The organism is Streptomyces sp. NPDC085932 (assembly GCF_044540525.1).
Classification (GTDB): Bacteria; Actinomycetota; Actinomycetes; order Streptomycetales; family Streptomycetaceae; genus Streptomyces; species Streptomyces levis.
The window spans coordinates 544,851-656,722 of sequence record NZ_JBITSJ010000003.1 but is presented as its reverse complement, the minus strand read 5'-3'; the positions used below and the strand labels follow the sequence as shown (position 1 = coordinate 656,722).

Annotated in this window: 112 protein-coding genes (2 of these 112 cut by a window edge); 88 read left to right on the top strand and 24 right to left on the bottom strand. The window is 71.5% G+C overall.

Annotated features, from left to right (window positions below):
• Together fusA and tuf are read left to right on the top strand one after the other, a co-directional pair.
• A protein-coding gene (gene fusA / locus ACIGAQ_RS19060; protein WP_311680343.1) for an elongation factor G crosses the window boundary here: on the top strand, window positions 1-1,861 show its 3' portion. 266 nt of this gene lie to the left of the window's left edge; the window shows 1,861 of its 2,127 coding nt (coding positions 267-2,127); the start codon falls outside the window, past its left edge; it ends in the stop codon at window positions 1,859-1,861.
• Between the two features lie 156 nt (window positions 1,862-2,017).
• Entirely contained in the window at window positions 2,018-3,211 is a 1,194-nt protein-coding gene (tuf, locus tag ACIGAQ_RS19055) for an elongation factor Tu (RefSeq protein WP_311680342.1), read from the top strand.
• Window positions 3,212-3,385: 174 nt separating this feature from the next.
• Here tuf and ACIGAQ_RS19050 read toward each other — a convergent pair whose 3' ends face one another.
• On the bottom strand, window positions 3,386-4,675 hold the full coding sequence (locus ACIGAQ_RS19050; RefSeq protein ID WP_399784158.1) for a family 16 glycosylhydrolase: 1,290 nt from the start codon (window positions 4,673-4,675) through the stop codon (window positions 3,386-3,388).
• A gap of 213 nt (window positions 4,676-4,888) precedes the next feature.
• Window positions 4,889-5,326: an ATP-binding protein gene (locus ACIGAQ_RS19045; protein WP_399784156.1), complete on the bottom strand. Its 438-nt coding sequence runs from the start codon at window positions 5,324-5,326 to the stop codon at window positions 4,889-4,891.
• Window positions 5,327-5,467: 141 nt separating this feature from the next.
• On the opposite strand from ACIGAQ_RS19045, the gene ACIGAQ_RS19040 reads away from it, so the two are divergent.
• The 38 genes from ACIGAQ_RS19040 (at window position 5,468) to truA (ending at window position 30,931) form a co-directional block, all read left to right on the top strand.
• The gene (locus ACIGAQ_RS19040; RefSeq protein WP_399784153.1) at window positions 5,468-6,346 is read left to right on the top strand and encodes a helix-turn-helix domain-containing protein; all 879 of its coding nucleotides are present in this window, start codon (window positions 5,468-5,470) and stop codon (window positions 6,344-6,346) included.
• Window positions 6,343-6,537, top strand: coding sequence for a DUF397 domain-containing protein (locus ACIGAQ_RS19035; protein WP_399784150.1), 195 nt, complete (start codon window positions 6,343-6,345; stop codon window positions 6,535-6,537). The genes ACIGAQ_RS19040 and ACIGAQ_RS19035 overlap by 4 nt, the downstream gene beginning before the upstream one ends.
• 66 nt (window positions 6,538-6,603) lie before the next feature.
• A complete protein-coding gene (locus tag ACIGAQ_RS19030; protein ID WP_399784148.1) occupies window positions 6,604-6,738 on the top strand; it encodes a hypothetical protein in 135 nt (44 codons plus the stop codon).
• Between the two features lie 70 nt (window positions 6,739-6,808).
• A complete protein-coding gene (locus tag ACIGAQ_RS19025; protein ID WP_399784145.1) occupies window positions 6,809-7,456 on the top strand; it encodes a hypothetical protein in 648 nt (215 codons plus the stop codon).
• Window positions 7,456-7,911 carry a hypothetical protein gene (locus ACIGAQ_RS19020; protein ID WP_399784643.1) on the top strand — a complete coding sequence of 152 codons (456 nt, stop codon included), beginning with the start codon at window positions 7,456-7,458 and terminating at the stop codon, window positions 7,909-7,911. Before ACIGAQ_RS19025 ends, ACIGAQ_RS19020 begins: the two co-directional genes overlap by 1 nt.
• Before the next feature lie 55 nt (window positions 7,912-7,966).
• On the top strand, window positions 7,967-12,520 hold the full coding sequence (locus tag ACIGAQ_RS19015) for a DUF6531 domain-containing protein (protein WP_399784142.1): 4,554 nt from the start codon (window positions 7,967-7,969) through the stop codon (window positions 12,518-12,520).
• Entirely contained in the window at window positions 12,520-12,996 is a 477-nt protein-coding gene (locus ACIGAQ_RS19010; protein ID WP_399784139.1) for a hypothetical protein, read from the top strand. The genes ACIGAQ_RS19015 and ACIGAQ_RS19010 overlap by 1 nt, the downstream gene beginning before the upstream one ends.
• A 518-nt stretch (window positions 12,997-13,514) precedes the next feature.
• Entirely contained in the window at window positions 13,515-13,823 is a 309-nt protein-coding gene (gene rpsJ, locus ACIGAQ_RS19005) for a 30S ribosomal protein S10 (protein ID WP_003948644.1), read from the top strand.
• 17 nt (window positions 13,824-13,840) lie between these two features.
• Window positions 13,841-14,485: a 50S ribosomal protein L3 gene (rplC, locus tag ACIGAQ_RS19000; RefSeq protein WP_010036739.1), complete on the top strand. Its 645-nt coding sequence runs from the start codon at window positions 13,841-13,843 to the stop codon at window positions 14,483-14,485.
• A 4-nt stretch (window positions 14,486-14,489) separates the two neighbouring features.
• A complete protein-coding gene (gene rplD / locus ACIGAQ_RS18995) occupies window positions 14,490-15,146 on the top strand; it encodes a 50S ribosomal protein L4 (RefSeq protein ID WP_311680330.1) in 657 nt (218 codons plus the stop codon).
• Window positions 15,146-15,565, top strand: a complete 420-nt coding sequence (gene rplW, locus ACIGAQ_RS18990) for a 50S ribosomal protein L23 (RefSeq protein WP_010036733.1) — start codon at window positions 15,146-15,148, stop codon at window positions 15,563-15,565. Before rplD ends, rplW begins: the two co-directional genes overlap by 1 nt.
• Window positions 15,566-15,603: 38 nt before the next feature.
• Window positions 15,604-16,440: a 50S ribosomal protein L2 gene (gene rplB / locus ACIGAQ_RS18985; RefSeq protein WP_094054453.1), complete on the top strand. Its 837-nt coding sequence runs from the start codon at window positions 15,604-15,606 to the stop codon at window positions 16,438-16,440.
• A gap of 12 nt (window positions 16,441-16,452) precedes the next feature.
• Complete coding sequence (gene rpsS, locus ACIGAQ_RS18980; protein ID WP_053759516.1) at window positions 16,453-16,734, top strand: 30S ribosomal protein S19; 282 nt, start codon at window positions 16,453-16,455, stop codon at window positions 16,732-16,734.
• Between the two features lie 44 nt (window positions 16,735-16,778).
• On the top strand, window positions 16,779-17,126 hold the full coding sequence (gene rplV, locus ACIGAQ_RS18975; RefSeq protein WP_006130776.1) for a 50S ribosomal protein L22: 348 nt from the start codon (window positions 16,779-16,781) through the stop codon (window positions 17,124-17,126).
• Window positions 17,126-17,953 (top strand): 30S ribosomal protein S3, encoded by an 828-nt coding sequence (rpsC, locus tag ACIGAQ_RS18970; RefSeq protein ID WP_311680329.1) that lies wholly within the window; start codon window positions 17,126-17,128, stop codon window positions 17,951-17,953. Before rplV ends, rpsC begins: the two co-directional genes overlap by 1 nt.
• Window positions 17,954-17,958: 5 nt before the next feature.
• Window positions 17,959-18,378, top strand: coding sequence for a 50S ribosomal protein L16 (gene rplP, locus ACIGAQ_RS18965; protein WP_004984526.1), 420 nt, complete (start codon window positions 17,959-17,961; stop codon window positions 18,376-18,378).
• Window positions 18,378-18,602 (top strand): 50S ribosomal protein L29, encoded by a 225-nt coding sequence (rpmC, locus tag ACIGAQ_RS18960; RefSeq protein WP_010036720.1) that lies wholly within the window; start codon window positions 18,378-18,380, stop codon window positions 18,600-18,602. The genes rplP and rpmC overlap by 1 nt, the downstream gene beginning before the upstream one ends.
• The gene (gene rpsQ, locus ACIGAQ_RS18955; protein ID WP_010036717.1) at window positions 18,599-18,886 is read left to right on the top strand and encodes a 30S ribosomal protein S17; all 288 of its coding nucleotides are present in this window, start codon (window positions 18,599-18,601) and stop codon (window positions 18,884-18,886) included. Before rpmC ends, rpsQ begins: the two co-directional genes overlap by 4 nt.
• A 97-nt stretch (window positions 18,887-18,983) precedes the next feature.
• Window positions 18,984-19,352 carry a 50S ribosomal protein L14 gene (gene rplN, locus ACIGAQ_RS18950; protein ID WP_003998823.1) on the top strand — a complete coding sequence of 123 codons (369 nt, stop codon included), beginning with the start codon at window positions 18,984-18,986 and terminating at the stop codon, window positions 19,350-19,352.
• Between the two features lie 2 nt (window positions 19,353-19,354).
• Window positions 19,355-19,678, top strand: a complete 324-nt coding sequence (gene rplX / locus ACIGAQ_RS18945) for a 50S ribosomal protein L24 (protein WP_010036713.1) — start codon at window positions 19,355-19,357, stop codon at window positions 19,676-19,678.
• Window positions 19,678-20,235, top strand: coding sequence for a 50S ribosomal protein L5 (gene rplE / locus ACIGAQ_RS18940; protein ID WP_033308965.1), 558 nt, complete (start codon window positions 19,678-19,680; stop codon window positions 20,233-20,235). Before rplX ends, rplE begins: the two co-directional genes overlap by 1 nt.
• A 5-nt stretch (window positions 20,236-20,240) precedes the next feature.
• On the top strand, window positions 20,241-20,426 hold the full coding sequence (locus ACIGAQ_RS18935; protein ID WP_003948630.1) for a type Z 30S ribosomal protein S14: 186 nt from the start codon (window positions 20,241-20,243) through the stop codon (window positions 20,424-20,426).
• Between the two features lie 211 nt (window positions 20,427-20,637).
• On the top strand, window positions 20,638-21,036 hold the full coding sequence (rpsH, locus tag ACIGAQ_RS18930) for a 30S ribosomal protein S8 (RefSeq protein WP_014674378.1): 399 nt from the start codon (window positions 20,638-20,640) through the stop codon (window positions 21,034-21,036).
• Window positions 21,037-21,060: 24 nt separating this feature from the next.
• On the top strand, window positions 21,061-21,600 hold the full coding sequence (rplF, locus tag ACIGAQ_RS18925) for a 50S ribosomal protein L6 (RefSeq protein WP_094054454.1): 540 nt from the start codon (window positions 21,061-21,063) through the stop codon (window positions 21,598-21,600).
• A gap of 3 nt (window positions 21,601-21,603) precedes the next feature.
• Entirely contained in the window at window positions 21,604-21,987 is a 384-nt protein-coding gene (rplR, locus tag ACIGAQ_RS18920) for a 50S ribosomal protein L18 (RefSeq protein WP_010036704.1), read from the top strand.
• A gap of 36 nt (window positions 21,988-22,023) precedes the next feature.
• Window positions 22,024-22,629: a 30S ribosomal protein S5 gene (gene rpsE / locus ACIGAQ_RS18915; protein ID WP_094054455.1), complete on the top strand. Its 606-nt coding sequence runs from the start codon at window positions 22,024-22,026 to the stop codon at window positions 22,627-22,629.
• Between the two features lie 2 nt (window positions 22,630-22,631).
• Window positions 22,632-22,814 carry a 50S ribosomal protein L30 gene (rpmD, locus tag ACIGAQ_RS18910; RefSeq protein WP_003974250.1) on the top strand — a complete coding sequence of 61 codons (183 nt, stop codon included), beginning with the start codon at window positions 22,632-22,634 and terminating at the stop codon, window positions 22,812-22,814.
• Between the two features lie 2 nt (window positions 22,815-22,816).
• A complete protein-coding gene (gene rplO / locus ACIGAQ_RS18905; protein WP_311680326.1) occupies window positions 22,817-23,272 on the top strand; it encodes a 50S ribosomal protein L15 in 456 nt (151 codons plus the stop codon).
• 235 nt (window positions 23,273-23,507) lie between these two features.
• Window positions 23,508-24,821, top strand: coding sequence for a preprotein translocase subunit SecY (secY, locus tag ACIGAQ_RS18900; RefSeq protein WP_309095769.1), 1,314 nt, complete (start codon window positions 23,508-23,510; stop codon window positions 24,819-24,821).
• Entirely contained in the window at window positions 24,821-25,483 is a 663-nt protein-coding gene (locus tag ACIGAQ_RS18895) for an adenylate kinase (RefSeq protein WP_311680324.1), read from the top strand. The genes secY and ACIGAQ_RS18895 overlap by 1 nt, the downstream gene beginning before the upstream one ends.
• 129 nt (window positions 25,484-25,612) lie before the next feature.
• Window positions 25,613-26,449, top strand: a complete 837-nt coding sequence (map, locus tag ACIGAQ_RS18890; RefSeq protein WP_362277015.1) for a type I methionyl aminopeptidase — start codon at window positions 25,613-25,615, stop codon at window positions 26,447-26,449.
• A 212-nt stretch (window positions 26,450-26,661) separates the two neighbouring features.
• Window positions 26,662-26,883 (top strand): translation initiation factor IF-1, encoded by a 222-nt coding sequence (gene infA, locus ACIGAQ_RS18885; protein ID WP_003948620.1) that lies wholly within the window; start codon window positions 26,662-26,664, stop codon window positions 26,881-26,883.
• A gap of 66 nt (window positions 26,884-26,949) precedes the next feature.
• Window positions 26,950-27,063 (top strand): 50S ribosomal protein L36, encoded by a 114-nt coding sequence (gene rpmJ / locus ACIGAQ_RS18880; RefSeq protein WP_003998809.1) that lies wholly within the window; start codon window positions 26,950-26,952, stop codon window positions 27,061-27,063.
• Window positions 27,064-27,254: 191 nt separating this feature from the next.
• Window positions 27,255-27,635 (top strand): 30S ribosomal protein S13, encoded by a 381-nt coding sequence (rpsM, locus tag ACIGAQ_RS18875; RefSeq protein WP_010036675.1) that lies wholly within the window; start codon window positions 27,255-27,257, stop codon window positions 27,633-27,635.
• Between the two features lie 64 nt (window positions 27,636-27,699).
• Window positions 27,700-28,104: a 30S ribosomal protein S11 gene (gene rpsK, locus ACIGAQ_RS18870; protein WP_003956432.1), complete on the top strand. Its 405-nt coding sequence runs from the start codon at window positions 27,700-27,702 to the stop codon at window positions 28,102-28,104.
• Window positions 28,105-28,261: 157 nt separating this feature from the next.
• Window positions 28,262-29,284, top strand: coding sequence for a DNA-directed RNA polymerase subunit alpha (locus ACIGAQ_RS18865; protein WP_003966937.1), 1,023 nt, complete (start codon window positions 28,262-28,264; stop codon window positions 29,282-29,284).
• Between the two features lie 166 nt (window positions 29,285-29,450).
• Entirely contained in the window at window positions 29,451-29,936 is a 486-nt protein-coding gene (rplQ, locus tag ACIGAQ_RS18860) for a 50S ribosomal protein L17 (RefSeq protein ID WP_311680321.1), read from the top strand.
• A 137-nt stretch (window positions 29,937-30,073) separates the two neighbouring features.
• Window positions 30,074-30,931 (top strand): tRNA pseudouridine(38-40) synthase TruA, encoded by an 858-nt coding sequence (truA, locus tag ACIGAQ_RS18855; protein ID WP_311680320.1) that lies wholly within the window; start codon window positions 30,074-30,076, stop codon window positions 30,929-30,931.
• Between the two features lie 7 nt (window positions 30,932-30,938).
• Here the strand turns inward: truA and ACIGAQ_RS18850 are convergent, their stop codons facing one another.
• Window positions 30,939-31,808, bottom strand: coding sequence for a hypothetical protein (locus ACIGAQ_RS18850; protein WP_311680319.1), 870 nt, complete (start codon window positions 31,806-31,808; stop codon window positions 30,939-30,941).
• Window positions 31,809-31,882: 74 nt separating this feature from the next.
• Here ACIGAQ_RS18850 and ACIGAQ_RS18845 point away from each other — a divergent pair, with 74 nt between their 5' ends.
• From ACIGAQ_RS18845 to glmM, 4 genes are all read left to right on the top strand, one after another.
• Window positions 31,883-32,194 carry a hypothetical protein gene (locus ACIGAQ_RS18845; RefSeq protein ID WP_311680318.1) on the top strand — a complete coding sequence of 104 codons (312 nt, stop codon included), beginning with the start codon at window positions 31,883-31,885 and terminating at the stop codon, window positions 32,192-32,194.
• A gap of 214 nt (window positions 32,195-32,408) precedes the next feature.
• Window positions 32,409-32,852, top strand: coding sequence for a 50S ribosomal protein L13 (gene rplM, locus ACIGAQ_RS18840; RefSeq protein ID WP_019754543.1), 444 nt, complete (start codon window positions 32,409-32,411; stop codon window positions 32,850-32,852).
• A 42-nt stretch (window positions 32,853-32,894) separates the two neighbouring features.
• Window positions 32,895-33,407, top strand: a complete 513-nt coding sequence (gene rpsI / locus ACIGAQ_RS18835) for a 30S ribosomal protein S9 (protein ID WP_019526966.1) — start codon at window positions 32,895-32,897, stop codon at window positions 33,405-33,407.
• Window positions 33,408-33,572: 165 nt separating this feature from the next.
• On the top strand, window positions 33,573-34,931 hold the full coding sequence (glmM, locus tag ACIGAQ_RS18830; RefSeq protein ID WP_399784121.1) for a phosphoglucosamine mutase: 1,359 nt from the start codon (window positions 33,573-33,575) through the stop codon (window positions 34,929-34,931).
• Window positions 34,932-35,015: 84 nt separating this feature from the next.
• Here glmM and ACIGAQ_RS18825 read toward each other — a convergent pair whose 3' ends face one another.
• Both ACIGAQ_RS18825 and coaA read right to left on the bottom strand, forming a co-directional pair.
• The gene (locus tag ACIGAQ_RS18825; protein WP_399784118.1) at window positions 35,016-35,945 is read right to left on the bottom strand and encodes a DUF389 domain-containing protein; all 930 of its coding nucleotides are present in this window, start codon (window positions 35,943-35,945) and stop codon (window positions 35,016-35,018) included.
• Window positions 35,946-35,961: 16 nt separating this feature from the next.
• Entirely contained in the window at window positions 35,962-36,930 is a 969-nt protein-coding gene (coaA, locus tag ACIGAQ_RS18820; protein ID WP_179272473.1) for a type I pantothenate kinase, read from the bottom strand.
• Between the two features lie 194 nt (window positions 36,931-37,124).
• Between coaA and ACIGAQ_RS18815 the strand changes: the two genes are divergently transcribed.
• The 3 genes from ACIGAQ_RS18815 (at window position 37,125) to glmS (ending at window position 40,883) form a co-directional block, all read left to right on the top strand.
• Window positions 37,125-38,132 (top strand): ATP-binding cassette domain-containing protein, encoded by a 1,008-nt coding sequence (locus ACIGAQ_RS18815; RefSeq protein WP_399784115.1) that lies wholly within the window; start codon window positions 37,125-37,127, stop codon window positions 38,130-38,132.
• Window positions 38,129-38,938, top strand: a complete 810-nt coding sequence (locus ACIGAQ_RS18810; protein WP_311680311.1) for an ABC transporter permease — start codon at window positions 38,129-38,131, stop codon at window positions 38,936-38,938. The genes ACIGAQ_RS18815 and ACIGAQ_RS18810 overlap by 4 nt, the downstream gene beginning before the upstream one ends.
• Window positions 38,939-39,035: 97 nt before the next feature.
• Window positions 39,036-40,883, top strand: coding sequence for a glutamine--fructose-6-phosphate transaminase (isomerizing) (gene glmS / locus ACIGAQ_RS18805; RefSeq protein WP_399784112.1), 1,848 nt, complete (start codon window positions 39,036-39,038; stop codon window positions 40,881-40,883).
• A 57-nt stretch (window positions 40,884-40,940) separates the two neighbouring features.
• Here glmS and ACIGAQ_RS18800 read toward each other — a convergent pair whose 3' ends face one another.
• Window positions 40,941-41,312: a hypothetical protein gene (locus tag ACIGAQ_RS18800; RefSeq protein ID WP_399784109.1), complete on the bottom strand. Its 372-nt coding sequence runs from the start codon at window positions 41,310-41,312 to the stop codon at window positions 40,941-40,943.
• A 69-nt stretch (window positions 41,313-41,381) separates the two neighbouring features.
• Window positions 41,382-42,047, bottom strand: coding sequence for an ankyrin repeat domain-containing protein (locus tag ACIGAQ_RS18795; RefSeq protein WP_399784106.1), 666 nt, complete (start codon window positions 42,045-42,047; stop codon window positions 41,382-41,384).
• Window positions 42,048-42,080: 33 nt separating this feature from the next.
• Between ACIGAQ_RS18795 and ACIGAQ_RS18790 the strand changes: the two genes are divergently transcribed.
• On the top strand, window positions 42,081-42,452 hold the full coding sequence (locus tag ACIGAQ_RS18790) for a holo-ACP synthase (protein WP_311680307.1): 372 nt from the start codon (window positions 42,081-42,083) through the stop codon (window positions 42,450-42,452).
• Between the two features lie 15 nt (window positions 42,453-42,467).
• On the opposite strand, the gene ACIGAQ_RS18785 is transcribed toward ACIGAQ_RS18790, so the two are convergent.
• Entirely contained in the window at window positions 42,468-42,740 is a 273-nt protein-coding gene (locus tag ACIGAQ_RS18785) for a hypothetical protein (protein ID WP_399784103.1), read from the bottom strand.
• A gap of 90 nt (window positions 42,741-42,830) precedes the next feature.
• On the opposite strand from ACIGAQ_RS18785, the gene ACIGAQ_RS18780 reads away from it, so the two are divergent.
• A complete protein-coding gene (locus tag ACIGAQ_RS18780; RefSeq protein ID WP_399784101.1) occupies window positions 42,831-43,820 on the top strand; it encodes a BtrH N-terminal domain-containing protein in 990 nt (329 codons plus the stop codon).
• A 42-nt stretch (window positions 43,821-43,862) separates the two neighbouring features.
• Here ACIGAQ_RS18780 and ACIGAQ_RS18775 read toward each other — a convergent pair whose 3' ends face one another.
• Entirely contained in the window at window positions 43,863-45,017 is a 1,155-nt protein-coding gene (locus ACIGAQ_RS18775) for a hypothetical protein (RefSeq protein WP_362277045.1), read from the bottom strand.
• Between the two features lie 174 nt (window positions 45,018-45,191).
• Here ACIGAQ_RS18775 and ACIGAQ_RS18770 point away from each other — a divergent pair, with 174 nt between their 5' ends.
• The 6 genes from ACIGAQ_RS18770 to ACIGAQ_RS18745 all read left to right on the top strand — a co-directional run bounded on the left by ACIGAQ_RS18770 (window position 45,192) and on the right by ACIGAQ_RS18745 (window position 51,641).
• Window positions 45,192-46,721 carry an NAD(P)H-hydrate dehydratase gene (locus tag ACIGAQ_RS18770; RefSeq protein ID WP_399784098.1) on the top strand — a complete coding sequence of 510 codons (1,530 nt, stop codon included), beginning with the start codon at window positions 45,192-45,194 and terminating at the stop codon, window positions 46,719-46,721.
• Between the two features lie 621 nt (window positions 46,722-47,342).
• Complete coding sequence (locus tag ACIGAQ_RS18765; RefSeq protein ID WP_399784095.1) at window positions 47,343-48,215, top strand: L,D-transpeptidase family protein; 873 nt, start codon at window positions 47,343-47,345, stop codon at window positions 48,213-48,215.
• Between the two features lie 61 nt (window positions 48,216-48,276).
• On the top strand, window positions 48,277-49,446 hold the full coding sequence (gene alr, locus ACIGAQ_RS18760) for an alanine racemase (RefSeq protein ID WP_399784092.1): 1,170 nt from the start codon (window positions 48,277-48,279) through the stop codon (window positions 49,444-49,446).
• 136 nt (window positions 49,447-49,582) lie between these two features.
• On the top strand, window positions 49,583-50,839 hold the full coding sequence (locus ACIGAQ_RS18755) for an alpha/beta fold hydrolase (protein ID WP_399784089.1): 1,257 nt from the start codon (window positions 49,583-49,585) through the stop codon (window positions 50,837-50,839).
• A complete protein-coding gene (tsaE, locus tag ACIGAQ_RS18750; RefSeq protein WP_311680298.1) occupies window positions 50,805-51,329 on the top strand; it encodes a tRNA (adenosine(37)-N6)-threonylcarbamoyltransferase complex ATPase subunit type 1 TsaE in 525 nt (174 codons plus the stop codon). Before ACIGAQ_RS18755 ends, tsaE begins: the two co-directional genes overlap by 35 nt.
• A gap of 144 nt (window positions 51,330-51,473) precedes the next feature.
• The gene (locus ACIGAQ_RS18745) at window positions 51,474-51,641 is read left to right on the top strand and encodes a hypothetical protein (protein WP_399784086.1); all 168 of its coding nucleotides are present in this window, start codon (window positions 51,474-51,476) and stop codon (window positions 51,639-51,641) included.
• A 27-nt stretch (window positions 51,642-51,668) separates the two neighbouring features.
• Here ACIGAQ_RS18745 and ACIGAQ_RS18740 read toward each other — a convergent pair whose 3' ends face one another.
• Window positions 51,669-52,223, bottom strand: coding sequence for a hypothetical protein (locus tag ACIGAQ_RS18740; protein ID WP_399784083.1), 555 nt, complete (start codon window positions 52,221-52,223; stop codon window positions 51,669-51,671).
• 124 nt (window positions 52,224-52,347) lie between these two features.
• On the opposite strand from ACIGAQ_RS18740, the gene tsaB reads away from it, so the two are divergent.
• The 4 genes from tsaB to ACIGAQ_RS18720 are packed head-to-tail and all read left to right on the top strand — an operon-like array spanning window position 52,348 to window position 54,854.
• Complete coding sequence (tsaB, locus tag ACIGAQ_RS18735; protein WP_399784080.1) at window positions 52,348-53,001, top strand: tRNA (adenosine(37)-N6)-threonylcarbamoyltransferase complex dimerization subunit type 1 TsaB; 654 nt, start codon at window positions 52,348-52,350, stop codon at window positions 52,999-53,001.
• A 41-nt stretch (window positions 53,002-53,042) separates the two neighbouring features.
• Window positions 53,043-53,516: a ribosomal protein S18-alanine N-acetyltransferase gene (gene rimI / locus ACIGAQ_RS18730; protein ID WP_399784639.1), complete on the top strand. Its 474-nt coding sequence runs from the start codon at window positions 53,043-53,045 to the stop codon at window positions 53,514-53,516.
• Window positions 53,509-54,600 (top strand): tRNA (adenosine(37)-N6)-threonylcarbamoyltransferase complex transferase subunit TsaD, encoded by a 1,092-nt coding sequence (gene tsaD, locus ACIGAQ_RS18725; protein WP_311680294.1) that lies wholly within the window; start codon window positions 53,509-53,511, stop codon window positions 54,598-54,600. Before rimI ends, tsaD begins: the two co-directional genes overlap by 8 nt.
• Window positions 54,597-54,854 carry a hypothetical protein gene (locus ACIGAQ_RS18720; protein ID WP_311680293.1) on the top strand — a complete coding sequence of 86 codons (258 nt, stop codon included), beginning with the start codon at window positions 54,597-54,599 and terminating at the stop codon, window positions 54,852-54,854. Before tsaD ends, ACIGAQ_RS18720 begins: the two co-directional genes overlap by 4 nt.
• A 126-nt stretch (window positions 54,855-54,980) precedes the next feature.
• Here ACIGAQ_RS18720 and ACIGAQ_RS18715 read toward each other — a convergent pair whose 3' ends face one another.
• A complete protein-coding gene (locus ACIGAQ_RS18715) occupies window positions 54,981-57,296 on the bottom strand; it encodes a glycoside hydrolase family 3 N-terminal domain-containing protein (protein WP_399784075.1) in 2,316 nt (771 codons plus the stop codon).
• A 184-nt stretch (window positions 57,297-57,480) separates the two neighbouring features.
• Here ACIGAQ_RS18715 and ACIGAQ_RS18710 point away from each other — a divergent pair, with 184 nt between their 5' ends.
• From ACIGAQ_RS18710 to ACIGAQ_RS18695, 4 genes are all read left to right on the top strand, one after another.
• Window positions 57,481-58,539, top strand: a complete 1,059-nt coding sequence (locus tag ACIGAQ_RS18710; protein WP_311680290.1) for a LacI family DNA-binding transcriptional regulator — start codon at window positions 57,481-57,483, stop codon at window positions 58,537-58,539.
• A gap of 170 nt (window positions 58,540-58,709) precedes the next feature.
• Window positions 58,710-59,765: an LCP family protein gene (locus ACIGAQ_RS18705; RefSeq protein WP_399784071.1), complete on the top strand. Its 1,056-nt coding sequence runs from the start codon at window positions 58,710-58,712 to the stop codon at window positions 59,763-59,765.
• 127 nt (window positions 59,766-59,892) lie between these two features.
• The gene (locus tag ACIGAQ_RS18700; protein ID WP_311680288.1) at window positions 59,893-60,249 is read left to right on the top strand and encodes a YciI family protein; all 357 of its coding nucleotides are present in this window, start codon (window positions 59,893-59,895) and stop codon (window positions 60,247-60,249) included.
• A 47-nt stretch (window positions 60,250-60,296) separates the two neighbouring features.
• Window positions 60,297-61,571, top strand: coding sequence for an RNA polymerase sigma factor (locus ACIGAQ_RS18695; RefSeq protein WP_399784067.1), 1,275 nt, complete (start codon window positions 60,297-60,299; stop codon window positions 61,569-61,571).
• A gap of 3 nt (window positions 61,572-61,574) precedes the next feature.
• Here the strand turns inward: ACIGAQ_RS18695 and ACIGAQ_RS18690 are convergent, their stop codons facing one another.
• Window positions 61,575-62,735 carry a methyltransferase domain-containing protein gene (locus ACIGAQ_RS18690; protein ID WP_399784064.1) on the bottom strand — a complete coding sequence of 387 codons (1,161 nt, stop codon included), beginning with the start codon at window positions 62,733-62,735 and terminating at the stop codon, window positions 61,575-61,577.
• A gap of 119 nt (window positions 62,736-62,854) precedes the next feature.
• Between ACIGAQ_RS18690 and ACIGAQ_RS18685 the strand changes: the two genes are divergently transcribed.
• From ACIGAQ_RS18685 to ACIGAQ_RS18665, 5 genes are all read left to right on the top strand, one after another.
• The gene (locus ACIGAQ_RS18685) at window positions 62,855-63,781 is read left to right on the top strand and encodes a polysaccharide deacetylase family protein (protein WP_311680285.1); all 927 of its coding nucleotides are present in this window, start codon (window positions 62,855-62,857) and stop codon (window positions 63,779-63,781) included.
• Window positions 63,778-64,488 (top strand): polysaccharide deacetylase family protein, encoded by a 711-nt coding sequence (locus tag ACIGAQ_RS18680; RefSeq protein WP_399784060.1) that lies wholly within the window; start codon window positions 63,778-63,780, stop codon window positions 64,486-64,488. Before ACIGAQ_RS18685 ends, ACIGAQ_RS18680 begins: the two co-directional genes overlap by 4 nt.
• A 225-nt stretch (window positions 64,489-64,713) precedes the next feature.
• Window positions 64,714-65,022, top strand: a complete 309-nt coding sequence (gene groES, locus ACIGAQ_RS18675; protein WP_053135717.1) for a co-chaperone GroES — start codon at window positions 64,714-64,716, stop codon at window positions 65,020-65,022.
• A gap of 116 nt (window positions 65,023-65,138) precedes the next feature.
• Window positions 65,139-66,764, top strand: coding sequence for a chaperonin GroEL (groL, locus tag ACIGAQ_RS18670; protein WP_094054489.1), 1,626 nt, complete (start codon window positions 65,139-65,141; stop codon window positions 66,762-66,764).
• A gap of 243 nt (window positions 66,765-67,007) precedes the next feature.
• Window positions 67,008-68,063: a hypothetical protein gene (locus ACIGAQ_RS18665; protein WP_399784056.1), complete on the top strand. Its 1,056-nt coding sequence runs from the start codon at window positions 67,008-67,010 to the stop codon at window positions 68,061-68,063.
• Window positions 68,064-68,187: 124 nt separating this feature from the next.
• On the opposite strand, the gene ACIGAQ_RS18660 is transcribed toward ACIGAQ_RS18665, so the two are convergent.
• Entirely contained in the window at window positions 68,188-68,895 is a 708-nt protein-coding gene (locus ACIGAQ_RS18660) for an ester cyclase (RefSeq protein ID WP_399784053.1), read from the bottom strand.
• 131 nt (window positions 68,896-69,026) lie between these two features.
• On the opposite strand from ACIGAQ_RS18660, the gene ACIGAQ_RS18655 reads away from it, so the two are divergent.
• Window positions 69,027-72,551: a hypothetical protein gene (locus tag ACIGAQ_RS18655; RefSeq protein WP_399784050.1), complete on the top strand. Its 3,525-nt coding sequence runs from the start codon at window positions 69,027-69,029 to the stop codon at window positions 72,549-72,551.
• Here the strand turns inward: ACIGAQ_RS18655 and ACIGAQ_RS18650 are convergent.
• Window positions 72,520-73,293 carry an SDR family oxidoreductase gene (locus tag ACIGAQ_RS18650; protein ID WP_311680280.1) on the bottom strand — a complete coding sequence of 258 codons (774 nt, stop codon included), beginning with the start codon at window positions 73,291-73,293 and terminating at the stop codon, window positions 72,520-72,522. The genes ACIGAQ_RS18655 and ACIGAQ_RS18650 overlap by 32 nt on opposite strands.
• A gap of 94 nt (window positions 73,294-73,387) precedes the next feature.
• Window positions 73,388-74,056: an MOSC domain-containing protein gene (locus ACIGAQ_RS18645; RefSeq protein WP_399784047.1), complete on the bottom strand. Its 669-nt coding sequence runs from the start codon at window positions 74,054-74,056 to the stop codon at window positions 73,388-73,390.
• A 90-nt stretch (window positions 74,057-74,146) separates the two neighbouring features.
• On the opposite strand from ACIGAQ_RS18645, the gene ACIGAQ_RS18640 reads away from it, so the two are divergent.
• Window positions 74,147-75,043 (top strand): LysR family transcriptional regulator, encoded by an 897-nt coding sequence (locus ACIGAQ_RS18640; protein ID WP_311680278.1) that lies wholly within the window; start codon window positions 74,147-74,149, stop codon window positions 75,041-75,043.
• 70 nt (window positions 75,044-75,113) lie between these two features.
• Here the strand turns inward: ACIGAQ_RS18640 and ACIGAQ_RS18635 are convergent, their stop codons facing one another.
• Entirely contained in the window at window positions 75,114-75,443 is a 330-nt protein-coding gene (locus ACIGAQ_RS18635) for a WhiB family transcriptional regulator (protein ID WP_311680276.1), read from the bottom strand.
• A gap of 380 nt (window positions 75,444-75,823) precedes the next feature.
• Between ACIGAQ_RS18635 and ACIGAQ_RS18630 the strand changes: the two genes are divergently transcribed.
• The 4 genes from ACIGAQ_RS18630 (at window position 75,824) to ACIGAQ_RS18615 (ending at window position 80,416) form a co-directional block, all read left to right on the top strand.
• Complete coding sequence (locus ACIGAQ_RS18630; protein WP_003948568.1) at window positions 75,824-76,435, top strand: response regulator transcription factor; 612 nt, start codon at window positions 75,824-75,826, stop codon at window positions 76,433-76,435.
• Between the two features lie 511 nt (window positions 76,436-76,946).
• Window positions 76,947-77,534 (top strand): sigma-70 family RNA polymerase sigma factor, encoded by a 588-nt coding sequence (locus ACIGAQ_RS18625; protein ID WP_030233658.1) that lies wholly within the window; start codon window positions 76,947-76,949, stop codon window positions 77,532-77,534.
• 149 nt (window positions 77,535-77,683) lie between these two features.
• A complete protein-coding gene (gene guaB, locus ACIGAQ_RS18620) occupies window positions 77,684-79,186 on the top strand; it encodes an IMP dehydrogenase (protein WP_383335064.1) in 1,503 nt (500 codons plus the stop codon).
• 105 nt (window positions 79,187-79,291) lie between these two features.
• Window positions 79,292-80,416, top strand: a complete 1,125-nt coding sequence (locus ACIGAQ_RS18615; protein WP_094054497.1) for a GuaB3 family IMP dehydrogenase-related protein — start codon at window positions 79,292-79,294, stop codon at window positions 80,414-80,416.
• A gap of 643 nt (window positions 80,417-81,059) precedes the next feature.
• On the opposite strand, the gene ACIGAQ_RS18610 is transcribed toward ACIGAQ_RS18615, so the two are convergent.
• Window positions 81,060-82,268 carry a nucleotide sugar dehydrogenase gene (locus ACIGAQ_RS18610; protein WP_399784041.1) on the bottom strand — a complete coding sequence of 403 codons (1,209 nt, stop codon included), beginning with the start codon at window positions 82,266-82,268 and terminating at the stop codon, window positions 81,060-81,062.
• Window positions 82,269-82,539: 271 nt separating this feature from the next.
• On the opposite strand from ACIGAQ_RS18610, the gene ACIGAQ_RS18605 reads away from it, so the two are divergent.
• Window positions 82,540-84,246 (top strand): glycerol-3-phosphate dehydrogenase/oxidase, encoded by a 1,707-nt coding sequence (locus ACIGAQ_RS18605; RefSeq protein WP_311680273.1) that lies wholly within the window; start codon window positions 82,540-82,542, stop codon window positions 84,244-84,246.
• A gap of 86 nt (window positions 84,247-84,332) precedes the next feature.
• Here ACIGAQ_RS18605 and ACIGAQ_RS18600 read toward each other — a convergent pair whose 3' ends face one another.
• Window positions 84,333-85,376: a serine hydrolase domain-containing protein gene (locus tag ACIGAQ_RS18600; RefSeq protein WP_399784636.1), complete on the bottom strand. Its 1,044-nt coding sequence runs from the start codon at window positions 85,374-85,376 to the stop codon at window positions 84,333-84,335.
• 288 nt (window positions 85,377-85,664) lie between these two features.
• Here ACIGAQ_RS18600 and ACIGAQ_RS18595 point away from each other — a divergent pair, with 288 nt between their 5' ends.
• From ACIGAQ_RS18595 to ACIGAQ_RS18560, 8 genes are all read left to right on the top strand, one after another.
• Window positions 85,665-87,677 (top strand): serine/threonine-protein kinase, encoded by a 2,013-nt coding sequence (locus ACIGAQ_RS18595; protein ID WP_399784038.1) that lies wholly within the window; start codon window positions 85,665-85,667, stop codon window positions 87,675-87,677.
• Between the two features lie 154 nt (window positions 87,678-87,831).
• Window positions 87,832-90,372: a protein kinase gene (locus tag ACIGAQ_RS18590; protein ID WP_399784035.1), complete on the top strand. Its 2,541-nt coding sequence runs from the start codon at window positions 87,832-87,834 to the stop codon at window positions 90,370-90,372.
• Between the two features lie 220 nt (window positions 90,373-90,592).
• Window positions 90,593-92,638, top strand: a complete 2,046-nt coding sequence (locus ACIGAQ_RS18585) for a protein kinase (protein ID WP_399784032.1) — start codon at window positions 90,593-90,595, stop codon at window positions 92,636-92,638.
• A 92-nt stretch (window positions 92,639-92,730) separates the two neighbouring features.
• Window positions 92,731-93,942: a protein kinase gene (locus tag ACIGAQ_RS18580; RefSeq protein ID WP_399784029.1), complete on the top strand. Its 1,212-nt coding sequence runs from the start codon at window positions 92,731-92,733 to the stop codon at window positions 93,940-93,942.
• Between the two features lie 93 nt (window positions 93,943-94,035).
• Window positions 94,036-95,679 carry a serine/threonine-protein kinase gene (locus tag ACIGAQ_RS18575; RefSeq protein ID WP_399784026.1) on the top strand — a complete coding sequence of 548 codons (1,644 nt, stop codon included), beginning with the start codon at window positions 94,036-94,038 and terminating at the stop codon, window positions 95,677-95,679.
• Between the two features lie 58 nt (window positions 95,680-95,737).
• Window positions 95,738-97,648, top strand: a complete 1,911-nt coding sequence (locus tag ACIGAQ_RS18570) for a protein kinase (RefSeq protein WP_399784023.1) — start codon at window positions 95,738-95,740, stop codon at window positions 97,646-97,648.
• Between the two features lie 135 nt (window positions 97,649-97,783).
• Window positions 97,784-99,418, top strand: a complete 1,635-nt coding sequence (locus ACIGAQ_RS18565; RefSeq protein ID WP_399784020.1) for a succinic semialdehyde dehydrogenase — start codon at window positions 97,784-97,786, stop codon at window positions 99,416-99,418.
• A gap of 53 nt (window positions 99,419-99,471) precedes the next feature.
• Window positions 99,472-101,256, top strand: coding sequence for a GMC family oxidoreductase (locus tag ACIGAQ_RS18560; protein ID WP_362277123.1), 1,785 nt, complete (start codon window positions 99,472-99,474; stop codon window positions 101,254-101,256).
• Window positions 101,257-101,351: 95 nt separating this feature from the next.
• Here the strand turns inward: ACIGAQ_RS18560 and ACIGAQ_RS18555 are convergent, their stop codons facing one another.
• The gene (locus ACIGAQ_RS18555; RefSeq protein ID WP_362277125.1) at window positions 101,352-102,332 is read right to left on the bottom strand and encodes an LAETG motif-containing sortase-dependent surface protein; all 981 of its coding nucleotides are present in this window, start codon (window positions 102,330-102,332) and stop codon (window positions 101,352-101,354) included.
• Between the two features lie 213 nt (window positions 102,333-102,545).
• On the opposite strand from ACIGAQ_RS18555, the gene ACIGAQ_RS18550 reads away from it, so the two are divergent.
• On the top strand, window positions 102,546-103,682 hold the full coding sequence (locus ACIGAQ_RS18550) for a hypothetical protein (protein ID WP_399784017.1): 1,137 nt from the start codon (window positions 102,546-102,548) through the stop codon (window positions 103,680-103,682).
• Window positions 103,683-104,218: 536 nt separating this feature from the next.
• Here ACIGAQ_RS18550 and ACIGAQ_RS18545 read toward each other — a convergent pair.
• The gene (locus tag ACIGAQ_RS18545) at window positions 104,219-104,500 is read right to left on the bottom strand and encodes a chorismate mutase (RefSeq protein ID WP_362277131.1); all 282 of its coding nucleotides are present in this window, start codon (window positions 104,498-104,500) and stop codon (window positions 104,219-104,221) included.
• Between the two features lie 376 nt (window positions 104,501-104,876).
• Between ACIGAQ_RS18545 and guaA the strand changes: the two genes are divergently transcribed.
• Window positions 104,877-106,457 carry a glutamine-hydrolyzing GMP synthase gene (gene guaA, locus ACIGAQ_RS18540; RefSeq protein WP_311680249.1) on the top strand — a complete coding sequence of 527 codons (1,581 nt, stop codon included), beginning with the start codon at window positions 104,877-104,879 and terminating at the stop codon, window positions 106,455-106,457.
• 10 nt (window positions 106,458-106,467) lie between these two features.
• Here the strand turns inward: guaA and ACIGAQ_RS18535 are convergent, their stop codons facing one another.
• Window positions 106,468-106,941, bottom strand: coding sequence for a pyridoxamine 5'-phosphate oxidase family protein (locus ACIGAQ_RS18535; RefSeq protein ID WP_311680246.1), 474 nt, complete (start codon window positions 106,939-106,941; stop codon window positions 106,468-106,470).
• A gap of 187 nt (window positions 106,942-107,128) precedes the next feature.
• Here ACIGAQ_RS18535 and ACIGAQ_RS18530 point away from each other — a divergent pair, with 187 nt between their 5' ends.
• Window positions 107,129-107,923, top strand: a complete 795-nt coding sequence (locus ACIGAQ_RS18530) for a class II aldolase/adducin family protein (protein WP_309094889.1) — start codon at window positions 107,129-107,131, stop codon at window positions 107,921-107,923.
• A gap of 12 nt (window positions 107,924-107,935) precedes the next feature.
• Here the strand turns inward: ACIGAQ_RS18530 and ACIGAQ_RS18525 are convergent, their stop codons facing one another.
• Window positions 107,936-108,841 (bottom strand): DUF4429 domain-containing protein, encoded by a 906-nt coding sequence (locus ACIGAQ_RS18525; RefSeq protein ID WP_399784012.1) that lies wholly within the window; start codon window positions 108,839-108,841, stop codon window positions 107,936-107,938.
• 358 nt (window positions 108,842-109,199) lie between these two features.
• Between ACIGAQ_RS18525 and ACIGAQ_RS18520 the strand changes: the two genes are divergently transcribed.
• Together ACIGAQ_RS18520 and ACIGAQ_RS18515 are read left to right on the top strand one after the other, a co-directional pair.
• On the top strand, window positions 109,200-110,450 hold the full coding sequence (locus ACIGAQ_RS18520; protein WP_311680503.1) for a hypothetical protein: 1,251 nt from the start codon (window positions 109,200-109,202) through the stop codon (window positions 110,448-110,450).
• 177 nt (window positions 110,451-110,627) lie between these two features.
• Window positions 110,628-111,158, top strand: a complete 531-nt coding sequence (locus ACIGAQ_RS18515) for a DoxX family membrane protein (RefSeq protein ID WP_399784009.1) — start codon at window positions 110,628-110,630, stop codon at window positions 111,156-111,158.
• A gap of 91 nt (window positions 111,159-111,249) precedes the next feature.
• On the opposite strand, the gene ACIGAQ_RS18510 is transcribed toward ACIGAQ_RS18515, so the two are convergent.
• Complete coding sequence (locus ACIGAQ_RS18510) at window positions 111,250-111,498, bottom strand: hypothetical protein (RefSeq protein ID WP_399784006.1); 249 nt, start codon at window positions 111,496-111,498, stop codon at window positions 111,250-111,252.
• Window positions 111,485-111,872: the 3' portion of a PspC domain-containing protein gene (locus ACIGAQ_RS18505; protein WP_399784003.1), read on the bottom strand. Its footprint extends 1,040 nt past the window's final position; the window shows 388 of its 1,428 coding nt (coding positions 1,041-1,428); the start codon falls outside the window, past its right edge — the gene reads right to left on this strand; its stop codon occupies window positions 111,485-111,487. Before ACIGAQ_RS18505 ends, ACIGAQ_RS18510 begins: the two co-directional genes overlap by 14 nt.

Sequence of the window (111,872 nt, the reverse complement as noted above, 5' to 3'; positions counted from 1 at the left end):
TCACGTCGACTTCACCGTCGAGGTGGAGCGCTCCCTGCGCGTGCTCGACGGTGCCGTGACGGTGTTCGACGGCGTCGCCGGTGTCGAGCCGCAGTCCGAGACGGTGTGGCGCCAGGCCGACCGTTACGGCGTGCCGCGCATCTGCTTCGTCAACAAGCTGGACCGTACCGGCGCCGAGTTCCACCGCTGCGTGGACATGATCTCGGACCGCCTGGGCGCGCAGCCGCTGGTCATGCAGCTGCCGATCGGTGCGGAGGCGGACTTCAAGGGCGTCATCGACCTCGTGACGATGAAGGCCCTGGTCTGGTCGGCCGAGGCGACCAAGGGCGAGATGTACGACACCGTCGACATCCCGGACACCCACCTCGAGGCTGCCGAGGAGTACCGCGGCAAGCTGCTCGAGGCCGTCGCCGAGAACGACGAAGAGCTGATGGAGCTGTACCTGGAGGGCACCGAGCCCACCGTGGAGCAGCTCTACGCCGCGATCCGTCGCATCACCATCGCGTCCGGCAAGGGCGGCGGCACCACCGTCACCCCCGTGTTCTGCGGCACCGCGTTCAAGAACAAGGGCGTCCAGCCCCTGCTCGACGCGGTCGTGCGCTACCTGCCCACCCCGCTCGACGTCGAGGCCATCGAGGGTCACGACGTCAAGGACCCGGAGCAGGTCATCGCGCGCAAGCCGTCGGACGAGGAGCCCCTCGCCGCGCTCGCGTTCAAGATCATGAGCGACCCGCACCTCGGCAAGCTCACCTTCGTCCGGGTCTACTCGGGCCGCCTGGAGTCCGGCACGCAGGTGCTGAACTCCGTCAAGGGCAAGAAGGAGCGCATCGGCAAGATCTACCGCATGCACGCCAACAAGCGTGAGGAGATCGAGTCGGTGGGCGCCGGCGACATCGTCGCCGTCATGGGCCTGAAGCAGACCACCACCGGTGAGACGCTGTCCGACGACAAGAACCCGGTGATCCTGGAGTCCATGGACTTCCCGGCGCCGGTCATCCAGGTCGCCATCGAGCCCAAGTCGAAGGGCGACCAGGAGAAGCTCGGCGTCGCGATCCAGCGCCTGGCCGAGGAGGACCCGTCCTTCCAGGTCCACTCGGACGAGGAGACCGGCCAGACCATCATCGGTGGTATGGGCGAGCTGCACCTCGAGGTGCTGGTCGACCGTATGCGCCGTGAGTTCAAGGTCGAGGCCAACGTCGGCAAGCCGCAGGTCGCCTACCGTGAGACGATCCGCAAGGCCGTCGAGAAGGTCGAGTTCACCCACAAGAAGCAGACGGGTGGTACCGGCCAGTTCGCCCGCGTCATCATCGCGATCGAGCCGATCGAGGGCGGCGACGCCTCGTACGAGTTCATCAACAAGGTGACCGGTGGCCGTGTGCCGAAGGAGTACATCCCTTCGGTGGACGCCGGTGCGCAGGAGGCCATGCAGTTCGGCATCCTCGCCGGTTACGAGATGACCGGTGTCCGCGTGACGCTGCTCGACGGTGCCTACCACGAGGTCGACTCCTCCGAGCTCGCGTTCAAGATCGCCGGTTCGCAGGCCTTCAAGGAGGCCGCGCGCAAGGCCAGCCCCGTGCTGCTCGAGCCGATGATGGCCGTCGAGGTCACCACGCCCGAGGACTACATGGGTGAGGTCATCGGCGACATCAACTCCCGCCGTGGCCAGATCCAGGCCATGGAGGAGCGGGCCGGTGCCCGCGTCGTGAAGGGCCTCGTGCCCCTCTCGGAGATGTTCGGCTACGTCGGCGACCTGCGCAGCAAGACGTCCGGCCGTGCGAGCTACTCCATGCAGTTCGACTCCTACGCCGAGGTTCCCCGGAACGTCGCCGAGGAGATCATCGCGAAGGCCAAGGGCGAGTAACGCACCGCGTCTACACGCCGTAGGCTTGACTCCGGAGCCTTGAGGGGCATTCCGCCGCAATCGTGGTGAGAATGCCCCGAGGCCCGGGCTTTCCAGCAAAGATCACCTGGCGCCGATGAAGTAAGGCGTACCAGAACCACTCCCAGGAGGACCCCAGTGGCGAAGGCGAAGTTCGAGCGGACTAAGCCGCACGTCAACATCGGCACCATCGGTCACATCGACCACGGTAAGACGACCCTCACGGCCGCCATTACCAAGGTGCTGCACGACGCGTACCCGGACCTGAACGAGGCCTCGGCCTTCGACCAGATCGACAAGGCTCCTGAGGAGCGCCAGCGCGGTATCACCATCTCCATCGCGCACGTCGAGTACCAGACCGAGACGCGTCACTACGCCCACGTCGACTGCCCCGGTCACGCGGACTACATCAAGAACATGATCACGGGTGCCGCGCAGATGGACGGCGCCATCCTCGTGGTCGCCGCCACCGACGGCCCGATGCCGCAGACCAAGGAGCACGTGCTCCTGGCCCGCCAGGTCGGCGTCCCGTACATCGTCGTCGCCCTGAACAAGGCCGACATGGTGGACGACGAGGAGATCCTGGAGCTCGTCGAGCTCGAGGTCCGTGAGCTCCTCTCCGAGTACGAGTTCCCGGGCGACGACGTTCCCGTCGTCAAGGTCTCCGCTCTGAAGGCCCTCGAGGGCGACAAGGAGTGGGGCAACTCGGTTCTCGAGCTCATGGCCGCCGTCGACACGGCGATCCCCGAGCCCGAGCGTGACGTCGACAAGCCGTTCCTCATGCCGATCGAGGACGTCTTCACGATCACCGGTCGCGGTACGGTCGTCACCGGCCGTATCGAGCGTGGTGTCCTGAAGGTCAACGAGACCGTCGACATCATCGGCATCAAGACCGAGAAGACCACCACCACGGTCACCGGCATCGAGATGTTCCGCAAGCTGCTCGACGAGGGCCAGGCCGGTGAGAACGTCGGTCTGCTGCTCCGTGGCATCAAGCGCGAGGACGTCGAGCGCGGCCAGGTCATCATCAAGCCGGGCTCGGTCACGCCGCACACGGAGTTCGAGGCTCAGGCCTACATCCTGTCCAAGGACGAGGGTGGCCGCCACACGCCGTTCTTCAACAACTACCGCCCGCAGTTCTACTTCCGTACGACGGACGTGACCGGCGTGGTGACCCTCCCCGAGGGCACCGAGATGGTCATGCCGGGTGACAACACCGAGATGAAGGTGGAGCTCATCCAGCCCGTCGCCATGGAGGAGGGCCTGAAGTTCGCCATCCGTGAGGGTGGCCGGACCGTGGGCGCCGGCCAGGTCACCAAGATCACCAAGTGAGTCTCCGGACTGGCTTGAGGGTCTGCTGACCTGAGTGGCTCGGAGGGGCCCGTACGACTTCGGTCGTACGGGCCCCTTTGCCGTGCCGTGGGGGACGGCGACGCCCCCGGCTCGTGAAGGAGCCGGGGGCGTCTGTGTGGGGGGTGGGCCGTGGGTGCCGCCGGGGCCGGACGGTCAGCCGACCGTCCACTTCTGGTTGGCGGCGCCGGTGCACGTCCAGATCTGCAGCGGGGTGCCGTCGGCCGAGGAGTTGCCCTTGGCGTCCAGGCACTTGTCCGCGCCGACGTTGACCAGGTCGCGGGCCGCGGTGTGGACCCACTGCTGGGCCTTGGTGCCGTTGCAGGTGTAGAGCTGGACCGCGGCTCCGTCGGCGGTGGAGCCGCCCCGCACGTCGAGGCACTTGCCCAGCGCGCGGACGGTGCCGTCAGCGCCGAGGGTCCACTTCTGGGCGTCGACTCCGGTGCAGTTGTGGAGCTGGATGGGCGTCCCGTCGGCGGAAGAGGCGCCGGCGACGTCGGCGCACATGCCGCCGATGCCCTTGATGGCGCCGGTGGTGCCGCCGGAGCCGCCGCCGTCGGAGGTGGAGACACGGACGTAGTCCACGGTCACCGTCTGCGGGAACTGCGTGTTCCCGTCCGGGCTGCCGGGCCAGTTGCCGCCCACGGCGAGGTTGAGGATCAGGAAGAAGGGGTGGTCGTAGACCCACTTCCTGCCGCCCAGGTCGGCCGTGGTCCGCGTCTGGTACGTCTGCCCGTCGACGGACCACGTGATCTTCCCCGGCGTCCAGTCGACGGCGAAGACGTGGAAGTCGTCGGCGAAGGCCCGGCCGCCCGGGAGCGTGTACGCCGCGCCGATGCCGCCGCTGCCGGAGTAGCCCGGGCCGTGCAGGGTGCCGTGGACGGTGCCGGGCTCGTAACCGACGTTCTCCATGATGTCGATCTCGCCGCTGTTCGGCCATCCGACGCTGCCCAGGTCGTTGCCGAGCATCCAGAACGCGGGCCACATGCCCTGGCCGCGCGGCACCTTGATCCGGGCCTCGAAGTGGCCGTACGCCTGCGTGAAGGTCCTGGCCGTGTTGAGCCGGGCGGACGTGTACTGACAGGCGCCGTACCAGCACTGCAGCCCGGGGTCGGTGTTCTTGCGGGCGGTGATGACCAGGTTGCCGTTGCCGTCGAGGGCAACGTTGTCCCTGTTGTTCGTGTAGTACTGCAGCTCGTTGTTGCCGTTGCCGGAGCCGCCGGTCTCCACGGTCCACTTGCCCGGGTCCGGGGCGCTGCCGGCGGCGCCGTTGAACTCGTCGGACCAGGTCAGGGCGGCCGCTGAGGTGGTCGTGGAGGTGTTCGCGGCATCGGCCTGTGCGGTGGACGGGCCGAGGGCCGTCAGGGTGAACGCGGCGGTGACGGAGGCGCAGACCAGCGGGACGAGCCCGCCGAGCCTGCGACGGCGTGTGCGCTGAGCAGCCATGGCTGAACACACCTTGTCTGTGGGGGATGGGGGGAGTGGGCCGACGGTGTCGGCCGTGGAGGGATGTTACGAACGGTTCACCGCACAACCAACTGCCCGATTGGTCCGTCAACCCCCGCTGAACTGCGTTGAGTTGGAGCCGGCCGGCTGACCTCCGGTTCGCTTAAAGCCTGCTTAAGGCGGCGTTAAGGAGGGGCGGAGCCGAGGCCGGCCTCAGAGGTCGATCTCGGCCCAGACGGTCTTGCGGGGCGAAAGGCCCGGGGTGACGCCCCAGCGGTCGGCGAGCGCGTCGACGAGGAGCAGACCGCGGCCGGACTCGGCGTCGGGGGAGGGGCACCGGGGGGCCGGGTGCCGGTCGTCGCGGGTGTCGGTCACCTCGATGCGCAGGGTGCCGCCGACCACGTAGAGGAGCAGGCGGAAGTCGCGGCCCGGGACGCGGCCGTGGGTGACGGCGTTGGCGGACAGTTCCGCCACGACCTGAGCCGCCCGGTCCGACGGCAGCCCCCAGGAACGCAGTTGCTCGACGACGAGGAGCCGGGCGAGGCGGGCACCGCGGGCGGTGGGGGAGAGCCGGACGCTGAAGTTGCGGACCCGGAGGGCGAGTTCGGATCCGGTCTCGGTGGGGGAGTTCTGCTTCACGTCACCCAGCATGGCCGGGTGCGCCTACCGTGAACAGTGACTCAGCGGGTGCGTACGGTGACTGTCCGGAGCTTGTCCGGTCGTGTCCGGGCTGTCGGTTCCGGGCGTACGGGTAGGGCGCTGAGGCAGGGGCGTACGACGGAAGGGTGCGGGATGACGGCCGAGGCGGCGGAGAAGGGACGGCTCAAGTGCGAGGCGGACGAGCCGGGGTGGGAGGTGGACCCCGACGACGAGTGGGGTGTCGCCGTCATCGCGACGGTGGGGCGGCAGCTGAAGCTGCGGCGGGAAGCGGTGGGGATGCGGGCCGCGGAGTTCGGGGCGGCGGTGGGGTACGGGGAGGACCTGGTCTACAAGATCGAGGGCGGGAAGCGGATCCCCCGGCAGGAGTACCTCGCGGCGGCGGACCGGGTGCTGGGGGCGGGTGGGCTCATCGCGGCGACGTGGGAGGACGTGAAGAGGGTCCGTTATCCCAAGAAGGTGCGGGAGCTGGCGCAGTTGGAGGGGCGGGCGGTGGAGATCGGGGTGTACGAGTGCAACAGCGTGCATGGGCTGTTGCAGACACCTGCGCATGCCAGGGCCTTGTTCGAGGCAGCGCAGCCGCCGTACTCACCGGACGATGTGGAACGGATGGTGGCCGCCCGGATGGCCCGGCAGTCGGTCTTCGCCCGTGAACCGGCTCCGTCGGTGCACTACGTCCTGGAAGAGGCGGTACTGCGTCGGCGGGTGGGAGGCACAATGGTGTGGCAGCAGCAACTCGAACGGCTGTTGGAGGTCGGACGTCTGCGCAACGTCGCCTTGCAGGTCATGCCGACCGACACGGATGCCCACCCGGGGGTCGACGGCAAGATCGAGTTGCTGAAGTTCCCGGACGGTACGGCGGTTGGTCGGTCCGACGGTGCTTTCAGCGGGCGGCCGACCACCGATCCGAAGCAGCTCCGCATCCTTGAGCTGCGCTATGGCACCATCCGTGCGCAGGCCCTCCCCCCTCGGGAGTCGCTGGCCTTCATCGAGCGAGTGCTGGGAGACACATGACCCGCAACACCGAACTGGCCTGGTTCAAGAGCAGCTACAGCAGCGGCACGGACGGCAACTCCTGCGTGGAGGTCGCGATAGCCCCGGACACCGCGACCGTCCTTGTACGGGACTCCAAGCACACGCAGGGCCCTCGACTGGCGGTGTCGCCCGGGGCCTGGGCAGGCTTCGTGTCAAGTCTTCCCGCGTGACGTCGGATCCCGCCACCGACGATCTCGACCTGGACGCGATCGAGGACGCGTTCATCGCCATGGCGCGTGACGCCCTGCCGCGACCGGGGCCGGCTTCCGGTCGGGGACCCGGTCGTGGACGTGGACATCGACTTCGACACGCTCACCGTGCGCCCGGCCCCGTCGAAGGACTCGCCTTTCTGGACGGTCAGGGAGGGCTGAGGGACGTCCCGCCCTCGTGCGATGGGACGATGAACGCACGAGTGGTCGAGAGAACGGGGAGGCCGGCGTCATGGCCCGGTACATGGAGACCCTGACCGTCGAGCGGGGCGGTTTCCGGATCAAGGTGCCGGAGTCGTGGTGGGAGTTCGACGTCCGGCCGGAGTCGCGGGACGACTCGATCCGGCGGATGGTGACCGAGCGGGTGCGGCAGCGGCCGGAGCTGGAGCAGTACCGGGACACCTACGTCGACTTCCTCCGGCGGGCCGCGGCGGACGCGTGGAAGTCGGGCGCGCTGTACTGCGGCTGCATGGCGGAGAACTTCGGCGGCGACACCCCGATCACGGGGTCCGTGACCGTCTCCCTGGTCGGCGGTCGCAACGAGCGCGGTGAGCCGCTGTCCAACGACCCGGCGGCCATCGCGAGCCAGCTCGCGGTGAAGGAGGCCAGGCGGGAAGGCGACTCCTGGCGCAAGGTGACGACGGTCGACATCCCGGGCGTCGGCCCGGCGGCGCGCACCCACGGCATCGAGGACATCGCCGTCCCGGGTGATGAACTCAACCGCACCGTCCGGGCCGTGCTGATGCAGACGTACGTTCCGGTGCCGGGGCAGGAGGGCAAGGTCGCCCTGGTCGCGGGCAGCAGCCAGGTGCTGGACCTGGCGGACTCGTTCTTCGACATCTTCGACGCGATCACGTCCACGTTCCGGTTCACGGCTTGATGGCTCCCGCGTGGGACTGGTCGAGCGGGCAGGGTCTGCTGGGCCTCGACGACCCGGCGGAATGGGACGCCGCGTTCGAGCGGGGCGAGACCGGTGTCGGGACGGCCGTGATCGGTCTGGTCTTCCACTGCACGCTGGCGGAGGTGTCGCCGCGGATCATCAGGGCGATGCACTTGCCGGACGCCGACCGGCGAGGGTTCGCCTTCACGGCGGCGGGCCACGCGGCACGGCTGAACGGGGAGCTGACCCCGGAACTGTACGAGGCCCTGCGCGCCGAAGGCCCGGGCGGCTTCGCGGTGCATGCCATCAGGGACACGCTCACGTTCGTGCCGTTCCGGAAACTGCCGCCGTGGTTCAAGCGACGGTGGGTGCGCCAGGCGGTGCGGGACAAGCTGGAAGCCTGGTGGCTTCACCTCGCGGACGCCATCGAGGGTGCCCGCCGGATCGTGCGATAAGTTCACCACCGCATACGGCTGTTGATGTAGGTGCGGGCGTGACGGGGGTTGCGGTATGGCGGGCCACAGGCCGACGGACTGGCATGTCCTGGATCTGGACAAGGACCCGACCCCTGGTGATCCGCAGCGTGTGCGCACACTCGCGAAGCAGTTGCACGACTTCGCCGACGACGTCTCCGACGCGCTCCGTCTGGTCAAGGGCATGGCGGGGGAGGGGACGCTGCTGGAGTGGGCGGGCAAGTCGGCCGACGTCTTCAAGGAGGACTTCGCCGACGTCCCGAAGAACCTCAAGAAGCTGAAGAAGTCCTACGAGATGTGCGGGGACGCGCTGGCGGACTTCTGGCCGAAGCTGGAACGCGCGCAGTCCCTGGCGGACAAGGCCCTGCGCAAGGGCCGTGAAGCCCGCGACAGCCTCTCCTCCGCCCAGTCCCGCCTCGCCTCGGCGGACTCGTGGGTGACGCGGGCCGGCAAGGAGGCGGACAAGTACAAGGACGACCCGACCGGCAGCAAGTCCGACGCGGACAAGCCGGACGAGGCGAAGGTCCGTGCGGCGACACGGGATGTGCAGCACGCGAAGTCGGCGCAGTCGAAGGCCCAGTCGGACGTCTCCGACGCGCAGGACGCCCTGGCCGCGGCGAAGAAGATGGCCGAGGACGCGCGCAAGATGCGCGAGGAGGCCGCGCGGGAGGCGAAGTCGAAGATCGACGAGGCCTCGGACGCCGGCATCCAGAACCGGTCGTGGTGGGAGGAGGTCGGCGACTGGTTCGTCGACAACTGGGACACCGTCGTCGCGGTGTGCAAGGTCGTCGTGGCCGTCGTCGGCATCGTCGCGATGATCATCGGCGGGCCGATCCTGGGCGCGATCGTGCTGATCGCGGCGGCGGTGGTGCTCGCCGACACGCTCTACAAATATTCCAAGGGCAGAGCGTCCCTATGGGATGTGGGGCTGGCGGCGCTGGACTGCATCCCGGGGATGAAGGGCCTGACCACGCTTGGCGGGCTGGCCAAGGGGCTCAAGGGCGGCATGGCCGCGATGGCGGGCATCAGGGGTGGGCTGAGAGGCATGGGGCTCGCCGTTCGCGGCCTCGGCAAGAGCGCCCGACGCATGATCGCGGACGGGGCCAAGGGCGCGCACAACCGGGTCAAGAGCGTCGTACGGTCCAAGGGCAGTGACCCGGTCGACATGGCCACGGGCAGGATGTTCCTTCCGCAGACCGACGTGGAGCTTCCGGGGTTGCTGCCCTTGGCCTTCGAGCGCCGGGTGGAGTCGGGATACGCCACTGGCTGGTGGTTCGGCCCCAGCTGGACCTCCACCTTGGACCAACGGCTGGAGATCGACGAGGAAGGCGTCGTCCTCGTCACCGAGGACGGCCTGCTGCTCGCATACCCGCACCCTCACGACCCGGCATCACCGGAGCTGCCGGACGTCGGTCCCCGTTGGCCCCTGACCCGGCTGGACGACGGCGGGTACACGGTGACCGACCTCGTCACCGGCCGGATCCGGACCTTCGGCAGACCATGCGACGGCCTGGCACTGCTGGAGCGGATATCCGACCGCAACGGCCACACCATTGATTTCCGTCATGACAGCGCCGGGACTCCGACCGACATCAGGCACTCGGGCGGCTACCACCTGAAGCTCACCGCCGAGGACGGCCTGATCACCTCGCTGGCCTTGGCCGAAGCGGCCGACGACGGTTCCGACATCACCGTCAAGCGATATGGCTATACCGACGGTAACCTCACCGAGGTCGTCAACTCCTCGGGCGCGGCGCTCCGTTTCACCTACGACGAGCGTCTGCGTGTCACCTCGTGGACCGACAGCAACGGCAGCCGCTACGAGTACACCTACGATGCGCTGGACCGCTGCACGGCCGAGGGCGGAGAGGCCGGCCACATCGCCATCACTCTGACCTACGACGGCACGCACGCCGACCGGCCGGACCTCGCGGTCACGACCCTCACCACTGCCGAGCACGCGGTGAGCCGATTCCTGGTCAACGACCGTTCCCAGGTGGTGGCCGAGATCGATGCCAACGGCGACACCACGCGCACCGAGTACGACGACAACCACCATGTGCTGGCCCACACCGACGCACTGGGCCACACCACACGGTTCACCTACGACTCGGCGGGCCGGCCCCTGACCATCACCCACCCGGACGGCGAAGTCACCCGGTACACGTACAACGATCTCGGGCTTCCCACGGCCGTCCTCCTGCCCGAAGCCGCTCGTTGGCAGCGGGAGTACGACGACCGTGGCAACTGCACTGCTGTCACCGATCCCACCGGGGTGACGGTTCGCTACACCTACGACGACGCCGGCCGTCTCACGGCGGTCACCGACGCGCTCGGAGAAACCACGCACGTCCGCTGCACAGCTGCCGGCTTGGTGACCGAAGTGACCGATCCGCTGGGCAACCGTTTCACCGAACACCATGACGCGTTCGGCCGGACCCATCTGATCACGGACCCACTGGGAGCGCAGACCCGTCGCTGGTGGACCGTGGAGGGGCATCTCGCTCGCACACTCGGTCCGGACGGTGCGGAACAGTCGTGGGTGTACGACGGGGAAGGCAACTGCATTCGCCACACGGACGCTGATGGCCGTGACTTCACTTACGAGTACACACACTTCGACCTGCTGACTGCGCGGACAGGCCCCGACGGAGCTCGCTACGAGTTCGAGCACGACTCCTCGCTGCGACTGACCAAGGTCACGGCTCCCAGCGGCCTGACCTGGACATATGAGTACGATCCCGCTGGTCGGCTCGTCGCGGAGGAGGACTTCGACGGCCGTCGCGTCATCTACCGGCACGATGCGGCGGGCCGCCTGGTGGCCCGCATCAACCCGTTGGGACAGTCAGTCGAATACGAGTACGACGAGGTGGGTCGACTCACGACGAAGCGCGTGGACGGTGCCGTCACGACGTATGAGTACGACCGTCTCGGCAGGAGGCTGCGCCTGTCGAGCCCTGACTGTGCCATGGCCTGGGAGCGCGACGCGTCGGGGCGGCTCGTCTCCGCAGCGGTGAACGGACGCACCCTGCGGTTCGGCTACGACGTGGCGGGTCGGCGTACGGAGAGGACGACGCCCACCGGTGCCCGCGCCGCTTACCGATACGACGCGGTGGGCCGCATGACGTCGCTGGTCAGCTCGGGGCATGCCGTGGACTTCGACTACGACGCCGCAGGCCGCGAGGTGCGCCGCCTGATCGGTGACTCGCTCACCATTGCGCAGGGGCGAGACGTCGCGGGGCGGCCGACGGACCTGACGGTGACCACACCGGAGGGACTGGTGCAACGCCGTTCCTACTCCTTCCGCCCGGACAGCGCCCTCGTCGGTATCGACGACCCCACGCACGGCCCGGTGGCGTTCGGCCTGGACGACGCCGGCCGTGTGACAGAAGTCAGTGCCCGGGAGTGGACCGAGTCCTATGCCTACGACGCGTCAGGCAACCAGACCCGCGGCTCCTGGCCTGCACACCACCCGGGCCAGGAGGCCCGAGGAGAGCGGGACTACACCGGAAACCGCCTCACGCGGGCGGGTTCTGTCCGGTACGAGTACGACGGAGCGGGACGGATCGTGGTGCGGCGCAAGGTCCGCCTGTCGCGAAAGCCCGACGTATGGCGTTACCAGTGGGACGCCGAGGATCGCCTCATCTCGGTGATCACCCCTGACGGGACGACCTGGCGTTACCGCTACGACCCCTTCGGCCGCCGGACAGCGAAGCAGCGTCTCGCTGCGGACGGCGTGACGGTTCTGGAGGAAACGCTCTTCACCTGGGACGGGCAGACGGTCACCGAGCAGATCACCACCGCTTCCCACCTGCCGCACCCGGTCATCCTCACGTGGGATCACGACGGTCTGTTCCCCCTGACGCAGACCGAGCGCCTCACCGACGCATCCCTCCAGGAAGAGATCGACTCCCGCTTCTTCGCCATCGTCACCGACCTCGTAGGGACACCCACGGAGCTCGTCGACGAGTCCGGCTCCATCGCGTGGCGGTCACGCAGCACCCTCTGGGGCCTCACCACGTGGCCGACGGAAAGCGCCGCGTACACACCGTTGCGATTCCCCGGTCAGTACCACGACCCCGAGACGGGGTTTCACTACAACTACCTTCGCTACTACGACCCGGAGACGGCCCGGTACGCCTCCCCCGACCCGCTGGGCATCGAACCCGCACCCAACCCCACCGCTTACGTCCACAACCCCCACACCTGGGCGGACCCGCTCGGCCTCGCTCCGTACAACCGGAACTTCGACACACGGCAAGAGGCGTTCAACGCCGCCAAGGACCGGGCGGGTGTCCCGCGCAGCCAGCCGCCCACCCGTCAGTGGACGGTCGGTGACGATCCGGCCATGCGGCACAGGACGAGCAACTACGTGTACGACGAGAGCCCCGGCTCCCATGGGCGGTACTACCAGTACGAGACACCCGAGGGCACACGCGTTGTCGTCAATCACACCAATGACCCCAACGCGCCGCATCCGCACTTCCATGCCGGACAGCCCAAGGGCGGGGGCAGAAACGTCGACATGATGGGGCAGCGCTACCAGCAAGTCGGGGACAAGCACCACTTCTATTACCCGGAAGGTACCTAGTGCCGAGCGAAGAACTGCGCAAGAAGCTTCAGAGGCGCAAGGAAGAGGCAGAAGCGGCACGGCTCCCGGAGCGACTGGGCGGCGTGCGCACCCAGGGCTACCGCCAGGACGGCGAGATGCCTGACTGGCCCGCGAGGGCACTGGCTGAATTCCAGCGGACCGACTCGGTACCGGCCTCGCGGATCGGGGACGAGGCGAGTGACGACGAGGTGGATCGCTGGATCGAAGATTTCGCCGCAGAAGCCGGAATCGGCGCGAGGTTCTATGTGCGCACCGGGATGGAACTCTTTCCGTGGCTCGACTGTGCCGTCACCGGCCCGGGGTGGGCCGGATCACTGCGTCGGGAGTTGGGCGGCGATCTCGTCCTCCTGTCCCACGATGCGCAGGCACTGGTCGTGATCTTCGAAGAGGAGTACGACTACCAAGCCTTTCGTCACCCCCAGCGCGCGCCGCGGCCACCCGGCGACAGATCCTGACAACCTCGGGCCTCCAGCTCTCAGCCCCGGAGCGGATCCTCCTGGGCCGCGGAAGCCCAGATCTTCCGATCCGCCCCGCGCACGCCCGCGCGCCCCTGGTTTGACCTTCGTCACCCCCGGGGTATTCTCTCCGGCTCGATTGGCGTCGGCCTTGCCCCGTATGGCAGACTGTCCGAGTTGCTCGGTCGAGTGTTGATGCTGCGCGCCTCCCGCCGGGAGGACCGGAAGCGAGTCCCACAGTACTCGTCGCCCTAACTGCCATCGCGGCAGCGCTGGGGCGGACGTACGGGAATCTTTCGGGAAGCAAGGTGCGGCACCGGCCAGGCACCCGGTGGGCCTTCCGCCCCCGGCTCGCGGTACCGGAAGGGCCGTGTGCAATCCCGCAGGGATGTTCGAACAAGGGGCATCTGTGTCAGCGGGAGCGCGACACGCCCGACCGCGTGGGTCGGAGGAACGAAGGCAGCAGAAGGAATCCACCGGGTTCCAGAGCGTAAGAGAGACAGGACTACTGAGTAGCCATGGCGGGACAGAAGATCCGCATCCGGCTCAAGGCCTACGACCACGAGGTCATCGACTCCTCGGCGAAGAAGATCGTCGAGACGGTGACCCGCACTGGTGCGTCGGTCGCGGGCCCGGTGCCGCTGCCCACTGAGAAGAACGTGTACTGCGTCATCAAGTCGCCGCACAAGTACAAGGACTCGCGCGAGCACTTCGAGATGCGCACGCACAAGCGCCTGATCGACATCCTCGACCCCACCCCCAAGACCGTTGACTCTCTGATGCGACTCGACCTCCCGGCCGGTGTCGACATCGAGATCAAGCTCTGAGGCCGGTGATCTGAGAGATGGCTAAGCAGATCAAGGGCATCCTGGGCGAGAAGCTCGGCATGACGCAGGTGTGGGACGCGAACAACCGCGTCGTCCCGGTCACCGTCGTCAAGGCCGGCCCGAACGTCGTCACCCAGGTCCGCACGAACGATGTCGACGGCTACGAGTCCGTCCAGATCGCCTTCGGCGAGATCGACCCGCGCAAGGTGAACAAGCCCCTCAAGGGCCACTTCGCCAAGGCCGACGTCACCCCCCGTCGCCACCTCGTCGAGATCCGCACCGCGGACGCCTCCGAGTACACGCTGGGCCAGGAGATCACCGCTGAGGTGTTCGAGGCCGGCGTGAAGGTCGACGTGACCGGCAAGAGCAAGGGCAAGGGCTTCGCCGGTGTCATGAAGCGCCACAACTTCCGTGGCCTCGGCGCCGGACACGGCACCCAGCGCAAGCACCGCTCCCCCGGTTCCATCGGTGGCTGCGCCACCCCGGGCCGTGTGTTCAAGGGCCTCCGCATGGCGGGTCGCATGGGCAACGAGCGGGTCACCACCCAGAACCTGACCGTCCACGCCGTTGACGCGGAGAAGGGTCTGCTGCTCATCAAGGGCGCGGTTCCCGGTCCGAACGGCGGCCTCGTCCTGGTCCGCACCGCGGCCAAGGGGGCCTGAGGTAATGAGCACTGTTGACATCCTTTCGCCGGCGGGCGACAAGGCCGGTTCCGTCGAGCTCCCCGCGGAGATCTTCGGCGTTGAGAAGGTCAGCATCCCGCTGATCCACCAGGTCGTCGTCGCACAGCTGGCCGCTGCCCGTCAGGGCACGCACAAGACCAAGACCCGTGGCGAGGTCCGCGGCGGTGGCAAGAAGCCGTACCGCCAGAAGGGCACCGGTCGCGCCCGTCAGGGTTCGACCCGCGCGCCGCAGTTCGCCGGTGGTGGCGTCGTGCACGGTCCCGTGCCGCGCGACTACTCGCAGCGGACCCCGAAGAAGATGAAGGCTGCCGCCCTGCGTCACGCCCTCACCGACCGGGCCCGCCACAACCGCATCCACGTCGTCTCCGGCGTCGTCGAGGGCGACAGCCCGTCGACGAAGGCCGCCCGGACGCTGTTCGGCAAGATCTCGGAGCGCAAGAACCTGCTCCTGGTCGTCGACCGCGCCGACGAGGCCGCGTGGCTGTCCGCCCGCAACCTGCCCCAGGTCCACATCCTGGAGCCGGGCCAGCTGAACACGTACGACGTTCTCGTCTCGGACGACGTGGTCTTCACCAAGGCCGCCTTCGAGTCCTTCGTGTCCGGCCCGAAGGCCAATGACACCGAAGGGAGCGAGGTCTGATGGCTATCCGTCACCCCGCAATCGCCTCCAAGGCGGCGAAGAAGGCCAAGGCCGCTCGCGTCGCCAAGGCGCGTCGCCACGCCGCCGAGGGCAAGAACACCGTCGAGACCCCGCTGAGCAAGTCCTTCACGGACCCCCGTGACGTGCTGCTCAAGCCGGTCGTCTCCGAGAAGAGCTACGCGCTCCTCGACGAGGGCAAGTACACGTTCATCGTCGACCCGAGCGCCAACAAGACCCAGATCAAGCAGGCCGTCCAGGCGGTCTTCTCGGTCAAGGTCACCGGGGTCAACACGATCAACCGCCAGGGCAAGCGCAAGCGGACCCGCACCGGCTTCGGCCAGCGTGCGTCCACCAAGCGCGCGATCGTGACCCTCGCCGAGGGCGACCGTATCGACATCTTCGGCGGTCCGACCGCGTAAGCGGGTCGGATCGTCCGATATCGGACGAGGACTGAGAAATGGGAATCCGCAAGTACAAGCCGACTACGCCGGGCCGCCGTGGCTCCAGCGTCGCCGACTTCGTCGAGGTCACGCGGTCCACGCCGGAGAAGTCGTTGGTCCGCCCCCTGCACAGCAAGGGTGGCCGTAACAACTCCGGTCGTGTGACCGTCCGCCACCAGGGTGGTGGCCACAAGCGCGCCTACCGCGTGATCGACTTCCGTCGTCACGACAAGGACGGCGTGCCGGCGAAGGTCGCGCACATCGAGTACGACCCCAACCGCACGGCGCGCATCGCGCTGCTGCACTACGCCGACGGCGAGAAGCGCTACATCCTCGCGCCGCGCGGCCTGCAGCAGGGCGACCGCATCGAGAACGGTCCCGGGGCCGACATCAAGCCGGGCAACAACCTCGCCCTGCGCAACATCCCGGTCGGTACGACGCTGCACGCCATCGAGCTGCGTCCCGGCGGCGGCGCCAAGTTCGCCCGCTCCGCCGGCGCCTCGGTGCAACTGCTCGCGAAGGAGGGCCAGATGGCCCACCTGCGCATGCCGTCCGGTGAGATCCGCCTGGTCGACGTCCGCTGCCGCGCCACCGTCGGCGAGGTCGGCAACGCCGAGCAGAGCAACATCAACTGGGGCAAGGCGGGCCGCAAGCGGTGGCTGGGCGTTCGCCCGACCGTCCGTGGTGTGGTCATGAACCCGGTTGACCACCCGCACGGTGGTGGTGAGGGCCGGACCTCCGGTGGTCGCCACCCTGTGTCCCCGTGGGGCAAGAAGGAAGGCCGTACTCGTTCGCCCAAGAAGGCGTCGAACAAGTACATCGTCCGCCGCCGCAAGACGAACAAGAAGCGCTAAGGACGGGTTGAGATGCCTCGTAGCTTGAAGAAGGGGCCCTTCGTCGACGACCACCTGATGAAGAAGGTGGACGCCCAGAACGAAGCCGGCACCAAGAACGTCATCAAGACCTGGTCCCGTCGCTCGATGATCGTGCCGGCCATGCTCGGCCACACGCTCGCGGTGCACAACGGCAAGACCCACATCCCGGTGTTTGTCACCGAGTCGATGGTCGGCCACAAGCTCGGCGAGTTCTCGCCGACCCGCACCTTCCGGGGCCACGTCAAGGACGACCGGAAGTCGAAGCGCCGCTAGTCGGCGGGGTGCAATCGACCATGACAGACACTGAAGGGACAACCATGGAAGCCAGGGCCCAGGCGCGGTACATCCGCGTCACGCCCATGAAGGCCCGCCGCGTGGTGGACCTCATCCGTGGCATGGACGCCACGGAGGCTCAGGCGGTCCTGCGTTTCGCCCCGCAGGCCGCGAGCGTGCCGGTCGGCAAGGTGCTGGACAGCGCCATCGCCAACGCCGCGCACAACTACGACCACACCGATGTCGACAGCCTCTTCATCTCCGAGGCCTACGTCGACGAGGGTCCGACCCTGAAGCGGTTCCGGCCGCGCGCCCAGGGCCGTGCCTACCGGATCCGCAAGCGGACCAGCCACATCACCGTGGTCGTCAGCAGCAAGGAAGGAACCCGGTAATGGGCCAGAAGGTAAACCCGCACGGGTTCCGGCTCGGTGTCACGACCGACTTCAAGTCGCGTTGGTACGCCGACAAGCTGTACAAGGACTACGTCAAGGAAGACGTCGCCATCCGTCGGATGATGACGTCCGGCATGGAGCGCGCCGGCATCTCCAAGGTCGAGATCGAGCGCACCCGTGACCGCGTGCGTGTGGACATCCACACCGCTCGTCCGGGCATCGTCATCGGCCGCCGCGGCGCCGAGGCCGACCGCATCCGCGGTGACCTCGAGAAGCTCACCGGCAAGCAGGTCCAGCTGAACATCCTCGAGGTCAAGAACCCCGAGACGGACGCTCAGCTCGTGGCCCAGGCCGTCGCCGAGCAGCTCTCCTCCCGCGTCTCCTTCCGCCGTGCCATGCGCAAGAGCATGCAGTCGGCGATGAAGGCCGGCGCCAAGGGCATCAAGATCCAGTGCGGTGGCCGCCTCGGTGGCGCCGAGATGTCCCGCTCGGAGTTCTACCGCGAGGGCCGCGTGCCCCTGCACACGCTCCGCGCGAACGTGGACTACGGCTTCTTCGAGGCCAAGACGACCTTCGGCCGCATCGGCGTGAAGGTCTGGATCTACAAGGGCGACGTCAAGAACATCGCCGAGGTCCGCGCCGAGAACGCCGCTGCCCGCGCCGGCAACCGCCCGGCCCGTGGTGGCAACGACCGCCCGGCCCGTGGTGGCCGCGGTGGCGAGCGTGGCGGGCGTGGTCGCAAGCCGCAGCAGGCTGCCGGCGCCGAGGCCCCCAAGGCCGAGGCTCCCGCCGCCGCTCCGGCTGAGAGCACCGGAACGGAGGCCTGACCGTCATGCTGATCCCCCGTAGGGTCAAGCACCGCAAGCAGCACCACCCCAAGCGCAACGGCATGTCCAAGGGTGGCACGCAGGTTGCGTTCGGCGAGTACGGCATCCAGGCGCTGACCCCGGCGTACGTCACGAACCGCCAGATCGAAGCGGCTCGTATCGCCATGACCCGTCACATCAAGCGTGGCGGCAAGGTCTGGATCAACATCTACCCGGACCGCCCCCTCACCAAGAAGCCGGCCGAGACCCGCATGGGTTCCGGTAAGGGTTCGCCGGAGTGGTGGGTGGCCAACGTCAAGCCCGGACGCGTGATGTTCGAGCTGTCGTACCCCAACGAGAAGATCGCGCGCGAGGCCCTGACCCGTGCGGCTCACAAGCTGCCGATGAAGTGCAAGATCGTCAAGCGCGAGGCAGGTGAAGCGTGATGTCGGCCGGTACCAAGGCGTCGGAGCTGCGCGAGCTGGGCAACGAGGAGCTTCTGAACAAGCTCCGCGAGGCCAAGGAAGAGCTGTTCAACCTCCGCTTCCAGGCGGCGACGGGCCAGCTCGAGAACCACGGTCGGCTCAAGGCCGTCCGCAAGGACATCGCGCGGATCTACACCCTGATGCGTGAGCGCGAGCTGGGCATCGAGACGGTGGAGAGCGCATGAGCGAGAGCAACGTGACTGAAGAGACCAAGACGGACCGCGGTTTCCGCAAGACCCGTGAGGGCCTGGTCGTCAGCGACAAGATGGACAAGACCGTCGTCGTCGCCGTCGAGGACCGCGTCAAGCACGCGCTGTACGGCAAGGTCATCCGTCGTACGAACAAGCTCAAGGCCCACGACGAGCAGAACGCCGCGGGTGTCGGCGACCGCGTCCTCCTGATGGAGACCCGGCCGCTGTCCGCGACCAAGCGCTGGCGCGTCGTCGAGATCCTCGAGAAGGCCAAGTAATTCCTGCGGGGCAAACCCCGCAGGACAGTTCCGCCAGGCTCCGGGGGCCGCTCGGTGAGCGGCCCCCGGGGAACCGGCAGACAAACAGGAGATAGACGTGATCCAGCAGGAGTCGCGACTGCGTGTCGCCGACAACACGGGTGCGAAGGAGATCCTCTGCATCCGTGTGCTCGGCGGCTCCGGTCGCCGCTACGCGGGTATCGGTGACGTCATCGTCGCCACCGTCAAGGACGCGATCCCCGGTGGCAACGTGAAGAAGGGTGACGTCGTCAAGGCGGTCATCGTTCGCACCGTCAAGGAGCGCCGCCGTCCGGACGGCTCGTACATCCGCTTCGACGAGAACGCCGCCGTCATTCTCAAGAACGACGGCGACCCTCGTGGCACCCGTATCTTCGGCCCGGTCGGCCGTGAGCTGCGCGAGAAGAAGTTCATGAAGATCATCTCCCTCGCGCCGGAGGTGCTGTGAGCATGAAGATCAAGAAGGGCGACCTGGTCCAGGTCATCACCGGTAAGGACAAGGGCAAGCAGGGCAAGGTCATCGCGGCCTTCCCCCGTGAGGACCGTGTCCTGGTCGAGGGTGTCAACCGGGTCAAGAAGCACACCAAGGCCGGTCCGACGGCTCGCGGTTCGCAGGCCGGCGGCATCGTCACCACCGAGGCGCCGATCCACGTCTCCAACGTCCAGCTGGTCGTGGAGAAGGACGGCAAGAAGGTCGTGACCCGCGTCGGTTACCGCTTCGACGACGAAGGCAACAAGATCCGCGTTGCCAAGCGGACGGGTGAGGACATCTGATGGCTACCACCACCACTCCGCGTCTGAAGCAGAAGTACCGTGAGGAGATCACGGGCAAGCTGCGTGACGAGTTCAAGTACGAGAACGTCATGCAGATCCCCGGTCTCGTCAAGATCGTGGTCAACATGGGTGTGGGCGACGCCGCCCGCGACTCCAAGCTGATCGAGGGCGCCATCCGCGACCTCACCACGATCACCGGTCAGAAGCCGGCCGTCACCAAGGCCCGCAAGTCCATCGCGCAGTTCAAGCTGCGTGAGGGCCAGCCGATCGGTGCCCACGTCACGCTTCGTGGCGACCGCATGTGGGAGTTCCTGGACCGCACCCTGTCGCTGGCGCTCCCGCGCATCCGCGACTTCCGCGGCCTGTCCCCCAAGCAGTTCGACGGCCGTGGCAACTACACCTTCGGTCTCACGGAGCAGGTCATGTTCCACGAGATCGACCAGGACAAGATCGACCGCACCCGGGGTATGGACATCACCGTGGTGACCACGGCGACCAACGACGCTGAGGGCCGCGCGCTCCTTCGTCACCTCGGCTTCCCCTTCAAGGAGGCGTGAGCGAGATGGCGAAGAAGGCTCTGATCGCGAAGGCTGCTCGCAAGCCCAAGTTCGGTGTGCGTGGCTACACCCGCTGCCAGCGCTGCGGCCGCCCGCACTCCGTGTACCGCAAGTTCGGCCTGTGCCGCGTGTGCCTTCGTGAGATGGCTCACCGTGGCGAGCTGCCGGGCGTGACCAAGAGCTCCTGGTAATCCCCACTTCAGGGATTCCGGAAGACTCTCGGTAAGCATCTGGGTGGACAGGGGCCCGCCCCGCATGGCTTAGGCTTGTGGGGTTGGGCGCCTGTCACGCCCGTACGACTTACTACGCCGTAGGTCCACCGCGCCGCACCCGTCCCGTCTCGGATCGGGGAGAGGGATGGCGCACCAGGAAACCCCGGCGAGAGAGGCCGAAGGCCAATTCATGACCATGACTGATCCGATCGCAGACATGCTTACGCGTCTGCGGAACGCGAACTCGGCGTACCACGACTCGGTGTCGATGCCGCACTCCAAGATCAAGTCTCACATCGCGGAGATCCTCCAGCAGGAGGGCTTCATCACGGGCTGGAAGGTCGAGGACGCCGAGGTCGGCAAGAACCTCGTCCTGGAGCTGAAGTTCGGCCCCAACCGTGAGCGCTCCATCGCGGGCATCAAGCGGATCTCCAAGCCCGGTCTCCGGGTGTACGCGAAGTCCACCAACCTGCCGAAGGTGCTCGGCGGCCTCGGCGTGGCGATCATCTCCACGTCGCACGGGCTCCTCACCGACAAGCAGGCCGGCAAGAAGGGCGTGGGTGGGGAAGTCCTCGCCTACGTCTGGTAGCGGAAGGGAACGGAGGAAACAGCTATGTCGCGCATCGGCAAGCTCCCCATCGCGGTTCCCGCCGGCGTGGACGTCACCATCGACGGCCAGACGGTCTCGGTCAAGGGCCCCAAGGGCACGCTGACCCACACCGTCGTGGCGCCGATCGAGATCGCCAAGGGTGAGGACGGCGTCCTGAACGTCACCCGCCCCAACGACGAGCGTCAGAACAAGGCCCTGCACGGCCTGTCCCGCACGCTGGTGGCGAACATGATCACCGGCGTGACCCAGGGTTACGTGAAGAAGCTCGAAATCAGCGGTGTCGGTTACCGCGTTGTCGCCAAGGGTTCGAACCTGGAGTTCTCCCTCGGTTACAGCCACCCGATCCTGGTCGAGGCGCCCGAGGGCATCACCTTCAAGGTGGAGGCCCCCACCCGCTTCTCGGTCGAGGGCATCGACAAGCAGAAGGTCGGCGAGGTTGCGGCCAACATCCGCAAGCTGCGCAAGCCCGACCCGTACAAGGCCAAGGGCGTCAAGTACGAGGGCGAAGTCATCCGCCGCAAGGTCGGAAAGGCGGGTAAGTAAGCCATGGCATACGGGCAGAAGATCCTCAAGGGCGACGCCTACAAGCGCGCCGCGATCAAGCGCCGTCACATCCGGATCCGCAAGCGGATCAACGGTACGGCGGAGCGCCCCCGTCTGGTCGTGACCCGCTCCAACCGCCACATCGTGGCGCAGGTGATCGACGACCTGAAGGGCCACACCCTGGCGTCGGCGTCCACCCTGGACAGCTCGATCCGCGGTGGCGAGGGCGACAAGTCCGCGCAGGCCAAGCAGGTCGGCGCCCTGGTCGCCGAGCGCGCCAAGGCCGCCGGTGTCGAGGCCGTCGTGTTCGACCGTGGTGGCAACCAGTACGCCGGGCGCATCGCCGCCCTGGCGGACGCCGCCCGCGAAGCCGGGCTCAAGTTCTGAGCCGCTTGTAGCTAGCGGAAAGAGAGAGGTAATCCAATGGCTGGACCCCAGCGCCGCGGAAGCGGTGCCGGTGGCGGCGAGCGGCGGGACCGGAAGGGCCGTGACGGCGGCGCTGCTGCCGCCGAGAAGACCGCGTACGTTGAGCGCGTCGTCGCGATCAACCGCGTCGCCAAGGTTGTGAAGGGTGGTCGTCGCTTCAGCTTCACCGCGCTGGTCGTGGTGGGCGACGGTGACGGCACCGTGGGTGTCGGCTACGGCAAGGCCAAGGAGGTGCCGGCCGCCATCGCCAAGGGCGTTGAGGAGGCCAAGAAGCACTTCTTCAAGGTCCCCCGTATCCAGGGCACCATCCCGCACCCCATCCAGGGTGAGAAGGCTGCCGGCGTCGTGCTGCTCAAGCCCGCGTCCCCGGGTACCGGCGTTATCGCCGGTGGTCCGGTGCGTGCAGTGCTCGAGTGCGCCGGTATCCACGACGTGCTGTCGAAGTCGCTCGGCTCCGACAACGCGATCAACATCGTGCACGCGACCGTGGCGGCCCTGAAGGGCCTGCAGCGTCCCGAGGAGATCGCGGCCCGCCGTGGTCTGCCCCTGGAGGACGTCGCCCCCGCGGCTCTGCTGCGCGCTCGTGCCGGGGCGGGTGTGTGATCATGGCGCAGCTCAAGATCACGCAGGTCAAGTCCTACATCGGCAGCAAGCAGAACCACCGTGACACCCTGCGCTCCCTTGGTCTCAAGGGGATCAACACGCAGGTCGTCAAGGAGGACCGCCCCGAGTTCCGCGGCATGGTGCACACCGTCCGCCACCTCGTGACGGTCGAGGAGGTCGACTGATCATGGCGGAGAACAACCCGCTCAAGATCCACAACCTCCGTCCCGCCCCGGGCGCCAAGACCGCCAAGACCCGTGTCGGTCGTGGTGAGGCGTCGAAGGGTAAGACGGCCGGTCGTGGTACCAAGGGCACCAAGGCCCGCTACCAGGTTCCGGAGCGCTTCGAGGGTGGCCAGATGCCCCTCCACATGCGTCTCCCGAAGCTGAAGGGCTTCAAGAACCCGTTCAAGACCGAGTACCAGGTCGTGAACCTCGACAAGCTGGCCGCGCTCTACCCCGAGGGTGGCGAGGTCACCGTCGAGGGTCTGGTGGCCAAGGGCGCCGTTCGCAAGAACGCGCTCGTCAAGGTCCTCGGCCAGGGCGAGATCTCCGTGGCGCTGCAGGTGACGGTGGATGCCGTCTCCGGCTCCGCCAAGGAGAAGATCACCGCCGCCGGCGGTTCCGTCACCGAGCTCGTCTGACTTCCACAGGCGTCTCGATGACCTGAGCGATCCCGACCGGGGATACCCCACAAATGGGGTATCCCCGGTTGGTCGTTCCTAGGGCGGCAGTCGCGCCGGTAAGGTGGCCTGCACTGCCCTCTTTTCACAGGGTGCTGCACTTCCGGCACTCTGAGCGGCAGTTGACCGTTACCTATTCGTCGAACCTCAAGACCGTCACCCTTGACGCAGTTGCGCGGGGGTCGCAGGAGGCACCGTGCTCACCGCGTTCGCCCGGGCGTTCAAGACGCCCGACCTGCGCAAGAAGCTGCTCTTCACGCTCGGCATCATCGTGGTCTACCGGGTCGGTACGCACATCCCGATCCCAGGCGTCGACTACCGGAACGTCCAGACCTGTATCGACAACGCCCAGGCCAACCAGGGTCTCTTCGGCCTGGTCAACATGTTCAGCGGCGGCGCGCTGCTGCAGATCACGATCTTCGCCCTGGGCATCATGCCGTACATCACGGCGAGCATCATTCTGCAGCTGCTGACCGTGGTGATCCCGCGCCTGGAAGCCCTGAAGAAGGAGGGCCAGGCCGGTACGGCGAAGATCACGCAGTACACCCGTTATCTGACGATCGCCCTCGCCATCCTTCAGGGCACCGGCCTCGTCGCCACCGCCCGCAGCGGCGCGCTGTTCCAGGGCTGCCCGGTGGCCAGCCAGATCGTCCCGGACCAGTCGATCTTCGTCACCATCACCATGGTCATCACCATGACCGCCGGTACGGCCGCCGTGATGTGGCTCGGTGAGCTCATCACCGACCGCGGCATCGGCAACGGCATGTCGATCCTGATGTTCATCTCGATCGCCGCCACGTTCCCCTCCGCCCTGTGGGCCATCAAGGAGCAGGGCTCGCTGGCCGACGGCTGGATCGAGTTCGGCACCGTGATCGCGGTCGGCCTCGTCATGGTCGGCCTGGTCGTCTTCGTCGAGCAGGCCCAGCGCCGTATCCCGGTGCAGTACGCCAAGCGCATGATCGGCCGCCGTTCCTACGGCGGTACGTCGACCTACATCCCGCTCAAGGTGAACCAGGCGGGTGTGATCCCCGTCATCTTCGCCTCGTCGCTGCTCTACATCCCCGCGCTGATCGCGCAGTTCGCCGGAGGCAACTCGGGCTGGAAGACCTGGATCGAGCAACACTTCGTCAAGGGCGACCACCCGTACTACATCATCACGTACTTCCTGCTGATCGTTTTCTTCGCGTTCTTCTATGTGGCGATCTCCTTCAACCCCGAGGAAGTCGCCGACAACATGAAGAAGTATGGTGGCTTCATCCCGGGCATCCGGGCTGGCCGACCGACCGCTGAGTACCTGAGCTACGTGCTCAACCGGATCACCTGGCCGGGTTCGCTGTACTTGGGTCTGATCGCTCTTGTGCCGACGATGGCGTTGGTTGGTTTCGGGGCAAACCAGAACTTCCCGTTCGGCGGGACCAGCATCCTGATCATCGTGGGTGTCGGTCTCGAGACCGTGAAGCAGATCGAGAGCCAGCTCCAGCAGCGCAATTACGAAGGGTTCCTCCGCTGATGCGTATCGTCCTCGTCGGGCCGCCGGGTGCCGGTAAGGGAACGCAGGCCGCGTTCCTGGCCCAGAACCTGTCGATCCCGCACATCTCCACGGGCGACCTGTTCCGGGCCAACATCAGTCGGCAGACGGAGCTCGGCAAGCTGGCGAAGTCCTACATGGACGCGGGCAACCTCGTGCCCGACGAGGTCACCATCGCCATGGCGAAGGACCGCATGGAGCAGCCGGACGCCGAGAACGGCTTCCTGCTGGACGGCTTCCCGCGCAACGTCTCCCAGGCCGAGGCGCTGGACGAGCTGCTGGAGTCCGAGAGCATGCAGCTCGACGCGGTGCTCGACCTGGAGGTCCCCGAGGACGAGGTGGTCAAGCGGATCGCCGGCCGCCGGGTCTGCCGCAACGAGTCGGCGCACGTCTTCCACGTGACGTACAAGCCGCCGGCCAAGGAAGGCGTCTGCGACGTCTGCGGCGGCGAGCTCTACCAGCGGGACGACGACTCCGAGGAGACCGTCCGCAAGCGGCTGGAGGTCTACCACACCCAGACCGAGCCGATCATCGACTACTACAAGGCCCAGGGCCTGGTGGTCACGATCTCGGCGCTCGGCAAGGTGGAGGACGTCACGCGGCGCGCCATGGAGGCGCTCAAGCGTGGCGAGGACGAGAAGTAGTCGTTCGTACGCAGCTACGGCCGCGGTCCCCTCGGGGGCCGCGGCTGCTGTGTGGGCGGGGCCGGCGTCCGGCCCCGTATCGTTGAAGACGTTCACCGTCGCCGAAGGTCCAGAAAGGCCGTAGCCCCCATGGTGCAGATCAAGAGCCCCGAGCAGATCGCCAAGATGCGCGAGGCGGGGCTGGTCGTCGCCGCCATTCACGCGGCGACCCGCGAGGCCGCCGTCCCCGGGGCCACCACCAGGGATCTGGACCAAGTCGCCCGCAAGGTGCTCGCCGAGCACAACGCCAAGCCGAACTTCCTCGGCTACGGCGGCTTCCCCGCGACCATCTGCACGTCGGTGAACGAGGTCGTGGTCCACGGCATCCCCTCCGACGACGTCGTCCTCAAGGACGGGGACGTCATCTCCATCGACTGCGGCGCGATCATCGACGGCTGGCACGGTGACGCGGCCTTCACGGCCTTCGTCGGCTCCGGTCACGCCCCGGAGCTGATCGAGCTCTCCCGGGTGACCGAGGAGTCGATGTGGGCCGGCATCGCCGCCATGAAGCAGGGCAACCGGCTGGTCGACATCTCCCGCGCGATCGAGACGTACATCCGCCGCCAGCCCAAGCCGGGCGGCGGCAAGTACGGGATCATCGAGGACTACGGCGGGCACGGCATCGGCACCGAGATGCACATGGACCCGCACCTGCTGAACTACGTCGACCGCCGGCGCGGCAAGGGTCCGAAGCTGGTGCCCGGGTTCTGCCTCGCGATCGAGCCGATGGTGTCGCTGGGGACGCCGCGCACGGAGGTCCTGGAGGACGACTGGACGGTCGTCACCACGGACGGTACGTGGTCGTCGCACTGGGAGCACTCGGTCGCCCTCACGGAACAGGGACCGCTGGTGCTGACGTCTCCCGACGGGGGCAAGGCGAAGCTCGCCGAGATGGGGATCCAGGCCGCGCCGGATCCGCTGGGCTGAGGGCCGTCCGCGACCGCGCGCCGGTGGGGGTCGCTCGCGCGGTTCCGCGCGCCCCCTCAGGGCGGGCTTAAAGCTCTTGCGGTACGGGCAGGCTTTCTCGATTCGTGTTTCCGAGGGGCCTGACGTAGACTGACTCGTCGGCTCTTGTGTACCCGCATGTCTGCGTGCGGTCGCACGGAGTCGATCAAGGTAGTCGATTCGAAGGGCGAAGCGTGGCCAAGAAGCAAGGTGCCATCGAGATCGAGGGCACTGTCGTCGAGTCTCTTCCGAACGCCATGTTCAAGGTCGAGCTCCAGAACGGCCACCAGGTCCTGGCACACATCAGCGGCAAGATGCGTATGCACTACATCCGCATCCTCCCTGACGACCGGGTCGTGGTGGAGCTGTCTCCGTACGACCTGACGCGTGGCCGGATCGTCTACCGCTACAAGTAGATCTTGCCTGTGTCCCGGCGCCTCGTGCGTTCGGGCTGCCGGCACTGACCCGGAGAACCTCACCCCATGAAGGTCAAGCCGAGCGTCAAGAAGATCTGCGACAAGTGCAGGGTGATCCGCCGTCACGGCCGGGTCATGGTCATCTGCGAGAACCCGCGCCACAAGCAGCGCCAGGGCTGACGCACGACCGATCCCTCTGCATCCATCGCAGAGATTCGCGCGACGCAAGCTGAATAGTTCATACGCAGGACCCAGGCGGACATGTGCCGCCTGACACCCCCGGTCGGAGGCCGGGGACCCAGTTCGTACCTGGTACGGCGGCTGGGAGTCGGTTCTGCGGAAGACCTCCGACAAGTAACTGGAGCCATTGAATGGCACGCGTTTCCGGTGTTGACATCCCGCGCGACAAGCGCGTGGAGATCGCCCTCACCTACGTGTTCGGCATCGGCCGGACCCTCTCGCAGCAGACGCTGGCCGCCACCGGCGTCGACCCGAACACCCGCGTTCGCGACCTCTCCGAGGAGCAGCTCGTCGCGATCCGCGAGTACGTCGACAACAACATCAAGACCGAGGGTGACCTCCGTCGTGAGATCCAGGCCGACATCCGCCGCAAGGTGGAGATCGGTACCTACCAGGGTCTGCGCCACCGTCGTGGTCTGCCCGTCCGCGGCCAGCGCACCAGCACCAACGCGCGTACCCGCAAGGGCCCGCGTCGCGCCATCGCCGGCAAGAAGAAGCCGGGCAAGAAGTAGTCCACAGCGGACGCCTGTCCACGGTCTTCGCTGTAGGACCGACCACCTCCCGTAGGAGTTATAGATGCCCCCCAAGGGTCGTCAGGGCGCTGCCAAGAAGGTGCGCCGCAAGGAAAAGAAGAACGTCGCTCACGGCCACGCGCACATCAAGAGCACGTTCAACAACACGATCGTCTCGATCACGGACCCGTCCGGCAACGTGATCTCCTGGGCCTCCGCCGGCCACGTCGGCTTCAAGGGCTCCCGGAAGTCCACGCCGTTCGCCGCGCAGATGGCCGCCGAGTCGGCTGCCCGCCGCGCCCAGGAGCACGGCATGCGCAAGGTCGACGTGTTCGTGAAGGGCCCGGGTTCCGGTCGTGAGACCGCGATCCGTTCCCTGCAGGCCACGGGCCTCGAGGTCGGCTCCATCCAGGACGTCACCCCGACCCCGCACAACGGCTGCCGTCCGCCGAAGCGCCGCCGCGTCTGACGCGGAGCTGCTTCGCGCAGACCGAGGTTTCCGGGCGGTACGGCTCCGTGAAAGGGCCGTATCGCCCGTACCCTTGCAGTACCCGTCCCGTTTGCCGGGGCGGTCTGAGTCGGGCGTCAAATAGCGGGCGCCCACGACTGAAGGATCTGATCCACACATGCTGATCGCTCAGCGTCCCTCGTTGACCGAAGAGGTCGTCGACGAATTCCGCTCCCGGTTCGTGATCGAGCCGCTGGAGCCGGGCTTCGGTTACACCCTCGGCAACTCCCTCCGCCGCACCCTCCTGTCGTCGATCCCCGGTGCCGCTGTCACCAGCATCCGCATCGACGGCGTCCTGCACGAGTTCACCACCGTGCCGGGCGTCAAGGAGGACGTCACCGACCTGATCCTCAACATCAAGCAGCTGGTCGTCTCCTCGGAGCACGACGAGCCGGTCGTGATGTACCTGCGCAAGCAGGGTCCGGGTCTGGTCACCGCCGCCGACATCGCGCCCCCGGCCGGTGTCGAGGTGCACAACCCCGACCTCGTCCTCGCCACGCTCAACGGCAAGGGCAAGCTGGAGATGGAGCTGACGGTCGAGCGCGGCCGCGGTTACGTCTCCGCCGTGCAGAACAAGCAGGTCGGCCAGGAGATCGGCCGCATCCCGGTCGACTCGATCTACTCGCCGGTCCTCAAGGTCACGTACAAGGTCGAGGCCACGCGTGTCGAGCAGCGGACCGACTTCGACAAGCTGATCGTCGACGTCGAGACCAAGCAGGCGATGCGTCCCCGCGACGCCATGGCCTCCGCCGGCAAGACCCTGGTCGAGCTGTTCGGTCTCGCCCGCGAGCTGAACATCGACGCCGAGGGCATCGACATGGGTCCGTCCCCGACGGACGCCGCGCTCGCCGCCGACCTGGCGCTGCCGATCGAGGAGCTGGAGCTCACCGTTCGGTCGTACAACTGCCTCAAGCGCGAGGGCATCCACTCCGTGGGTGAGCTCGTGGCGCGGTCCGAGGCGGACCTGCTCGACATCCGCAACTTCGGTGCGAAGTCGATCGACGAGGTCAAGGCGAAGCTGGCCGGCATGGGCCTGGCCCTGAAGGACAGCCCGCCCGGATTCGACCCGACCGCCGCCGCGGACGCGTTCGGTGCCGATGACGACGCCGACGCCGGTTTCGTGGAGACCGAGCAGTACTGATTCGGCTGCCGGCCCCTTGTGGCTGGTCGCGCAGTTCCCCGCGCCCCTTGGGGCGTGGATCCTCCGGGGCGTCGAAAGGCGCCCCGGATCTCCGACAGGCGACCGCCTGCTCGGATACTGACCCCGGTACCTGATACGGCCGGGGCAGACACCTAGGAGAAACACCATGCCGAAGCCCACCAAGGGTGCCCGTCTGGGCGGCAGCGCCGCGCACGAGAAGCTGATGCTCGCGAACCTCGCGAAGTCGCTCTTCGAGCACGGTCGGATCACCACCACCGAGGCGAAGGCGCGCAAGCTGCGTCCGTACGCCGAGCGTCTGGTCACCAAGGCGAAGAAGGGCGACCTTCACAACCGCCGTCAGGTGCTCCAGGTCATCACGGACAAGAGCATCGTCCACACGCTCTTCACCGAGATCGGCCCGCGCTACGAGAACCGTCCGGGTGGCTACACCCGCATCACCAAGATCGGTAACCGCCGTGGCGACAACGCGCCCATGGCCGTCATCGAGCTGGTCGAGGCGCTGACGGTGGCGCAGGAGGCGACCGGCGAGGCCGAGGCCGCGACCAAGCGTGCCGCGAAGGACGCCGAGGCTGCCGAGGCTCAGGTCGACACGACCAAGGCCGAGGACACCGAGGAGTCCAAGGACGCGTAAGCGTCTGCCGGGGACCGGCGGCTCGCGGTTCGCCGTGGCTGTTCGCGCAGTTCCCCGCGCCCCTGAGGGCGTTGTCGGCGGGTCCGTTCCCTTTCGAGGGGGCGGGCCCGTCTTCGTGTGGGTGAGAGGATCCAGGGGTGAGTGAGGAAGTGGCACCCGGTCATGTCCGGGTACGGCTCGACCTGTCGTACGACGGGACCGACTTCTCCGGGTGGGCGAAGCAGGCCGGGGGGCGGCGGACCGTGCAGGGGGAGATCGAGGACGCCCTGCGGACCGTGACGCGGTCCGGGGACACCGTGTACGAGCTGACCGTGGCCGGGCGGACCGACGCCGGGGTGCACGCCCGGGGGCAGGTCGCCCACGTCGATCTGCCGGAGGACGTCTGGCGTGAGCACCACCAGAAGCTGCTCAAGCGGCTCGCCGGGCGGCTGCCCCGGGACGTACGGGTCTGGGCCCTCAGAGAGGCGCCCAGCGGTTTCAACGCCCGGTTCTCGGCGGTGTGGAGGCGGTACGCCTACCGCGTCACCGACAACCCGGGCGGCGTCGACCCGCTGCTGCGCAACCACGTGCTGTGGCACGACTGGCCGCTCGACGTGGACGCCATGAACGAGGCCGCCCGCGGGCTGCTGGGCGAGCACGACTTCGCCGCCTACTGCAAGAAGCGGGAGGGCGCCACCACCATCCGCACGCTGCAGGAGCTGAGCCTGGTGCGCGGCGGGGACGGGATCATCACGGCCACCGTGCGGGCCGACGCCTTCTGCCACAACATGGTGCGTTCGCTCATCGGGGCGCTGCTGTTCGTGGGCGACGGGCACCGGCCGCCGGACTGGCCCGCGAAGGTGCTGGCGGCCGGGGTGCGCGACTCCGCGGTGCACGTCGTCCGGCCGCACGGGCTGACGCTGGAGGAAGTCGGCTACCCGGCCGACGAGTTGCTCGCCGCGCGCAGCAAGGAGGCGCGGAACAAGCGGTCGTTGCCGTCGGCCGGGTGCTGCTGAGCCGGGGCTACTCGTTCGCCGCGGCCGAGGCCTGGGCCTCGCCGCGGCGGCGGATCTGGTTGAACGTGAACTGCTGGAGGTCGTCGCTGGTGCGGAAGACCTCGGTGTCCTTCGTGGTGACGTCCTTGCCGCTGGTGAAGCCCGCGTTGGCGAAGTAGGCGTAGCGGCCGTAGGAGTTGCTCGTCGTGTTGCAGATGGCGGACTCGCAGAAGCCCTTCACGCCACCGCCCGAGAGCGACTTCACGAAGCTCTTCTTGTCGGTCTGGCTCTTGGCCTTGAGCGCCTGGGCCTCGGTGTCGAAGACCGCCACGCCCATGGTGACGGCGATGCCGCCCTTGACGTACGTCACCCGTATCAGGCGCGTGCAGTCGTTGGCGGTGAGGACCTTGGGGAGGGTGCCGCCGGCGGCCGAGGCGCAGTTCCTCGTGTCGGCGGTCGGGCCCTTCTTGTAGACGGTGTCGCCCATCGTCAGCTGGGTGCCCGGGAAGAGCGTCTCCGGGCTGAGCGGGGCCTTGTCCTTCTTCGCGCTGGCGATGAAGTCCTTCGGGTCCAGCGGGGGAGGGGCGCTGGTCGGGGCGAACGACGGGGCCGAGGCCGTGCCGCTGGGGATGTCCGCCGAGGGCAGGGAGGCCGGGCTGTTGGGGCGGCCGTCGCCGTTGGCCGAGACCACGGCCACCGCGACGGCGGTGCCGATCGCGACCGTGGCGAGCGCGCCGCCGCCGACGAGCAGCAGGCGGCGCCGCTTGTTGCGGGCCTCGGAGGCTTCAGCGAGCGCTGCCCAGTCCGGGGACTGGCCGCCCCCGCTGTTCCAGGGCTGCTGCGACTGCGGTTTCCAGGGATCCCACTGGGACTGAGGTCCCCCCTGCCCAAAGCTCATGGGGCGCATCTTAGACGGGACATGGGGCGTGCTGGTCCGCCTGGACGGGCCCCGCAGCCCCTAGCGTTCCTCCCATGCGCACGGGCAAAGGCGACATCTGCGGGTGGTTGGGGCGACTGCTGCCGGCCGTGGTGCTGCTGGTCTGTCTGGCGGTGGGGCCGGCCGCCGCGCTCGGGGTGTGGCCGTCCGTGCTGGTCGGGGTGGTGCGGGCGGGGCGGCGGGCGCGCGGGGGCGGCTCCGTGGTGCGGTGGTGCGCCGGATCGCTGGCCGATGTGGTGCTCTCGTCGGTGTTCCCGTACGTGCGGCCGGTCCGGCGGGGGACCCTGCGCAGGGTCGTGACGCTGTGTGCCGCGCTGTGCACGCCGGGGAGCCTCCGGCGCCGGTGATCCCGCGTTTTGACCCTTGTCGAACGCCCCGGTATTCTGCTTGTTCGTTGTGTATTGGCTTGCTCATTCTCACGGGACGGGCCCTTACACCGGTCCACCGGGCCGATGACCAGCGACCAGCACGCGGTTTGCGTCACCGCAGTGCGGTCAAGGCTGTCGTGATCGTTTCGGTGACCTGTTCAGGACCATTCACTCGAAGCGAAGGCTACGAACCGTGCGTACGTACAGCCCCAAGCCCGGCGATGTGACGCGCCAGTGGCACGTCATTGACGCTCAGGACGTCGTCCTGGGCCGTCTCGCCTCCACCGCAGCGACCCTTCTCCGGGGCAAGCACAAGCCGATCTACGCGCCGCACGTCGACGCTGGTGACTTCGTCATCATCATCAACGCCGACAAGGTGCACCTCTCCGGCAACAAGCGGACCCAGAAGATGGCGTACCGCCACTCCGGCTACCCGGGTGGTCTGCGCTCCGTCCGTTACGACGAGCTGCTCGACAAGAACCCCGAGAAGGCCATCGAGAAGGCCGTCAAGGGCATGCTCCCCAAGAACACTCTGGGCCGTCAGATGCTCTCGAAGCTGAAGGTCTACAAGGGTGACCAGCACCCGCACGGCGCGCAGCAGCCGCAGCCGTACGAGATCACCCAGGTCGCGCAGTAAGTCCGGCCACCCCCTAAGACTGAACAGAATCTGAGGAGAATCGTGGCCGAGACCACTGCCGAGCAGCCGCTCGAAGAGCTTGACATCGACAGCTACACCACCGAGTCCGAGGTCCCCGTCGAGGGCGAGTACACCTCGGAGTCCATGGCGTCCCGCTTCGGCGAGCCCCAGCCGGCCGCCGGCCTGGGCCGTCGCAAGAACGCCATCGCCCGCGTCCGGATCGTCCCGGGCACCGGCAAGTGGAAGATCAACGGTCGCACCCTCGAGGACTACTTCCCGAACAAGGTGCACCAGCAGGAAGTCAACGAGCCGTTCAAGGTTCTCGAGCTCGAGGGCCGTTACGACGTCATCGCCCGCATCGCCGGTGGCGGTGTCTCCGGCCAGGCCGGTGCGCTCCGTCTCGGTGTCGCCCGCGCGCTGAACGAGGCCGACGTCGACAACAACCGCGGCCCGCTGAAGAAGGCCGGCTTCCTCCGCCGCGACGACCGTGCGGTCGAGCGCAAGAAGGCCGGTCTGAAGAAGGCCCGCAAGGCTCCGCAGTACAGCAAGCGCTAAGCGCGTCGCCCGTCCTCGCGACTGGCTTCGCCTCGATCGCCCCGGCGGCACGGTTGTGCTGCCGGGGCGGTTCGTTTACACAACCCGTACGGGCCCCCGGCAGTCTCAGGGGACGTACTCGGGAATGTGAGCCGCATTCTCTTCAGCAATACGGAGGACACCACTGTGGGACGACTCTTCGGCACGGACGGCGTGCGCGGTGTCGCCAACGCGGATCTCACGGCGGAGATGGCCCTGGGCCTCTCGGTTGCCGCGGCGCACGTACTGGCCGAGGCGGGCACGTTCGAGGGGCACCGGCCGACCGCGGTCGTCGGACGTGACCCCCGCGCCTCCGGGGAGTTCCTGGAAGCCGCCGTGGTCGCGGGCCTGGCCAGCGCCGGTGTGGACGTCCTGCGCGTCGGTGTGCTGCCGACGCCCGCGGTGGCGTTCCTGACCGGGGAGCTCGGCGCCGACCTGGGTGTGATGCTCTCCGCGAGCCACAACGCCATGCCGGACAACGGCATCAAGTTCTTCGCGCGCGGTGGCCACAAGCTCGCCGACGAGCTGGAGGACCGGATCGAGTCCGTCTACGAGGAGCACCGCACCGGCGCCCCGTGGGACCGGCCGACCGGGGCCGGCGTGGGCCGGGTGCGGGACTACGACGAGGGCTTCGACCGGTACGTCGAGCACCTGCTGGGTGTCCTGCCGAACCGGCTCGACGGGCTGAAGGTCGTCCTGGACGAGGCGCACGGCGCCGCCGCCCGGGTCTCGCCCGAGGCGTTCCAGCGGGCCGGTGCCGAGGTCGTCACCATCGGGGCCGAGCCGGACGGGCTCAACATCAACGACGGGTGCGGGTCGACGCACCTGGACAAGCTCAAGGCCGCGGTCGTGGAGCACGGGGCCCACCTGGGCATCGCGCACGACGGTGACGCCGACCGGTGCCTCGCCGTGGACCACACCGGCGAGGAGGTGGACGGCGACCAGATCCTCGCCGTGCTCGCCCTGGACATGCGGGAGCGGTCCGCGCTGCGGTCCGAGACGGTCGTGGCGACCGTGATGTCGAACCTCGGGTTCAAGCTCGCCATGGAGCGGGAGGGCATCCGGCTGGTGCAGACCGCGGTGGGCGACCGGTACGTGCTGGAGGAGATGAAGGAGCACGGGTTCGCGCTCGGGGGCGAGCAGTCCGGGCACGTGATCATCCTCGACCACGCGACGACCGGGGACGGCACGCTGACCGGGCTGCTGCTGGCGGCGCGGGTCGCCGGGAGCGGGCGTCCGCTGCGGGAGCTGGCCTCGGTGATGGAGCGGCTGCCGCAGGTGCTGGTGAACGTGCCGGACGTGGACAAGTCCCGGGTGAGGACGTCCGCGGAGCTGGCGGCGGCCGTGACGGACGCGGAGCGGGAGCTCGGGGAGACCGGGCGGGTGCTGCTGCGGCCTTCCGGGACCGAGCCGCTGGTCCGGGTGATGGTGGAGGCGGCCGACATCGAGCAGGCTCGGTCCGTGGCGGGGCGGCTGGCCGACGTCGTGAAGTCGGCGTTGGGGTAGCCGGCCGTTCCGGGTTCGGGGCGGGGGTGCTGTGTGTGGCGGGCTGCGGGTTCGTCGTGGCTTGTCGCGCCGTTCCCCGCGCCCCTAGGTACGCTGCTGTTGGCGTCGCCAGAGCCACTTCTGGGTCAGCAGGGTCAGGGTGCCGGCCAGCATGATGCCCAGCAGGTTGAGCAGGAGCTGTTCCGTCGAACCCCAGGTCTGCTTCATGTCGCCGTAGCTGAGGGCCACCGCCGCGTTGGCGGCGGCCGGGACCGTGGTCACCGAGATCGCGACGCCGACCAGGGCGCCGGACTTGGCGGAGGTCAGGGAGAGCGTGCCCGCGGCGCCGGCGAGGATCGCCACGACGAAGGAGAACCAGTCGGGGGCGTAGATGAAGCCGGTGTTGGGACGGTCGCTCTCCAGCTTCTCCTCGCTGAACAGGTTCACCGCGTCCATGAAGTGGCTGAAGCCGACCGTCACCGCCATCGCCACGGCGAAGCCCACCAGCAGGGCGGTCAGCGAGCGCAGCGCGAGGCGGGGCGCGCGCTGCACCACCGCCGTGCAGATGCCCGCGAGCGGGCCGAACTCCGGGCCCACCGCCATCGCGCCCACGATCAGGATGGCGTTGTCCAGCACCACACCGCAGGCCGCGATCATGGTGGCCAGCGTGAGGAACGCCAGGTAGGTGACCGACAGCGTCGACTCCTCGTGCGTGGCGTCGGTCAGGTGCTCCCACAGCACCGCGTCCGCGCCCTCGCCCGGCGCCTCCGACTCCGCCTCGTCGGCCCGCTTCGACAGCGACAGGTCGATGTTCTCGACGGAGATCGAGCCGCAGTCCTCCAGGTCCAGTTCCCGCAGGCGGCCGAGGAGTTCGTCGCCCGCCTCCCGGGCCACGTCGCACATCACGACGTCGCCGGCGGGGTCGCGGGCCGCGCCCGGCAGCACGACGAGATGCGTGGTGCCGACCGTCCCTTCGATCAGACGGACCACGTCCCCGGTTTTCTCGGACGGCGTGATCAGGCGCAGATGCAGCATGGCGGCAGCGTAACGGTCACAGTTTGCGCAGGCTCAGGCGCTGCACCGTGTGGTCCGGGCCCTTGCGCAGGACCAGGGTGGCGCGGCCGCGGGTGGGGGCGATGTTCTCGACCAGGTTGGGCCGGTTGATCGTGCGCCACATGGTGCGGGCGTAGTCGAGGGCCTCCTCCTCGGAGACCTGGGTGTACTTGCGGAAGTACGAGGACGGGTTCTGGAAGGCGGTCGCGCGCAGCTTGCGGAAGCGGTTGAGGTACCAGCGCTCGATGTCCTCGACGCGGGCGTCGACGTAGACGCTGAAGTCGAAGTAGTCGGCGAGGCCGACGCGGGTGCGGCCGTCCTTGCCGGGCAGGGCGGGCTGCAGGACGTTCAGGCCCTCGACGATCAGGATGTCCGGGCGGCGGACCGTCAGGCGCTCGTCCGGGACGATGTCGTAGATCAGGTGGGAGTAGACCGGGGCCGTGACCTCGTCCTTGCCGGCCTTGATGTCGGCGACGAAGCGGGTCAGGGCGCGGCGGTCGTAGGACTCCGGGAAGCCCTTGCGGGACATCAGGCCGCGGGCCTGGAGTTCCCGGGTGGGCAGCAGGAAGCCGTCGGTGGTGACCAGCTCGACGCGCGGGTGCTCGGGCCAGCGGGAGAGCAGGGCCTGCAGCAGGCGGGCCACCGTCGACTTGCCGACGGCGACCGAGCCGGCGACCCCTATGACGAACGGGGTGCCGGACTGGGAGCCCTGCTCGCCGAGGAACGTGTTCAGCGCTCCCCTGAGGCCGTCCGTGGCGCCGACGTAGAGGTTGAGGAGCCGGGACAGCGGGAGGTAGATGTCCCGCACCTCGTCCAGGTCGATCACGTCGCCGAGACCGCGCAGCTTCTCGACCTCCTCGGCCGTCAGGGGCAGCGGCGTCTTGTCACGCAGCGCGCTCCATTCGGCTCGGGTGAGGTCGACGTAGGGAGTCGCCTCCGGGCGGGGCCGGTGGGCGCTCCGGGGCATCGAGGAGACCGGAGAGATCACAGTCCATTGTTACGGGCGTACGAACGGACGGTGAGGTGGGATCCGTCACGCGGGCGCTTCCCGCCTCCGGCGGGGGAGAAATCCGGCCAACGGGAGGAATGTCAGTGGTGTGCGTCACAGTTGTGGGAAGGGTGGGCCCAGCCCGGGGTCCACGGACCCGCGAGGGGTGACCCATGACGTACGCGATAGAGGCGGAAGGCCTGGTCAAACGGTTCCGGGAGACCGAGGCGCTGGCCGGTGTCGACCTCGCGGCCCGCAAGGGCACTGTGCTCGGGCTGCTGGGTCCCAACGGTGCCGGGAAGACGACCGCGGTGCGGATCTTCGCCACCCTGCTGCGGCCCGACGGGGGGTGGGCCCGGGTCGCCGGGCACGACGTGGTCCGGGAGGCCGGGGTGGTGCGGTCCCTGGTCGGGCTGACCGGGCAGTACGCGGCGGTCGACGAGAACCTCACCGGCACGGAGAACCTGCTGCTCATCGGCCGGCTGCTCGGGCTGCCGCGGCGGGAGGCGAAAGCGCGGGCGGGGAAGCTGCTGGAGCGCTTCCAGCTGACGCACGCGGCCGGGCGGGCGGCCAAGACCTACTCGGGCGGTATGCGCCGGCGCCTGGACCTGGCGGCGAGCCTGGTCGGCCGCCCCAGCATCCTCTTCCTGGACGAGCCCACCACCGGCCTGGACCCGCACAGCCGCGGCGAGCTGTGGAACCTGCTGCGCGGCCTGGTCGCGGACGGGGCGACCGCCCTGCTGACCACGCAGTACCTGAACGAGGCCGATGTGCTCGCCGACGAGATCGTGGTGATCGACAAGGGCCGGGTGATCGCCGAGGGCACGCCCGACCGGCTGAAGGCGCAGGTCGGCGGGCAGGTGCTGGAGCTGCGGCCGGTCCTCGGGCAGGACCTCGCGCGGGCGCACGCGCTGGTGGCCGGGGCCGCCGGGCCCGAGGCGCGGATCGAGGGCGAGACGGTCACCGCGCCGGTGAAGGACCCGGAGCTGATGCCGGCCGTGGTGCGCGCGCTGGACCGGGAGGGCATCGCGGTGGGGGAGCTGGCCCTGCGCCGCTCCTCGCTCGACGAGGTGTTCCTCTCCCTGACCGGGCACCGCGCCGAACCGGGCGGGTCCGGGGAGGACGGTGAGGCGGACGCCCGGGACGAGGACGAGCCGGCGAAGGCGGTGAGCCGGTCATGACCGCCACGACCGTCACGGCACCGGTCACCTCCTCGGGCCGGGTGCCGGCCCTGGCCGGGGTGCGGCAGACCTTCACCATGGCCTGGCGGAGCCTGGTCGCCGTCAAGCACAACCCGCTCGAACTGGTCGACTACAGCATCACGCCGATCATGTTCGTGTTCCTGTTCACCTACGTGCTGGGCGGGCAGATGGCCGGGTCGCCGGAGGCGTACCTGAAGTACGCGCTGCCCGGGATCATCGTGCAGAACACCCTGTTCATGACGGTGTACACGGCGATGGCCCTCAACACCGACCTCACCAAGGGCGTCTTCGACCGGCTGCGCAGCCTGCCCATCGCCCGCTCCGCCCCGCTCGTCGGGCGCATCACCGCCGACCTCGCCAAGCACGTCTGGGCGATGGTGCTGATGATCGTCCTCGGGCTCGCGCTCGGCTTCCGGGTCACCGGCGGTTTCGGCGGGTTCCTGCTCGGCGTGCTGCTGGTGGTGGTGTTCGCGGCGGCCGTCTCATGGAGCGCGGTGCTCATCGGGATGCTGGCCGGTGACGCGGAGAAGGTGCAGGCGTTCGCCTTCACCCTGATCTTCCCGATCACCTTCACCAGCAGCGCGTTCGTCGTCGTCGACACCATGCCGGGCTGGCTGCAGGCGTGGAGCGACGTCAATCCGGTCACGCATCTGTCCGACGCCTTCCGTGGGCTGCTGCTCGGCGGGCCCGTGGCGGAGCCGGTGCTGTGGTCGCTGGTCTGGGCGGCGGGCATCGCTCTGGTGTTCTATCCGCTGGCCATGAGGGCGTATCGCGCGAAGGTCTGACAGCGGGGCACCGAGCCGTTCGTACCCCGGTGGGAATCTCCGATTTCGGGCACGCAACGGCCCGTTCGGCACGGGAATCGACCCTAAGCTGCCGCCCATGTGTGGAATCGTGGGATACGTGGGGCCGCAGTCGGCGCTGGAAGTCGTGATGGCCGGGCTGAAGCGGCTGGAGTACCGGGGCTACGACTCGGCGGGGGTCGCCGTCCTGGCCGACGGCGGGCTCGCGACGGCCAAGAAGGCCGGCAAGCTCCTCAACCTGGAGAAGGAACTGGACGGCAGGCCGCTGCCGACGGGCACGACGGGCATCGGCCACACCCGGTGGGCCACCCACGGCGGGCCGACCGACGCCAACGCCCACCCGCACATCGACAACGCGGGCCGGGTCGCGGTCGTCCACAACGGCATCATCGAGAACTTCGCGGCGCTGCGGGGCGAGTTGCAGGAGCGCGGCCACGAGCTGTCCTCCGAGACCGACACGGAGGTCGTGGCGCATCTGCTCGCCGAGGAGTTCTCCTCATGCGCCGACCTCGCCGAGGCGATGCGGCTGGTGTGCCGGCGTCTGGAGGGCGCGTTCACGCTGGTCGCGGTGCACGCCGACGAGCCCGACGTGGTGGTCGGCGCCCGGCGCAACTCCCCGCTGGTGGTGGGGGTCGGCGAGGGTGAGGCCTTCCTCGCCTCGGACGTGGCCGCGTTCATCGCCCACACGCGCTCCGCGATCGAGCTGGGCCAGGACCAGGTGGTGGAGCTGCGCCGGGACGGTGTGACCGTGACGGGCTTCGACGGCCGCCCGGCCGACGTGCGCTCCTACCACGTGGACTGGGACGCCTCGGCCGCGGAGAAGGGCGGCTACGACTACTTCATGCTCAAGGAGATCGCCGAGCAGCCCAAGGCGGTCGCCGACACCCTGCTGGGCCGGATCGACGGCTCCGGTTCGCTGACCCTGGACGAGGTGCGGATCCCGCCGCGGGTGCTGCGCGAGATCGACAAGGTCGTCATCGTGGCGTGCGGCACGGCCTTCCACGCCGGGATGATCGCCAAGTACGCCATCGAGCACTGGACGCGCATCCCGTGCGAGGTGGAGCTGGCCAGCGAGTTCCGTTACCGGGACCCGATCCTGGACGCGCAGACGCTGGTCATCGCCATCTCCCAGTCCGGCGAGACCATGGACACGCTGATGGCGCTGCGGCACGCCCGCGTGCAGGGCTCCAAGGTGCTGGCCATCTGCAACACCAACGGCTCGACGATCCCGCGCGAGTCCGACGCCGTGCTGTACACGCACGCCGGGCCGGAGGTCGCCGTCGCCTCCACGAAGGCGTTCCTCACCCAGCTCGTCGCCTGCTACCTGGTCGCCCTGTACCTCGGCCAGACCCGGGGCACCAAGTGGGGCGACGAGATCCGGGCGGTGATCCGGGACCTGTCGTCCATCTCGGGCGCGGTGGAGCGGGTGCTGGGGACGATGGAGCCGGTGCGGGAGCTGGCGCGCACGCTGGCCTCGAAGAACACGGTGCTGTTCCTCGGCCGGCACGTGGGCTACCCGGTGGCCCTGGAAGGCGCGCTGAAGCTGAAGGAGCTCGCCTACATGCACGCCGAGGGGTTCGCGGCGGGCGAGCTGAAGCACGGGCCGATCGCGCTGATCGAGGAGGACCTGCCGGTCGTCGTGGTGGTGCCGTCGCCGCGCGGCCGGTCGGTGCTGCACGACAAGATCGTGTCCAACATCCAGGAGATCCGGGCGCGCGGCGCGCGGACGATCGTCATCGCCGAGGAGGGTGACGAGGCGGTCGTGCCGTACGCGGACCACCTGATCCGGATCCCGGTCACGCCGACCCTGCTGCAGCCGCTGGTGGCCACGGTGCCGCTGCAGGTGTTCGCGTGCGAGCTGGCGACGGCGCGCGGCAACGAGGTGGACCAGCCGAGGAACCTCGCGAAGTCGGTGACCGTGGAGTGAGCGAAGGGGGCGGACGGCCGCTGCCGTCCGCCCCGCCTCACCCGGCCGGCCGGGTGATCACCAGTTGATGCAGGTCTTCGGGACCCAGCCGTTGACCTTGTCGCCGCCGTAGTACCAGAGGTTGCTCTTCTTGCCGCAGGCCGTGTACGAGCCGCCCTTGTAGGCCTTGCCGTCGTTGCAGACGCCGCCGCGCTTGCCCTTGCCCCAGATGCCCAGGGCCGTGGCGGAGGTCTTCGGCGCCGTGCGGACCTTGACGGTCTCCTTGGCCTTGACGTTCACGATCGCCTTGCTGCAGTCCTGCGGCGGTGCCGCGGCGGCGGTGCCCGCGGTGGCGACGGTGCCGGTGAGGGCCGTGACGAAGAGAGCCATCGAAGTGGCCGCGGTCCCCAGCGACTTGACCTTCATGGTGGTGCGTTCCTCCCGTTGCATGCGATGCCGTGTGCACATCGCGGTCATCGCGAACTGTACAAGGGGGAGGGGGAGTTCAAGATCGCGGGCTCAGTACGGGCAGGACCAGGGAGGCGGTGGCGTGGGGCTGTACGGGAGCCTGGTCCAGCCGTCGGGGGTCACCCGGTGGAAGTCCCCGTGGTCGCCGTCCATCCGCGAAGTGCCGTTCACGTGCACCGTGTCCGCGTGCAGGCGGTAGTGGAGGCCGCCCATCATGCCGGCCACCCGGAAGAAGATCCGCACGTCGAGACCCTCCGTCAGGGGGGACAGCGGGGGCAGCAGGTGCTCGGTCTCCTCGAAGCAGCGGCCGGTGCGCTCCCGCAGCATCGCGTGGAAGTGGCGCTCCAACACGTCGGCCGGGGCGGGCAGTTGCCGCACCGCGACCGGCTCCAGCAGCTCCAGCAGGTGCGTGTGGGCCCGTTCCCGCGCGATGTCCACCGGGCGCCGTCCGTCCCGGGTGCGCCGCGTGCGCCAGGCGCCGTGCGCGATCAGCCGGGAGACGACCGCGATGCCGGCGCCGTGCCAGGCGGCCTGGTGCAGCGGGGCGAATCCGCTGCGGTTGCCGGGCCGGGCGAGATTCGCCCGCTCGGGATGCTTCACCAGCTCGGCGAACAGGCCGTCCCAGTCGGCGTCCCGGGCCAGGTCGGCGAACCGGTCGCGCTCCTTCAGATACCGGTCGCCGTAGCGCTCGCGGTCGGTGAGGCCGTCCCCTTCCATGCCGATGAGGCTGGTCGCCGTAGGGTGCTGCGCATGAGCATCATCGGGGTCGGGATCGACGTCGCGGAGATCGATCGCTTCGCGGCGGCACTGGAGCGTACGCCGGCGCTGGCCGAGCGGCTGTTCGTACGGGGCGAGTTGCTGCTGCCCAGTGGGGAGCGCCGGGGTGTGGCCTCCCTTGCGGCCCGGTTCGCCGCCAAGGAGGCCCTGGCCAAGGCGCTCGGCGCTCCGGGCGGGCTGCTGTGGACCGACGCCGAGGTGTACGTCGAGGACAGCGGGCAGCCCCGGCTGCGGGTGACGGGGACGGTGGCCGCGCGGGCCGCCGAGCTCGGCGTGCGGTCCTGGCACGTGTCGCTGAGTCACGACGCGGGGATCGCCTCGGCCGTCGTCGTCGCCGAGGCGTGACGCGGGGACGACGGCTCAGAACATCGCCCACAGGAGGACGAAGGTGCCGAGGAAGCCCGCCGCGCCCAGCACGGTGCCCGTCGCGGCCGTCCACATCCGGCCCGTGCCCTTGCGGGCGTAGTGCATGCCCATCGCGCCGAAGGTGACGGCCAGTGCGCCCGCCAGTACCGACCAGGGGATCAGGAAGGCCCAGGTGCCGAGGGCGGAGAGGACGCCGAGGACGAGTGCGGTGGGTCCGAGCGCGGTGGCGGGTGTGTCGCCCGCTGCGGGTGTGGTGGATCCGGCCATGGTGCGGCCTCCCCGGGTGAACGACCGTCAGAGCTTTTTGAACAAGTTCAATTCCTGCTCCGATCGTAGCGGACTTCCAGGAGGCGCGGCATGGCCACGGTGAGAGGCGTCGACCCCCGCGGTGGACAGCACTGCGAGACGACGGCGCTCGGAGTGCTCCTGCGGCACGCGGGCATCGATCTGTCCGAGCCCATGCTCTTCGGCCTCGGCTCCGGGCTGTCCTTCGTCTACTGGGACGGCAGGAACATGGACTTCCCCTTCCTCGGCGGGCGGGTCAAGCCCTTCGAGCTCACCCGGAACCTGGCCCGCAACCTCGGGCTGGAGCTCGTGGTGCGGGAGACCGCCTCCGCCCGCAAGGGATGGCAGAACGTGACGGCGGCCGTCGACGCCGGGCGGCCCGTCGGGCTCCAGCTCGACAGCTACCACCTGGACTACTTCACCACCAAGGTGCACTTCGGCGGCCATGTGGTCGCCCTGTACGGCTACGACGAGCAGGACGCCCACCTCGTCGACACCGAGCGGCAGGGCGGCGCCGTGTCCACCGGCCTGGCCGGGCTCGCCCGGGCCCGGGCCGCGCGCGGGCCGATGACGGCCCGGCACCGGTCCTTCACCCTCACCGCCCCCGACGGGCCGCCGGAGGTGCGGGAGCGGATCGTGCCCGCCGTCACCGCCTGCGCGGACGCCTTCCTCGCCCCGCCCATCGCCAACCTCGGCCACCGGGGCATCGAGAAGGCCGGCACGCTCGTACCCCGCTGGCTTCAGCGCGCCGCCGACCCGCGGCGGGACCTGCCGCAGGCCGCCCTGCTGATGGAGAAGGCCGGCACCGGCGGCGCCCTGTTCCGCAACCTCTACCGCGACTTCCTCGCCGAGTGCCGCCAGTGGCTCGACGGCGAGCCGCTGCGCACCGGCCACGCGCTCTACGCCGAGGCGGCCGCCCTGTGGACGGACGTCGCGGCGCTGATCGCGCGGGCCGGTGAGTCGGGGGACGAGCAGTGCCTCGTGCGGGCGGGCACCGTGCTGTCCGACCTCGCGCGCATCGAACGTGAGGCCATGGAGGCGCTGCGCCGCCTGCGCGTGTGACGCCCTCGCCGCGGGGCGAGGGCGCCGGCGGGCGCGGACGGGTCAGCAGATCGACTGGCTGCTGTTGACCCGTGTGATGTTGCGGAACGTCGTGTTCTCGCCGCACGGGCTCTCCCTGATGGCCGAGTCGGTGACCGTCAGGTTCTGGATGGTGATGTCCTTGTTGTTCGGGAACTCCGAGCGTGCGGCCAGGCGCAGCTCGCCGCCGCCGGTGATCGTGCCGCTCCGGGCGGCCAGGCTGACGTTGTGACAGTTCTCGATCAGGACCGAGTTGTTGCCGGTGTGGGAGAGCGTCACGCGGTCGATGACGGCGCCGCCGCTCTCCGAGACGCAGAACACGCCGCGTCCGCCACCGCGCGCGACGACCTCGCCGACCCGGATGTTGGTGGGGTAGCCGCTGCCGATCCGGCCGTTGCGGTTGGCCATGCGGAAGGCGGCGTAGCCGGTGCCGGTGCCCGCGTTCTCGGCGTCCACCTTGCCGACGGTGGCGTTGACGGTCTGGTTGAGCAGCAGGCCCGACTCGCCCACGTTGCGGGCCGTCACCGTGCCGACGGTCAGGCCGTCCACGCCGTAGGTCTCGACCGCGTGGCTGGACGCGCCGGAGACGTACACGTTGTCGATGCGGACGTTGCGGGTCCACTGGCTGGTGTCGCCGCGGTTGTCGATCCGGACGCCCAGACCGGCGGCCAGGCGCATGTCGATCTGGCCGAGCACGACGTTCTGCACGTTGCGCAGGAAGACGCCGTACAGCGGGGTGCCCGTGAGCCTGAGGTTCTGGACCTCCACGTCACGGGTGCCGCGGGAGTAGACCGGCGCCTGGTCGCCCGAGCCGCTGCCGGTGACGTCGATGGTGCCGCAGACGTCGAGGACGGTGTAGCTGGGCAGCGAGATGCGGGAGCCCGCCGCCATCGAGCCCGAGCCGCGGACCACGACCCGCTCCTTCGCGGTGCGGCCGGGCGTGAGGCTGTCGACGGCCGCCTGCACGGCGGCGCGCAGGTCGGTGCCGGTGTACACCGTGCTGCCGCCGCGGCGGGCGGTCCAGGTGCTGCCGCTGCGCACGGCCTCGGCCTGGAAGGAGCCGTCCCCGCAGGCCAGGGCGCGCGTGGGGGCGGCGTTGGCGGGGGCGGTCAGGGTGCCGGCGGCGGTGAGGAGGGCGGTGGCGCCGACGGCGGCCAGTAATGCGGCTCTGCGTCCCATGGGGGCCTCGGTTTCGTCGAACGTGGGGGGTGTGCAAGCGCTTTCTGCGCGCCGGGAGTCTGGCAAAGGCGCGCCGGAGCGTCAATGGAACCGGCACGGGAGGACCGACACGGGACGGAAGGTGCGCCGGGTGCGCGGGAGTGGCCGGGGGGTCGTACGGGAAACTCGACCTCCATGCGGAGTGCGTACAGCGTGGACACGGTCAGGAACGCCGAACGGGAGCTGATGGCCCGGCTGCCGGAGGGGGCGCTGATGCAACGCGCCGCCGCCGGGCTCGCCGCGGCCTGTGCCGACGTGCTGGGGCGGGTGTACGGCAGCCGGGTGGTGCTGTTGGTGGGCAGCGGGGACAACGGCGGTGACGCCCTGTACGCCGGGGCGCGGCTGGCCCGGCGCGGGGCCGGGGTCACGGCGCTGCTGCTCGCCCCGGAGCGGACGCACGCGGCGGGTCTGGCGGCGCTGCGGCGGGCCGGGGGGCGGGTCGTCCGGGCCGGTCGGGGGGCTGGGGACGGTCGGGCTGCTGCGGGTGATCAGGGAGGCGTGGCCGGCCGGGCGAGCGGAGGCGGTCGGGCCGGTGGGGGTGGTGGTGACGTGGACGTCGAGGGACTGGTCGCGCGGGCCGATCTCGTCGTCGACGGCATCGTCGGGATCGGCGGGAAGGACGGACTGCGGCCGGAGGCGGTGCCGCTGGCGGCGGCCGCCGGGCGGTCGCGCGGGGCCGTGGTCGCCGTCGACCTGCCGAGCGGGGTGGACCCCGGCACCGGAGAGGTGCGGGGCGTCGCGGTCCGGGCCGATCTGACGGTGACGTTCGGGACGCACAAGCCGGGGCTGCTGATCGATCCGGCGCGGGAGTACGCCGGGTCGGTGCGGCTGGTCGACATCGGCCTGGAACTGCCCGCCGAGCCCGAGCTGGAGGCGCTGCAGCACGCGGACGTGGCCCGGCTGCTGCCGGTGCCGCGGGCGGAGAGCGACAAGTACCGGCGGGGAGTGGTCGGGATCGCGGCCGGGTCGGCCCGCTACCCCGGGGCCGCGGTGCTCGCCGTCTCGGGGGCGCTGCGGGGCGGGGCCGGGGCCGTGCGGTACGTCGGGCCGGCCGGGGACGCCGTGATCGCGCGGTTCCCCGAGACGCTCGTGTCGGACCGGGGGCCGAAGCACGCCGGGCGGGTGCAGGCGTGGGTCGTCGGGCCCGGGGCGGGCGACGACGCGGCGACCGTCGGGGAGGTGCTGGCGGCGGACGTGCCGGTGCTGGTGGACGCGGACGGGCTGCGGCTGGCGGACGCGGAGGCCGTGCGGGCGCGCCGGGCGCCGACGTTGCTGACGCCGCACGCGGGGGAGGCGGCGGCGCTGCTGGGGGTGGAGCGCCGGGAGGTCGAGGAAGGGCGTCTCGCCGCGGTGCGGGAGCTGGCGGCGCGGTACGGGGCGACCGTGCTGCTGAAGGGGTCGACGACCCTGGTGGCCGACTCGGGGGGCGGGGCGGTGCGGGTGAACCCGACGGGGACGTCGTGGCTGGCCACGGCGGGCAGCGGGGACGTGCTGTCGGGGCTGGCCGGGTCGCTGCTGGCGGCCGGACTGTCGGCGGTGGACGCGGGCAGCGTGGGGGCGTACGTGCACGGGCTGGCCGGGCGGCTGGCGGCGGACGGGGCGCCGGTGGGGGCGCACGATGTGGCGGCGGCGATTCCGAAGGCGTGGCGGAACGTGCTGGCGTGACGACGACCGTGACCCTGCCGCCCGAGCCGGGGCTGCGGCGCCGGGCCCTGCTCAGACCTGAGCGCCGACGCTGCGGGCCCCCGACCGCTGCCCGAGTCCGACGGCTGCCGCCCCCGGCCCCCCGTTTCGGCCTGAAGGGCCTTGTCCTCAAGCGCCGGACGGGCTGGGGGTGCGGGGGCTGCTGCCCCTGGCCCCGGCCGCTGTCCGACTCTGGGGGCGGCCGCCCTCTGGTCCCCGTTTCGGTCTGAAGGGCCTTGTCCTCAGGTGCCGGACGGCTGGGGGTGCGGGGGCTGCTGTCCCTGGCCCCGGCTGCTGCCCGAGTCCGGGGGTAGTGGGCTGCCGCCCCCGGGCCCCCGCTTCGGCCTGAACGGCCTCGTCCTCAAGCGCCATGCGGGCTGGAGAGCTGGGTGGGGTCGTCGGGTGCGGGTGCGGGTGTGTTCGGCGTCAGCTGTTGGGCGTGAGTCGTTGGGCGGGGTCCGGCTGGTCGGCGTGTGCCGGGGGTACGAGGTCAGGCCCGTCGAGGGTCGGCGGGGGCGGCCGCGTGCCCGGGGCTGATGCCTCCGGGTGACCGGGGCCGCGCGGCGTCGGACGGTGGCCTCGGGGGCGGGCTTCCCTGGGGGCATGACCCGTGGACGTACCGTCGGCCGTGTCCTCGCGCTGCTGCTCGCCGCTGTCGCCGTGCTGCCCGTCGGTGCGGCCGGGGCCGCTCCGGGGCCCCTGGGCGAGCTCGTGCCGGGGGTGGCGCCCGCGGCCGCGCAGTCCTGGGCGCTGGACACGCCCGACCAGGCGCTGCCGCCCACGGTGTACACGCCGTCCGTCGAGGAGGACGCCGTCGAGCCGCGCAGCGCCGCGGCGGGGACGTACGCGCTCGTCGAGTACGTGCCGCTCGGGGAGGCGGTCGCGCGGGTGAGCTGCACGCGGAAGGCGGGGCCCCACCAGCGGCAGGTCGAGCGGTGGCTGGGGCTGCGCGTGGACGGGCGGCAGTCGGCGGCCGACTGCCGTGCGATCCGGGCGTTCCAGGTGCGGCAGGGGATCGAGCCGGCCATAGGGTTCGCCGGGCCGGTGACCTGGGCGCGGATGCGGTACCTGTCGGCGCGCGCGAATCCCGACGCCGCCGGTCGGTGTCCGGTGCGCAGCCACCCGGTGGTGTGCGTGGACCTCGACCGGCAGCTGATGTGGGTGCAGAAGGGCAGGACGGTCGTGTTCGGGGTGGTGCCCGTCCGCAGCGGCCGGGCCGGGTACCGGACGCGGGCCGGCTGGCACAAGATCTACTGGCGGCACAAGAACCACTGGTCGACGCTGTACAACACTCCGATGCCGTACGCGCAGTTCTTCAGCGGCGGGCAGGCCTTCCACGGCGTCTACGGCAGTCTGCACACCACGGTCGGCTCCATGGGATGCGTGAACCTCACCGTGGCGGACGCGCGGCGGCTGTGGGGCGTGCTGAAGAAGGGCGACCGGGTGTTCGTGTGGGGGCGGCGGCCGGGGACGTAGCCGACCTGCTGGCGGGGCCGGTGCCCCGGGCGGGCCGGGGCCCTCTGAGACACTGGGCGCGATGAGCGAGAGAACAGCCCCGCGGACCGCGCCCCTGCGGGCCCGCGCCGAGATCGACCTGGCCGCCCTGCGGGCCAACGTGCGGGCCCTGTGTGCCCATGCCCCGGGCGCGGCCGTGATGGCCGTGGTGAAGTCCGAGGCGTACGGCCACGGGGCTGTGCCGTGCGCCCGTGCCGCCCTCGCGGCGGGAGCGAGCTGGCTGGGCACGGCCACCCCCGAGGAGGCCCTCGCCCTGCGCGCCGCCGGACTGCCGGGCCGCATCCTGTGCTGGCTGTGGACACCCGGCGGACCCTGGCGCGAGGCGATCGAGGCCGACCTGGACGTCTCCGTGAGCGGCCTGTGGGCCCTGCGGGAGGTCACCGAGGCGGCCCGGGCGGCCGGCCTGCCCGCGCGGGTGCAGCTCAAGGCCGACACCGGGCTCGGGCGCAACGGCTGCCAGCCCGGGGAGGACTGGGCCGCCCTGGTCGGCGAGGCCCGGCGCGCCGAGGCCGAGGGGCTGCTGCGCGTCACCGGCCTGTGGTCGCACTTCGCCTGCGCCGACGAGCCCGGGCACCCCTCCATCGCGGCCCAGCTGGGCCTGTTCCGCGAGATGGTCGCCCACGCCGAGGGCCAGGGCGTACGGCCCGAGGTCCGGCACATCGCCAACTCCCCGGCCACCCTCACGCTCCCCGGCAGCCACTTCGACCTGGTCCGCACGGGCATCGCCACCTACGGCATCTCGCCCAGCCCGGAACTCGGCACCCCGGCCGATTTCGGACTGCGCCCGGTGATGACGCTGTCCGCCTCGCTCGCCCTGGTCAAGCAGGTCCCGGGCGGCCACGGCGTCAGCTACGGTCACCGGTACGTCACGCCCGGCGAGACCACCCTCGGCCTCGTCCCGCTCGGCTACGCGGACGGCATCCCGCGGCACGCCTCCTCGGCCGGCCCGGTGCTGGTCGAGGGCAAGTGGCGGACGATCGCGGGGCGGGTCGCGATGGACCAGTTCGTCGTCGACCTGGGCGGCGACGCGCCCGCGCCGGGCACCGAGGCCGTGCTCTTCGGGCCCGGGGACCGCGGGGAGCCCACCGCCGAGGACTGGGCGCAGGCGGCCGGAACCATCGCCTACGAGATCGTGACCCGGATCGGAACGCGCGTTCCCCGCGTCTACGTGAATGAGGAACAGGACGGGTAACTCGCACCGGTAGGACTGGTCACGCGAGGAACGCGAGGAACGACAGGCACCCTGGTAACAGGGGCAACAACAGTCACACGGCATCATCCGACCAGGTGAGTCACCCGACCGGCAGCCCGGCGAAGAGGAGCGGTACGTGAGCGAGAGCAGTGCGGAGGTCGTCGCCGACGTCGCCTCCGCGGCCGTCGCGGCCTCCGCCGCGGGGGCGGCGGGGGGCTGGCGCCGGGCGACGGGCCTCGCCGGCGTGGCGATAGGCGTGGTGGCCGCGGGCGCGGCCGCCGGGGTCGCCCTGGAGCGGATGACGGTCGGCCGGGGCATGCGCCAGAAGGCCCGGCTCGCCCTCGACTCCGCGGGGCCCTACGGGTCGCTGCGCGGCATGCCCGGCAAGGCGTTCTCCGACGACGGCACGGAGCTGTACTACGAGGTCGACGACGTCGACCCGGAGGCCGCGCCGGCCATCGGGCCGCGCCGCCGCAGGCTCTTCGGCCGCAAGGCGCCCGCACCGGTCACCGTCGTCTTCAGCCACGGCTACTGCCTCAGCCAGGACTCCTGGCACTTCCAGCGGGCCGCTCTGCGGGGCGTCGTGCGGACCGTGCACTGGGACCAGCGCAGCCACGGCCGTTCCGGGCGCGGTGTGGCGCAGGCGCGGGGCGAGTCGGTCACCATCGAGCAGCTGGGCCGCGACCTGAAGGCCGTCATCGACGCGGCCGTGCCCGAGGGGCCGATCGTGCTGGTCGGGCACTCCATGGGCGGCATGACGGTGATGGCGCTGGCCGACCAGTACCCGGAGCTGATCCGTGAGCGGGTCGTCGGGGTCGCGTTCGTGGGGACGTCGTCGGGCCGGCTCGGCGAGGTCAACTACGGGCTCCCCGTCGCGGGCGTCAACGCGGTGCGGCGGGTGCTGCCGGGGGTCCTGAAGGCGCTGGGGCAGCGGGCCGAGCTGGTGGAGAAGGGGCGCCGGGCCACCGCGGAGCTGTTCGCCGGGATCATCAAGCGGTACTCCTTCGCGTCCCGGGACGTCGACCCGGCCGTGGCGCGGTTCGCCGAGCGGATGATCGAGAGCACCCCGATCGACGTGGTCGCCGAGTACTACCCGGCGTTCAACGACCACGACAAGACCGAGGCGCTCGGGTGCTTCGCGGAACTGCCGGTCCTCGTCCTGGCCGGGGTGCAGGACCTGGTGACGCCCAGTGAGCACAGTGAGGCCATCGCGGATCTGCTGCCGGACGCCGAGCTGGTGCTGGTGCCGGACGCGGGGCATCTGGTGATGCTGGAACACCCGGAAGTGGTCACCGACCGCCTCGCCGACCTGCTCACCCGCACGGGTGCGGTGCCCGCAGGAGCTACCGTGAAGGGCTATGGAAGCACCAGCAGCACCGCACAACCCGGCTGAGCCCGGATCCTCCGTCCAGATCGTCGTCACGTCCCCCGAGCAGATGCGGGAGCTGGGCCGCCGGCTCGCGAAACTGCTGCGCGCGGGCGACCTGGTGATGCTGAGCGGGGAGCTCGGCGCGGGCAAGACGACGCTGACCCGTGGGCTGGGCGAAGGGCTCGGCGTGCGCGGGGCCGTCACCTCGCCGACGTTCGTGATCGCCCGGGTGCATCCCTCACTGGGCGACGGGCCGCCGCTGGTCCACGTCGACGCGTACCGGCTCTCCGGCGGGCTGGACGAGATGGAGGACCTCGACCTCGACGTCTCCCTGCCCGAGTCCGTGGTGGTCGTGGAGTGGGGCGAGGGCAAGGTCGAGGAACTGACCGAGGACCGCCTCCAGGTCGTCATCCACCGCGCGGTCGGCGACACGACGGACGAGGTCCGGCACATGACGATCACCGGTGTGGGCGAACGCTGGGCGACGACGGACCTGAGCGCGCTGTCGGCCTGACCCGGGCCGCCCGGCCGTGCGCTCGGGCGTTCCGACAAGGCGTCGGCAAGATGTTGCGTTCGGTGTCTCGTCCGTGGTCACATGGTATCCAGTCTGTAGTTAGGTCTACCTAACTACGTCCGCCCCCGGCCACCAGGAGGCGCCATGTCGGCCACAGAGAGCAAGGGCCAGCCGCTGCCGTTCGCGGTCGCCGGGGTGTCCATGCGGGAGCTGCTGGCGGCGGGTGAGGCCGCGGCGCTGATCTCCACGCCCCCGCGGGCTCCCGAGCCGGAGCTGTCCGGGCCCGTCGAGGAGCCCCGCGAGGCCGCCTGAGCCGCGCGGCGGGCCCTGGGACACGTCCTAGCGGACCACGACCACCGTGCGGCCGATCGTCGCGAAGGTCCACATCGCGTCGCCGTCCGCACGCGACTCGCGGATGCCGCCCGTACGGACCCTCGGGTCGGGCGCGGCCTTCGTCTCGTCGACGGCCGAGCTGAACCCGACCACGACCCCGTCCACGCTGGTGAACCGCACGACGTGCTCGACCGGGACGCCGTCGGAGCCGGTGACCGAGTTCGAGCGGGAGGTCACGGCGTAACGCCCCGGGGCCGGGTCCACCGCGCTCGGGTCCACCTCGAACGTGCGGGCGACCTCGCCGTTCGCGCCGACCAGCCAGACCCGGTCCCGGCGCAGCGAGTACACCACCCGCGCGCCCTGCCCCGACCCCTCGGGCAGCGCGGCCGGGTCCTTCCGGGCCGGAGGTGCCTGCGAGGTGCCGGGTGCCGGGGTGACGCCCGCCTGGGTCCGGCCCATCCCCGCGGGAAGGTGCGTGGACGCCTGGTGGGCGAGGTAGCCGACCGTCGCCAGGGCCGCGGCGGTGAGCCCGGCCACGATCGTCGAGCTGCTGACGGCCACCGGCGGCCACCTCCGGACGTTGTGCCCCTGCGTGCATGTCTCGTGACGGAAGGTGACGGTAGCAGCAGGCGGCGACCCGGCGGGCGCGGCCGTGCCGGGCCCCGGGGAGCCGTAGGCTGTTTGCGTGCTCTTGCTCGCTCTGGATACCGCCACACCCGCCGTCACCGTCGCGCTGCACGACGGACACGACGTCATCGCCTCGTCGAGCCAGGTGGACGCCCGGCGGCACGGGGAACTGCTGCTGCCGGCGATCGACCGTGTGCTCGCCGAGGCCGGACGGAAGCTCGACGCCGTCACCGGCATCGTCGCCGGGATCGGCCCGGGCCCGTACACGGGGCTGCGCGTCGGCCTGATGACCGCGGACACCTTCGGGCTCGCGCTCGGCGTCCCCGTGCACGGCGTGTGCACGCTGGACGGCCTCGCCTACGCCGCCGACCTGAAGGGCCCGTTCGTCGTCGCGACCGACGCCCGCCGCAAGGAGGTCTACTGGGCGCGCTACGCCGACTCCCGCACCCGCCTCACCGACCCGGCCGTCGACCGGCCCGCCGACATCGCCGAGCAGGTCGCGGGCCTGCCCGCGGTGGGCGCCGGCGCGCTGCTCTACCCGGACACCTTCCCCAAGGCCCACGAGCCCGAGCACGTGTCCGCCGCGGCCCTGGCCCGGCTGGCCGCGGAGCGGCTCGCGGCCGGCGAGGAGCTGCCCGCGCCGCGGCCGCTCTACCTGCGCCGCCCCGACGCCCAGGTCCCCAAGAACTACAAGGTGGTCACCCCCAAGTGACCGATCCCGTGACCGATCCCGAGACGTGCGCGCTGCGCGAGATGCGCTGGTGGGACATCGACCCCGTGCTGGAGCTGGAGCGGGCCCTGTTCCCCGACGACGCCTGGTCGCGGGGCATGTTCTGGTCCGAACTGGCCCACGCCCGCGGGCCCGAGGCCAACCGGCGGTACGTGGTCGCCGAGGCCGGCTCCCGGATCGTCGGGTACGCCGGTCTGGTCTCCTCCGGCGAGCAGGCCGACGTCCAGACCATCGCCGTCGCCCGCGAGCTGTGGGGCACCGGCCTCGGCGGCCGGCTGCTGGCCGAACTGCTGCGCGCGGCCACCGCCTTCGAGTGCGCCGAGGTGATGCTGGAGTGCCGCGTGGACAACGTGCGCGCGCAGAAGCTGTACGAGCGGTTCGGCTTCCAGCCCATCGGTGTCCGGCGGGGCTACTACCAGCCGGGCAACGTGGACGCCCTGGTGATGCGCCTGACCACCCCCGAGAACTCCGTACAAGGAACCGAGATCCATGGCTGACGAACCCCTCGTTCTGGGGATCGAGACCTCCTGCGACGAGACCGGCGTCGGCATCGTCCGGGGCACCACCCTGCTGGCCGACGCCGTCGCCTCCAGCGTCGACGAGCACGCCCGGTTCGGCGGTGTCGTCCCCGAGGTCGCCTCCCGCGCCCACCTGGAGGCGATGGTGCCCACCATCGACCGCGCGCTGAAGGAGGCCGGGGTGAGCGCCCGGGACCTCGACGGCATCGCGGTCACCGCCGGGCCCGGCCTCGCCGGAGCCCTGCTGGTCGGCGTCTCCGCGGCGAAGGCGTACGCGTACGCGCTGGGCAAGCCCCTCTACGGCGTGAACCACCTCGCCTCCCACATCTGCGTGGACCAGCTGGAGCACGGCCCGCTGCCCGAGCCGACGATGGCGCTGCTGGTCTCCGGCGGCCACTCCTCGCTGCTGCTCTCCTCGGACATCACCTCCGACGTCCGCCCGATGGGCGCCACCATCGACGACGCGGCCGGCGAGGCCTTCGACAAGATCGCCCGGGTGCTGAACCTCGGCTTCCCCGGCGGCCCGGTCATCGACCGGTACGCCAAGGAGGGCGACCCGAACGCGATCGCGTTCCCGCGCGGCCTGACCGGCCCGCGCGACCCGGCCTACGACTTCTCCTTCTCCGGGCTGAAGACGGCCGTGGCCCGCTGGATCGAGGCCAGGCGGGCGGCGGGCGAGGAGGTGCCGGTGCGGGACGTCTCGGCCTCCTTCCAGGAGGCGGTCGTGGACGTGCTGACCCGCAAGGCCGTCCGCGCCTGCAAGGACGAGGGCGTCGACCACCTGATGATCGGCGGCGGCGTGGCCGCCAACTCCCGGCTGCGCGCGCTCGCCCAGGAGCGCTGCGAGGCCGCCGGGATCCGGCTGCGGGTGCCGCGGCCCAAGCTCTGCACCGACAACGGCGCGATGGTCGCCGCGCTCGGCGCCGAGATGGTCGCCCGCAACCGCGCCGCGTCGGACTGGGACCTGTCCGCGGACTCCTCGCTGCCGGTGACGGAGCCGCACGTGCCCGGCCACGGCCACGACCACGTGCACGAGGTCAGCAAGGAGAACCTCTACCCGTGACGGTCGCCCTGATGTGGGAGGCGCGGGCGGTGCCCGGGCGGGGCGAGGACCTGCTCGCCTGGGCCCGCGCCCGGGAACTGCCCCGCGCGCCGCTGCGCCGCGAGACCCTGCGCGCCCCGCAGGACCGGGTCCTCGTCATCACCTGGTGGGACGCCCCGTACGACGCCGAGCTGCCCGAACTGCCGGAACCGGACGAGGAGTTGGTCACCCGGGCCGTGCACCGCTGGCGGTTCGAGTCGGTGGACGAGGACTGACCGGGAGCACCCGGGGCCTGCTCCCGGCACGGCGGTGGGCAGGGCCCCGGCGCCGTCCTGGACGGGGCGGCCTTCTCGCAGTCGCGCACGGGAGCGGACCACTTGACGCGGGCCGCCCCCTGAGACTCACCCCGCCCCCGCCACCTCCGTCTCGCACCGCAGCCGCCGTCCGGTCCCGGTGACCCGGACCGGACCCGTGAGGGTGAGGTGCGCCGTGTGGCGTACGTCCGCGCTGGACGCCGCCAACCGCAGTTCCAGGGCGCCCGGCTCGACCACCCTGCGGCCCGAACGGTCGGTGAACGCCGAGAGGTCCGTGTGGAAACGGAACGTCACCCGGGCCGCCTCGCCGGGGGAGAGCGCCACGCGTCGGTAGCCGACCAGCCGGACGTCGGGGCGGGTCACCGAGGCCACCGGGTCGTGCAGGTACAGCTGCACGACCTCCGCGCCCTCGTGCTCGCCGGTGTTGCGCACCGTCACGGACAGGTCGTACGCGCCGTCCGTACCGATCTCCGTGTCGCCGCCCGTGACGTCCTCCCAGGCGAACGAGGTGTAGGACCTGCCGTGGCCGAAGGCGTACAGCGGTGTCGGGTCGAGATTGCTGACCTCGCCGGCCAGGCCCAGGGGCGGCTGGAGGTAGGTCCAGGGCTGCCCGCCGGGCTCCCGCGGGACGCTCACCGGGAGGCGGCCCGAGGGGTTCACGCGGCCCGACAGCACTCCCGCCACCGCCGGGCCGCCCTCCTCCCCCGGGAAGAAGGCCTGGACGACCGCGCCCAGGCGGCCCTGCCAGCGGCCGAGGGCGTAGGGGCGGCCGGTCAGCAGGACCAGCACCACCGGCACGCCCGTGGCGACGAGGGCGTCCAGCAGTTCCCCCTGGACGCCCGGCAGGCCGAGGTCGCTCGCGTCGCAGCCCTCGCCGGAGGTGCCGCGGCCGAACAGGCCCGCCCGGTCGCCGAGCACGGCCACGCACACGTCGGCCTCGGCGGTGCGGGCGATGGCCTCGTCGAAGCCCGCCGTGTCCGGGTCGGTCACGTCGCAGCCCTGCGCGAACGTCACCTTCGCGTCGGGCAGTTCGGTGCGCAGCGCGTCGAGGACGGTCGGGATCTCGATGCCGGCCGGAACGCCCGGGTGGTGGGTGAGGACGTGGGACGGGAAGGAGTAGCAGCCCAGCATGGCCAGCGCGTCCGCGGCCCGCGGGCCGACCACCGCGATGCGGGTGTCGGGGGCCAGCGGCAGCAGCCCGTCGGGGTTGTCCAGCAGGACCACCGACTCCTCGGCCAGGCGGCGGGCCAGGATCCGGTTGCCGGTGGAGTCCAGGGCGACGGGACCGTCCGGCTCGGGCGTCCAGTCCGCGTCCAGCAGGCCCAGTTCGCACTTCTGCAGCAGCACGCGGCGGGCCGCGCGGTCCACGAGTTCCTCGGGGACCTGCCCCGCGCGGACGGCGTCCACCAGGGGCTGCCCGTAGCACTTGACGGTGGGCAGCTCGACGTCGATGCCGGCGGCGAGGGCCGCGTGGGCCGCCTCGGCCGGGGTGCCGGCGACCCGGTGGAGGGTCTGCAGGAACCCGATGCCGAAGTAGTCGGCGACGACCGTGCCGGTGAAGCCCCACTCCTCGCGCAGCAAGCGGGTCAGCAGCTCGGGGTCCGCGGAGGCCGGGACCCCGTCGGTCTCGTTGTACGCGGCCATCACCGAACGCGCGCCGCCCTCGCGCAGCGCCATCTCGAACGGCGGCAGGGTGACGTCGGCGAACTCGCGGATCCCCGCCCGCACCGGGGCGAGGTTGCGGGCGCCGGCCGAGGAGGCGTACCCGGCGAAGTGCTTGAGCGTGGCGACGACCCCGGCCGCCTCCAGGCCCCGCACGTAGGCCGTGCCGATCGTGCCGACCAGGTAGGGGTCCTCGCCGATGGTCTCCTCCACGCGGCCCCAGCGCGGGTCGCGTACGACGTCCAGGACGGGCGCGAGGCCCTGGTGGACGCCGACCGAGCGCAGGTCCTCGCCGATGCGCCGGGCCATCTCCTCGACCAGCGGCGGATCCCAGGCCGCGCCCCAGGCCAGCGGGACGGGATAGGCGGTGGCCTGCCAGGCGGTGAAGCCGGCCAGACACTCCTCGTGGGCGACCGCCGGGATGCCGAAGCGGCCGGCCTCGGCGATCCGCCGCTGGGCGCGGGCCAGGGCCTGCGCGCCGAGCGCAGGGTCCACGGGGGCCGTGCCGAAGGAACGCGTGAGCTGGCCCAGGCCCCGGGTGATCAGCTCGGCCCACTCCTCCTCGGAGTGCTCGACGGTCATGTCGTGCTGGTGCGGGGCGACCCCGTCGCCGTCCGTCGCGGCGCCCACCCACACGCCGTACAACTGGGCGGTCTTCTCCTCCAGGGTCATCCGGGAGAGCAGGTCGTCGACGCGGGCGGCGGCGGGCAGGGCGGGGTCACGCCAGGGCGCGATGGTCATGAAGCTCCTGTCGGGTGGACGGGCGGCCCTCTCACGAACGGTGCGGGCGAGCGCGTGAACGCCGCTGGTGACCGTTCCCGAGCCCGCTTTCCACGAATGTTTCGATATCGATATCGAATGTTCCGGGAACCTATGGCGCCACGAGGACTTCGTCAAGGGGGCCCGCAGGGATACGATCGCCGCCATGACATCCCCGGAGCCCGTTGAAAGCCGGACGCAAATCCGGACGCAGGGGCGCACCGCGCAGACCGCCACGCTCGCCGAGATCGCCCGCGAGGCCGGCGTGTCGGCCCCGACTGTTTCGAAGGTCCTCAACGGCCGGGCCGACGTCGCCCCCGCCACCCGGGCCCGCGTCGAGGAACTGCTGCGCGCCCACGGCTACCGGCGCCGCCGGGCCGAGGCGACCCGTTCGCCCCTGATCGACCTGGTCTTCCACGAACTGGAGAGCGCCTGGGCCATGGAGGTCATCCGGGGCGTGGAGAACGTGGCCCGGGACGCGGGGCTGAGCGTGGTGCTGTCGGAGAGCGCCGGGCGGCTCACCCCCGGGCGGAGCTGGGCCGACCAGGTGGCGGCCCGCCGGCCGCACGGCGTGGTGCTCGTGCTGTCCGGGCTCGACGAGTCGCAGCGGGCGCTGCTCACCAGCCGCTCCATCCCCTTCGTGGTGATGGACCCGGCCGGCGACCCCGGCGCCGACGTGCCCTCCATCGGCGCGACCAACTGGCAGGGCGGGCTCGCGGCCACCCGGCATCTGGTCGAGTTGGGGCACCGCCGCATCGGCGCGATCAGCGGGCCCTCCCGGATGATGTGCAGCCGGGCCCGCGTCGACGGGTACCGGGCCGCGCTGGAGACCGCGGGGCTGCCGGTGGACCCCTCGCTGATCGCGGACGGCGACTTCCACCACGAGGCCGGCTACCGGCGGGGTCTGGAACTGCTGCGCCGCCCGGACCGGCCCACCGCCGTCTTCGCCGGCAACGACCTCCAGGCGCTCGGGCTGTACGAGGCCGCGCGCGAGCTGGGGCTGCGCATCCCCGAGGACCTGAGCGTGGTCGGCTTCGACGACCTGCCGGTGGCCCCGCTGGTCGGGCCGCCGCTGACGACCGTGCGGCAGCCGCTGACGGAGATGGCCGAGGCGGCGGCGAAGCTGGTCCTCGACCTCGGCCGGGACCGGGACGTCCCGGCGGCGACCCGGGTGGAACTGGCCACCAGCCTGGTGGTGCGCAGCAGCACGGCCCCGCCCGCGTGAGGCGCCGAAGCCAGTCGGATACAACGCCGAAACTTTCGAACGCCCGGCGCGCGGCCCGCCGCCGGGCCCTCAGGTACCCATGGTGTCCCTGAGGTGAGTCCAGGCCACGAAGTCTGAGAATTTCCGAAGAAAACGCGTCCTGATTCCCCTGCCCGTAATAATTCGGACTTATGTTCCTGTCTGTGACGGGAGACGACGCGAACGGGGACGAGGGCACAAGGACAGGCCGGCGGTCGATCGCTCTGCGGACCGCCGGCCTCACGCTGGCGGGACTGCTGGTGCTCGCCGCCGGTGCCGCGGGCTGGGCCTACTGGCACCTCAACGACAACATCACCAGTGTCGACATCGACCACGCGCTGGGCGACGACCGCCCGCCGAAGCCGGTGACCACGCCCTCGCCCTCGGCGCCGGCGCCGCCCGGCGAGGCGCTCAACATCCTGGTGCTGGGCTCGGACTCGCGCAGCGGCGAGGAGAACCGCAGGCTCGGCGGCGGCGACAGCGACGGGGCCCGCTCCGACACGGCGATGGTCGTCCACCTGGAGGCGGGGCGGACCGGCGCGACGGTGGTGAGCATCCCGCGCGACACCCTGGTCACCCGCCCGTCCTGCCCGCGCTCCGACGGCGGTTCGACAGCGGTCTCCCGGTACGCGATGTTCAACAGCGCCTACGCGGTCGGCGGCCCGGTCTGCGCGGTGAAGACGGTCGAGTCGATGACCGGCGTCCGCATGGACCACTACATCGAGATCGACTTCTCCGGCTTCGCGCGGCTCGTCGACGCGCTCGGCGGGGTCACCGTCACCACGGACGAGGACATAGCCGACGACGACAGCCATCTGCACCTGAAGGCCGGCACCCACCACCTGGACGGCACCCAGGCCCTGGGCCTGGCCCGCACCCGGCACGGCATCGGCGACGGCAGCGACCTCGGCCGCATCGGTCTGCAGCAGAAACTGGTCAAGGCCCTGCTGGACCGCATCGCCGCCCAGGACCTGCTCACCGACCCGGCCAAGCTGTACCGGGTCGCGGACGCGGTGACCGCCGGCCTCACCACCGACACCGGCCTGGACTCCCTGAGCGAGCTCACCCGCCTCGGCCAGAGCCTGCAGAACCTGTCGTCGAGCCGGGTCCGGACGGCGATGATGCCGGTGGTGCGGGCGCCGTCCGACCCCAACCGGGTGGTGGCCGACGAGCCCGAAGCCCGGGAGCTGTGGGAATCACTGCGGTGACCTGCGCGGACACGGTCCGGGAAGAATTCCCCGGAAAAATCCGGTGACGGTGTCGATCCGGCGGTCTCCCGTTCGACGCAGGGGTGAGAGCGGGGAGAGGTCCCGCTCCACGCACCGAGGAGTCACCGTGCCGCGCTTTCTCACCCTGATCCGCATCGACGAGAAGAACGCCCCCGCCGAGGGCCCGAGCCCCGAGCTGCAGGAGCGGATGGGCAAGCTCCTGGAGGAGATCACCAAGGCCGGGGTCATGCTCGACACCGCCGGGCTCACCCCGACCTCCGACGGCACCCGGGTGACCTGGGAGGGCGGCCGGCTGTCCGTCACCGACGGGCCGTTCACCGAGACCAAGGAGGTCATCGGCGGCTACTCGATCAGCCAGTGCAAGGACAAGGCCGAGGCCATCGAGTGGACCAAGCGGTTCCTGGCCACCCACGAGGACTACTGGACCATCACGGCGGAGGTCCGGCAGATCGCCGAGGGCTGACCGGCCCTGCTTGGCGGGGAGGTGCCCGGGGTGTCTGATGGTGGGTTGTGACACCGCAGCCCACCGCCGGACCCGGCACCTCCCGGACCGCCCAGGCGATCGAGACCGTCTTCCGCATGGAGTCGCCCCGGATCATCGCCGGCGTCACCCGGGTCGTCCGGGACGTCGGCATCGCCGAGGAACTCGCGCAGGACGCGCTGGTCGCCGCCCTGGAGCAGTGGCCGCGCGACGGCGTGCCCGACAACCCGGGCGCCTGGCTCATGGCCACCGCCCGCAACCGCGCCGTCGACCTGGTCCGCCGCCGGGAGAACTACGCGCGCAAGCTCGCCGAGATCGGCCGCGACCTGTCGGCCACCCCTCCCCCGGAGGAGCCCGCCGACCCCGACGACATCGACGACGACCTGCTCCGCCTGGTCTTCACCGCCTGCCACCCGGTGCTGTCCACCGAGGCCCGCACCGCCCTGACCCTGCGCCTGCTGGGCGGCCTGACCACGGCCGAGATCGCCCGCGCCTTCCTCGTCCCTGAGGCCACCGTGGCGCAGCGCATCGTCCGCGCCAAGCGCACCCTGGCCACGCGGAACATCGCCTTCGAGGTGCCCTACGGCCCCGACCGCGAGGCCCGGCTCGGCTCGGTCCTCGACGTCATCTACCTGATCTTCAACGAGGGGTACGCGGCCACGGCCGGCGACGACTGGCTCCGCCCGGGCCTGTGCGAGGACGCGCTGCGCCTGGCCCGGGTGCTCGGCGCGCTCATGCCGAAGGAGCCCGAGGTGCACGGCCTGACCGCGCTCCTGGAGTTCCAGGCGTCCCGTACGGCGGCCCGTACGGGGCCCTCCGGCGAACCGGTCCTCCTGAAGGACCAGAACCGCTCCCGCTGGAACCGCATGCTCATCGCCCGGGGCATCGACGCGCTCGGCAGGGCCGAGGCGGCCTCCTGCGGCGGCCCGGGGCCGTACACCCTCCAGGCCGCCATCGCCGCCTGCCACGCGCTCGCCCACACCTACGCGGAGACGGACTGGTCCCGGATCGCCACCCTCTACGGCCTGCTGGCCGCCCGCTCGCCGTCGCCGGTGGTGGAGCTGAACCGCGCGGTGGCCGTCTCGATGGCCACGGGCCCGGAGGCCGCCCTGCCTCTCGTCGACGCCCTGGCCGCGGACCCCGCCCTGCGCGACTACCACCTGCTGCCCAGCGTGCGCGGGGACCTGCTCGCCCGGCTCGGCCGCGCCGCCGAGGCCCGGGCGGAGTTCGAGCGGGCGGCCTCCCTCACGCGCAACGAACGGGAACGGACCCTGCTGCTGCGCCGGGCGGCGGAGCAGCCCTGAGCGTCAGGCGGGGTGCCCGATCAGCATCGCCGGCGCTCCCGCGACCCGGGTCAGGAACACCGTCGCCGCGTGCGGCCCCTGCGGCTTGACCTTCCGGCGCAGCTCCTCCGGCTCGACCGCCGAGCCCCGCTTCTTCACCGTGAGCGTGCCGACCCCGCGCTCCCGCAGCAGCGCCTTCAGCTTCTTGACGTTGAAGGGCAGGTGGTCGGTGATCTCGTAGGCGGTGGCGTACGGCGTCGGCCGCAGGGCGTCGGCGGTGACGTACGCGATGGTCGCGTCGAGCAGGCCGCCGCCGACCTCCTCGGCGACCTCCGCGACCAGGTGCGCCCGGATGACGGCGCCGTCGGGCTCGTAGAGGTAGCGGCCGGGCGGGCGGACGCCGGGGTCGGGCAGCCCGCGGGAGAGCAGGGTGCGCGGGCCCGGCAACAGGGTGGCCCGGACGGCGCCCGGCTCGGTGCCGAACCACAGCACGGCCTCCTTCACGTCCCCGCCGTCGGAGATCCACTCGGCCTCGGCCTGCTCGGGGACCGCCTCGTGCGGGATGCCCGGAGCGATCTTCAGCGCGGCGCGGGGGGCCCGCAGGGCGGCCGCGACCGCCCAGGACAGCGGCGGCGAGTAGGCCTCGGGGTCGAAGATCCGGCCCCGGCCGCCGCGCCGCGCGGGGTCGACGAAGACGGCGTCGAAGCCGGCCGTGTCCACGTCCGTGACGTCCGCCTCCCGGACCTCGATCAGATCCGCCAGCCCCAGCGCCTCGGCGTTCGCCCGCGCCGCCGCGACCGTCAGCGGGTCCCGGTCCACGGCCAGCACCCGGATCCCGGCCCGGGCCAGCGCGATCGCGTCACCGCCGATGCCGCAGCACAGGTCGGCCACCGAGGCCACGCCCGACCCGGCCAGGCGCCGGGCCCGGTGGGCCGCCACGCTCGCCCGGGTCGACTGCTCCACCCCGTTCGGCGTGAAGAACATCCGGCCCGCGTCCTCGGCGCCGAACTTCACCGTCGCCCGCTGCCGCAGCCGTGCCTGCCCGAGCGCCGCCGACACCAGCTCGGCGGGGTGCTCGCGGCGCAGCCGGGTCGCGACGGCCAGCTCCCGCGCCGGGTCGGTGTCGCGCACCTCGTCGAGGAGGGCGCGGCCTTCGGGAGTGAGGAGGAGGGCGAGGTCGTTCACCCGGTCATTGTCGGCCACGGACGTCCGGGGGGAGTCGTGTGGGCCAGTCGGTGGATGCCGGTCGCCGGGCCGCTGTGTCGGGGCGGGTTCGCGGAGACGGGCTGCGAGGATCCGGCACCATGCGAGCAGTCGTACAAAATGACAAAAGCCGGGCCTCGGGCGGTGCACGGATCGGCCTGGCCGTGCTCGCCCTCGCCGCCATCGCCTCGGGCTGTGCGCAGGGCGGCGCCAGCGACCAGGTCACCCCGGCCGGCGGGCAGCAGCCCCTCGACGCGCCGCCGGCCCGCGCCCTCGACTCCTACGCCTCCAAACTGCGCGCCGCGCACGCCGCCCGGGTCGCCGCCGCTCACCGCTGGGAGCTGAAACGGGTCCCGCTGCCCGCCCCGCCGCCCCCCGAGCGCAAGCCGAGGATCAAGACCCGCAAGGGCTTCCAGGTGGCCGGACACCGGGAGTCGAACCTGCCGCCCGTCTTCACCCGGATCCCCACCCGCGACAAGGTGGTCTTCCTCACCATCGACGACGGCGCCGAGAAGGACCGCACGTTCCTGCGGATGATGAGCGACCTGGACGTCCCCTACACCGCGTTCCTCAGCGGCTACCTCGTCAAGGACGATCCCCGCTACTTCAAGAAGATGCAGGCCAGGGGCGTGGTCCTGAACAACCACACCCTGCGCCACCGCTACATGCCGGGCCTGTCCTACCGCGCGCAGAAGCGCGAGATCTGCGGCATGCAGCGCTACATGGAAAAGCGCTTCGGCAAGCGCCCCGCCCTCTTCCGCCCGCCCTACGGCAGCTACAACCGGGCGACCCTGCGCGCCGCCAAGGCCTGCGGCATCACCCACGTCCCGCTGTGGAACGAGGAGGTCTTCGCCGACCGCTGGGAGTACCGCGAGGCGGACCGCGCCCTGCGCCCGGGCGACATCGTCCTCACCCACTTCCGGGGCCCCGCGGAGTGGAAGGGCACGATGCCGGACATGATCCGCCGCTTCCTGAACAAGGTCACGGCCGAGGGGTACGCGGTGGGGCGGCTGGAGGACTACCTGTGAGGCGGCCGGCCGCCGCGGCGCTCTGCGCGCTGCTGGCCCTGCTGGCCGGCTGCGCACAGCCGCCGGGGGAGCGGCCGGGCACCGCCGACGGACGCGCCCGGGACCAGGCCCCCGCCGCCCGGCGCCTGCCACCCGTCGTCGACCACGTCCCCACCCGCGACCCGGTCGTCTTCCTCACCTACGACGACGGCGCCGAACGCGACCCCCGCTTCGTCGCCCTCGTCCGCGAACGGCGCCTGCCGGTCAGCATGTTCCTCACCGACAGCGTCGTGGGGCCCGGCTACGGCCACTTCGCGCGGCTGCGCGCGGTCGGCGCGTCCCTGCAGAACCACACCCTCGACCACCCGGCCCTGCGCGGCCTGCCCTACGCCGGCCAGCGCGCCGAGATCTGCGGCCAGCAGCACAAGCTGCACGCCCGCTTCGGCATCCGCCCTCGCCTCTTCCGCCCGCCCTACGGCACCTACGACACCACGACCCTGCGCGCCGCCGCCGACTGCGGCATCGCGGCGGTCGTGCTGTGGCGGGCGTCCCTGGGCGCCGACGGCGAACTGACGTACACCCGCGGCGCGCCCGGGCTGCGCGCCGGTGACATCGTCTCGGTGCCGTCGGGGGACGCGTCCGCGACCCTGACGGAGCGGACGGTGCGGTTGCTGCGGGAGATCGACGGGAAGGGCCTGCGGGTGGGACGGCTGGAGGACCATCTGTAGGCGACCGGGGGCCCAGCGGAGAGAAGTCGCCTGGCCGACGCGCCGTCGGCAATTAGCAGTCCGCTTGACCGAGTGCTAATCGCGGTCATAGTCTCGGCTCTGGCACTCGACACAGGAGAGTGCCAACACAGCGACGGGCAGGTCCGGCACCCGCGACGACGGATCCACCTGGTCGCCACCTCAGACAGTTAACCCCGTGAGATCTCCGAAGGGGGAGGTCGGATCGTGACGACCACCAGCTCCAAGGTTGCCATCAAGCCGCTCGAGGACCGCATCGTGGTCCAGCCGCTCGACGCCGAGCAGACCACCGCCTCTGGCCTGGTCATCCCGGACACCGCCAAGGAGAAGCCCCAGGAGGGCGTCGTCCTGGCCGTGGGCCCGGGCCGCTTCGAGGACGGCAACCGTCTTCCGCTCGACGTCTCCGTCGGCGACGTCGTGCTCTACAGCAAGTACGGCGGCACCGAGGTGAAGTACAACGGCGAGGAGTACCTCGTCCTCTCGGCTCGCGACGTGCTCGCGATCATCGAGAAGTAATTCACCCGAAGCACCTTGCTTTGAACTGCGCCCCTGGCCCCCGCGATCGCCAATAAGCCGGGCGCCCGGGGCGCAGTTGTCGTTATCCCAATTTCCGGAAGAGGGCTCACGCTCCCATGGCGAAGATCCTGAAGTTCGACGAGGACGCCCGTCGCGCCCTCGAGCGCGGCGTCAACAAGCTTGCCGACACGGTCAAGGTGACGATCGGCCCCAAGGGCCGCAACGTCGTCATCGACAAGAAGTTCGGCGCCCCCACCATCACCAACGACGGTGTCACGATCGCCCGCGAGGTCGAGATCGAGGACCCGTACGAGAACCTCGGTGCCCAGCTGGTCAAGGAGGTGGCGACCAAGACCAACGACATCGCGGGTGACGGTACGACCACCGCGACCGTGCTCGCCCAGGCGCTCGTGCGCGAGGGCCTGAAGAACGTCGCCGCCGGTGCCTCCCCGGCCGCCCTGAAGAAGGGCATCGACGCCGCCGTCAAGGCCGTCTCCGACGACCTGCTCGCCTCGGCCCGCCCGATCGACGAGAAGTCCGACATCGCCGCCGTCGCCGCGCTGTCCGCCCAGGACCAGCAGGTCGGCGAGCTCATCGCCGAGGCGATGGACAAGGTCGGCAAGGACGGTGTCATCACCGTCGAGGAGTCCAACACCTTCGGTCTGGAGCTGGACTTCACCGAGGGCATGGCCTTCGACAAGGGCTACCTGTCGCCGTACTTCGTGACGGACCAGGAGCGCATGGAAGCCGTCCTGGACGACCCGTACATCCTCATCACGCAGGGCAAGATCTCCGCCATCGCGGACCTGCTGCCGCTGCTGGAGAAGGTCATCCAGGCCAACGCCTCCAAGCCGCTGCTGATCATCGCCGAGGACGTCGAGGGCGAGGCCCTGTCGACCCTGGTCGTGAACAAGATCCGCGGCACGTTCAACGCCGTCGCCGTGAAGGCCCCCGGCTTCGGCGACCGCCGCAAGGCGATGCTGCAGGACATGGCCGTCCTCACCGGCGCCACGGTCGTCTCCGAGGAGGTCGGCCTCAAGCTCGACCAGGTCGGTCTGGACGTCCTCGGCTCCGCCCGCCGCGTCACCGTCACCAAGGACGACACCACGATCGTCGACGGCGCCGGCAGCAAGGACGACGTGCAGGGCCGCGTCGCCCAGATCAAGGCCGAGATCGAGACCACGGACTCCGACTGGGACCGCGAGAAGCTCCAGGAGCGCCTCGCGAAGCTGGCCGGCGGCGTGTGCGTCATCCGCGTGGGTGCCGCCACCGAGGTCGAGCTCAAGGAGCGCAAGCACCGTCTGGAGGACGCCATCTCCGCGACCCGCGCCGCGGTCGAGGAGGGCATCGTCTCCGGTGGTGGCTCCGCCCTGGTCCACGCCGTCAAGGTCCTGGAGGGCAACCTCGACAAGACCGGCGACGAGGCCACCGGTGTCTCCGTGGTCCGCAAGGCCGCCGTCGAGCCGCTGCGCTGGATCGCCGAGAACGCCGGCCTGGAGGGCTACGTCATCGTCTCCAAGGTGGCCGAGCTCGACAAGGGCAGCGGCTACAACGCCGCCACCGGCGAGTACGGCGACCTGATCAAGGCCGGCGTCATCGACCCGGTCAAGGTCACCCGCTCCGCCCTGGAGAACGCCGCCTCCATCGCCTCCCTCCTCCTCACGACCGAGACCCTGGTCGTCGAGAAGAAGGAAGAGGAGGAGCCGGCCGCCGCGGGCCACGGCCACGGCCACGCCCACTGAGGCAGGACGGCTGAGGGCGGAATCCCGAGGACGGATGCCTGACGGCTGATGCCTGAGGACTGATGTCTGAGCGCTGATGTCCGAGGGCTGACGGCGTCGGTCCGCCCGAGCCCGAGCGAGCGAAGGCCCGGCACCCCGGAAGAAGGGGTGCCGGGCCTTCGCCGTGCCGCCCCCGGCCCGGGAACCGCACCGGGGCCGGAAACGGTCTACTGCCACAGCAGTCGGATCATCAGGGGGGCAGGAATGGACCAGGCGCTGTACGGGGAACAGTCCCGCAACCCGTTCGCGCGGACCGTGCGGCTCACCGAGGACGGACTCCGCAGGGGCGGCCGGACGACCCCGCTGGACGAGCTGAACCTGGCCGCCATGGCGGAAGCGTTCCTGCGGGGCCGCTGGCTCGGCGGCGGTGGCACCGAACGCCCTCTCGGGGCGCTGCCGCAGGGCCCCGCCCTCGTCCCGGTCACCCGCGTGACCGGCACCACCACCCCCCTGAGGACCCGTCACGCCGCCGACTTCGCCCGGGCCCTGGGCGAACTGGCGGTGCGCAGGTGCGGGGGACCGGACCACGTGGCCGCTCTCGCCGCACGGGCGCAGTCGGAGGGCGTACCGCTGTGGATCGCGCGCCGCCACGCGCCCGGGCCCGCCGGACCGGTGACGGTCGCGGTGGACCGGCGCTCGGTGCGCGTGGACGTCTGGGGCCCGCACGCCCCCGTCGTACGGCTGCGCGCACCGTACGGCTACCGCCCCGACAGCGCCGACCGGTCGGGCGGCCTGGTCCTGTACGTCGGCGACCTCTCCGCACGGCTCGAACTGCGCAAGAAGGCGCGCAAGTCCAAGAGCTGGGTCGAGATCCGCCTGCCCGACCGGGTCTGGACCCTGCGCCGCGAGAACGCGGAGAGTTCACGGCTCCTGCGTGACGACCGGCCGGTCGCCCTGCTGACCCGCCCCTCCCGGTGGCCCGGCCCGCCGCCCGGCTCGGTGCTGCTGCCGCTGGCCGAGGTGCGCCACGAGAGCCCCGACCCCCTGGACGCCGTCATGGCCCACGCGGTCGCCGTGTCCTTCGGCCTGGGCGACACCACGGGCCTGGCCAGGTTCCGCGCGGTGAAACGCCGCCGGGAGACGGAGGAGGAGCTCTGGGACCGCCCCTGGTTCAGCAACCTGGGCCGCGACCGCGACGACAACGAACCCGGCGGCGGCGACGGCTGGGGCAGCGACGGCGGGGACGGCGGCGACGGGGGCGGAGGCGGCGACAGCGGCGGCGGTGGGGACGGTGGCGGGGGCGGAGGCGGCGGCGACTAGCCGCCCGGCGACGGCGCCCAGCCGCCGACCACAGCCCCGGCCCCGGTGCGGCACCCGGCCCGCGGCAGCACCCCGCCGAGGTCGGAGCCCCATCAGGCGCGGTCGGAGATCGGTGAGGGCTCGGTCAGAGCTCAGTAGGCTCCAACGCCCCCAGCTGCTGCATCAGCCCCAGCCGGTCGTACTGCCACCACCCCTCGGCGATCTTGCCGTCCGGCGTGCACCGGTGGACGGTCGTCCCGGTCATGGTGACGTCCTGGCCGGTCGGCGGGATGCCGAGGAACTCGCCCGTGTGCCGCCCGTGGAAGGTCCACCGGGTGCACACCCGGTCGCCCTGCGCCATCTGGTCCTCGATCGTGAAGGAGAAGTCGAACCCGCCGCGCCAGACCTCCACCTCCCGCCGCACCGCGTCGAGCCCGATGACGTCCTGCACGTTCGCGGGGTCGTGGTCGTGATAGTTCTCGGCGAACACGTCGTTGAACGCCGGCGCGTCACCCTGCCCGGGCGCCAGCTCGAAGAACCTGCGCGCGGTGGCCGCGTTGAGCTGCTCGTCGCGCACCACGTCGAGGTCCGTGAACGTCGGCGCCTCGTCGCAGAGCGCCACCATCTCCTGGAAGATCCGGTCGGTCTCCGGAAGCCCGGAGTTCCGCATCGCGTCCTCGTACGACGGGAACTCGACGATCTCCACGATGTGCGAGGCGTCGGACCTGTCCTTCGCCACCACACTGTGCGTGGCGGTCCGTTTCCCCCGGGTCTGCTCGACCCACCGGTCCATCAGCCGGTTCATCTCGTCGAGCCGGCTGGTCCTGCATTCGATGAGCTGTACGAAGGTCATACTCGCCCCACCTCCGGCCCCCCTGGGTCCGGCTGAACAGCACCATTGTCCCCACGAGGGCCGGGTGCCGCCTCCCGGCGCTTTGGCATCATGAGGGGATGGGCTGGTGGGGGAGACGGGGGGCGCGGTCGGTGGCCGCGGGGCGGGACATCGGCGTGGCCGTCACCGGCGACCACAACCACCTCGTCCTCACCCGGCAGGTGCGCTCGGCGTACTGGGAGCAGGTCCGCAGGATCGCCCCCGCCGAACTCGTCGGCCGCGAGCGGGAACTCGCCGAGCTGGCGTCCTTCTGCACGGCCGACTCCGGCCCGGCGTACGCCTGGTGGCGAGCGGAGGCGTGGGCGGGCAAGACGGCGCTGCTGTCCTGGTTCGCACTGCATCCGCCCCGGGGCGTGCGGATCGTGCCCTTCTTCGTCACGGCCCGCCTGGGCGCCCAGAACGACGTCGTGGCCTACGCCGACGTCGTCCTGGAGCAGCTCGCCGAACTGGCCGGCGAGGACCTGCCCGCGCATCTGACCGAGGCGACCCGCGAAGCCCACCTCCTGCACCTGTACGGCGCGGCTGCCCGTGCCCGCGCCGGACGCGGCGAGCGCCTGGTCCTGCTGCTCGACGGCCTGGACGAGGACCGCGGCGTCACCACCGGTCCCGAGGCCCACAGCATCGCCAGCCTGCTGCCCGCCTCACCGGAGTCCGGCCTGCGCGTCCTGGTGGCGGGCCGGCTGAACCCGCCGCTGCCGGGCGACGTACCGGACCGGCACCCTCTGCGCGACCCCGCGGTCGTCCGCACGCTCGCCCCCTCGCCGTACGCCCAGACGATCCGCGCGGAAGCCGAACGCGAGCTCAAGCGCCTGATCGAGGCAGGCGACCTGGAGTACGACCTGCTGGCCCTGGTGACAGCGGCCAACGGCGGCCTGACGGCCGACGACCTGTCGACCCTGACCGGCGCGGTCACGTACCGCGTACGCGACGTCCTGCGCACCCGCGCGGGGCGGACGTTCGAGGTCAGGTCGAACGTCTACCTCCTCGGGCACGAGGAGCTGCACCAGCGGGCGCTGGACATGCTCGGCACCGCCGAACTCGACCGTCACCGGGAGCGGTTGCACGCCTGGGCGGACACCTGGCGGGACCGTGGCTGGCCGGACGGAACGCCGGACCACCTGCTGTCGGGCTACTTCGCGCTCCTGCGCGAGACGAGGGACCCGAGGCGCGCGGTCGACTGGGCCGTGGACGCACTACGCCACGACCGGATGCTCGATGTCACCGGCGGCGACGCGGCGGCCCTCGCCGAGATACGCAACGCCGAGGAGATGGTGACCGAGGCGGGCGTACCCGACCTGACGGACCTGGTCCGGCTCTCGCTGAGGAGGGAGGAACTGGAGCACCGCAACGACACCGTCACCCGCACCTTCCCCTGGGCCTGGGCCACCCTCGGCCGGGTGCGCCGGGCGGAGGCGCTCGCCCGCAGCATCCCGAGTCTCGACTGGAGGGCCCTGGCGCTGGCGGACATCGCGGCCGTGCGACTCGCCGCCGGTGAACGCGCGGAGGCCGTACGGCTGCTGGAGGAGGCGGAGCAGGCCGCCGAGCGCTACCCCTTCGACTTCGACGACGAGCGCGATCACGCCCTTGCCGAGGTGAGCCGCGGCTGGGCGGACGCCGGACTGTTCGACCGAGCCGAGCGTCTGGTCACCGCTGTCGCCGGCGTCGACCTCCGGGTGGACCTGCTGGCCGATCTCGTCCGGGCCCTGGTGGCCGCGGGGGCCGTCGACCGGGCCGGGGAGCTGTGCCTCCGGCAGGAGCACGACCCGGTACGGGGTCTCGGTCTCGCGGCGGCGGCAGCGGCTCTGACGGAGGCGGGCCACCTCGACCGGGCGCAGGCGCTGGCCCGGTCCGCCGACCCCGCGGCACGGCCCCTGGCGAGGGCGCGGATCGCCGGAGCACTCCGACGGGCCGGACGGGACCGCGAGGCCGAGGCGCTTCTGGCGGCGGTGGACGCCGAGGTGGCGCCGTCGCCTCTGCTCGCCGAGGTCGTCGAGGCACTCGCCGAGGCCGGCGCGTTCGACCGGGCCGAGCGTGCCGCCCTGTTGTCCCACGGCGCCGACGAGCGCGGATGGGCGCTGCGACGGGTGGTACGGGCCCTGGCAGCGACCGGGCACCGGGCTCGTGCCGGAGCACTGGTCGGGCGCATCGAGCACCGGGCTGTGCGCTCGGGCGCGAGAGTGGCGGTCGTCGAGGGGCTGGCGCAAGCGGGTGACCTGGTGAAGGCGGAGACCCTGGCCCGCGGTCTCCTCGACGAGGAGGCCCGTGACAGGGCCGTGCGCTTGGTCGTCAACGCGCTCATCAAGGCGGGTGAGATCGACCGGGCGGAGCGGCTGGCGGGCAAGGACACGGAAACGGAGCCCGGCGATCCGGCGCTCTGCGCGGTGATCGAGGAACGGGCCCGAGCGGGTGAGCTGGAGCGGGCGAGTGAGATGGCGAGGTCGCTCGGCTCGACCGAGGGCCACGAAGCGCTCGTACGCGGCGCCGTGAGATCCGGGCGCGACTCCGGCCGGCTGGCCGAGCTGGTCGCGCGCACCGAGGCCGGGATCCGGCGCTCCAGGCGGGGCGGAAGCCTTGACCCGGCGCACACCGCGATCATCCTGGCCGAGGCCGGTTTCGGCGATGCCGCACGGGCGGTGCTGGACCAGGTGGGCGTCCCCACGGTGGAGGATGCCGACGCGGTCGGCCCGGGCGAGCAGGTCCATGCGGTACAGATGGCCCGGGCGCTGGCGTACGCCGGTCGCTTCGACGCCGCCGAGGAACTGGTCCGTGGACTGGGCCACCAGCCCGGCGCTGTCTTCGCGCTCACGCCACTGATCGGGCGGCTGTGCGCGGCGGAGCAGTTCGAACGGGCCCTCGCCTTCGTGGCGGATCTGGACGAACGCATGCGCGATCAGCCGCGCGCCGAGATCGTCGGGGCACTGGCCGACGCCGGGGCGGTGGAACGGGCCGTCTCACTCACCCGCGAGGTGACGGACTCCCGTTCCCGCGTGCGCTGCTGGGCCCGCATCGCCGTGGCTCTCGCCGCCGCGGGCGACCGGCGGGCGGCCGAGGACGCTCTGACGCGGGCCGAGGCCCGTGACGAGCGGAAACCGCTGGAGTACCGGGCGATCCCCGACCTCCTGCCCGCCTGGTTCACGCTCGGCAGGAGCGAGGCGGGTGACCACCTGCTGGCCCGGCTCGACGACGACGGCCCGCCCGGTTTCGGCGGGGCGGTCGTCCGTGCGCTGGTGGAGGCCGGGGAGTACGAGCGTGCCCGTGTGCTGACCCTGCGCCCGGGCTGGGAGAGCAACCAGGCGGTTCTGGTGACCTACCTGGTGGAGGCCGGCGAACACGCCCGTGCCGAAGAACTGGCTCGCGCTCTCGGACTGACCCGCGTCCGGCCCGCGGACAGACCGCGTTTCGCCGTCGTCCGCGCGTGGGTGGCTCTCGCCCCCGTCGTCGAGCCCGCCCGCGGCCGGGCGCTGGTCGCCCAGGCGCTGAGGCACGAGACCCTCCAGGAAGTACTCCCGGCCATCGTCCGCATGGAGCCCGGTGCCGTGCCGCTGGTCGTCGACACGCTCGGGCAGCAGACGCTCCAGGACCGGCCTACTGCGGCCCGTACTTCCGCCCCGTCCTAGACGACACCGCCCCCAGCATCCCCCGCGGCACCAGCTTCGCCGCCCCCATCAGGGCCTTGTAGCGCGGGTCCGGGATGGACAGTGTCTTGCCGCGGGCCAGGTCGTGCAGGGCCGCGGCCACCAGCTTGTCCGCGTCGAGCCACATCCAGCCCGGGATGTTGTCCGTACCCATGCCGGCCCGCTCGTGGAACTCCGTGCGGACGAAGCCGGGGCACAGCGCCATCAGGCGTACGCCGCTGCCGGCCAGGTCGCGGGCGGCGCCCTGGGTGAACTGCACGACCCACGCCTTGGACGCCCCGTAGGTGCCACGCGGCACGAACGCGGCCACCGAGGCCACGTTGACGACACCGCCGCGGCCCCGCTCCCGCATGGCTGCCGTCGCCGCCGACGTCAGCCGCAGCACCGCCTCGCAGTGCACCTTCAGCATCCGCAGCTCGTCGGCCATGGAGACGTCGAGATAACGCCCCTTGTTGGCGAAACCGGCGTTGTTGATCAGCAGGTCGACGGGGTTCCTGCGGTCGTCCAGGCGGTCGGCCACCGCCTCGATGCCCTTGTCCTCGGCGAGGTCGGCCGTCAGCACCTCCGCCTCGATGCCGTGCCGGTCGTGCAGCTCGGTCGCCTGTTCCCGCAGCCGCTTGGTGTCGCGGGCGACCAGCACCAGGTTGTGCCCGTCGGCCGCCAGTCGCCGCGCGAACGCGGCCCCGATGCCTGCCGTCGATCCCGTAATCAGAGCCGTTGTCATGGCAGAAGGGTAGTGACCTGGACTACGTGCATCCGCTTGCCCGCGGGCCCTTCGCCGGTGAAGGGTCGGTGGAGAAGGGCCCGGTGAGCGGCTGTCAGCTCCCGTACTTCTCCGCGTACTCCCGCGCCACCCACAGTATCTCCGGGTGCAGGGCCTCGCCCGCCGCCGGCAGCCGCGGCAGCAGCGTCCGCTCGGTCGTCACGGCCCGGAACTGCAGGGCCACCGTCACGTCGTGACCGGGACGGTGCACCACCTCGATCGCGTCGCCCGCCCGGATCTCGCCCGGCTCGATCACCCGCAGATACGCCCCCGGCGCACCTCGCTGCGTGAACCGCTTCACCCAGCCCTTCTCACCCAGATGGCCCTGGAAGGTGCGGCACGGAATGCGCCCGCTGGTCACCTCCAGCACCACCTCGGGCCCGATGCGCCAGCGCTCGCCGATCAGGGCGCCGGAGACGTCGAGGCCCGTCGTCGTGAGGTTCTCGCCGAACGCGCCGTCGGCCAGGGTCCGTCCCAGCTCGCGCTCCCACGCGTCCAGGTCCTCGCGGGCCATCGCGTACACGGCCTGGTCGTCGCCGCCGTGGTGCTCCAGCTTGCACACCGCGTCCCCGGCGAGGCCGCTCCCGCCGACGCCCTTGGGCCCCGGCGCGGCCACCCGCACCGGCCCCGCCACCGGCCGCTTGTCGATCCCCGTGACCCCCTCCGGGTTGTCCGTGTACGGCACAGCCTTCGCACGGCCCAGATTCACAGACAGAAGCTTCATGCCCGCACGGTAGGGGACCCGGCCCCAAAGCGTCGACGCATTATTCGACTGAGATCCAAAGACTCGCTTATCGTCGCTTATCCTCGAAGGGTGATCGAAGCTCGTCATCTCCGCGTCCTGCGCGCCGTCGCGGCCACCGGCTCCTTCTCCGCCGCCGGACGGGAACTGGGCTGCACCCAGCCCGCCGTCAGCCAGCAGATGAAGGCACTGGAAACGTCCGTCGGCACCCCGTTGCTGATCCGCACCGGACGGGAGATGCGCCTGACCCAGGCCGGTGAGGCCCTGGTGCGCCATGCCGCCGGGATCCTCGCCGGGCTCACCGCGGCGGAGGAGGAGGTCGCCGCCATCGCGGGGCTGCGCGCGGGCCGCGTCCGGCTCGTCTCCTTCCCCAGCGGCAGCTCCACGCTCGTCCCCACCGCCCTCGCCGCCCTGCGCGAGGCCCATCCCGGCACACGCGTCTCCCTGGAGGAGGCCGAGCCCCCCGCCTCCGTCGGCCTGCTGCGGGAGGGCGACTGCGACGTGGCCCTCGCCTTCCGCTACGAGGGCGCGGCCGGTGCCGAGGAGTGGGACGACCTCGTCGTACGGCCGCTGCTGTCGGACCGGCTCGTCGCGCTCGTGCCGGAACGCCACCGGCTCGCGGGCGCGGAGTCGGTCGCCATCGGGGAACTCGCCGAGGAGCCGTGGATCGCGGGTTGCCCGCGCTGCCGCGGCCAGCTGGTCGAGGTGTGCGCGACGGCCGGCTTCTCCCCGCGCATCGACTTCGCCACCGACGACTACCCGGCCGTGGTCGGCCTGGTGGGCGCGGGCCTCGGCGTGGCCGTGCTGCCCCAGCTCGCCGTCGAGTCCGTACGGCCCCGGGGCGTGCGCACCGTGACGCTGGAGCCGGCGGTGCGCCGGGAGATCGTCGCGCTCACGCTGCCCGACCTCGCCCAGGTCCCGGCGGTGGCGGCCACGCTCGACCAGCTGGCCCGGGCCGCCCGCCGCTAGCCCGGCCCACGCGAACGCGCGCCAAAAACCAACGGCACGCATGCGCGTGCCTTCGAGCAGAAACGTTCCTTCAGTTGTTCGAGGCGGCGTGCCCGCCGGATGTCGTCGCCGACACCAGCCGGTTGCGCGCCCGCCCCATCAGCTCTTCACGCTCGTCCTCGGTCAGCCCGCCCCACACGCCGTACGGCTCTCGTACCGCCAGTGCGTGGGCAGCGCACTCGGCGCGCACCGGGCACCTCATGCAGACCTCTTTGGCCGAGTTCTCGCGAGCACTCCGAGCCGCACCGCGTTCGCCCTCCGGATGGAAGAAGAGCGAGCTGTCCACCCCGCGACAGGCAGCCAGCAGCTGCCAGTCCCACAGGTCCGCGTTCGGTCCGGGAAGGCGGGAGAAATCTGCCATTACGTGACCCCTTGTAGCCGTTCTTGGCGGATCCGGTGTCCACGACCGTACAACTACGATCTAAGGAGATGAAAATATGACTCATTGCGAATCTAGCTCCAGACACTGCCAAAGCGGAAGAAATGGGTCTGAATGGGGCATAGGTTGTGATGAAAGTTCGAGGGTCTGCAGCGCATATCTGCACCGTGTCCGCGCCCTCACGTAGAGTGCCGAAGATGGCAACCGGCCCCGTAACTCTTTCGAGTGACCGTCGTTGAGAGTGCGAGGCGGTTGAAGGAACAAGCGCTCGGGCAGGCGTCCGAGACGGTCGACCGCACAGGTGACGATTTCGTACCAGCCTGGAGGCTCAAGGTGACGCGCATCAGCTGCGGAGGGCGGCCATGACTTCCGTCCTCGTCTGCGACGACTCCCCGCTTGCCCGAGAGGCGCTCCGCCGCGCGGTCGCGACCGTGCCCGGCGTCGAGCGCGTGACGACGGCGGCCAACGGCGAGGAAGTCCTCCGCCGCTGGGGGGCCGACCGCTCGGACCTGATTCTGATGGACGTACGCATGCCCGGACTGGGCGGCGTCGAGACGGTCCGGCGGCTGCTGTCCGCGGACCCCGGTGCGCGCATCATCATGCTCACCGTCGCCGAGGACCTGGACGGCGTGGCCCTCGCGGTCGCGGCCGGGGCCCGCGGCTATCTGCACAAGGACGCCTCCCGCGCGGAGCTCCGCGCGACGGTGACACAGGCCCTGGCCGACCCGACCTGGCGGCTCGCCCCGCGCCGGCTGCGCTCGGCGGAGATGGGCGCGGCGCCCACGCTCACGGCGCGTGAGATCCAGGTGCTCGAAGGCATGAGCCACGGCCGCTCGAACGCCGAGATCGGCCGCGAGCTCTTCCTCTCCGAGGACACGGTCAAGACGCACGCCCGGCGCCTGTTCAAGAAGCTCGGCGCCTCGGACCGGGCCCACGCGGTGGCGCTCGGCTTCCGGTGGGGTCTGGTGCGCTAGGGCCTGTCGTTCGGACCGGGCCGGCTCCGACACGCGGCCTCCGGCGCGCGCCGGAGAGCGGGGGCACGCGGATGCCCCCGCGCGAGCCGCACCCGTGTGCGCCGCACCCGTGCGAGCCGCACCCGCGCGTGCGGGAGCCGGCGGCCGGTGGCGGCGGTGGGGGCCTCTTCCCCCGGCCCGGGCGAGGCCGAGGGCCCGGGCGGGCGAGGACCCACGTCCCCGGGGCGATCCGAACGGCAGGTCCCGGCGATGGACCCGCGGTCCGCAGCGGTGGCAGTGCGGGCGCGGAACACCAGGTGGGCGGGGGTGGACCGGGTGTCCGCCCGAGGCCCGCTGCTGGTTTCGCCGCGGATGCCGCATCCTTGAGGGTGTGGAGTTCCTCGGGGACGAGTCGGTCGAGCGGAAGGGGAGGGCGCAGGGGATGAGTTCCGGCGCACCTGCTCATAACGCTTCGGTGCACAACAACGGGCGCGATGCCGCGGACCCGGCGGCCGCAGGGCACCATGGACCGATGCGTGACGACGAGGCGGTGCATGCCCAAGGGGCGATCGGCGCGCTCGTCCACCGCGCCGTCGACGGAGACGAGCAGGCCACGCACGACCTGCTCGCCCACGTCCACCCCCTGGCGCTGCGCTACTGCCGCACCCGGCTGTCCCGCCTCCCGGGCGACGCCCGGCACTTCGTGGAGGACCTCGCCCAGGAGGTCTGCGTGGCCGTGCTCCTCGCACTGCCCCGCTACCGGGACACCGGCCGCCCCTTCGAGGCGTTCGTCTTCGCCATCGCCGCCCACAAGGTCGCCGACCTGCAGCGCGCGGCGATGCGCCACCCGGGCTCGACGGCGGTCCCGTCCGACGAGATGCCCGAGCGGCCCGACGACTCCCTGGGGCCGGAGGAGCGCGCCCTGCTCAGCAGCGACGCGGAATGGGCCAAGAAACTGCTGGCCAACCTGCCCGAGAACCAGCGGGAACTGCTGCTGCTGCGGATCGCGGTGGGTCTCACGGCCGAGGAGACCGGCCAGATGTTGGGAATGTCACCCGGCGCCGTCCGGGTCGCACAGCACAGGGCGCTGAGCCGGCTGCGGGCGCTGGCCGAGCAGTAGGCCCTCGGCGGCCCTTCGTTGAACAGGCGGTGCGCCGCTGCCGTACGAACATACGAAGCTCCGTGCGGGCCGGAACCGTGGAATGAGACAGCCGTGCTTCCCGTTAGCATGGACATCCGCACCGATCAAGGCCATTTGGGGAAGGTGTCATGACTGCCAACGTCGACGGAGTGCCCGGTAAATTCGCGACACTCGGGCTGACCTACGACGACGTGCTGCTGCTGCCGGGTGCATCGGAAGTGCTCCCCAACGCGGTCGACACCTCGTCCCGCATCTCCCGCAACGTCCGGGTCAACATCCCGCTGCTGTCCGCCGCCATGGACAAGGTCACCGAGTCGCGCATGGCGATCGCGATGGCCCGCCAGGGCGGCGTCGGCGTCCTGCACCGCAACCTGTCCATCGAGGACCAGGTCAACCAGGTCGACCTGGTGAAGCGGTCCGAGTCGGGCATGGTCACCGACCCGATCACGGTGCACCCGGACGCCACCCTCGGCGAGGCCGACGCGCTGTGTGCCAAGTTCCGCATCAGCGGCGTCCCCGTCACCGACGGCAACGGCAAGCTGCTCGGCATCGTCACCAACCGCGACATGGCCTTCGAGTCCGACCGCACCCGTCAGGTGCGCGAGGTCATGACCCCCATGCCCCTGGTCACCGGGAAGGTCGGCATCTCCGGCCCCGACGCCATGGAGCTGCTGCGCCGCCACAAGATCGAGAAGCTGCCGCTGGTCGACGACGCGGGCGTCCTCAAGGGCCTGATCACCGTCAAGGACTTCGTCAAGGCCGAGCAGTACCCGAACGCGGCCAAGGACGCGGAGGGCCGGCTGATCGTCGGCGCCGCCGTGGGCGCCAGCCCCGAGGCGCTGGAGCGGGCCCAGGCGCTGGCCGCGGCCGGAGTGGACTTCCTGGTCGTCGACACCTCGCACGGCCACAACAGCAACGCCCTCAGCTGGATGTCGAAGATCAAGTCCAGCGTGAACGTCGACGTCATCGGCGGCAACGTCGCCACGCGCGACGGCGCCCAGGCGCTGATCGACGCCGGTGTCGACGGCATCAAGGTCGGCGTCGGCCCCGGTTCCATCTGCACCACGCGCGTGGTCGCCGGCATCGGCGTCCCGCAGGTCACGGCCATCTACGAGGCTTCCCTGGCGGCCCGCCCGGCGGGTATCCCGCTGATCGGCGACGGTGGCCTGCAGTACTCCGGTGACATCGGCAAGGCCCTGGCCGCCGGCGCCGACACGGTGATGCTGGGCAGCCTCCTCGCGGGCTGCGAGGAGTCGCCCGGCGAGCTGCAGTTCATCAACGGCAAGCAGTTCAAGTCGTACCGCGGCATGGGCTCGCTCGGCGCGATGCAGTCCCGCGGCCAGGGCCGGTCCTACTCCAAGGACCGCTACTTCCAGGCCGAGGTCGCCTCCGACGACAAGCTCGTGCCCGAGGGCATCGAGGGCCAGGTGCCCTACCGCGGCCCGCTGGCCAACGTGCTGCACCAGCTCGTCGGCGGTCTGCGCCAGACCATGGGCTACGTGGGCGCGGCCACCATCGAGGAGATGGAGTCCAAGGGCCGCTTCGTCCGCATCACGTCGGCAGGCCTGAAGGAGAGCCACCCGCACGACATCCAGATGACGGTCGAGGCACCGAACTACAGCCGCAAGTAGCGGCCAGGCCTCCCGAGGGCGGCCCCGGAGCATCCGGGGCCGCCCTCGGCGTGCCCGTCGGCGATACTGGAAGACGCTGAAACGCATCAGGGAAAGGCCACCAACGTGACTGAGATCGAGATCGGGCGCGGCAAGCGCGGCCGCCGGGCGTACGCCTTCGACGACATCGCCGTCGTCCCCAGCCGCCGTACGCGGGACCCGAAGGAGGTCTCGATCGCCTGGCAGATCGACGCCTACCGCTTCGAGCTGCCCTTCCTGGCCGCCCCCATGGACTCGGTCGTCTCCCCGGCCACCGCCATCCGCATCGGCGAGCTCGGCGGCCTCGGCGTCCTCAACCTCGAAGGCCTGTGGACGCGCTACGAGGACCCGCAGCCGCTGCTGGACGAGATCACCGGGCTCGACGCGGAGACCGCCACCCGTCGCCTGCAGGAGATCTACGCGGCCCCGATCAAGGAGGAGCTGATCGGGCAGCGCATCAAGGAGGTCCGCGACTCCGGCGTCGTCACCGCCGCCGCGCTCTCCCCGCAGCGCACCGCCCAGTTCTCCAAGGCGGTCGTCGACGCGGGCGTGGACATCTTCGTGATCCGCGGTACGACGGTCTCGGCGGAGCACGTCTCCGGTTCGCACGAGCCGCTGAACCTGAAGCAGTTCATCTACGAGCTCGACGTCCCGGTGATCGTCGGCGGCTGCGCCACGTACACCGCCGCCCTGCACCTGATGCGCACCGGCGCGGCCGGTGTGCTGGTCGGCTTCGGCGGCGGCGCCGCGCACACCACGCGCAACGTGCTCGGCATCCAGGTCCCCATGGCGACGGCGGTCGCAGACGTGGCCGCGGCCCGCCGCGACTACATGGACGAGTCCGGCGGCCGGTACGTGCACGTGATCGCGGACGGCGGTGTCGGCTGGTCCGGCGACCTGCCCAAGGCGATCGCCTGCGGCGCGGACGCGGTGATGATGGGCTCCCCGCTGGCCCGTGCGACGGACGGCCCGGGCAAGGGCCACCACTGGGGCATGGAAGCGGTGAACGAGGAGCTGCCGCGCGGCAAGAAGGTCGCCCTCGGCACGGTCGGCACGCTGGAGGAGATCCTCACGGGCCCGTCCCACACGCCCGACGGCTCGATGAACCTCTTCGGCGCCCTGCGCCGCGCCATGTCCACGACCGGCTACAGCGAGCTCAAGGAGTTCCAGCGGGTCGAGGTCACGGTGGCGGACTCGCAGCACCGGCGGTAACCCGCCCCGCACGCAAAAGGGCCCGGCCACTCAGGGGAGTGGCCGGGCCTTTCGCATGCCCAAGCGGCTTTGCCGGGGCGCTCGTTGGCGCCAGGGGGCGCACGGTTGCCTTCGGGCCGTTCGGGTCGGTGAGGGGCGGTGGTGAGCCGCTAATGTCCGTGATCGGCGCCCCGGTTCCTCTGGGTGCCCCCTTCCAAGGACACGGTCCGGACCCCGCCCTCGGGGCCCGGCCCGACACCGACGAGCCGTTCACCGGGCCACTGGGCGGCGTCGTGGAAGGGGGCGCCCATGGGTCGCCACCGCAAGCCCACCCGCTGGGACCGACTCCGTCTTCGGATGGTGCAGTGCCGGAGGAGGTGGATCTTGCGGATTTTCGGATGGTGAGCGGCCGCCCCCACAAGGAATAGGGGCGGACACTCCGTGATCCATCCAGGAGCCTGCCGCAGTGCCCGCTGCGGTGGGCTCCACCCTTTTCGGATGGTGAGCGGCCGCCCCCAAAGAACCTAGGGGCGGACACTCCGTGATCCATCCAGGAGCCTGCCGCAGTGGCCTCTGCGGCGGGCTCCGTCTGTTTTCGTAAGGTACCCGGGCCGGGTGCCGCGTGCCAGCAGTCGCCGGGCTCCCGCACCTCACGCGCCCCCCTTCACAACCGGTGCGCCGCCCCCGTCGGGGCCGCGCCCCGCGTGTCCAGCAGGAGCTGCGCCTTCACCGACAGGCCCTGCAGGTCGTACGTGCGGTGCTGCTGGAGCAGGATCGTCAGGTCCGCGTCGGCCGCTGCCTCGTAGAGGGAGTCCGCGCGGGGGACGGGGCGGTCCAGGACGCTCCAGGCGGGGACGTGAGGGTCGTGGTAGCTGACCGAGGCGCCCAGTTCCATCAGGCGCTGAGCGATCTCCTGGGCCGGGGTGGCCTGGAGGTCGGCGAGGTCGGGCTTGTAGGTGACGCCGAGGAGGAGCACGCGCGCGCCCCGGGCCGACTTGCCGTGCTCGTTGAGGAGCGTGGCGGCGCGCTGGACGACGTAGCCGGGCATCCGGCTGTTGACCTGCTGGGCCAGCTCCACCATGCGCAGCCCGCGGCCGGCCCGGCCGGTCAGGTCCTGGGGGACCGAGTGGCCGCCGACGCCCGGGCCCGGGCGGAAGGCCTGGAAGCCGAACGGCTTGGTCTCCGCGCAGCGGACGACGTCCCACAGGTCGACGCCGAGGTCGTGGCAGAGGACCGCCATCTCGTTGACGAGGGCGATGTTCACGTGCCGGTAGTTCGTCTCCAGCAGCTGCACGGTCTCCGCCTCGCGGAGCCCACGCGCGCGTACCACCTTGTCCGTCAGCCTGCCGTAGAACGCGGCGGCCGACTCGGTGCAGGCCGGGGTGAGGCCGCCGATGACCTTCGGGGTGGTGGCGGGCGTGACGTCGCGGTTGCCCGGGTCGACGCGGCTGGGCGAGTACGCCAGGTGGAAGTCGCGGCCCGCGCGCAGGCCGGAGCCCTCTTCGAGCAGCGGGCGCAGGAAGTCCTCCGTCGTCCCCGGGTGCACCGGTGACTCAAGGATCACCGTGGTGTGCGGGCGCAGGTGGGCGGCCAGGGTGCGGGCGGCCGTTTCCAGCTGGCCGAGGTCGAGCGTGCCGTCCGCGCCCGGCGGGGTCGGCGGGCAGAGCACCGCCGTGCGGACCCGGCCCAGCTCGGCCGGGTCGGTGGCCGGCCGGAAGCCCCCCGAGAGCATCCGGCGCAGCTCGGCGGGGCTGAGCGAGCCGGCCTCGGGGCCGGTCCGGTAGCCCAGGGTGGGGATGCCGGCGGCGACGGCGGCCTGGGCCAGGGGCAGGCCGTACGGGCCGAGTCCGATGACGGCGAGATCTGCGGGCATGGCGTGGCCGTCCTTCCCGATAACCGAAGTGGGACAGGTGCGCAAGCCCTGTGGACAGGACGGGCGAGCGCAATGTCAGACTAGGAGTAAATATGACCGATATGCGGCATTGGCTGGCCGAGTTTCGGTGAGTGTTCCGTGACCGTTGTCCACAGGCTGAGGGTCCGTGGTGGCTGAAGTGGGGCAACCCGGTCAGAATTTGGGCAGGGGGATACGGACGGGGCTGCGCCCGACGGGTGCGGTCGGCGCGACCGATGAGCGGGAGGCAGCGGTGAGGACAGCGACACTCGGACCGGCGCAGCGCGCCGAGTCACTCGCATCGATGGCCGAGCGCGAGCTGGACGTGCTGGTCGTGGGCGCAGGCGTGGTCGGCGCGGGCACCGCTCTCGACGCGGTCACCAGAGGTCTGTCCACGGGCCTGGTCGAGGCGCGGGACTGGGCGTCCGGCACCTCCAGCCGGTCCAGCAAGCTGATCCACGGCGGCCTGCGCTATCTGGAGATGCTCGACTTCGCCCTGGTCAGGGAGGCCCTCAAGGAGCGCGGCCTGCTGCTGGAGCGGCTCGCCCCGCATCTGGTGAAGCCCGTGCCGTTCCTGTACCCGCTGCAGCACAAGGGCTGGGAGCGGCTGTACGCCGGATCGGGCGTCGCCATGTACGACGCCATGTCCATGGCGCGCGGACACGGCCGGGGCCTGCCCATGCACCGGCACCTGACGCGCGGTCACGCCCTACGGGTGGCGCCCTGCTTGAAGAAGGACGCACTGGTGGGGGCGTTGCAGTACTACGACGCCCAGATGGACGACGCCCGCTACGTCGCGACACTGGTGCGCACGGCGGTCGCCTACGGCGCGAAGGCCGCCAACCGCGCGCGGGTGACGGGCTTCCTGCGCGAGGGCGAGCGGGTCGTCGGCGCGAAGGTGCAGGACGTCGAGGGCGGCGGGGAGTACGAGATCCGCGCCAAGCAGGTCGTCAACGCCACCGGCGTGTGGACGGACGACACGCAGGCCATGGTCGGTGAGCGCGGCCAGTTCCACGTCCGGGCGTCCAAGGGCATCCACCTGGTCGTGCCGCGCGACCGGATCCACTCCACGACCGGGCTCATCCTGCGCACCGAGAAGTCCGTGCTCTTCGTCATCCCCTGGGGCCGGCACTGGATCGTCGGCACCACGGACACCGACTGGGACCTCGACAAGGCCCACCCCGCCGCCTCCAGCGCGGACATCGACTACCTGCTGGAGCATGTGAACTCGGTCCTCGCGGTCCCCCTCACCAGGGACGACGTCCAGGGCGTCTACGCGGGCCTGCGGCCACTGCTGGCGGGCGAGTCGGACGCCACCAGCAAGCTCTCCCGCGAGCACACCGTGGCGCATCCGGTGCCCGGGCTGGTCGTCGTGGCGGGCGGCAAGTACACGACGTACCGGGTCATGGCCAAGGACGCGGTGGACGCGGCGGTGCACGGCCTCGACATGCGGGTCGCCGAGTGCGTCACCGAGGAGGTGCCGCTGCTGGGCGCCGAGGGCTACCGGGCCCTGTGGAACGCGCGGGCGCGGATCGCCGCCCGGACCGGCCTGCACGTGGTGCGCGTCGAGCACCTGCTGAACCGCTACGGGGCGATGACGGAGGAGCTCCTCGAACTCATCGCCGAGGACCCGTCGCTCGGGGAGCCACTGCCGGCGGCCGACGACTACCTGCGCGCCGAGATCGTCTACGCGGCCTCGCACGAGGGGGCGCGGCATCTGGACGACGTGCTGACGCGGCGGACGCGCATCTCGATCGAGACCTTCGACCGGGGCACGCGCAGCGCGCGGGACGCCGCCGAGCTCATGGCGCCGGTCCTCGGCTGGGACAAGGACCAGATCGAGCGCGAGGTGCAGCACTACGAGAAGCGGGTGGAGGCCGAGCGGGAGTCGCAGCGGCAGCCGGACGACCTGACGGCGGACGCGGCGCGGCTCGGGGCGCCGGACATCGTGCCCTTGTAGGCGGCCCGTCCCGGTGTGCGTCCGCCCGCCGCACATCACCCGAACGAGTGCCGGAGAGTGGGATCTTCGTTCGGAGCCCGGTCGTTTCACCAGGTGCGGGGGCAGAACTCGGCCGCGAGCACCGCGGGTTCGAGACCGGGATCGGCTATCGCGTCCGTGTTCACGCGGAAGGTGAGGACACGCCGGCCGTCGACGGTGGCCGCGCTGCGCACGTAGCTGCCGGATATGTGCCCGTTGTGCCCCCACACCGTCGTGCCGCACGGGAGCTTCTCGGGGAACAGCCCCATGCCGTACGCGCCGTGTGCGGCACGGGTGTCGAGCATCTCGCGCAGCCGGCGCGGGGGCAGCAGCCGCCCGCCGAGCAGGGCCGTGTAGAAGCGGTCCAGGTCGGCCAGCGTGGTCACCATCTCGCCCGCGGCTCCGGCCGCCCGCGGGTCGAGATCGGTGACGTCGGTTCCGTCGGCGGCGTAGGCGCGGCCGTGCGGGGAGGGCAGCGAGGAGCGGGATCCGGGGAAGGAGGTGCCCGTCAGGCGCAGCGGGGTGATGATGCGGCGCTCGGTCTCGGCGGCGTACGAGTCGCCGGTGACCTGCTCGATGACCATGCCGAGCAGGACGTAGTTGGTGTTCGAGTAGGAGAAGCGGCCGCGTTCGGCCGGGGGGTGGGTGAGAGCTATGCGCACGGCCTGATCGGGTGTCACGGGCGTGGTTCCGTCGGTGGCCGCCGTGAAGTCGTACAGACCGCTGGTGTGGGTGAGCAGGGAGCGCAGGGTCAGCGCGCGGCCGTCGTTGCCCGCGCCCCGCACCAGACCGGGCAGGTGCCGCTCCACGGTGTCGGACAGCGACAGCCGGTGCTCGGCGGCCAGTTGCAGCACCACGGTGGCGATGAACGTCTTCGTGATGCTGCCGGCGCGGAAATGGTCCGACCGGGCGATCCCCGGTCCGGCCTGGGCATAGCGAATGGTGGTCCCCTCCCGGGCCAGCAGGGCGGCGGCGGGCGCCCGGCCCCGGGTCACCAGCAACGGCAGCACGGCGTCCGTGGGCGGCACGGACAGGGCCGAGGAGTCCGCGGGCGGCATCCCCAGCAGGGCCACGGCCAGGGGCAGGACCAGCAGCGTCCGGAGCGACGGAATGCGGGCACCTCCCGGTCGGGGCGTCGGGGCGTCGGGGCGTCGGGGTGTAGCGGTATCGAGGTGAAGGAGTGCAGAGAAGAGGGGGGTGAGGTGTCGGGCGTCGGGGCCGAGGTGGCCTGGGGCGGCGGGTGCCGAGGGCCCATCATGCAGGGCGGTGCCGGGCGCGGCGCAGGCGGGTTGCGACGGGGTGGACCCGTGGACGGTTGGCCGGGGGCACCCTGGGCACTGGGCACTTGTCGGGTGAGAGACAATGGAGGCTCTGTCAGGGCGGGTTGTATGAGGGGACGCATGTCGGAGGCGGAGCGGGCGGGCACATCTCGTCAGGACACTCGTCAGGACAACAAGGAGCGTCTCCTCGCGGGGCGTTACCGACTGGGCAAAGTACTGGGCCGCGGTGGCATGGGCACCGTCTGGCGGGCCCAGGACGAGACCCTGGGACGGACGGTCGCCGTCAAGGAGCTGCGGTTCCCGTCGAACATCGACGAGGACGAGAAGCGGCGGCTGATCACAAGGACGCTGCGCGAGGCCAAGGCGATCGCGCGGATCCGCAACAACAGCGCCGTGACGGTGTACGACGTGGTCCAGGAGGACGACCGGCCCTGGATCGTCATGGAGCTCGTCGAGGGCAAGTCGCTCGCCGAGGTCATCCGGGAGGACGGCCTCCTCGAACCGAAGCGTGCCGCGGAGGTCGGGCTCGCCGTCCTGGACGTCCTGCGGTCCGCGCACCGCGAGGGCATCCTGCACCGCGACGTGAAGCCGTCCAACGTGCTGATCGCCGAGGACGGCCGGGTCGTGCTCACCGACTTCGGCATCGCCCAGGTCGAGGGCGACCCGTCCATCACCTCGACCGGCATGCTCGTCGGCGCGCCCTCCTACATCTCCCCGGAGCGGGCGCGCGGGCACAAGCCGGGCCCCGCGGCCGACCTGTGGTCGCTCGGCGGGCTGCTGTACGCGGCGGTGGAAGGCGCGCCCCCGTACGACAAGGGGTCGGCCATAGCGACGCTCACGGCCGTGATGACCGAGCCGCTGGAGGAGCCCAAGAACGCCGGCCCGCTGACCGACGTCATCCACGGGCTGCTCACCAAGGACCCCGCCCAGCGGCTCGACGACGCGGGCGCCCGCGCGATGCTGAACGCGATCATCCACGCGCCCGCCAAGGCCGCGGCGGAGCCGCTGGACGCGACGAAGGTCGTGCCGCTGCCGGCGCAGCCGGACAGGTCGTCGGGCAAGGGGAGTTCGGGAGGCAAGCGGGGCGAGGAGGCCGGGGAGCGGCTGCGCGGGGCCCTGCGCTCGGTGCGCAAGGCGGCGACGGGCTCGGCTGCCGCCGCCGCGGCCACGTCCGGGACCGCCGAGGCCGCTTCCGGCCCGGACGGCCGGGCGGAGCGGTCCGGCAGCGCGGGCGTGGCCGCCGGGGCGTCGTCGAGCCCGGTGCCGGCCCAGGCGTCGGCCGCCGAGCCCGCGGCCGGTGAGAAGCAGACGAAGACCGGCTCCGGTGGCAGGAGTTCGGGATGGCCCGTCATGCCGCCGCCGGACCTGCCCGCCAGGCCCGCGCCCCGGGCGCCGCTCACCGACGTGGTCCCGCGGCGGACGCTGCTGATCATCGCGGTGGTCGTGGTGCTCGCCGTGATCGGCACGGTGCTCGCCATCGTGCTCAGCGGGGACGACAAGGGCGCGCAGGGCGCGGGTGAGGACGGCGGCAAGACCGTCGCCACCGCGCCGAGCACCGCCGACACCAAGGGCGACGACAGCGACGGCACGCGCACGGACGGTGCGAAGAGCCCCGAGCCCTCCGGTCCGGCGTCGAACAACACACCCGACAGCGGGTCCGGCGCCTCGGACGGGGCCGGCTCCTCCGGCGGGGACGGCACGGCGGCCGAGTCGACGCACCAGGGCGGCCAGGGGTACGCGATCGGTCTGCCGAAGGGCTGGAAGTACCAGTCCACGGGGGCGGCCGGGGACCGGTTCACCGGCCCCGACGGGCAGAAGCTGCTGATCGCCTGGACGTCCACGCCCAAGGGCGACCCGGTGGCGGACTGGAAGAGCCAGGAGCGCTACATGCAGCGCGCGCAGTACCAGAAGATCCGAATAGAGAAGGTGGACTACCGGGGCTGGAACACCGCCGACTGGGAGTTCACCTACACCGACGGCGGCACCAAGTACCGGACGATCGACCGCGGCTTCGTCGTCGACGACCGGCAGGGCTACGCGCTGATGTACACGGCCAAGGCGGCCGACTGGGACGGCGAGCTGCGCAAGGAGACCTGGCGGACGCTGACGAAGACCTTCGAACCCAAGTCCTGAGCATGAGCGACCCCGGGTTTGGGGAGGCAGATCTGGTCATCCCCACATTGCGGGTTGCCTGCGGCACGTATCGTAAATGTTTGCGGACCGTGCGCAGCCGGAACGGACCGTGGGGCGAACGGATGTGACCGACCGGGCCGACGGGGGAGGCAACGTGGACGACTATGCGGGACGGGTTCTCGCCGACCGCTACCGCCTGCCGCTGCCGCCGTCCGACGAGTACGAACTCACCGAGACCCGGGCCTTCGACACCTACAGCGGGCAGGAAGTCCTGGTCCGGCAGGTGCCGTTGCCGGAGGTCGTCGAGGCGGAGGTCCTCGACGCGGAGGGGCTGCCCGACGGTTTCACGGCACGTGACGGAGGGGTGCGACGGCCCGGGGCGCGTCCGGGTGTGCGGCGGCCCACGGATCCGGTGGTGCGGCGTGCGGTCGAGGCCGCGCAGGCGGCGGCGGCGATCCCCGACCATCCGCGGCTCGACCAGGTCTTCGACGTGTTCGCCGAGGGCGGTTCGCTGTGGATCGTCAGTGAGCTGGTGGCCGCGCGTCCGCTGGCGGCGCTGCTCGCCGAGAAGCCCCTGACGCCCTACCGGGCGGCCGAGGTGGCCTCCGACGTGCTCATGGCGCTGCGGGTGCTGCACGCCCACGGCTGGGTGCACCGGAACATCACCGCGCGGACGGTGCTCGTCTGCGACGACGGCCGGGTGATGCTGACCGGCCTCGCGGTGGGCGCGGCGGAGGAAGCGCTGTGCGGCTACGACCCGGTGCCGCCCCCGCCGTTCGAGGAGTCCTCGCCGGGACCGGAGGCCGTGGGCCCCGGGACCGGACCGGCCAACGGCGTGAGCGGTCCCGGTGGCCTCGGAGGCGCCGGAGGCCGGGGCGGTTCCGGTGGGCCGGTCGGCATCGGCGGCCCGGGCGATCCCGAGGCCGCGCGGCGTGCCGCCATAGAGGCGCGGGAGGCCAGGGGACTGCCGGCGGCCGGGGCGGACCCGACGGGCGGCGGCCCGGCCGTGCCGGCGCGGCGGGGTCCGGGCGACACCGACCCGCGGGCCGCGCGCGCCGGGGCCATCGCCGCCTACCGGGCGGGTGCCCGGGCGGCCGCACGGGTCCAGGAGGCGCAGCAGAACACCCGGGCGCTGCCCGGCGCCCGGTCCGCCCCGGACAGCGGACCGGGGCCCCACGGCAACGGCGCGGCCCGCTCCCCCTACGTCCCCGGGCAGGGCACGGCGCCCGACGCCTCCCCGCCGGGGCGGATAGCCGACCCCTACGGCGTGGCCGGCAAGCCCCGCACCACCGCCTGGCACGGCGCCACGCCCCGCGGCGGCACCGACGGCGGAACCGCCGGCGCCCTCTCGCCGCAGGGCCGGGAGCAGGCGGCCCTCCCCCCGGCCCCGGACTCCTCCGAGCCAACCCGCTGGGACGACCTGGTCGCCCATACCCCGGCGCCCCGGCGCGGTCCGGCCACGGCCCTGGCCGCCGAGCGGGCGCGGCAGGCGCGCATGGCGGTCGTCGGGCCGGTCACCGAACGCTGGGCGCCGGAGCAGGCCGGACCCGTGCACGAGAACTGGCAGCTGGCCGCGCCCATCGGCCCCTCAACCGACCTGTGGGCGCTGGGCGCGCTGCTCTTCCGTGCCGTGCAGGGCCATGCGCCCTACCCGGAGGAGTCGACGGCCGAGTTGGTGCAGATGGTGTGCGCGGAACCGCCCGCGTACGCCGAGGAGTGCGGGCCGCTGCGGCCGGTCGTGGAGTCGCTGCTGCGGCAGGACCCCACCGAGCGCCTCGACTTCGAGGAACTGCGCGGCTGGCTGCGCTCGCTGGTGCGCTCGGCGCCCGAGCCGGAGGCCGGACTGCACGTGGTCGCGGCGCCCCCGGCCGATGCCGGCCGGCTGCCCGTCGTACGCCGCCGGGGCGAGCTCGTGCGCAGGCGGCGGGCCGGGCTGCCCGCGCATCACGGGCGGCACAAGCGGGCCAAGGAGTCCCGTTCACCGCACCGCCTCGGGCGCACCCTGCTCGTGCTGGTGCTGCTCGTGATGGCCGCGGCGATCGCCTACGCCATGCTCTTCATGCCCAAGTCGGACACCGGCGGCGCGGAGGGCACGGACCGCACCGGTGCCGCCGGTGAGGCCGGCCGGGCGCCCGAGCCGGACGCCAGCAGCGAGCCGAAGCCCGACCAGACCTCACCCGCGCCGGAGACGAGCCCGTCCACGTCGGCCGGTTCCTCCGAGACGCAGACCACCGGACCCGGCGTCGCCGACGGTTTCGCGCTGCGCAAGGACCCGGCCGGTTTCCAGGTCGCCGTCGCCAAGGGCTGGGACCGGTCCCCGGGCGGCAACGACCAGGTGGTGTACGCGCAGGGCGACTTCGAGCTCATCGTGGTACCGGGCCGCGACAAGGCGTCGGAGTACGGCACCGATCCGATGGCCTACCAGCGGGAGCGGGAGCGCGAGTTGCAGCCCTACCGGGACTCCAGCTGGGCCACCTCCACCGGGCTGAAGACGATCGAGGTCGGCGGACGGACCATGGCCGAGGGGCAGTTCACCTGGACCGGCGACGACGGGGGTGAGCTGTACGTGCGCAACCTCGCGATGCTCGTCGACGGGCACTACCACGTGCTCCAGGTGCGCGGACCGGAGTCCGAGCGGGACGAGGTGACACGGCTGTACGAGCAGGCGGCGGCCACCTACCGCGTGACGGAGTGACCGGCTGCGCCGAGACGGGGTGACCGGCTGTCGCGTGACGGAGGGGCCGGCGGGCATGCGCGCATGTGCCCCTGCGCCCTGAACTCCCCTCCGGTCACCTCCCGTCCCTGCAGGCGACAACCGTCACAGTGCGGTCACCGTGGCACCCCGCTTGTTCCCTGGGGAGGGGCGGGTCCTTACGCTGACCCTGTCAAGACCATTGCGGGGCAACGTGAATCAGATGCAGGGCCAGCTCGTCGCGGGCCGTTACCGGCTGGCCGACGCCATCGGCAGCGGCGGGATGGGCCGGGTGTGGCGTGCGCATGACGAGGTGCTGCACCGTTCTGTGGCCATCAAGGAGCTGACGGCCGCCCTCTACGTCTCCGAGAGCGAGCAGGCGATCCTGCTCGCCCGCACCCGGGCCGAGGCCAGGGCCGCCGCGCGGATCAACCACTCCGCGGTCGTCACCGTGCACGACGTGCTGGAGCACGACGGACGTCCGTGGATCGTGATGGAACTGGTCGAGGGCCGCTCCCTGGCCGACGCGGTCAAGGAGGAGGGGCGCGTCGAGCCGCGCGAGGCGGCGCGGATCGGACTGTGGGTGCTGCGGGCCCTGCGCGCCGCGCACACCGCCGGGGTCCTGCACCGCGACATCAAACCGGGCAACGTCCTGCTCGGCCGCGACGGACGGGTGCTGCTCACCGACTTCGGCATCGCCCAGATCGAGGGCGACACGACCATCACCCGGACCGGGGAGGTCGTCGGCTCGGTCGACTACCTCGCGCCCGAGCGGGTCCGCGGCCACGACCCGGGCCCGTCCTCCGACCTGTGGGCGCTCGGCGCGACGCTCTACACGGCCGTCGAGGGGCGCTCGCCGTTCCGCCGCACCACGCCGCTGACCACCATGCAGGCCGTGGTCGAGGAGGAGGCCGACGAGGCGCGGTACGCCGGTCCGCTCGCGCCCGTCATCACCGCGCTCCTGCGCAAGGACCCCGCCACCCGGCCCGACCCGTCCGAGGCGGAGCAGATGCTCGCCGAGGCGGCGGAGGGGCGCCGGCCGAACGGGGCGCAGGCGTACGTGCCGACGCAGTACGGGGGGACACAGCCGTACGGGGAGGGCCGAAGCGGCACGGCCACGGCCGGTACGAGCCCCACCGGCACCGGCACCGGCACCGGCACCGGCCCGAACGGCACGGCTCCGCACGGCTCCGGTGGGCACGACACCGGCTGGAGCGGCACCGGCCCGAACGGCAACGGCACCGGTGGGCACGGCACCGGTGGACAGGGCGCTCAGGGGCACGGCTCCGGTCGGGGCGGCTCCGGCGCGCACACGCGGACGCCGTTGCCGCCGCAGGCCGGCACTCCGGCGACCGGAACGCCGACGTCCGGCGCCTCACCGGCCGGCACGTCCCCGAGCGGCGCCACCGCCGGCGGCCGCCCGGGCGCGCCGACGGGCCCGCACCCGTACGGACCGCACCGGCAACCCGGTGCCGGACAGCCGCACAGCGGGACGCAGCATCAGGGCCGGGGACACGCATACGGCGGGCCCCAGCCCTACGGAGCGGCACAGACGTACGGTGCCGGACACCAACCCGGTGCACGACACCAGCCCGGCGGGGGGCAGTCGGCGGGTGCGGGTCGGTCGTCCGGGGCGGGGCGGCGGCGTCGGCTGCGTACCCTCGCCCTCGTCGTCGCACTCGCGGCGATCATCGGCGGCGGCACCGCCGTGGTGCTGCAGCAGTGGGACGACTCCCGCCGCACGCCGGGGACCGCGTCCGGCTCCGTGGGCCCCTCGGCCCAGCCGGGCAGTTCGGTCCCGGAGGGCTGGACCCGCCGGGACGACCCCGCGGGTTTCAGCCTCTACCTGCCCAAGGGCTGGAAGCGCAAGCCCTTCGGCCCGCAGGGCGAGCTCCGGCAGATCGACTACACGCCGGACGGCGGACGGCAGTTCGTGAGGATCGCCGTCGACACCTCCCCGGACTTCTCCGACCCGTACGCCCACCAGCTCGACCTGGAGCAGCAGCTGAAGGGACTGGCCGACTACCGCCGGCTCACGCTGGAGCGCAACGTCTACCGCGACCGGAACGGCGCGCTGTGGGAGTACACCTGGACCGCGCGGGCGAAGGACACCCCGTTCCCCGGTCCGCGCCGGGCCATCGAGGAGACGTACGTCGCCCGCGACGGCACCGAGTACGCGCTCTACATGTCGGCCCCCGCCGCGGACTGGGCCGAGGCACGCAAGCAGTTCACCGCGCTGTTGCAGGGGTGGCAGGAGAAGACCTCCTGAGACGGTCCGGCCGCTGACCCGGGGACGTCTGTTTCGGCCACCCGCGTTTCGCCGCCCCGGAGCGGTTCCGTCCGGTGGGGCATGATGGCCGCATGGGGACCGAGGGGCACAACATGCGTGTCATCGCGGGCCGTTACCGGCTCGGGGAGAGGCTCGGGCGCGGAGGCATGGGCGTGGTCTGGCGGGCGACGGACCAGTTGCTCGGCCGGGGCGTGGCGGTCAAGGAACTCCCCTACGACGAGACGCTCTCGGCGGCCGAGGCGCGCCGCCAGCGGGACCGTACGCTGCGCGAGGCCCGGGCCGTGGCCCAGTTGAGCCACCCGCACATCATCGTCGTCCACGACGTCGTCGAGGACGGCGAACGGCCCTACATCGTCATGGAGTTGATCGAGGGGGGCTCGCTCGCCGACCGCATCGCGGGCCGGGGCCCGGTCGACGCCGCCGAGGCCGCGCGCATCGGCATCGATCTGCTCGGCGCCCTGCGGGCCGCGCACGCGGCCGGGGTCCTGCACCGCGACCTGAAGCCCGAGAACGTGCTGCTGGAGGAGGGCACCGACCGGGTCGTCCTCACCGACTTCGGCATCGCCCAGGTCCAGGGCGCCCCCACGCTCACCGAGAACGGCTCCTTCGTCGGCTCGCCCGAGTACACCGCGCCCGAGCGGATGTCCGGGCTCAGGACCGGGCCCGAGTCCGACCTGTGGTCGCTGGGCGCGCTGCTGTGCACAGCCCTCAGCGGGGAATCGCCGTTCCACCGCGACTCGTTGGGCGGCGTCCTGCACGCGGTCGTCGTCGGTGACATCCAGCCGCCCCCGCAGGCCGGACCGCTCCTGCCCGTCGTCCAGGGGCTGCTGGAACGGGACCCGGACCGTCGGCTGGACGCGGACCGGGCGGAGCGGATGCTGCGGGCCTTCCGCGCGACGGGCCGGACGCCGTCGGCGCCACCGCCCGGGTACACCCCGGTGGTGCGGGACGTGCCGCACGGGCAGCCGCAGGACACCACAGGCGCGGCGGCGTCCGTGCCGCCGACGGGCCCGGGCCGGGGGGAGGAGCGGGAGGAACCCTTCATGCGGCAGCCCACCCGGCGGGTGCTCGTGGCCGCGCTGCTGGTCGCCGCCGTGGCGGGCGCGGGGGTCTCCGCCGCGGCCCTGCTGCGGGACGAGAGCAACGGCGACGGCGTCACCCCGCCCACGCGCCCGGCCCCTTCCGCCCCGGCCACGCCCACGGCCCGCCCCTCCTCCCCGCACGCCTCGGCGCCCGCCCCCACCCTCACCGCGAGCCGGCCGGAGAACCCCGAAACGCCCTGAAGCGGGCATACGTCACGGCTGGAAGTCACGGGTCTGTGACCGGCTCGCGCCCTCGGTGGATACGTGGGTGCCTGGCGCGATATGGATGAACCCATGAGCAGCGACGGGGGAGCCCGATCCGGGGCCGACGAGCCGACGAGTTTCGCCTTGCAACCACCCCGGCCGCAGGCGCCGGTACCGGGGAACCCGTACGCGACGCCCACCCAGGTCGTGCCACCCCGGACGGCCGCCGCGGCGGCGACGGACGGGGATCCCGGCGCCGGGCGTCTCATCGCCGGGCGGTATCGGCTCATCGGCAAGCTCGGTCATGGCGGCATGGGCACCGTGTGGCGGGCGCAGGACGAGACGGTGGACCGGGAGGTCGCCGTCAAGGAGCCCCGCGTCCCCGACCATCTTCCCGAACGCGAACGGGCCAATGCCTTCGAGCGGATGCGCCGTGAGGCCCGGGCCGCGGCCCGGCTCGATCACCCGGCGGTCGTCGACGTCCACGACGTGGCCGTCGTGGACGGGCAGCCGTGGATCGTGATGGAGCTGGTGCGGGGCCGTTCGCTCGGCGACGCCCTCCAGGAGGGCACCCTGTCCGCCCGCGAGGCCGCCCGGATCGGCCTGGAGGTGCTCGGCGCGCTGGAGGCCGCGCACGCGGCGGGCATCCTGCACCGTGACGTGAAGCCGGACAACGTGCTGCTCGGCCGGTACGACCGGGTCGTCCTCACCGACTTCGGCATCGCCCGGATCGAGGGCGAGACCAGTCTGACCGACACCGGCGGCTTCGTCGGCTCGCCCGAGTACATCGCGCCCGAGCGCGTGCTGGGCCAGCGGCCGGGCCCCGCCAGCGACCTGTGGTCCCTCGGCGTGGTGCTGTACGCGGCCACCGAGGGCGTCTCGCCGTTCCGCCGCAGCAACACCCCGGCCACCCTGCAGTCCGTCCTCAACGCCACGCCCGCACCGCCCGCCTCCGCCCAGGGGCCGCTCGCCGAGGCCATCAACGGGCTGCTGCACAAGGACCCGGCGCGCCGCCCGGACGCCGCGCGGGTGCGGGCCCTGCTGGAGTCGGCCGCGCACCCGCCCGCCGCCCGGCCCACCCAGGTCGTGCGGGGCGAGGGCGGCGGAAGCAGACGCGTCCGGTTCGGCCGCGGGGCCTGGCTCGGCCTCGGCGCGGCGGTCGTGGCGGCGGCGGTGACGGCGTATCTGGTGCTCGCCGACCCGTTCGCGGGGCCGCTGCCCGACGGCTGGCAGGTCCGTCAGGAGAAGGAGCTCGCCGCCGCGCTGGCGGTCCCGGCCCACTACGAGCGGACCGTGCCGGACCCGGAGGCGAACCGGGGACACCGGGTCATTTACACCGACCACAGCGGCAGCATCTGGATCGCCCTGTCCCTCGACAAGAAGGCGGAGGACACCGGCCGGGCCATCGCCGGGTCCGCGGCCGCCGAGATGTACGACGACGACACCGGGTTCGAGGAGAGCGGCAGCTACGAGCTGGACATGCCGGAGAACCCGGAGACCAACCCCAAGGTGACCACCTACCGGGGCAAGAAGGCGGCGGAGAACACCGTCAGGTACGAGACCGACGACAGCCGGCAGTCCCGCCCGCGCGAACTGCGCATCTTCTACTTCCAGAACCCCGGCGGCGACATGTACGAGCTCACCGTCGGCTACCCCGGGGAGGGCGACTTCACCGACCGTGGGCGTGAGGTGGCGCGCACGGCGATCGAGAATCTGGACATCGAGGGGACCTGAACCGGCCGCCGCCCGCCCCGCGTCGACATACCCGCGCTCCGCAGGGTACTGATGGGGCATGAGCAACGACGGGGGCGGGACGGACGCCGCCCAGGGCCGGCTGGTCGGCGGGCGGTACCGGCTGGTGGAGCGCATCGGCTCCGGCGGCTCCGGCATCGTCTGGCGCGCCCACGACGAGCTCGGACAGTGCGAAGTCGCCGTCAGGCAACCGCGGTTGCCCGGTTCGCCGGAGGACGAGGGACACCGGCGGGCGGCGCACCGGCTCCACCGTGAGGCGCGTGCCGCCGCCCGGGTCGGCCATCCCGCCGCCGTCACCATCCTGGACGTCGTGGTCGAGGCGGAGCAGCCGGACGAACGCCTCGGCCCGCAGGGCCCGGACGAGCTCGACGCGACCGAGATGCTGGACGGACTCCCGTGGATCGTCATGGAGTGGGTGCCCGGCGAAACCCTGGACGAGACGCTGCGGCGCGGGCCGGTCGAGCCGCGTGAAGCCGCCCGCATCGGCCTCGCCCTCCTCGGCGCCCTGCGTGCCGCGCACGCCGTGGGCATCGTGCACCGGGACGTGAAGCCGTCCAACGTACTGATCGCCAAGGACGGCCGGGTCGTCCTGACCGACTTCGGCCTCACCTCCACGCAGGGCGAGGAGTCGGCCCCGGCCGGTGGGGAGGACGCGGACCCGTCCGCGTTCGTCGCCCCCGAGCGGAGGTCGGGCCGCATCGCCGGGCCCGCGTCCGACCTGTGGTCCCTGGGCGTACTGCTGTACACGGCCGTGGAGGGCTCGCCCCCGCCCCCACGGGTCGTCGCCCCCGGGGACACGCCCGCCGCGCTCCTCGCCGCCGGGCCGCCCGAGCCGCGGCGGACCGGACCGCTCGCAGCGCTGATCGGCCGCCTGCTGGTCCCGGAACCGGAACTGCGGCCGGACGCCGAGGAGGTCGCCAAGGAACTGGCGGCGGCGGGACCGGCCGTGGAGGAGACCTCCGTCCAAGGGGCGACCGGGCACGCGGAACCGTTCCCTCGGTCGGAAACGCCCGTGCGGCGGAAGGGGCGGACGGCGGCGCCGCAGGAGCTCATACCGGCGGCGGCAACGGAGGCGACTCCGCTCGCCGCCCCTGGAACGACACCCCTCGCGACGCCCCCTGAAACGACGCCGCTCGAAACGGCCCCCCTCGAAGCGACGCCCCCCGCTGCACCCACGGCACCCACCCCCGCCCGCCCCCGACGCCACACCCTCCTCCGCCCCGGCCCCTTGGCGCTGCTCGGCGCGCTGCTCGCCGGAGGCGTGGGGGCGGCCACCCAGTTCGCCGACACCAGCAGCGCCGACACCGGCACCGTCGAGACCACCGAACACGCCGCGGACACCACCGACACCAAACGCACTGCGGACGCCGAGCCTTCCGTGGACACCGAGCCCCCACCGGACACCGAGCCCTCCGCGGACACCGAGCCCCCACGGGACACCAAGCCCTCCGCGGACACCACGGCCACTGCGGACACCACGGCCGCCTGGACCCCGCACCCCGAGCCGGACCTGGCGGCCGTCCTCCACCTGCCGCCTCACTTCCGCCCCCTCGACCGCACCGGCGACGGGACCGGCGACCGTGCCGGCGACGGCACCGACGGGCCCCGCACGGTGCTCTACGGCGACGACCGGGGCGGCACGCTCCAGGTCAGTCTCCGGTTCTGGGACCGGGCCCCGGCCGCCCCGATGCGGCAGGCCAGGAAGACGGCCGAGGCCGGGGGAGAGGCGCACTACGCCCGCACCACCGTCCAGGGCCATGCCTCCGCCCTCGCCGACACCACGTACCGCCGGGGCGAGCAGCACCGGCGTGCCCTGCGGGTGCTGGTCCGCACCGGCGACGGCCGCATGTACGAACTGCGCGTCGACATGGCCGCGGGCACGTCCGAGGAGCGGGAGGGCACCGCCCTGTTCCGGGGCGCCCGGGACCGGCTCGGGATCGTAAAAGGCTGAACCGTCTCCGCGCCACCGCACAACGCCCTGATCAGGGCGTTCGTTGCCAGTGGTCACTGGCGCCGTGTGTGCAGTCGGTGAAGCCGTATTACCGACGGGTACCCAAAGCCTCCGCCGCGGCATACCCTGCGCCTCATGACGGACGCGCAGGCCGTGGAGAAGACGGCAGAGACCGGCACACCGACCGGTACGAACCCCCTCGCCCCCGCCCCGGAGGGCGCCCGCACCGCCGCCGACGTGGTGACCCCCGAGCTGATCGCCCAGCTCACCAAGGGCGTGGTCGGCTCCGGCCGGACGGCCAACCACACGCCGTTCACCGGTGAGAAGCTGGCCGACCTCCCCGAGGCGACGCCCGAGGACGTGGCCGAGGCCTTCGAACTGGCCCGGGCCGCCCAGTCCGTGTGGGAGCGGACGCCCGTGCGGCAGCGCGCCGCCGTCCTGCTCCGCTTCCACGACCTGCTGCTGGAGCGCCAGGCCGAGGTACTGGACCTGATCCAGCTGGAGACCGGCAAGGCCCGTCTGCACGCCCACGAGGAGGTCCAGGCGGTCGCCGTCGCCGCCCGGCACTACGGCCGCAAGGCACCGGCCTACCTCCGCCCCAAGCGGCACACCGGCGCCGTGCCGACCCTGACGAAGGTCACCGAACTGCGCCACGCACGCGGTGTCGTCGGCCAGATCGCCCCCTGGAACTACCCCCTCGAACTCTCCGTCGGCGACGCGCTCCCGGCCTTCGCCGCGGGCAACGCGGTCGTCATGAAGCCGGACACGGAGACCTGCCTGACCGCGCTGTGGGCCCGTGACCTGCTCATCGAGGCCGGCCTGCCCGCCGACGTCTTCCAGGTCGTCCTCGGCGAGGGCCCGGTCGTCGGCCCGGAGGTCGTCCGCCACGCCGACTACGTCTCCTTCACCGGTTCCACCCGCACCGGCCGCGAGGTCGCCCAGGGCGCCGCCGCCCGGCTGGTCGGCGTCTCCCTCGAACTCGGCGGCAAGAACGCCATGCTGGTCCTGGAGGACGCCGACCTCGAGAAGGCGGCGGCCGGTGCCGTCCGCGCCTGCTTCTCCTCGGCCGGCCAGCTCTGCATCTCCATCGAGCGCCTCTTCGTCCACGAGTCGGTCGCGGACGCGTTCCTGGAGCGCTTCGCCGCCCGGACCAGGGCGATGCGCCTGGGCACGTCCCTGGCGTACGGCGCCGACATGGGCTCCCTGGTCGGCGAGCGCCAGCTGGAGACCGTCACGCGGCACGTGGAGGAGGCCGTCGCCAAGGGCGCGAAGGTCGTCGCCGGCGGTGTGGCCCGCCCGGACATCGGCCCCTACTTCTTCGAGCCGACGATTCTCGACGGGGTCGGCACCGACATGTCGGTCTGCGCGGAGGAGACGTTCGGCCCGGTCGTCTCCGTCTACCGCTTCACCAGCGAGGACGAGGCGATCGAACGCGCCAACGCCACGGCGTACGGCCTCAACTCCTCGGTCTGGACGAGGAACGGCCGCCGGGGCCGGGAGGTCGCGGCCCGTCTGCGCACCGGCACAGTCAACATCAACGAGGGCTACGCACCCGCCTACGGCAGCGTCCAGTCCCCGATGGGCGGCATGAAGGACTCGGGCCTCGGCCGCCGCCACGGCTCCGAGGGCATCCTCAAGTACACGGAGGCCCAGACCGTCGCTCACCAGCGGGTCCTGCCGATGGCCCCGTCCCTGGGCATGGACGACGAGCAGTACGCCCGCTTCATGAGCCGGAGTCTGCGCCTGATGAAGGCGCTGCGCTTCCGCTGACGCCCCCGCACCACCACCGACGGCCCGCACGCGACACTCAACGAGGAGAACACGTGCCTCAGGACGCATACGACTACGACGTCATCGTGGTCGGCTCCGGCTTCGGCGGCTCCGTGACCGCCCTGCGCCTCACCGAGAAGGGTTACCGCGTGGGCGTCCTGGAGGCCGGCCGCCGCTTCACCCGCGAGACCCTCCCCAAGAACTCCTGGGACCTGAAGAACTACCTCTGGGCCCCCAAGCTCGGCATGTACGGCATCCAGCGCATCCACCTGCTGGGCAACGTGATGGTCCTGGCCGGGGCGGGCGTCGGCGGCGGATCCCTCAACTACGCCAACACCCTCTACGTCCCGCCGAAGCCGTTCTTCGAGGACCCCCAGTGGCGTCACATCACCGACTGGCAGGACGAACTCGCGCCGTACTACGACCAGGCCCGCCGCATGCTGGGCGTCCGCACCAACCCGACCATGACCCCCTCCGACGTGCACCTGAAGGCCGCGGCGGAGCGGATGGGCTGCGGTGACACCTTCCACCTCGCCCCGGTCGGCGTCTTCTTCGGCGACGGCCGGGACGCCGACGGCTCGGTGGAGGCCAAGCCGGGCCAGGAGGTGCCCGACCCCTACTTCGGCGGGGCGGGCCCGTCCCGCAAGGCCTGCGCGGAGTGCGGCGAGTGCATGACCGGCTGCCGCCACGGCGCGAAGAACACCCTCAACGAGAACTACCTGCACCTGGCCGAGAAGGCGGGCGCGGTCGTCCACCCCCTGACCACGGTCGTCTCGGTCACCGACGACTCGCGCGGCGGCTACGCGGTCGCCACCCTGCCCACCGACCGCCGCAGGGCGAAGGGCCGCACCTACACCGCCCGCCGGGTCGTCCTCGCGGCCGGCACCTACGGCACGCAGACCCTCCTGCACCGCATGAAGGCCGGAGGACAGCTGCCGCACCTCTCGGACCGGCTGGGCGAGCTGACCCGCACCAACTCCGAGGCCCTGGTCGGCGCCCAGACCGACGACCGGCGCTACCGCAAGGCCCACGGCGCGCCCAGGGCGGACTTCACGCGCGGCGTGGCCATCACGTCCTCGATCCACCCCGACGCGAACACCCACATCGAGCCGGTCCGTTACGGCAAGGGCTCCAACTCGATGGGCAGCCTGTCGATCCTCCAGGTCCCGTACTCCGGACGGAACTCGGGCACGTCCCGGGTCCTGGGCTTCCTCGCGAACGCGGCCCGCCACCCCGTGCTCGTGCTGCGCTCCCTGTCCAACCGCCGCTGGTCGGAGCGGACCATCATCGGCCTGGTGATGCAGTCACTGGACAACTCCCTGACGACCTATCTGAAACCGTCGGGTGTCGGCCGTGGCCTGCTCACCGCACGCCAGGGGCACGGTGCCCCCAACCCCAAGCAGATCAAGGCCGCCACCGAGGGCGCCTCGGCCCTCGCCGCCGAGATCAACGGCTTCGCCGGCTCCAACGTCGGCGAGCTGATGGGCACCCCGCTCACCGCCCACTTCCTGGGCGGCTGCCCCATCGGCGACTCCCGCGAGACCGGCGTGATCGACCCGTACCACCGCCTGTACGGCCACCCCGGCATCTCCGTCGTCGACGGCGCCGCGGTCTCCGCCAACCTGGGCGTGAACCCGTCCCTGACGATCACCGCCCAGGCCGAACGGGCCATGTCGTTCTGGCCCAACAAGGGCGAGCCCGACCCGCGCCCGCGCCAGGGCAGCGCCTACGAGCGTCTCCAGCCGGTCGAGCCGAAGTCCCCGGCGGTCCCGGCGGAGGCCTTCGGGGCGCTGCGGCTGCCGTTCCTGGGGATGCCGGCCGTCCCGCCGAAGAAGTAGCCGGCCCTTCCGGCAGCAGAAGAGGGACCTGCGCCCCCCTCCGAGCGCAGGTCCCTCTTCCGGCTTTGGTGCGACGGCCCGGGGGCCGCTGTGGCTTACGCCTCCGCGCCGGCCTTGCGGCGACGGACCACGAAGATCGCGCCGGCACCGGCGACGACCGCGGCACCGCCGACGAGGCTGATCATCGGCAGAGCGGAGCTGGAGCCGGTCTCGGCGAGGCTGCCGGTGACCTCCGGCGTGTTGCCGCTGGGCTTCTCGTCGGTGACGGGCGCCTTGCCGCCTTCCTGCGGCTTGGTGCCGTCGGTGTCCGTGCCGGCGGAGACGATCTGGAACTTGTACGACACGTCACCGAAGCCGGTGCACTCGGCGTCGTTGTCGCCGTAGATCGTCGCGCCGAGCGAGAAGCCGGCGCCGACCGGGGCGGACTTGCTGACGTTGAGGCGCAGCGGGATGTTGACCTCGTACTCGGGCTTCAGCTCGTCGGTGTAACCGACGTAACCGACCGCGTAGCCGCCCTCGTTGAGGTCGACCCAGATCTTGTCCTGGGGGTCCCAGGCCTGGAGCTGGACCTGCTTGCTGGAGAACAGCTCCTCGCCGTTCTTGTCGGGGGAGGCCCCGGCGAAGAAGTCGAGGTCGTTCAGCGTCGAGTCGGAGTTGTTCAGCACGTTCAGCGAGAACTTGTGCCAGCCGCTGCCCGCGGCGATCTTGCCGGGCAGGCCGGAGATGCTGACGTCGACCTTGGTGTCCTCGCAGATCGAGGGCTCGGGGTCCGGGGACTCCGACTCCTCGGGCTCCGACGTCGAGGGCGACGGGGAGGACTCGGTGGCGGACGCGCTCGGCGAGCTCGACGTCTCGGGAGCGGACTCGCTCACCGACACGCTCGGCGACGGCGACGTCTCGGGCGTCGTCTCGGTCTCCGACGGCGAGGGGGACGTCTCGGGAGCGGATTCGCTCACCGACGCGCTCGGCGTGGGCGTGGTTTCGTCGGTCGCGTACGCGGCCGGTGCCGCGAGCAGTGCCACCGGGGCTATGACCGCCGTGGCGGCCGCTGCTGCCATGGCGCGGCGAAGCTTCATGAAGACCTCGGAAAGTCCGGCGTACCGCGGGCTGCGGTACGAACGTTGGGGGAGGCCTCCGCGTGTGGGGCGCGGGAGTGGCCCTTGGTTCGCAGGTTTGATCCGTGAAACCTGTGAATGGTTGCGCCGACGTTCACAGAATTCTTATGTGGGCTGCGTCACAGCCACGATCTTCTTGTGAAGGCGCTCACCACCCGCTTAGATCTATGGCTCGTGTCTGAAAAGCCGTCCGACGATCAACCGTCGGCCTCGGAACTCCCCGACGACGTCTGGGAACAGTTCACCCGTGACACCGAGCGGGACATCCGTGCCTCGGCCCCGAAGGAGCCCTCCGCGCGGGCGCGCATGGTGACCGAGCGCCTGCGCCGGCAGGAGGAACGGGGCGAGCTGCCTCCCGGCTGGCGCACCGGCCCCGACCCGCTGGCGACGAACCGGCGGGCGGGGCGGCGCCGGAAGCTGTGGGCCGTGCTCGGGGTGCCGGTCGCCGCCGCCGTGGCACTGGTCGCTCTGAAGCCCTCGCTGCTGCCCGGCGACCCCTTCGGCCCGGACGGGCCGGGGGACGCCGCCGCCTCCCCGCTGCCCGCCGAGACGGCGGAACCGACAGCGCCGCCCGGCGGGTCGACGCCGCGGACCCCCACCCTGGACGAACCCTTCGCCGGCTCCCCGGCCCTGCGCTGGGCCGACGGCGCGGCCGGAATCGTCCCGCCCGAGGCGAAGGCCGTCGGCCCGGCCTCCAAGGACCGCGTCGCCCAGGCGCTGGAGCTGACGAAGCGGCTGCTGGTGGGCGCCAACCTCGACCCGAGGACGCTGCGCGGCGCCCGCCCCGAGGCCGCGCTCGCGGTACTGGACCCGCGGCAGCCGAAGCTGCTCGACGACCTGAACACCGCCCTGCGCTCCCCGAGCGAGCGCAACGACCCCCTGACGATGTTCAGCCGGTTCGACCCCGACGAGACACGGCCGGTCGGCGACGTGGTCAAGACGCGCGGCCGCATGACGTTCGAGCAGGGCTCGCACGCGGGGGTCGTGGTGCACGCCGACTACACCTTCGTCTACCCGGTCACCCGCGCCGACGGGCGCCCCGAGGTCGCCCGCACCATCGTGCGGCGGGTCATCGACGTCGAGCTCCCCGACCCCACCCGCTACCGGGTCACCCCGGGCCGGCTCAGCGTCAAGAAGTACGACGAGGAGATCGGCAACTCCGCCTGCGACGTCCACGACGGCTATCTGCACCCGCGGTTCCCGTCGAGCGACGACCGGGACCGCGAGCCCACCGGGCCGACGATCGACCCCTACGACCGCAGCCGCGGGATCGACGACGGCGGCCCCTGCGGGACGGTGACACGCACCTGACCGGGCGCCGGACGGCCGCCGGGACAGAGGCGAAGGGCCCCGCGGGGTGGAGCCGCGGGGCCCTCCTTCTCGTCAGCACCGACGTCAGGGCAGCGCCGGTGCCTGGGAAGCGGCGCCGGGGGGTTGCGCCGCTGGTCCGTACCTCTGGCAATGGGGCAATACGGATGCCTTCGAGGGGACTTGGGGCTGTGTACGCATCGTGCTGGATGGACGCGGCGCCCGCAACCGTTTGACCCAGCCTTGTGCATTTTTGCAAGGTCCGCCGGCCGGCCCCGGGCGTCCCCGGAGCCGACCGTTCTCTTGGGTGACCGGGCTGCTGTCCCCTGCCGTCCGGTCACTTCCCTGGGGCGAGGTCCCACAACGCACGGCACGATCCGTACGTCTCATCGCCCCAGCGAGCCACGCGTGGTTCTCTCGGGCCCGCGCCTGGCTGGCACGGACACCGGGACCAACGAGGCGGCCCGGGGGCGGTCACGCGCCGTACGGGTGAGGAGGATGCGTACGTCTGTCCCGCGAACGCGGATTCCTCGGGCGGGTCAGACCCTGCCGCGGCACAGCTCCAGCAGCGTCATCGCGAACGTCGTGCCCGGCCTGCCCAGGGCCTCCCGGTAGTGGCCCAGGACCTCCATCTCGCGCGAGAGGTTCACGCGCCGGCCGCCGGAGGCGATCCGCGCCTCCTGGATGACGGCGGAGACGGCCGCCCGTTCCTGGATCAGCCCGATGATCCGGTCGTCGAGCGCGTCGATCCGCTCGCGGGCACCGGTGATCACGTCGGCTGCCTCGGCGGTGCGGGCACCGGTCACGTCGGTGGCGGTCATGAGGGGCTCCTTGTCGTCAAGGGGTGCCCCGGTCCGGCAAGGCCCCGACGACGGCAGACGCCCCGGGCCTTGTCGGCCCGGGGCGCCTGGGAAGTCGCTTGTCAGTTGCTCAAGCAGCACGACCATGGCAGCCGGCGGGCCGGATGCCATAGGTAAAGACGAAGGTCGTCTGCGAGTGCATGGGGCCAGTATGCCCCCGGGCGCGGGGGCCTCCAAACGGGTTCGCATGGTGAGACACGGCGTCCGGAACCCGCCCCGCCCGGGGACCGGGACGCCGCCGGTGATCACCTCCGTCCCGCGGGCGGGACACCCCCGGCGAGCACCTCGGTAGAATCGGGTGGCACAAGACCCCCGCCCCACCGCCGGAAGGCACCTCGTGTCATCAGCGTCTCCCGCTGCCAACGCCGCCGACACCGTCCTGGTCGTCGACTTCGGCGCGCAGTACGCCCAGCTCATCGCCCGTCGCGTCCGCGAGGCGCGGGTCTACAGCGAGATCGTGCCGAGCACCATGCCGGTCCAGGAGATCCTCGCCAAGAACCCCGCGGCGATCATCCTGTCCGGCGGTCCCTCGTCGGTCTACGAGGAGGGCGCTCCGCAACTCGACGGCGCGCTCTTCGAGGCCGGCGTCCCCGTCTTCGGCATGTGCTACGGCTTCCAGCTGATGGCGCAGACCCTCGGCGGCACCGTCGACAACACCGGCGCCCGTGAGTACGGCCGCACCGACCTGCACGTCTCCAAGGTCTCCTCCACCCTCTTCGAGGGCACCCCCGCCGAGCAGGCCGTCTGGATGTCCCACGGCGACGCCTGCTCCGCCGCCCCCGAGGGCTTCTCCGTCACGGCCTCCACGGACGTCGTCCCGGTCGCCGCCTTCGAGAACGACGAGAAGAAGCTCTACGGCGTCCAGTACCACCCCGAGGTGATGCACTCCACGCACGGGCAGCAGGTGCTGGAGCACTTCCTCTACCGGGGTGCGGGCCTGAGCCCGTCCTGGACCACGGGCAACGTGATCGAGGAGCAGGTCGAGGCGATCCGCGAGCAGGTCGGCGACAAGCGCGCCATCTGCGGCCTGTCCGGCGGTGTCGACTCCGCGGTCGCCGCGGCCCTCGTGCAGAAGGCCATCGGCTCCCAGCTGACCTGCGTCTACGTCGACCACGGCCTGATGCGCAAGGGCGAGACCGAGCAGGTCGAGAAGGACTTCGTCGCCGCGACCGGTGTGCAGCTGAAGGTCGTCGACGCCGAGGAGCGCTTCCTCAAGGCGCTGGCCGGGGTCTCCGACCCCGAGGAGAAGCGGAAGATCATCGGCCGCGAGTTCATCCGGGTCTTCGAGCAGGCCCAGGCCGAGATCATCGCCGACGAGGGCCCGGCCGTGGAGTTCCTGGTCCAGGGCACCCTCTACCCGGACGTCGTCGAGTCCGGCGGCGGCACCGGCACCGCGAACATCAAGTCCCACCACAACGTGGGCGGCCTGCCCGAGGACCTCGAGTTCAAGCTGATCGAGCCGCTGCGCAAGCTGTTCAAGGACGAGGTCCGCATGGTCGGCCAGGAGCTCGGCCTGCCGGAGGAGATCGTCCAGCGCCAGCCGTTCCCCGGCCCCGGCCTCGGCATCCGCATCGTCGGCGAGGTCACCAAGGAGCGCCTGGACCTGCTGCGCGAGGCCGACGCCATCGCCCGCGAGGAGCTGACGGCGGCCGGCCTCGACCGGGACATCTGGCAGTGCCCGGTGGTCCTGCTCGCGGACGTCCGCAGCGTCGGCGTCCAGGGCGACGGCCGCACCTACGGCCACCCCATCGTGCTGCGCCCCGTCTCCTCCGAGGACGCCATGACGGCCGACTGGTCGCGCCTGCCGTACGACGTCCTCGCGAAGATCTCCACCCGCATCACCAACGAGGTGCGCGACGTCAACCGCGTCGTCCTCGACGTGACCTCGAAGCCGCCGGGCACCATCGAGTGGGAGTGACTCCCCGGCCCTAGGTGCGCTTGATCGTGCGCAGGGGCGCGCCGGGCGTCCAGACCTGGACGACGAGGTAGGTGTCGTCCTCGACGTAGGTCCGCACGACCTCCGTCAGCTCGGTGCGGAAGAGGTGGAACGGCTCCGGCGGTTCCACCTCTTCGACGTATCCGGCCTTCGTCGCGACGTCGTCGACCTCGATCGCCCGGCCGCTGATGCGGACGTCGCCGCCGCCCATGCCCGTCCCCTCCCCGGGGTTCGCCTGGAGCGCGAAGCGCGGGTCGCGGCGCAGGTCCCGCGCCTTGAGCGAGTCCGGCATCATGCCCAGCCACAGCTCACCGTTGAGGAACCGCACCTCCAGACCACTGGTGCGGGGCGAGCCGTCCTTGCGGAGGGTGGCGAGGGTGTGGTGGGTGTAGGCGCCGAAGCGCTTCTCGACCGTGCCGGCCAGGTCCGGTTCGGCGGTGGTGAATGCCGCCCAGTTCGCTGTCATACCGAGAGTGTGGCGCCGAATGCGGACATCCTCTGTCGGCTATTCGAGGGGTGGGGGAGCCCGGGGGCATACGGGTGGGTGCAGGGTGCTCACAGGGGCGCTCGATCCATCTTTACGGAACGGTTCTGTTTTCCCGGCCTCACCGGCGGTAACTTCCGCCCCGTACGAAAGCGACGCTGGAGGACCTATGCACGGGCCCACCCCGCCCCTGCCGCTGCCCACGGACCGGCTGCGGTTCGCGATGCCGCCGATGCACGAGTCGGTCGAGGACGAGCGCCGGCACCGCAAGGAACGCCTCGCGGGCGCCCTGAGGATCTTCGGCCGGCTCGGCTACGAGGACGGGGTGTCCGGGCACATCACCGCCCGCGACCCGGAGTACAGCGACTGCTTCTGGGTCAACCCCTTCGGGCTGCCGTTCCGGCACGTCACGGTGAGCGACCTGGTGCTCGCCAACCAGGACGGCCAGGTCGTCGAGGGCCAGTACCACGTCAACCAGGCGGCCTTCACCGTGCACGCCCAGGTCCACGCCGCCCGCCCCGACGTGGTCGCCGTCGCCCACTGCCACTCGGTGCACGGCCGGGCGCTCGCGGCCCTCGGCGAACTGCTGGAGCCGATCACCCAGGAGAGCTGCGCCTTCTACGAGGACCACGCCCTCTACGACACCTACACCGGTGTCGCCGTGGACGCCGAGGAGGGCCGGCGCATCGCGGGCGTGCTCGGCTCCCGCAAGGCGCTCGTACTGCGCAACCACGGGCTGCTGACCGTGGGCGACTCGGTGGACGCGGCGGCCTGGTGGTTCGTGTCCATGGAGCGGTCCTGCCAGGTGCAGCTGACCGCGCAGGCGGCCGGCCGGCCCGTCCGCATCGACCACCGGATGGCCGTGGCCACCCGTGAACAGCTCGGTGGCGACCTCGTGGCGTGGATCAACTACCAGCCGATGTGGCGGGACATCAGCCGCAGCGAGCCCGATCTGCTCAACTAGGGCGGTCCTCGCTCAGAAGCCGCGCAGCACCGCCGCCTTGGTCCTCGCGAACTCCTCGTCCGTCAGGACGCCGTCGCGGTGCAGCTGCCCCAACTCGCGCAGGCGGCGCAGCAGGACGTCGTGGTGGTCGGAGCCGGTCTGCGGCAGCGGACGGCCGGGCCCGGGAGGTGCGTCGAACGCGTCGGCGCCGTCGCCGGCGGTGGCGGGGCGGGTGGACGGGTGCGGCAGCCGGGCGGTGACCGCCGTCGCGACCAGCGCCGTCAGCAGGTCCCGACGGGTGCTGCCCCACAGGTCCAGGGCGTACGGGTCCTTCTCCGGCGGCAGCTTCGAGAACACGGTCTCGCCGGTCACGAACCGCAGGAAGCCGTCCTCGTGGCTGGTGTTCGGCAGCCACTCCACGCGCACGAGCTCACCCAGGCCGATGATCCGCGGGCCGGTGGCCCGTTTGACCCGTTCGGAGGTGTCGGACCAGTCGATCCGCACCTGGCTCCCGTCGAAGGAGACCGTGCCGTCCGAGGAGCGCACCGACACCGGGACCGGCGGGCCGGGCAGCAGATAGGCCCGCGCCGGTTCCTTCGGTATCCGGTCCAGCAGCAGCGCGCGGCGGATCTCCTCGGCGAGGTACTCGGCGACACCCGTCCGGTCGGCGTCCACCGTCAGCCGGTACGGATCGGCCGCGTCCGGCAGCCGCCCGCCGGTCGCCTGGAGCAGCGGGTCGGCACCCTCACGCAGCCGCAACCGGAGCCGTCCGCGCTTGCGTTCGGGCTCCAGGACGACACCCGCGACGGCCTCCAGGGGAACGGCGATCTCGCCGTACGTCTGCCGGAACAACGGCACGGAGCGGTGCAGACCGGGCGTGATCCGCACCGTGCTGCCGTCGAAGGCCCAGGTCCCGTCCCGCTGGCTGATCTCCGCCATGGGGGAATTCTCGCAGCCGGGTCAACACGGCACGCCGAACTTCACCCGTGTTGACCGGACGGGGCGGACGTGGACCGGGTGGTATAGGGCACAATTCGTCGTCGTCGCACGGGAGTTGCACAGCGGTGTTTCCGGGGTCCGGAAGACCGGCGGTGGTTGGGTCGCGGGAAGGCGGGCGTCGGGCGTGGCGGTGCGCGAGACGGGGCAGGGCGGCGGGGACGCGGGCGGGTACGCGAGTGGATACGCGGGCTCGTACACGGGCGCGGCCGCAGGGGTACGGGACGGTGCGTCCGCGGGCGGGTACCGGGGGGCGTATCCGGGCCGGTACGCCGGTGGCCACGGCGGTGGTGACGAAGGCATGGCCGGGGGCGCCCACGGCGGTGGGTGCGCCTGCGGGGACTGTCCGCACGGGGCCCGGGAGGGACACCGGCGGGCCGTCGCCGCGTTCCTGCGCAGACGCGACGAGTTCGCGGCCGGGCACGGGCTGCCGGCCGCGGTCGCCCACTCGGCCTCGGCCTCGCGCCAATGGGTCTCGGAGGAACTGGCCCAGTCCGCGGAACTCGTCGCCGAGCGGGGCCGGGCCGAGGGACAGGCCTGGCTGGCCGGCCTGTGGCGCCGCACCGCGGGCGCGGTCTGGGCGGGTGTCGTCCTGCTGCTGCTCGGGCAGGCCCTCACCGCGGTGGGCGCGGGCTGGACGTCCGCGCGTACGGCCGGGCTGGCCGCGGCGCTGGTGGTCGCCTGCGCGCTGACCGCGGCGTCCTGGTTCCACCGGGCCAAGGGCGGTGCGCTCGCGCCCCTGATCGGTGAGGACAACCGGCTGTCGACGTCCCGTACGGTCGCCGCGGTGTGGGTGCTCTTCGTGGCCTACGCGGTGCTCGTGCTGGCCGGGCGGCTCGCGGCCGCCTCCCGGCACGCGGAACGGGACGCGCTGATCTCCGGGCTGGAACTCGCCCGGGGCGCCGGTGTCGTGACCGTGCTGGCCGTGGTGTGCGGGATCGCCGTGCTCGTGCGGCGGGTCGTCGGGCTGCGGGTGCTGGGGCAACGGCTGCAGAAGGTGCGCGCCGACCGGCCCCGCGCGGCCGACCTGCTGACCGATGACGCCGGGCGGGGCACGTTCGCGGACATCCAGTACGTCGTGATCGGCGGGGTCGCCCTGGTCTTCGCTGCGGTACGGCTGGCCAGGCGGCCGGACCAGCTGCCGGACCTGCCGTGGGGGCTGGCGGTGGTGGTGCTGGTGTCGGCGGCGACGTACCTGGCCGGGAAGTACGCGGAGGGTGGCCGGCCGGTGATCCTCTCCGTGGTCCGGGCCCGGGAGGCGGGGGACCTGGACGGGCCGATCCGTACGGGCGACGACATCGAGATCCGGGGCGCGGGGTTCGTCCCGCCGGGGGCGCAGGGGGCGGACCGGCTGGCGCGGATGGTCGTGCGCGTGGGAACGGTGCACGTCCATGTGCCGCTGGTGCCGGTGCCCGGAGGGTTCCGGAACCCGACGGACACGCTGCTGACCGTGCCGGTACCGGCGGACGTGGAGCCGGGACGGGTGGAGGTGCAGGTCGTCACCGCCGCCGGGGTGGAGACGAACCGGTATGCGGTGGACGTGACCGAGTAGGGCGTTACCCGGCTCCTCCGGTGCCGCGCAACGCACCGGTCTCCGCCCACGCCCGAGGCGAAAACGCCTCGCGCCGCAGAAAAGGCCGGTGCGCAGGATTGAGCCGGGTCCGTTCGTCGTACGTATGGTCTGTTGAGGGGGTCTCGGCACCGGCGGGCGAGAGGCGGCTACGCAGCGATGACTCACAGCATGAGAACGGACACGCACACCCCCTACCCCGACGGCAGGGGCGACTGGCGGGACACCGCCGTCCGCTACGCCCTGCTGCCCCTGCGCATCTTCCTCGGCGTCACCTTCATCTACGCCGGCCTGGACAAACTCACCGACAGCGCCTTCATGAAGGAGGCCGGTTCCGGGTCGATCGGCGACATGATGCGCGCCGTCCGGGACTCGTCCGCCATCCCGGCCCTGGTCGACCTCTCCCTGAAGAACCCCGTCGGCTTCGGCTACGCCATCGCCCTCGGCGAACTGGCCGTCGGCATCGGCACCCTGCTCGGTCTCCTCGCCCGTCTGGCCGCGCTCGGCGGCGCGCTCATCTCCCTCAGCCTGTGGCTCACCGTGAGCTGGGCCTCCGACCCGTACTACTACGGCAACGACCTCGCCTACCTCATGGCCTGGATCCCGCTCGTCCTGGCGGGCGCCCCCCTGCTGTCCCTGGACGCCGCCTTGCGGGCCCGGCGACAGCGGCGGAGGGACGACTACCGGTAGCACCGCACCGGGAAGGACCGGTGGCGCCGGGGAGCCTCCGCCGTCCTTCCGTCACGCCGTCCTTCCGTCCTTCCGTCACGCCGTCATCCCGTCACGTCGTCGTGTCCGGGCCGGGGCCGTCGGTGGTGGTGGTGGTGGGGATCGAGCGGCGCCGTCGGCGTACCCGGCCCGTCACGAGCGCCACCGCGCCCGCCAGGCACAGGCCGCCCGTGACGAGGGGAATCGCCACGAACCACGGGGTCTCCCAGGCGCCGTCGGCGTCGCCGGCGTAGAGGACGCCGACCAGGAGGAGGACGGCGCCGGCGACCAGCTTCCCGGGCTGGAGCTCATGACGCAGCACGGGTCACCTCCGCCTGTCCCAGGCCGACGTGCAGGTCCAGGTCGACCGTGCCGGACTTCTTGACGCCCTGTGCGGGGGAGAGGGTCGTCTCCTGGTGCCGGCCCGGTTTCACGTCCACGTCCTTCGTGTCGTCGCCCGGCAGCTGAAGATCGCCCACACCCACGTCGACGCTCAGCCGCACGGTCACGTCCTCGGGCACGAGCACCCGCACCCGGCCCACGCCGACGTCGGCCCGGGTGGTCACGGTCTGGCCCGCGGTCAGGTCCAGCCGGGTCAGGTCCAGCGTGCCGACGCCGGTGCCGAGGTCGTACCGCTCCCGTACGTCGGCGGCCGTGGCGGGCTGCCAGGTCGTGCGGTTCCACTGCGTGCCGATG

Coding starts and splice junctions, on each gene's coding strand:
- ACIGAQ_RS19050 (WP_399784158.1), bottom strand. CDS start 4,675: ATGGCTGCTCAGCGCACACGCCGTCGCAGGCTCGGCGGGCTCGTCCCG.
- ACIGAQ_RS19045 (WP_399784156.1), bottom strand. CDS start 5,326: ATGCTGGGTGACGTGAAGCAGAACTCCCCCACCGAGACCGGATCCGAA.
- ACIGAQ_RS19040 (WP_399784153.1), top strand. CDS start 5,468: ATGACGGCCGAGGCGGCGGAGAAGGGACGGCTCAAGTGCGAGGCGGAC.
- ACIGAQ_RS19035 (WP_399784150.1), top strand. CDS start 6,343: ATGACCCGCAACACCGAACTGGCCTGGTTCAAGAGCAGCTACAGCAGC.
- ACIGAQ_RS19025 (WP_399784145.1), top strand. CDS start 6,809: ATGGCCCGGTACATGGAGACCCTGACCGTCGAGCGGGGCGGTTTCCGG.
- ACIGAQ_RS19020 (WP_399784643.1), top strand. CDS start 7,456: ATGGCTCCCGCGTGGGACTGGTCGAGCGGGCAGGGTCTGCTGGGCCTC.
- ACIGAQ_RS19015 (WP_399784142.1), top strand. CDS start 7,967: ATGGCGGGCCACAGGCCGACGGACTGGCATGTCCTGGATCTGGACAAG.
- rpsJ (WP_003948644.1), top strand. CDS start 13,515: ATGGCGGGACAGAAGATCCGCATCCGGCTCAAGGCCTACGACCACGAG.
- rplC (WP_010036739.1), top strand. CDS start 13,841: ATGGCTAAGCAGATCAAGGGCATCCTGGGCGAGAAGCTCGGCATGACG.
- rplD (WP_311680330.1), top strand. CDS start 14,490: ATGAGCACTGTTGACATCCTTTCGCCGGCGGGCGACAAGGCCGGTTCC.
- rplW (WP_010036733.1), top strand. CDS start 15,146: ATGGCTATCCGTCACCCCGCAATCGCCTCCAAGGCGGCGAAGAAGGCC.
- rplB (WP_094054453.1), top strand. CDS start 15,604: ATGGGAATCCGCAAGTACAAGCCGACTACGCCGGGCCGCCGTGGCTCC.
- rpsS (WP_053759516.1), top strand. CDS start 16,453: ATGCCTCGTAGCTTGAAGAAGGGGCCCTTCGTCGACGACCACCTGATG.
- rplV (WP_006130776.1), top strand. CDS start 16,779: ATGGAAGCCAGGGCCCAGGCGCGGTACATCCGCGTCACGCCCATGAAG.
- rpsC (WP_311680329.1), top strand. CDS start 17,126: ATGGGCCAGAAGGTAAACCCGCACGGGTTCCGGCTCGGTGTCACGACC.
- rplP (WP_004984526.1), top strand. CDS start 17,959: ATGCTGATCCCCCGTAGGGTCAAGCACCGCAAGCAGCACCACCCCAAG.
- rpmC (WP_010036720.1), top strand. CDS start 18,378: ATGTCGGCCGGTACCAAGGCGTCGGAGCTGCGCGAGCTGGGCAACGAG.
- rpsQ (WP_010036717.1), top strand. CDS start 18,599: ATGAGCGAGAGCAACGTGACTGAAGAGACCAAGACGGACCGCGGTTTC.
- rplX (WP_010036713.1), top strand. CDS start 19,355: ATGAAGATCAAGAAGGGCGACCTGGTCCAGGTCATCACCGGTAAGGAC.
- rplE (WP_033308965.1), top strand. CDS start 19,678: ATGGCTACCACCACCACTCCGCGTCTGAAGCAGAAGTACCGTGAGGAG.
- ACIGAQ_RS18935 (WP_003948630.1), top strand. CDS start 20,241: ATGGCGAAGAAGGCTCTGATCGCGAAGGCTGCTCGCAAGCCCAAGTTC.
- rpsH (WP_014674378.1), top strand. CDS start 20,638: ATGACCATGACTGATCCGATCGCAGACATGCTTACGCGTCTGCGGAAC.
- rplF (WP_094054454.1), top strand. CDS start 21,061: ATGTCGCGCATCGGCAAGCTCCCCATCGCGGTTCCCGCCGGCGTGGAC.
- rplR (WP_010036704.1), top strand. CDS start 21,604: ATGGCATACGGGCAGAAGATCCTCAAGGGCGACGCCTACAAGCGCGCC.
- rpsE (WP_094054455.1), top strand. CDS start 22,024: ATGGCTGGACCCCAGCGCCGCGGAAGCGGTGCCGGTGGCGGCGAGCGG.
- rpmD (WP_003974250.1), top strand. CDS start 22,632: ATGGCGCAGCTCAAGATCACGCAGGTCAAGTCCTACATCGGCAGCAAG.
- rplO (WP_311680326.1), top strand. CDS start 22,817: ATGGCGGAGAACAACCCGCTCAAGATCCACAACCTCCGTCCCGCCCCG.
- ACIGAQ_RS18895 (WP_311680324.1), top strand. CDS start 24,821: ATGCGTATCGTCCTCGTCGGGCCGCCGGGTGCCGGTAAGGGAACGCAG.
- map (WP_362277015.1), top strand. CDS start 25,613: ATGGTGCAGATCAAGAGCCCCGAGCAGATCGCCAAGATGCGCGAGGCG.
- rpmJ (WP_003998809.1), top strand. CDS start 26,950: ATGAAGGTCAAGCCGAGCGTCAAGAAGATCTGCGACAAGTGCAGGGTG.
- rpsM (WP_010036675.1), top strand. CDS start 27,255: ATGGCACGCGTTTCCGGTGTTGACATCCCGCGCGACAAGCGCGTGGAG.
- rpsK (WP_003956432.1), top strand. CDS start 27,700: ATGCCCCCCAAGGGTCGTCAGGGCGCTGCCAAGAAGGTGCGCCGCAAG.
- ACIGAQ_RS18865 (WP_003966937.1), top strand. CDS start 28,262: ATGCTGATCGCTCAGCGTCCCTCGTTGACCGAAGAGGTCGTCGACGAA.
- rplQ (WP_311680321.1), top strand. CDS start 29,451: ATGCCGAAGCCCACCAAGGGTGCCCGTCTGGGCGGCAGCGCCGCGCAC.
- ACIGAQ_RS18850 (WP_311680319.1), bottom strand. CDS start 31,808: ATGAGCTTTGGGCAGGGGGGACCTCAGTCCCAGTGGGATCCCTGGAAA.
- ACIGAQ_RS18845 (WP_311680318.1), top strand. CDS start 31,883: ATGCGCACGGGCAAAGGCGACATCTGCGGGTGGTTGGGGCGACTGCTG.
- ACIGAQ_RS18825 (WP_399784118.1), bottom strand. CDS start 35,945: ATGCTGCATCTGCGCCTGATCACGCCGTCCGAGAAAACCGGGGACGTG.
- coaA (WP_179272473.1), bottom strand. CDS start 36,930: ATGCCCCGGAGCGCCCACCGGCCCCGCCCGGAGGCGACTCCCTACGTC.
- ACIGAQ_RS18815 (WP_399784115.1), top strand. CDS start 37,125: ATGACGTACGCGATAGAGGCGGAAGGCCTGGTCAAACGGTTCCGGGAG.
- ACIGAQ_RS18810 (WP_311680311.1), top strand. CDS start 38,129: ATGACCGCCACGACCGTCACGGCACCGGTCACCTCCTCGGGCCGGGTG.
- glmS (WP_399784112.1), top strand. CDS start 39,036: ATGTGTGGAATCGTGGGATACGTGGGGCCGCAGTCGGCGCTGGAAGTC.
- ACIGAQ_RS18800 (WP_399784109.1), bottom strand. CDS start 41,312: ATGCAACGGGAGGAACGCACCACCATGAAGGTCAAGTCGCTGGGGACC.
- ACIGAQ_RS18795 (WP_399784106.1), bottom strand. CDS start 42,047: ATGGAAGGGGACGGCCTCACCGACCGCGAGCGCTACGGCGACCGGTAT.
- ACIGAQ_RS18790 (WP_311680307.1), top strand. CDS start 42,081: ATGAGCATCATCGGGGTCGGGATCGACGTCGCGGAGATCGATCGCTTC.
- ACIGAQ_RS18785 (WP_399784103.1), bottom strand. CDS start 42,740: ATGGCCGGATCCACCACACCCGCAGCGGGCGACACACCCGCCACCGCG.
- ACIGAQ_RS18780 (WP_399784101.1), top strand. CDS start 42,831: ATGGCCACGGTGAGAGGCGTCGACCCCCGCGGTGGACAGCACTGCGAG.
- ACIGAQ_RS18775 (WP_362277045.1), bottom strand. CDS start 45,017: ATGGGACGCAGAGCCGCATTACTGGCCGCCGTCGGCGCCACCGCCCTC.
- ACIGAQ_RS18770 (WP_399784098.1), top strand. CDS start 45,192: ATGCGGAGTGCGTACAGCGTGGACACGGTCAGGAACGCCGAACGGGAG.
- ACIGAQ_RS18765 (WP_399784095.1), top strand. CDS start 47,343: ATGACCCGTGGACGTACCGTCGGCCGTGTCCTCGCGCTGCTGCTCGCC.
- alr (WP_399784092.1), top strand. CDS start 48,277: ATGAGCGAGAGAACAGCCCCGCGGACCGCGCCCCTGCGGGCCCGCGCC.
- tsaE (WP_311680298.1), top strand. CDS start 50,805: ATGGAAGCACCAGCAGCACCGCACAACCCGGCTGAGCCCGGATCCTCC.
- ACIGAQ_RS18745 (WP_399784086.1), top strand. CDS start 51,474: ATGTCGGCCACAGAGAGCAAGGGCCAGCCGCTGCCGTTCGCGGTCGCC.
- rimI (WP_399784639.1), top strand. CDS start 53,043: ATGCGCTGGTGGGACATCGACCCCGTGCTGGAGCTGGAGCGGGCCCTG.
- tsaD (WP_311680294.1), top strand. CDS start 53,509: ATGGCTGACGAACCCCTCGTTCTGGGGATCGAGACCTCCTGCGACGAG.
- ACIGAQ_RS18715 (WP_399784075.1), bottom strand. CDS start 57,296: ATGACCATCGCGCCCTGGCGTGACCCCGCCCTGCCCGCCGCCGCCCGC.
- ACIGAQ_RS18710 (WP_311680290.1), top strand. CDS start 57,481: ATGACATCCCCGGAGCCCGTTGAAAGCCGGACGCAAATCCGGACGCAG.
- ACIGAQ_RS18705 (WP_399784071.1), top strand. CDS start 58,710: ATGTTCCTGTCTGTGACGGGAGACGACGCGAACGGGGACGAGGGCACA.
- ACIGAQ_RS18685 (WP_311680285.1), top strand. CDS start 62,855: ATGCGAGCAGTCGTACAAAATGACAAAAGCCGGGCCTCGGGCGGTGCA.
- groL (WP_094054489.1), top strand. CDS start 65,139: ATGGCGAAGATCCTGAAGTTCGACGAGGACGCCCGTCGCGCCCTCGAG.
- ACIGAQ_RS18665 (WP_399784056.1), top strand. CDS start 67,008: ATGGACCAGGCGCTGTACGGGGAACAGTCCCGCAACCCGTTCGCGCGG.
- ACIGAQ_RS18660 (WP_399784053.1), bottom strand. CDS start 68,895: ATGACCTTCGTACAGCTCATCGAATGCAGGACCAGCCGGCTCGACGAG.
- ACIGAQ_RS18650 (WP_311680280.1), bottom strand. CDS start 73,293: ATGACAACGGCTCTGATTACGGGATCGACGGCAGGCATCGGGGCCGCG.
- ACIGAQ_RS18645 (WP_399784047.1), bottom strand. CDS start 74,056: ATGAAGCTTCTGTCTGTGAATCTGGGCCGTGCGAAGGCTGTGCCGTAC.
- ACIGAQ_RS18635 (WP_311680276.1), bottom strand. CDS start 75,443: ATGGCAGATTTCTCCCGCCTTCCCGGACCGAACGCGGACCTGTGGGAC.
- ACIGAQ_RS18630 (WP_003948568.1), top strand. CDS start 75,824: ATGACTTCCGTCCTCGTCTGCGACGACTCCCCGCTTGCCCGAGAGGCG.
- ACIGAQ_RS18625 (WP_030233658.1), top strand. CDS start 76,947: ATGCGTGACGACGAGGCGGTGCATGCCCAAGGGGCGATCGGCGCGCTC.
- guaB (WP_383335064.1), top strand. CDS start 77,684: ATGACTGCCAACGTCGACGGAGTGCCCGGTAAATTCGCGACACTCGGG.
- ACIGAQ_RS18610 (WP_399784041.1), bottom strand. CDS start 82,268: ATGCCCGCAGATCTCGCCGTCATCGGACTCGGCCCGTACGGCCTGCCC.
- ACIGAQ_RS18595 (WP_399784038.1), top strand. CDS start 85,665: ATGTCGGAGGCGGAGCGGGCGGGCACATCTCGTCAGGACACTCGTCAG.
- ACIGAQ_RS18585 (WP_399784032.1), top strand. CDS start 90,593: ATGCAGGGCCAGCTCGTCGCGGGCCGTTACCGGCTGGCCGACGCCATC.
- ACIGAQ_RS18580 (WP_399784029.1), top strand. CDS start 92,731: ATGGGGACCGAGGGGCACAACATGCGTGTCATCGCGGGCCGTTACCGG.
- ACIGAQ_RS18575 (WP_399784026.1), top strand. CDS start 94,036: ATGAGCAGCGACGGGGGAGCCCGATCCGGGGCCGACGAGCCGACGAGT.
- ACIGAQ_RS18570 (WP_399784023.1), top strand. CDS start 95,738: ATGAGCAACGACGGGGGCGGGACGGACGCCGCCCAGGGCCGGCTGGTC.
- ACIGAQ_RS18565 (WP_399784020.1), top strand. CDS start 97,784: ATGACGGACGCGCAGGCCGTGGAGAAGACGGCAGAGACCGGCACACCG.
- ACIGAQ_RS18555 (WP_362277125.1), bottom strand. CDS start 102,332: ATGAAGCTTCGCCGCGCCATGGCAGCAGCGGCCGCCACGGCGGTCATA.
- ACIGAQ_RS18545 (WP_362277131.1), bottom strand. CDS start 104,500: ATGACCGCCACCGACGTGACCGGTGCCCGCACCGCCGAGGCAGCCGAC.
- ACIGAQ_RS18535 (WP_311680246.1), bottom strand. CDS start 106,941: ATGACAGCGAACTGGGCGGCATTCACCACCGCCGAACCGGACCTGGCC.
- ACIGAQ_RS18530 (WP_309094889.1), top strand. CDS start 107,129: ATGCACGGGCCCACCCCGCCCCTGCCGCTGCCCACGGACCGGCTGCGG.
- ACIGAQ_RS18525 (WP_399784012.1), bottom strand. CDS start 108,841: ATGGCGGAGATCAGCCAGCGGGACGGGACCTGGGCCTTCGACGGCAGC.
- ACIGAQ_RS18520 (WP_311680503.1), top strand. CDS start 109,200: ATGGCCGGGGGCGCCCACGGCGGTGGGTGCGCCTGCGGGGACTGTCCG.
- ACIGAQ_RS18515 (WP_399784009.1), top strand. CDS start 110,628: ATGACTCACAGCATGAGAACGGACACGCACACCCCCTACCCCGACGGC.